The organism is Sphingomonas sp. CFBP8993 (genome assembly GCF_034044895.1).
Taxonomy (GTDB): Bacteria; Pseudomonadota; Alphaproteobacteria; order Sphingomonadales; family Sphingomonadaceae; genus Sphingomonas.
In genome coordinates, this window is record NZ_JAXCWU010000006.1 from 57672 (window position 1) to 173014 (window position 115343).

General features: G+C 67.5%; 100 protein-coding genes (2 of these 100 cut by a window edge). 39 read left to right on the forward strand and 61 right to left on the reverse strand.

What is annotated here, in order from left to right; translation table 11 throughout:
- Positions 1-694, forward strand: partial view of a TonB-dependent receptor gene (locus tag SOM26_RS13395; protein ID WP_320453230.1) — the final stretch only. 1694 nt of this gene lie to the left of the window's left edge; 694 of the gene's 2388 nt are visible here — the last part of the coding sequence; its start codon lies beyond the left edge, outside the window; its stop codon occupies positions 692-694.
- Between the two features lie 125 nt (positions 695-819).
- On the opposite strand, the gene SOM26_RS13400 is transcribed toward SOM26_RS13395, so the two are convergent.
- From SOM26_RS13400 to SOM26_RS13415, 4 genes are all read right to left on the reverse strand, one after another.
- Complete coding sequence (locus tag SOM26_RS13400; RefSeq protein ID WP_320453231.1) at positions 820-2103, reverse strand: Hsp70 family protein; 1284 nt, start codon at positions 2101-2103, stop codon at positions 820-822.
- Positions 2104-2209: 106 nt separating this feature from the next.
- Entirely contained in the window at positions 2210-3775 is a 1566-nt protein-coding gene (gene treF, locus SOM26_RS13405; protein ID WP_320453232.1) for an alpha,alpha-trehalase TreF, read from the reverse strand.
- A 39-nt stretch (positions 3776-3814) separates the two neighbouring features.
- Positions 3815-5167, reverse strand: a complete 1353-nt coding sequence (locus SOM26_RS13410; protein ID WP_320453233.1) for a sensor histidine kinase — start codon at positions 5165-5167, stop codon at positions 3815-3817.
- Positions 5168-5190: 23 nt separating this feature from the next.
- On the reverse strand, positions 5191-5859 hold the full coding sequence (locus tag SOM26_RS13415) for a response regulator (RefSeq protein WP_320453234.1): 669 nt from the start codon (positions 5857-5859) through the stop codon (positions 5191-5193).
- A gap of 134 nt (positions 5860-5993) precedes the next feature.
- Between SOM26_RS13415 and SOM26_RS13420 the strand changes: the two genes are divergently transcribed.
- Entirely contained in the window at positions 5994-6698 is a 705-nt protein-coding gene (locus SOM26_RS13420) for a hypothetical protein (RefSeq protein WP_320453235.1), read from the forward strand.
- Positions 6699-6909: 211 nt separating this feature from the next.
- The gene (locus tag SOM26_RS13425; protein ID WP_320453236.1) at positions 6910-8031 is read left to right on the forward strand and encodes a mechanosensitive ion channel family protein; all 1122 of its coding nucleotides are present in this window, start codon (positions 6910-6912) and stop codon (positions 8029-8031) included.
- 66 nt (positions 8032-8097) lie between these two features.
- Here SOM26_RS13425 and SOM26_RS13430 read toward each other — a convergent pair whose 3' ends face one another.
- From SOM26_RS13430 to sdhC, 6 genes are all read right to left on the reverse strand, one after another.
- On the reverse strand, positions 8098-9513 hold the full coding sequence (locus SOM26_RS13430) for an alpha,alpha-trehalose-phosphate synthase (UDP-forming) (protein WP_320453237.1): 1416 nt from the start codon (positions 9511-9513) through the stop codon (positions 8098-8100).
- Positions 9510-11276 (reverse strand): glycoside hydrolase family 15 protein, encoded by a 1767-nt coding sequence (locus SOM26_RS13435; protein ID WP_414712063.1) that lies wholly within the window; start codon positions 11274-11276, stop codon positions 9510-9512. The genes SOM26_RS13430 and SOM26_RS13435 overlap by 4 nt, the downstream gene beginning before the upstream one ends.
- Positions 11277-11287: 11 nt before the next feature.
- Entirely contained in the window at positions 11288-12034 is a 747-nt protein-coding gene (otsB, locus tag SOM26_RS13440; protein ID WP_320453239.1) for a trehalose-phosphatase, read from the reverse strand.
- 616 nt (positions 12035-12650) lie between these two features.
- Positions 12651-14459 carry a succinate dehydrogenase flavoprotein subunit gene (sdhA, locus tag SOM26_RS13445; protein ID WP_320453240.1) on the reverse strand — a complete coding sequence of 603 codons (1809 nt, stop codon included), beginning with the start codon at positions 14457-14459 and terminating at the stop codon, positions 12651-12653.
- Entirely contained in the window at positions 14459-14842 is a 384-nt protein-coding gene (gene sdhD, locus SOM26_RS13450; RefSeq protein ID WP_320453502.1) for a succinate dehydrogenase, hydrophobic membrane anchor protein, read from the reverse strand. The genes sdhA and sdhD overlap by 1 nt, the downstream gene beginning before the upstream one ends.
- Positions 14842-15297, reverse strand: coding sequence for a succinate dehydrogenase, cytochrome b556 subunit (gene sdhC / locus SOM26_RS13455; RefSeq protein ID WP_320453241.1), 456 nt, complete (start codon positions 15295-15297; stop codon positions 14842-14844). The genes sdhD and sdhC overlap by 1 nt, the downstream gene beginning before the upstream one ends.
- Before the next feature lie 175 nt (positions 15298-15472).
- Here sdhC and SOM26_RS13460 point away from each other — a divergent pair, with 175 nt between their 5' ends.
- The 9 genes from SOM26_RS13460 to SOM26_RS13500 all read left to right on the forward strand — a co-directional run bounded on the left by SOM26_RS13460 (position 15473) and on the right by SOM26_RS13500 (position 27436).
- Positions 15473-16846, forward strand: coding sequence for a methyl-accepting chemotaxis protein (locus tag SOM26_RS13460; RefSeq protein ID WP_320453242.1), 1374 nt, complete (start codon positions 15473-15475; stop codon positions 16844-16846).
- Positions 16847-17030: 184 nt separating this feature from the next.
- A complete protein-coding gene (locus tag SOM26_RS13465) occupies positions 17031-17726 on the forward strand; it encodes an SDR family NAD(P)-dependent oxidoreductase (RefSeq protein ID WP_320453243.1) in 696 nt (231 codons plus the stop codon).
- Positions 17716-18648 (forward strand): 50S ribosomal protein L11 methyltransferase, encoded by a 933-nt coding sequence (locus SOM26_RS13470; protein WP_320453244.1) that lies wholly within the window; start codon positions 17716-17718, stop codon positions 18646-18648. Before SOM26_RS13465 ends, SOM26_RS13470 begins: the two co-directional genes overlap by 11 nt.
- A gap of 278 nt (positions 18649-18926) precedes the next feature.
- Positions 18927-20453: an acyl-CoA carboxylase subunit beta gene (locus SOM26_RS13475; protein ID WP_320453245.1), complete on the forward strand. Its 1527-nt coding sequence runs from the start codon at positions 18927-18929 to the stop codon at positions 20451-20453.
- Positions 20454-20669: 216 nt separating this feature from the next.
- A complete protein-coding gene (gene mce / locus SOM26_RS13480) occupies positions 20670-21089 on the forward strand; it encodes a methylmalonyl-CoA epimerase (protein ID WP_320453246.1) in 420 nt (139 codons plus the stop codon).
- A gap of 8 nt (positions 21090-21097) precedes the next feature.
- Positions 21098-21856, forward strand: a complete 759-nt coding sequence (locus SOM26_RS13485; protein WP_320453503.1) for an enoyl-CoA hydratase-related protein — start codon at positions 21098-21100, stop codon at positions 21854-21856.
- 86 nt (positions 21857-21942) lie between these two features.
- Positions 21943-24198, forward strand: coding sequence for a methylmalonyl-CoA mutase (gene scpA, locus SOM26_RS13490; RefSeq protein ID WP_320453247.1), 2256 nt, complete (start codon positions 21943-21945; stop codon positions 24196-24198).
- A gap of 14 nt (positions 24199-24212) precedes the next feature.
- Positions 24213-25238: a biotin synthase BioB gene (gene bioB, locus SOM26_RS13495; protein ID WP_320453248.1), complete on the forward strand. Its 1026-nt coding sequence runs from the start codon at positions 24213-24215 to the stop codon at positions 25236-25238.
- 200 nt (positions 25239-25438) lie between these two features.
- Positions 25439-27436 carry an acetyl-CoA carboxylase biotin carboxylase subunit gene (locus SOM26_RS13500; RefSeq protein WP_320453249.1) on the forward strand — a complete coding sequence of 666 codons (1998 nt, stop codon included), beginning with the start codon at positions 25439-25441 and terminating at the stop codon, positions 27434-27436.
- A 53-nt stretch (positions 27437-27489) separates the two neighbouring features.
- Here SOM26_RS13500 and SOM26_RS13505 read toward each other — a convergent pair whose 3' ends face one another.
- Positions 27490-28314 carry an HpcH/HpaI aldolase/citrate lyase family protein gene (locus tag SOM26_RS13505; RefSeq protein ID WP_320453250.1) on the reverse strand — a complete coding sequence of 275 codons (825 nt, stop codon included), beginning with the start codon at positions 28312-28314 and terminating at the stop codon, positions 27490-27492.
- Positions 28315-28404: 90 nt separating this feature from the next.
- On the opposite strand from SOM26_RS13505, the gene SOM26_RS13510 reads away from it, so the two are divergent.
- The 5 genes from SOM26_RS13510 to cyoD are packed head-to-tail and all read left to right on the forward strand — an operon-like array spanning position 28405 to position 32808.
- Positions 28405-28851, forward strand: a complete 447-nt coding sequence (locus SOM26_RS13510; protein WP_320453251.1) for a hypothetical protein — start codon at positions 28405-28407, stop codon at positions 28849-28851.
- Between the two features lie 48 nt (positions 28852-28899).
- Entirely contained in the window at positions 28900-29787 is an 888-nt protein-coding gene (gene cyoA, locus SOM26_RS13515; protein ID WP_320453252.1) for a ubiquinol oxidase subunit II, read from the forward strand.
- Complete coding sequence (gene cyoB / locus SOM26_RS13520; protein ID WP_320453253.1) at positions 29784-31796, forward strand: cytochrome o ubiquinol oxidase subunit I; 2013 nt, start codon at positions 29784-29786, stop codon at positions 31794-31796. Before cyoA ends, cyoB begins: the two co-directional genes overlap by 4 nt.
- Positions 31793-32428, forward strand: coding sequence for a cytochrome c oxidase subunit 3 (locus SOM26_RS13525; RefSeq protein ID WP_320453254.1), 636 nt, complete (start codon positions 31793-31795; stop codon positions 32426-32428). Before cyoB ends, SOM26_RS13525 begins: the two co-directional genes overlap by 4 nt.
- Positions 32425-32808 carry a cytochrome o ubiquinol oxidase subunit IV gene (gene cyoD, locus SOM26_RS13530; protein ID WP_320453255.1) on the forward strand — a complete coding sequence of 128 codons (384 nt, stop codon included), beginning with the start codon at positions 32425-32427 and terminating at the stop codon, positions 32806-32808. Before SOM26_RS13525 ends, cyoD begins: the two co-directional genes overlap by 4 nt.
- Here cyoD and glgX read toward each other — a convergent pair.
- From glgX to ubiA, 8 genes are all read right to left on the reverse strand, one after another.
- Positions 32805-34598: a glycogen debranching protein GlgX gene (gene glgX, locus SOM26_RS13535; protein ID WP_320453256.1), complete on the reverse strand. Its 1794-nt coding sequence runs from the start codon at positions 34596-34598 to the stop codon at positions 32805-32807. The genes cyoD and glgX overlap by 4 nt on opposite strands.
- Before the next feature lie 155 nt (positions 34599-34753).
- Entirely contained in the window at positions 34754-36379 is a 1626-nt protein-coding gene (locus SOM26_RS13540; RefSeq protein WP_320453257.1) for an alpha-D-glucose phosphate-specific phosphoglucomutase, read from the reverse strand.
- On the reverse strand, positions 36376-37830 hold the full coding sequence (glgA, locus tag SOM26_RS13545; RefSeq protein WP_320453258.1) for a glycogen synthase GlgA: 1455 nt from the start codon (positions 37828-37830) through the stop codon (positions 36376-36378). Before glgA ends, SOM26_RS13540 begins: the two co-directional genes overlap by 4 nt.
- A gap of 8 nt (positions 37831-37838) precedes the next feature.
- Positions 37839-39101 (reverse strand): glucose-1-phosphate adenylyltransferase, encoded by a 1263-nt coding sequence (gene glgC / locus SOM26_RS13550; RefSeq protein WP_320453259.1) that lies wholly within the window; start codon positions 39099-39101, stop codon positions 37839-37841.
- A 78-nt stretch (positions 39102-39179) separates the two neighbouring features.
- Positions 39180-41333, reverse strand: coding sequence for a 1,4-alpha-glucan branching protein GlgB (gene glgB / locus SOM26_RS13555; RefSeq protein ID WP_320453260.1), 2154 nt, complete (start codon positions 41331-41333; stop codon positions 39180-39182).
- Positions 41330-43762, reverse strand: a complete 2433-nt coding sequence (locus SOM26_RS13560; protein WP_320453261.1) for a glycogen/starch/alpha-glucan phosphorylase — start codon at positions 43760-43762, stop codon at positions 41330-41332. Before SOM26_RS13560 ends, glgB begins: the two co-directional genes overlap by 4 nt.
- Before the next feature lie 92 nt (positions 43763-43854).
- Positions 43855-45165, reverse strand: coding sequence for an Nramp family divalent metal transporter (locus SOM26_RS13565; RefSeq protein WP_320453262.1), 1311 nt, complete (start codon positions 45163-45165; stop codon positions 43855-43857).
- Between the two features lie 88 nt (positions 45166-45253).
- Positions 45254-46177, reverse strand: coding sequence for a 4-hydroxybenzoate octaprenyltransferase (gene ubiA, locus SOM26_RS13570; RefSeq protein WP_320453263.1), 924 nt, complete (start codon positions 46175-46177; stop codon positions 45254-45256).
- 25 nt (positions 46178-46202) lie between these two features.
- Between ubiA and SOM26_RS13575 the strand changes: the two genes are divergently transcribed.
- Positions 46203-46412 (forward strand): hypothetical protein, encoded by a 210-nt coding sequence (locus SOM26_RS13575; RefSeq protein WP_320453264.1) that lies wholly within the window; start codon positions 46203-46205, stop codon positions 46410-46412.
- A 60-nt stretch (positions 46413-46472) separates the two neighbouring features.
- Here the strand turns inward: SOM26_RS13575 and SOM26_RS13580 are convergent, their stop codons facing one another.
- Together SOM26_RS13580 and ppk2 are read right to left on the reverse strand one after the other, a co-directional pair.
- Positions 46473-47483 (reverse strand): glycosyltransferase, encoded by a 1011-nt coding sequence (locus SOM26_RS13580; RefSeq protein ID WP_320453265.1) that lies wholly within the window; start codon positions 47481-47483, stop codon positions 46473-46475.
- A 92-nt stretch (positions 47484-47575) separates the two neighbouring features.
- Positions 47576-48331, reverse strand: a complete 756-nt coding sequence (gene ppk2, locus SOM26_RS13585) for a polyphosphate kinase 2 (RefSeq protein WP_320453266.1) — start codon at positions 48329-48331, stop codon at positions 47576-47578.
- Between the two features lie 77 nt (positions 48332-48408).
- Here ppk2 and SOM26_RS13590 point away from each other — a divergent pair, with 77 nt between their 5' ends.
- Positions 48409-49152 (forward strand): 16S rRNA (uracil(1498)-N(3))-methyltransferase, encoded by a 744-nt coding sequence (locus SOM26_RS13590; protein WP_320453267.1) that lies wholly within the window; start codon positions 48409-48411, stop codon positions 49150-49152.
- A gap of 45 nt (positions 49153-49197) precedes the next feature.
- Positions 49198-50571 carry a glutamate--cysteine ligase gene (locus SOM26_RS13595; RefSeq protein ID WP_320453268.1) on the forward strand — a complete coding sequence of 458 codons (1374 nt, stop codon included), beginning with the start codon at positions 49198-49200 and terminating at the stop codon, positions 50569-50571.
- Positions 50572-50627: 56 nt separating this feature from the next.
- Here the strand turns inward: SOM26_RS13595 and SOM26_RS13600 are convergent, their stop codons facing one another.
- Together SOM26_RS13600 and SOM26_RS13605 are read right to left on the reverse strand one after the other, a co-directional pair.
- Positions 50628-51899 (reverse strand): methyltransferase family protein, encoded by a 1272-nt coding sequence (locus tag SOM26_RS13600; RefSeq protein ID WP_320453269.1) that lies wholly within the window; start codon positions 51897-51899, stop codon positions 50628-50630.
- A 173-nt stretch (positions 51900-52072) separates the two neighbouring features.
- Positions 52073-52525, reverse strand: coding sequence for a hypothetical protein (locus tag SOM26_RS13605; RefSeq protein WP_320453270.1), 453 nt, complete (start codon positions 52523-52525; stop codon positions 52073-52075).
- Between the two features lie 165 nt (positions 52526-52690).
- On the opposite strand from SOM26_RS13605, the gene SOM26_RS13610 reads away from it, so the two are divergent.
- Positions 52691-52897, forward strand: coding sequence for a hypothetical protein (locus SOM26_RS13610; RefSeq protein ID WP_320453271.1), 207 nt, complete (start codon positions 52691-52693; stop codon positions 52895-52897).
- Between the two features lie 17 nt (positions 52898-52914).
- Here the strand turns inward: SOM26_RS13610 and trmB are convergent, their stop codons facing one another.
- A complete protein-coding gene (trmB, locus tag SOM26_RS13615) occupies positions 52915-53595 on the reverse strand; it encodes a tRNA (guanine(46)-N(7))-methyltransferase TrmB (protein ID WP_320453272.1) in 681 nt (226 codons plus the stop codon).
- 65 nt (positions 53596-53660) lie between these two features.
- On the opposite strand from trmB, the gene SOM26_RS13620 reads away from it, so the two are divergent.
- Entirely contained in the window at positions 53661-54464 is an 804-nt protein-coding gene (locus SOM26_RS13620; RefSeq protein ID WP_320453273.1) for a formate/nitrite transporter family protein, read from the forward strand.
- Between the two features lie 4 nt (positions 54465-54468).
- On the opposite strand, the gene SOM26_RS13625 is transcribed toward SOM26_RS13620, so the two are convergent.
- From SOM26_RS13625 to lnt, 3 genes are all read right to left on the reverse strand, one after another.
- Positions 54469-55269: a hypothetical protein gene (locus SOM26_RS13625; RefSeq protein ID WP_320453274.1), complete on the reverse strand. Its 801-nt coding sequence runs from the start codon at positions 55267-55269 to the stop codon at positions 54469-54471.
- Positions 55270-55401: 132 nt separating this feature from the next.
- Positions 55402-56601, reverse strand: a complete 1200-nt coding sequence (gene metK / locus SOM26_RS13630) for a methionine adenosyltransferase (protein ID WP_320453275.1) — start codon at positions 56599-56601, stop codon at positions 55402-55404.
- A gap of 41 nt (positions 56602-56642) precedes the next feature.
- Positions 56643-58181, reverse strand: coding sequence for an apolipoprotein N-acyltransferase (gene lnt, locus SOM26_RS13635; protein ID WP_320453276.1), 1539 nt, complete (start codon positions 58179-58181; stop codon positions 56643-56645).
- A 195-nt stretch (positions 58182-58376) separates the two neighbouring features.
- Here lnt and SOM26_RS13640 point away from each other — a divergent pair, with 195 nt between their 5' ends.
- Genes SOM26_RS13640 through SOM26_RS13650 form a run of 3 tightly spaced genes read left to right on the forward strand, consistent with a single transcriptional unit; the run spans position 58377 to position 59772 of the window.
- Complete coding sequence (locus tag SOM26_RS13640) at positions 58377-58808, forward strand: VOC family protein (RefSeq protein ID WP_320453277.1); 432 nt, start codon at positions 58377-58379, stop codon at positions 58806-58808.
- Complete coding sequence (locus tag SOM26_RS13645; protein ID WP_042489584.1) at positions 58805-59107, forward strand: polyhydroxyalkanoic acid system family protein; 303 nt, start codon at positions 58805-58807, stop codon at positions 59105-59107. The genes SOM26_RS13640 and SOM26_RS13645 overlap by 4 nt, the downstream gene beginning before the upstream one ends.
- Positions 59108-59142: 35 nt before the next feature.
- The gene (locus SOM26_RS13650) at positions 59143-59772 is read left to right on the forward strand and encodes a LysE family translocator (RefSeq protein WP_320453278.1); all 630 of its coding nucleotides are present in this window, start codon (positions 59143-59145) and stop codon (positions 59770-59772) included.
- A gap of 18 nt (positions 59773-59790) precedes the next feature.
- Here SOM26_RS13650 and SOM26_RS13655 read toward each other — a convergent pair whose 3' ends face one another.
- Positions 59791-61116: a PQQ-dependent sugar dehydrogenase gene (locus tag SOM26_RS13655; RefSeq protein ID WP_320453279.1), complete on the reverse strand. Its 1326-nt coding sequence runs from the start codon at positions 61114-61116 to the stop codon at positions 59791-59793.
- Positions 61117-61353: 237 nt separating this feature from the next.
- Between SOM26_RS13655 and SOM26_RS13660 the strand changes: the two genes are divergently transcribed.
- Positions 61354-61578: a hypothetical protein gene (locus SOM26_RS13660; RefSeq protein WP_320453280.1), complete on the forward strand. Its 225-nt coding sequence runs from the start codon at positions 61354-61356 to the stop codon at positions 61576-61578.
- Between the two features lie 232 nt (positions 61579-61810).
- On the opposite strand, the gene SOM26_RS13665 is transcribed toward SOM26_RS13660, so the two are convergent.
- The 13 genes from SOM26_RS13665 to SOM26_RS13725 form a co-directional block, all read right to left on the reverse strand.
- Positions 61811-62713, reverse strand: a complete 903-nt coding sequence (locus tag SOM26_RS13665; RefSeq protein ID WP_320453281.1) for a hemolysin family protein — start codon at positions 62711-62713, stop codon at positions 61811-61813.
- Positions 62714-62722: 9 nt separating this feature from the next.
- Positions 62723-63238, reverse strand: a complete 516-nt coding sequence (gene ybeY, locus SOM26_RS13670; RefSeq protein WP_320453282.1) for an rRNA maturation RNase YbeY — start codon at positions 63236-63238, stop codon at positions 62723-62725.
- 87 nt (positions 63239-63325) lie between these two features.
- Positions 63326-64324 (reverse strand): PhoH family protein, encoded by a 999-nt coding sequence (locus tag SOM26_RS13675; protein WP_320453283.1) that lies wholly within the window; start codon positions 64322-64324, stop codon positions 63326-63328.
- A 428-nt stretch (positions 64325-64752) separates the two neighbouring features.
- Positions 64753-66075 carry a tRNA (N6-isopentenyl adenosine(37)-C2)-methylthiotransferase MiaB gene (miaB, locus tag SOM26_RS13680; RefSeq protein ID WP_320453284.1) on the reverse strand — a complete coding sequence of 441 codons (1323 nt, stop codon included), beginning with the start codon at positions 66073-66075 and terminating at the stop codon, positions 64753-64755.
- 44 nt (positions 66076-66119) lie between these two features.
- Positions 66120-66515: a hypothetical protein gene (locus SOM26_RS13685; protein ID WP_320453285.1), complete on the reverse strand. Its 396-nt coding sequence runs from the start codon at positions 66513-66515 to the stop codon at positions 66120-66122.
- Positions 66516-66576: 61 nt separating this feature from the next.
- Positions 66577-67323, reverse strand: coding sequence for a lysophospholipid acyltransferase family protein (locus SOM26_RS13690; RefSeq protein WP_320453286.1), 747 nt, complete (start codon positions 67321-67323; stop codon positions 66577-66579).
- Positions 67323-67745 (reverse strand): Fur family transcriptional regulator, encoded by a 423-nt coding sequence (locus SOM26_RS13695; RefSeq protein ID WP_042489602.1) that lies wholly within the window; start codon positions 67743-67745, stop codon positions 67323-67325. Before SOM26_RS13695 ends, SOM26_RS13690 begins: the two co-directional genes overlap by 1 nt.
- 98 nt (positions 67746-67843) lie before the next feature.
- A complete protein-coding gene (locus SOM26_RS13700; protein ID WP_320453287.1) occupies positions 67844-68329 on the reverse strand; it encodes a GNAT family N-acetyltransferase in 486 nt (161 codons plus the stop codon).
- Positions 68329-68967, reverse strand: coding sequence for a tRNA (adenosine(37)-N6)-threonylcarbamoyltransferase complex dimerization subunit type 1 TsaB (gene tsaB / locus SOM26_RS13705; protein WP_320453288.1), 639 nt, complete (start codon positions 68965-68967; stop codon positions 68329-68331). Before tsaB ends, SOM26_RS13700 begins: the two co-directional genes overlap by 1 nt.
- 9 nt (positions 68968-68976) lie before the next feature.
- Positions 68977-69567: a malonic semialdehyde reductase gene (locus tag SOM26_RS13710; protein ID WP_320453289.1), complete on the reverse strand. Its 591-nt coding sequence runs from the start codon at positions 69565-69567 to the stop codon at positions 68977-68979.
- Complete coding sequence (locus SOM26_RS13715) at positions 69567-70139, reverse strand: NifU family protein (protein ID WP_320453290.1); 573 nt, start codon at positions 70137-70139, stop codon at positions 69567-69569. The genes SOM26_RS13710 and SOM26_RS13715 overlap by 1 nt, the downstream gene beginning before the upstream one ends.
- A 105-nt stretch (positions 70140-70244) precedes the next feature.
- Entirely contained in the window at positions 70245-72041 is a 1797-nt protein-coding gene (locus tag SOM26_RS13720; RefSeq protein ID WP_320453291.1) for a methyl-accepting chemotaxis protein, read from the reverse strand.
- An 85-nt stretch (positions 72042-72126) separates the two neighbouring features.
- Entirely contained in the window at positions 72127-72876 is a 750-nt protein-coding gene (locus tag SOM26_RS13725; protein WP_320453292.1) for an aspartyl/asparaginyl beta-hydroxylase domain-containing protein, read from the reverse strand.
- Positions 72877-73085: 209 nt separating this feature from the next.
- Between SOM26_RS13725 and SOM26_RS13730 the strand changes: the two genes are divergently transcribed.
- Together SOM26_RS13730 and typA are read left to right on the forward strand one after the other, a co-directional pair.
- On the forward strand, positions 73086-76064 hold the full coding sequence (locus SOM26_RS13730) for a M16 family metallopeptidase (protein WP_320453293.1): 2979 nt from the start codon (positions 73086-73088) through the stop codon (positions 76062-76064).
- Between the two features lie 259 nt (positions 76065-76323).
- Positions 76324-78165, forward strand: a complete 1842-nt coding sequence (gene typA, locus SOM26_RS13735) for a translational GTPase TypA (protein WP_320453294.1) — start codon at positions 76324-76326, stop codon at positions 78163-78165.
- Positions 78166-78472: 307 nt separating this feature from the next.
- On the opposite strand, the gene SOM26_RS13740 is transcribed toward typA, so the two are convergent.
- From SOM26_RS13740 to SOM26_RS13760, 5 genes are all read right to left on the reverse strand, one after another.
- Positions 78473-80212, reverse strand: coding sequence for a chloride channel protein (locus SOM26_RS13740; RefSeq protein WP_320453295.1), 1740 nt, complete (start codon positions 80210-80212; stop codon positions 78473-78475).
- Between the two features lie 114 nt (positions 80213-80326).
- Positions 80327-81214: an LOG family protein gene (locus tag SOM26_RS13745; RefSeq protein WP_320453296.1), complete on the reverse strand. Its 888-nt coding sequence runs from the start codon at positions 81212-81214 to the stop codon at positions 80327-80329.
- A 33-nt stretch (positions 81215-81247) separates the two neighbouring features.
- Positions 81248-81919 (reverse strand): extensin-like domain-containing protein, encoded by a 672-nt coding sequence (locus SOM26_RS13750; RefSeq protein WP_320453297.1) that lies wholly within the window; start codon positions 81917-81919, stop codon positions 81248-81250.
- A gap of 42 nt (positions 81920-81961) precedes the next feature.
- Positions 81962-82183, reverse strand: a complete 222-nt coding sequence (locus SOM26_RS13755; protein ID WP_320453298.1) for a helix-turn-helix domain-containing protein — start codon at positions 82181-82183, stop codon at positions 81962-81964.
- Positions 82183-82689 (reverse strand): DUF2975 domain-containing protein, encoded by a 507-nt coding sequence (locus SOM26_RS13760; RefSeq protein WP_320453299.1) that lies wholly within the window; start codon positions 82687-82689, stop codon positions 82183-82185. Before SOM26_RS13760 ends, SOM26_RS13755 begins: the two co-directional genes overlap by 1 nt.
- Positions 82690-82994: 305 nt before the next feature.
- Between SOM26_RS13760 and SOM26_RS13765 the strand changes: the two genes are divergently transcribed.
- The 3 genes from SOM26_RS13765 (at position 82995) to SOM26_RS13775 (ending at position 86340) form a co-directional block, all read left to right on the forward strand.
- A complete protein-coding gene (locus tag SOM26_RS13765) occupies positions 82995-84152 on the forward strand; it encodes a phosphoserine transaminase (protein WP_320453300.1) in 1158 nt (385 codons plus the stop codon).
- 83 nt (positions 84153-84235) lie between these two features.
- The gene (gene serA / locus SOM26_RS13770) at positions 84236-85813 is read left to right on the forward strand and encodes a phosphoglycerate dehydrogenase (RefSeq protein WP_320453301.1); all 1578 of its coding nucleotides are present in this window, start codon (positions 84236-84238) and stop codon (positions 85811-85813) included.
- Between the two features lie 74 nt (positions 85814-85887).
- Positions 85888-86340 (forward strand): hypothetical protein, encoded by a 453-nt coding sequence (locus tag SOM26_RS13775; RefSeq protein ID WP_320453302.1) that lies wholly within the window; start codon positions 85888-85890, stop codon positions 86338-86340.
- Here the strand turns inward: SOM26_RS13775 and SOM26_RS13780 are convergent.
- Positions 86315-86800 carry a DUF421 domain-containing protein gene (locus SOM26_RS13780; RefSeq protein WP_320453303.1) on the reverse strand — a complete coding sequence of 162 codons (486 nt, stop codon included), beginning with the start codon at positions 86798-86800 and terminating at the stop codon, positions 86315-86317. The genes SOM26_RS13775 and SOM26_RS13780 overlap by 26 nt on opposite strands.
- A gap of 203 nt (positions 86801-87003) precedes the next feature.
- Between SOM26_RS13780 and SOM26_RS13785 the strand changes: the two genes are divergently transcribed.
- Together SOM26_RS13785 and SOM26_RS13790 are read left to right on the forward strand one after the other, a co-directional pair.
- A complete protein-coding gene (locus SOM26_RS13785; protein ID WP_320453304.1) occupies positions 87004-88110 on the forward strand; it encodes an ATP phosphoribosyltransferase regulatory subunit in 1107 nt (368 codons plus the stop codon).
- Positions 88111-88222: 112 nt separating this feature from the next.
- The gene (locus SOM26_RS13790; RefSeq protein WP_320453305.1) at positions 88223-89512 is read left to right on the forward strand and encodes an adenylosuccinate synthase; all 1290 of its coding nucleotides are present in this window, start codon (positions 88223-88225) and stop codon (positions 89510-89512) included.
- 261 nt (positions 89513-89773) lie between these two features.
- On the opposite strand, the gene SOM26_RS13795 is transcribed toward SOM26_RS13790, so the two are convergent.
- From SOM26_RS13795 to SOM26_RS13820, 6 genes are all read right to left on the reverse strand, one after another.
- Positions 89774-90184 carry a hypothetical protein gene (locus SOM26_RS13795; protein WP_320453306.1) on the reverse strand — a complete coding sequence of 137 codons (411 nt, stop codon included), beginning with the start codon at positions 90182-90184 and terminating at the stop codon, positions 89774-89776.
- 62 nt (positions 90185-90246) lie between these two features.
- A complete protein-coding gene (gene aroC, locus SOM26_RS13800) occupies positions 90247-91314 on the reverse strand; it encodes a chorismate synthase (protein ID WP_320453307.1) in 1068 nt (355 codons plus the stop codon).
- Positions 91311-91856 (reverse strand): GNAT family N-acetyltransferase, encoded by a 546-nt coding sequence (locus SOM26_RS13805; protein WP_320453308.1) that lies wholly within the window; start codon positions 91854-91856, stop codon positions 91311-91313. Before SOM26_RS13805 ends, aroC begins: the two co-directional genes overlap by 4 nt.
- A 201-nt stretch (positions 91857-92057) precedes the next feature.
- Positions 92058-92849 carry an enoyl-ACP reductase FabI gene (gene fabI, locus SOM26_RS13810; protein WP_320453504.1) on the reverse strand — a complete coding sequence of 264 codons (792 nt, stop codon included), beginning with the start codon at positions 92847-92849 and terminating at the stop codon, positions 92058-92060.
- A gap of 8 nt (positions 92850-92857) precedes the next feature.
- Positions 92858-93829 carry a YihY/virulence factor BrkB family protein gene (locus tag SOM26_RS13815; protein WP_320453309.1) on the reverse strand — a complete coding sequence of 324 codons (972 nt, stop codon included), beginning with the start codon at positions 93827-93829 and terminating at the stop codon, positions 92858-92860.
- 7 nt (positions 93830-93836) lie between these two features.
- On the reverse strand, positions 93837-94787 hold the full coding sequence (locus SOM26_RS13820) for a DnaJ C-terminal domain-containing protein (protein ID WP_320453310.1): 951 nt from the start codon (positions 94785-94787) through the stop codon (positions 93837-93839).
- A 99-nt stretch (positions 94788-94886) separates the two neighbouring features.
- Between SOM26_RS13820 and SOM26_RS13825 the strand changes: the two genes are divergently transcribed.
- Positions 94887-95129, forward strand: coding sequence for a hypothetical protein (locus SOM26_RS13825; protein ID WP_320453311.1), 243 nt, complete (start codon positions 94887-94889; stop codon positions 95127-95129).
- 41 nt (positions 95130-95170) lie between these two features.
- Here SOM26_RS13825 and SOM26_RS13830 read toward each other — a convergent pair whose 3' ends face one another.
- The 3 genes from SOM26_RS13830 to SOM26_RS13840 all read right to left on the reverse strand — a co-directional run bounded on the left by SOM26_RS13830 (position 95171) and on the right by SOM26_RS13840 (position 98904).
- Entirely contained in the window at positions 95171-95422 is a 252-nt protein-coding gene (locus SOM26_RS13830; RefSeq protein WP_320453312.1) for a hypothetical protein, read from the reverse strand.
- 90 nt (positions 95423-95512) lie between these two features.
- Entirely contained in the window at positions 95513-96436 is a 924-nt protein-coding gene (locus SOM26_RS13835) for a transglutaminase family protein (RefSeq protein ID WP_320453505.1), read from the reverse strand.
- An 11-nt stretch (positions 96437-96447) separates the two neighbouring features.
- Entirely contained in the window at positions 96448-98904 is a 2457-nt protein-coding gene (locus SOM26_RS13840; RefSeq protein ID WP_320453506.1) for a circularly permuted type 2 ATP-grasp protein, read from the reverse strand.
- A gap of 164 nt (positions 98905-99068) precedes the next feature.
- On the opposite strand from SOM26_RS13840, the gene pdxH reads away from it, so the two are divergent.
- From pdxH to SOM26_RS13855, 3 genes are read left to right on the forward strand one after another with little or no spacing between them, the layout of a single operon-like run.
- The gene (pdxH, locus tag SOM26_RS13845; protein ID WP_320453313.1) at positions 99069-99650 is read left to right on the forward strand and encodes a pyridoxamine 5'-phosphate oxidase; all 582 of its coding nucleotides are present in this window, start codon (positions 99069-99071) and stop codon (positions 99648-99650) included.
- Complete coding sequence (locus tag SOM26_RS13850; protein WP_320453314.1) at positions 99647-100597, forward strand: cation diffusion facilitator family transporter; 951 nt, start codon at positions 99647-99649, stop codon at positions 100595-100597. The genes pdxH and SOM26_RS13850 overlap by 4 nt, the downstream gene beginning before the upstream one ends.
- Positions 100597-101400: a PhzF family protein gene (locus SOM26_RS13855; RefSeq protein ID WP_320453315.1), complete on the forward strand. Its 804-nt coding sequence runs from the start codon at positions 100597-100599 to the stop codon at positions 101398-101400. The genes SOM26_RS13850 and SOM26_RS13855 overlap by 1 nt, the downstream gene beginning before the upstream one ends.
- A 219-nt stretch (positions 101401-101619) precedes the next feature.
- Here the strand turns inward: SOM26_RS13855 and SOM26_RS13860 are convergent, their stop codons facing one another.
- Complete coding sequence (locus SOM26_RS13860; RefSeq protein WP_320453316.1) at positions 101620-105006, reverse strand: chromosome segregation SMC family protein; 3387 nt, start codon at positions 105004-105006, stop codon at positions 101620-101622.
- Positions 105007-105876: 870 nt separating this feature from the next.
- The gene (locus SOM26_RS13870) at positions 105877-107142 is read right to left on the reverse strand and encodes an NAD(P)/FAD-dependent oxidoreductase (protein ID WP_320453317.1); all 1266 of its coding nucleotides are present in this window, start codon (positions 107140-107142) and stop codon (positions 105877-105879) included.
- Between the two features lie 45 nt (positions 107143-107187).
- Between SOM26_RS13870 and SOM26_RS13875 the strand changes: the two genes are divergently transcribed.
- Entirely contained in the window at positions 107188-108201 is a 1014-nt protein-coding gene (locus tag SOM26_RS13875) for a 4-hydroxyproline epimerase (protein ID WP_320453318.1), read from the forward strand.
- Between the two features lie 246 nt (positions 108202-108447).
- Here SOM26_RS13875 and SOM26_RS13880 read toward each other — a convergent pair whose 3' ends face one another.
- From SOM26_RS13880 to SOM26_RS13890, 3 genes are all read right to left on the reverse strand, one after another.
- On the reverse strand, positions 108448-109644 hold the full coding sequence (locus tag SOM26_RS13880; RefSeq protein WP_320453319.1) for a M24 family metallopeptidase: 1197 nt from the start codon (positions 109642-109644) through the stop codon (positions 108448-108450).
- 52 nt (positions 109645-109696) lie between these two features.
- A complete protein-coding gene (locus SOM26_RS13885; RefSeq protein ID WP_320453320.1) occupies positions 109697-113032 on the reverse strand; it encodes a class I SAM-dependent DNA methyltransferase in 3336 nt (1111 codons plus the stop codon).
- Positions 113033-113166: 134 nt separating this feature from the next.
- Positions 113167-114675: a S10 family peptidase gene (locus tag SOM26_RS13890; RefSeq protein WP_320453321.1), complete on the reverse strand. Its 1509-nt coding sequence runs from the start codon at positions 114673-114675 to the stop codon at positions 113167-113169.
- A 149-nt stretch (positions 114676-114824) separates the two neighbouring features.
- Between SOM26_RS13890 and uvrA the strand changes: the two genes are divergently transcribed.
- On the forward strand, positions 114825-115343 hold the start of the coding sequence (gene uvrA, locus SOM26_RS13895) for an excinuclease ABC subunit UvrA (protein ID WP_320453322.1). 2382 nt of this gene lie beyond the right edge of the window; 519 of the gene's 2901 nt are visible here — the first part of the coding sequence; the start codon lies at positions 114825-114827; the stop codon falls past the right edge of the window.

Here is a 115343-nt window from a genome sequence, read left to right on the forward strand (position 1 = left end):
CTTCTCGATCAGCCAGGCCGCGTTCAACGCCGTCGCGGGCACCGTGCGGCCCGAAAAGTCGAAGACGGCCGAGGGCGGCGTCCGCGTCCGCACCGGCGGGCTGCAGCTGTCGGCGGTTGGTTACTATATCGACTTCTCGGACCGCCTGCTGACCTATTCGGTCGGCACCGCGATCCAGGGCATTCCGCCGACGCTGAACAATGTCGGCGGCGTGGAAAGCTATGGCGCGGAGCTATCCGCCTTCTATCGCCTGACCTCCGCCTTCTCGGCGCTGGCCAGCTATTCCTACAACCATGCCACCTATCAGCAGACGGTGCGCGACGGTTCGGGCAACCTGCTGGCCGAGAAGGGGCGGTACGTGGTCGACACGCCGCAGAACATGGTCAAGGGCGAGCTGGTCTATGACGACAGCCGGTTCTTCGGTCGGGTCGGCGCGGACTATATGTCGAAGCGCTACTTCACCTATCTGAACGACCAGTCGGTCGACGGGCGCGTGCTGGTCGATGCCAGCATCGGCTATCGCTTCCCGGCGGAATGGGGCGGTTTCACGATCGAGGGCAGCGTGACCAACCTGACCGACAAGCGCTATATCTCGACCATCGGCACCAACGGCTTCACCGCCAGCGGCGACAACCAGACGCTGCTGGCGGGCGCCCCGCGCCAGTGGTTCGTGACGCTGAAGAAGGGATTCTAAGCTTCAACCTGTCCGTATGACGCTCCCCTCCCGCAGGCGGGGGGATGGGGGAGGGTGGGTCTCACAGAGCCTGTCGCTCGCGGCCTTGCCCTCCCCAAACCCCTCCCATTTACGGGAGGGGTTTTTTAGACAGCCCAGGCTCCGATATCCGCCTGCTCGCCGATCAGCGCCAGGCCGTGCGCGATCGAGGTGAGTTCGCCCCCCGTCGCGATCTTTTCACCGCCGAACCGCACCTCGAACATCCGCCGGATCGCGGGCATCAGCGAGGTGCCGCCGGTCAGGAACACCCGGTCGATCGCCCCCGCCTGTGTCGCGGCCGCCGCCAGCGCCCGGTCCACCGCCTGCTCGATGCGCGCGAGATCGGGGGCGATCCACGCCTCGAAATCCCGGCGCGCGACATCCGCCTCGATTCGCAACCCGCCGCCCTCGAACCGGAACTGCGCATGCTCGGCCGCGGACAGGTCGCGCTTCACCTGGCCGACCGCGTCGTAGAGGCGATATCCCTGCTCCTCCTCGATGATCGCGATCATCCGCCCGATGGCTTGCGGGTCGAGCGCGGCGCGACGCAGCTTTTCCAGCTCGGCCAGCGTCTTGCGGTTGCGCATCAGGGCCAGGCGCGACCAGTCGCCGAAATCGGCGAAATATCCGCGCGGAATCTCCAGCACCTTGTCGAACGAGCGATAGCTGCCGCCCGCGCCGAGCAGTGGCAGGACGAGATGGTCGATCAGCTTCTGGTCGAACCGGTCGCCTGCAATACCGACGCCGGCATGGCCCAGCGGCTCGCAGCGCCGCTCGGCACCCGGCGCGGCGATGCGGACGATGGAAAAGTCGCTGGTGCCGCCGCCGAAGTCGGCGACCAGCACGGTCGTCGGCTCGGTGATTCGCGAGGCATAGCTGAACGCGGCCCCCAGCGGTTCGTAGACATAATGGATTTCGGCCCCCAGCCGCGCGAACATCGCGTCGTACCGCTCGCGGGCCAGCGCTTCGTCGGGGCGGTGCCCGGCATATTCGACCGGCCGCCCGACGACGATTCGCGTCGCCCGGCCGTTCAGCACGCCGCCGCTGCGCGCCGCCATCCGGTCGAGGAACGCGCGGCCGAGTTCCTCGAAACGATAGCGTTTGTCGAACACGGTGGCATGTTCGAACACGGGTGAGGCGGCGACCGACTTGAATGACTGGATGAAGCGGCTGCCGCCCGGAAAGTCGAGATATTCGGCGATCGCCCAGGGGCCCGCCTCGACCTCGATACCGTCATCCTCCCAGAAGCACAGGGCGGAGCGGAAGACCGGATCTTCACCCTTCGGGCCATGGAGTGCGACCAGATGCGACTCCCCCGTATCGGCACGCGCGATGACCGAGTTGGTGGTGCCGAAGTCGATGCCGAGGACGGTGTGCGGGGTGTCGGTCATGCGGGGTCCGCTACACGATATGGCGTGACGGGGGAGGGGGGATTTTGACCTTCTTGCTCCCTTCCCCCAGCCCCCCCCTCCCGCCTGCGGGAGGGGGAGCAGAAGGTCATTGGTCGTTGAAGCCCAAGTCCGGCCAGCGCTCCAGCATCGCCGCCGTCACGCCATTGGTCCAGCCAAAGCCGTCCTGCGTCGGATATTCTCCACCGCCACCGGGCCGCCGCTCCTCGACATCGTATTTCTCCAGCAGCTTGCCTGTCTCGGCATAGGTGCGTGCGACCGTCGCGACCCAGCGGCGGGCAATGTCCCTGGCCAACGCCTGCTCGCCATACCGCCCCAGCCCCTCGACCGCGATCCATTGCAACGGGGCCCAGCCATTGGGCGCATCCCATTGCTGGCCCGAGCGGATGGCGGTGGTGCGCAGGCCCCCTTCGCCGACCAGCGTGGCGCGGGTCGTCGCGGCGACCGCACGCGCCTGGTCCGCGCTGGCAAGCCCGGCGAACAGGGGGAAGAGCGACGCGGCGGTGCGGCTGTTCGTGGCGCGCCGTGCGGCCCGGTCCCAATCGGCGTAGCGCTTCTCGCCCGCGACCCACAGATAGCGGTCGATCGCCGCCTTGCGCCGCGCGGCCAGTTCGGTGAAGCGCTGCGCCATCGCCGTGTCACCCGCCGCCTTCGCCCGCGCGGCGATCCGGGTTTCGCTGATCCACAACAGGCTGTTGAGGTCGACCGGTACGATGTCGGTGGTGCGGATCGTCTCCAGCCGCATCGGATCGGCCAGCCAGCGCGAGCTGAAGTCCCAGCCCGATTCCGCCGCCGCGCGCAGGTCGCGCTGGACCACCCCGGCGGCACGCGGCGCGGCCTTGGCGGCGGTCTCGCGATCCTCGCGCCAGCTTTCGTCGCGGGGCGTGTCGCGCGCGTCCCAGTAGCGGTTGAGCAGGCTGCCGTCGGGCATCCGCACGACATGCTGGCAGGCACCGCTGGCGTCGAGGCACGCCGCCCCCGCCATCCAGTAATCATGTTCGCGGACCAGCGCCCCCAGCCGCCGCTTCGCCAGCGCCGGATCGCGATTGTCGGACAGGTCCATCATCAGCGCCAGGAAGGGCGGTTGCGACCGGCTGAGATAATAGGTCCGGGTGCCGTTGGGGATATGGCCATAGCGTTCGACCAGATCGACGAAATCGGCGAGCATCGCCTCGATCAGCGGGGCTTGCCCATCGGCCTTCAGCCCCAGCATCGTGAAATAGCTGTCCCAGTAATAAATCTCTTGGAAGCGGTCGCCCGGCACGACATAGCCATGGTCGAGCCCCAGCGCCGACGATCCCGCGACGGGCGCGAACGGTGCGCGGCCCAGGATCGGCCAGAGTTCGCGGATACGCTCGCGCAAGGGGGGCTTCGTCTGTGTTTCGCCGCGCACCGTGAAATGGCGGCGGACGAATGCGGTCAGCGCCGCCTTGCCCATCGGCTTTTCGCGGGCATAGGCGGCCATGATCGCTGGCGGCGCTGCACGCGGGACGGCATCGGCGAAGGTCTTGCCGTCGGCAAACACCTGCGCCTCCTGCACCGCGCCGAACAGCGGGCCGTAAATATCGGCGGGGGAGGGCGGCATGGCCTGTCCCTGGAGCAGCAGCGCCAGCGCGGGCAGCAGGACCAGCGGGCGGAACCGGGTGGCGATCATGATCCTCTCCTGATTATTCGGCCTGATTATTCGGCCTGATTACTCGGGGCGCGCGGCGCGGGGCAGCAGGACGGTGGCGGACAGGCCGCCACCCCCGGCCTGATCGAGGATCAGGCGACCGCCATGCAATTCGGCCAGTTCGCGTGCGATGCCCAGGCCAAAGCCATGTCCATCACCACGTTCGTCCAGCCGCGTGCCGGGCTGGGTCGCGCGGATCCGATCCGCCTCGGCGATGCCGGGGCCGTCGTCCACGACGCTCAGGCGGATCTGGCGATCCTCGGCCTGGGCGTGGATGCGCACGGTGGCGCGGGCATGGCGGGCGGCGTTGTCGATCAGGTTGCCCGCAACCTCGTCCAGATCCTGCGCATCCATCGCGACGGCCAGATTATCGGGTATTGCACTCGACAGGGTGACGCCGCGATCGGCGTGCAGCCGCCGGATCGCGGTCGCCAGATCGGCGATGGCGGGGGCCAGGGCGGTCGCGGCGCGTACCGCCCCCGCCTGGACTCGGGCGCGGGCGAGGTGGTGGCGGATCGTGTCGCTGATCCGCGCGACCTGCGCCGCGCGCGGCGGGTCCCCGGCCAGATCGAGCGCCAGCGTGGCGACCGGCGTCTTCAGCGCATGGGCGAGGTTCGCGGCGGATGCGCGCGCGGTGGCTAGGGCCCGCTCGCTGTCGGCGGCCAGGGCGTTCAACTCATGCGCCAGCGGTCGAAGCTCGGCGGGCTGGTCCTCGTCGACCCGCGCGCGCTCGCCCGCCCGGATCGCCGCCACCTCGTCGCGCAGGCGGCGCAGCGGACGCAGGCCCAGGCGCAACTGCAGCAGGCTCGCCGCCGCCAGCAACACGCCGAGCCCGGCCAGCATGGCGAGCAGCGGCACGAGCGCGGCGCGGATCGGCTGGGCGACGACCGCGCGCGGTGCGGCGGCGCTGATCGTCACGCGGCCGCGTGCACTGGGGATCGTCACCTGCCGGGCATGGACGCGCACACCCTGTTCGGTGCGCCCCTCGGCGGGTTGCGGCGGCGCGATCGGGGCGGCGGCGGGGCCGGGTGAGGGGCTGGGCGGCGGTGGTGCCGGCGGGCGATGGTCGCCGGGCGCGCCGGGGAAGGGCGGATGCGGTTCGGCCAGCGGAGGGAAGTCGCCGGAGCCCAGCACGCCGTCCGGCCCCGAGATCCGCCAGCGCCAACCGGGTTTGGGTTCGAGCAGGCCACGCCGGTTCGCGATCCGGTCCCGGTCGATGCGCCCCTGCGAATCCACTGCCGAGGCGAGGATCGCCATTTCCGAGTCGAGCCGCCGGTCGAGCCCCTGCGTGACGATCCGCTCCAACGCGCCCGCCAGCCCCCATCCCGCGAGCAGCAGCGCACCCAGGATCGCGATGCCGGACATCAGGATCATCCGGCCATGGATCGACCCTGGCCTCATGCCGCCGCACCGGCGGTCAGGCGATAGCCCATGCCGCGCACCGTCTCGATCAGGTCGGCACCGATCTTCTTGCGCAGGCGGCCGACGATCACCTCCAGGCTGTTGGAGTCGACATCGGCATCCCCCTCATAGACGCGCTCGAGCAGTTCCAGCCGGGGGATCACCGCCTCCTTGCGCAACATCAGCGCCGACAGCACCCGCCATTCGAACGCGGTCAGCTTCAGCGGCAGGCCGTCCAGCTCGAACTGTCCGGTCTGGCTGTCGAAGGAGAGGGGGCCGCAGGTCAGGCGCGGCTGGGCATGGCCCGCCGCACGGCGGACCAGCGCGCGCAGGCGCATGACGAGTTCCTCGACCCGGAACGGCTTGGTCAGATAATCGTCCGCGCCCGCCTTGAACCCGGCGACCTTGTCCGACCAGCCGTCGCGCGCGGTCAGGATCAGGACGGGCAGGGCGCGCCCCGCCTCTCGCCACTGGCGCAGCAGGGTCATGCCGTCACCGTCGGGCAGGCCCAGGTCGAGCACGGCGGCGTCGTAGATTTCGGTGTCGCCCGCATGGCCCGCGTCTACCCCGCTGGCGAACAGGTCGACCGCGCATTGTTCGGCACGCAGCGCGCGCGCGATGGCGGGGCCCAGCGCGGGATCATCCTCGACCAGCAGAATCCGCATGACGTGTCGTCTTCCCCTTATGGCCCCGCGCATGCCGCTATCGCCGTACTGGGTAAACCCAATCTGAACCGGCTGGTTCAGCGGGCATCGGGTCGAATCACCTAAAAGCGGTGCATCAACCAAGGAGATCACACATGTCTCGTTTCAAAATTCCGGCCCCGCGGCTGCAGGGCAAGGCCCCGCTGGCTGCCGCCGCCGCCGTCCTGATCGCGCTGGGCGCGGGCGGGGGTGCCGCCGCCGTCTCGATGACCCGGCCGACCGTCACCTTGGCACCGTCGACTCCGACGCCGATCGCCAAGCTCGCCTCGACCGGCGGCGTGGTCACCGCCAAGGGGCGGGTGGCCGAAGTGTTCGGTGACCGCTTCGTGGTCCAGGACGCGACCGGCCGCGCGATGGTCGCCAGCAATCGCGACGCCATGCCCTCGGTTGGCAGCAACGTCATGGTGCAGGGCCGCTTCGACGACGGGGTGATGCACGCCCAGTATCTGGTCAATCCGCAAGGGTCGGTGATCCCCGTCGGCCCGCCGCCGCCCCCGCCGGGCGGCCCGCGTGGCCCCGGTGGTCCGGGTGGTCCGCGCGGTGACGGTCCGCCGCCGCCTCCGCCCCCCGGTGGTCCGGGCGGACCCGGTGCCCCGGGTGGTCCGGGCGCGCCCCCGCCGCCGCCTCCAGGTGGCTGTGCGCCGGGTGGTCCCGGTGGTCCCGGTGCACCGGGCATGATGCCGCCGCCCCCGCCGCCTGTGGACGGCGCCGCCCCCCAGGGTGCGCCGCTGCCGCCGCCTCCGCCGCCCGCTGGGGCTCCGGCCCCGGCCCCGACCGGCGCGGCTCGCCCGGCACGGTGATCGGGTTGTGATGAAGACGCCCTCCGGCTTCGGTCGGGGGGCGTATTCGTGTTTGCCGAGGGTGGGGGCGTGGCCTTCGACTTCGCTCAGGCTGAACGGGGTTTGAGTGGGATCGACCTCATACCGTCCTCCGTCCTGCCTGAGCGAAGGTGAAGGCGAAGGGAATCCCCAGCCTATGGGAACATTCCCCATCGCCACCCTTTAGCAACCCATGCGCTGGCTCCGATCACTCGACATTCCGGCCGAATGGCTGTGGCTGCAACATGTCCTCGTCATTGCGGCGGCGATCCTGATCGCGGTCCTGGTACACAGTGTCGCGATGCGTATCGCGGGCCATGCCGCCAGACGGACCGCCAGCCAGAGCGACGACCTGGTCCTCGAACATATCCGCCAGCCGCTGCGCTGGGTGGCGATCGCCATCGCGGTCAGTTTCGCGATGCGGCTGGTGCCGATGTCGAGCGATGGGCGGGAAATCTGGCGGCAGGTGCTGGGGTTCGTCGTACCGGCCCTGCTCGGCTGGCTGGCGGTGTCGGCGCTGCGGGCGTTGCAGGGCGTGGTGTATCTGCGCGCCGATATCAGCGTCGAGGACAACCTGCGCGCCCGGCGCAAGCGGACGCGTGCGCAGATACTCGGGCGGATCGGCATTTTCCTGATCGTGTTCCTGACCGTCTGCCTGATGCTGCTGAGCGTGCCTGGCATCCGCACCATCGGCGTCACGCTGATGGCCTCGGCGGGTATCGCGGGCCTGGTCGTCGGTGCCGCCGCGCAGCCCGCGCTCAAGAACCTGATCGCGGGCGTGCAAATGGCGTTTACCGAGCCGATCCGCCTCGACGACGTGGTCATCATCGACAATGAATGGGGGCGGATCGAACAGATCCACCTGACCTTCGTCGTGGTGCGCATCTGGGACGAGCGGCGTCTCGTCGTGCCGGTCGCCAAGTTTCTGGAAAACAGTTTCCAGAACTGGACGCGCGAGACGAGCCAGTTGCTGGGGTCCGTCTTCTGGTATCTCGATCCGGCCGCCGACATTCCCCGCCTGCGCGAGAAGATGGGTCAGCTGGTCGAGGCGAGCCCGCGCTGGGACCGGCGCTTCTTCAACATGCAGGTAACGGACGTGAAGCCGGATTCGATCGAGGTGCGCGGGTTGATGACCGCGCGCGATGCGGCGATCGCCTTCGACCTGCGCTGCGAGATTCGCGAGGGGCTGCTGGAATATATCCGGCGGGAGATGCCCGAAGCCCTGCCCCGGCGGCGGTTGGAACATTCCATTCCTCCCTGGCACGGGGAGGGGGACCAGCCGCAGGCTGGTGGAGGGGGCGTGCCGCTGGGCTAGTCCTGTGTGGCAAGCCCCCCCCTCCGTCAGGGCTGACGCCCTGCCACCTCCCCGTGCCGGGGAGGATCAGTGCGCCGCCGCCTCGATCGCTTTGGCCTCTGCTTCAACCCCATCCCCGCGCAGCGCGGACAGATACTGCTCGCACCACCAGAACACATCCTCGCGCCGGACATTGTCGATCAGGCTTTCCCAGCGCCGGATACGCTCGGCGCGCGGCATGGTCAGGGCCTGGACGATCGCGTCGGACATTTCCTCGGCGCTATACGGGTTGATCAGGACCGCGTCCTTCAACTGCTCGGCGGCGCCCGCGAAGCGCGACAGGATCAGCACGCCGGGGTCTTCGGGGTCCTGTGCCGCGACATATTCCTTTGCCACCAGGTTCATGCCGTCGCGAAGCGGCGTGACCAGCCCGATCCGCGCCGCGCGGTAGATGCCCGCCAGCACCGGGCGCGGAAACCCCTTGTTGACGTAGCGGATCGGAACCCAGTCGATATCGGCATATTCGCCGTTGATCCGCCCCGACAGCGAGTCGAGATTGGCGCGGATCTCCTGGTAGGTGTTCACCTTCTCACGGCTGGGCGGCGCGATCTGGAGCATGTAGACGAGCCCGCGCCGCTCCGGATGCTGCGCCAGGAAGCGTTCATATCCCAGGAAGCGCTCGGTGAGCCCCTTGGAATAATCCAGCCGGTCGACGCCGACGATCAGGCTGCGGCCGGTCGCCGACATGTACATGCGTTCGCGCGCAAAACGTGCGTCATGGCCGTTCGCCGCTTCCTCGAACTCCTTGGTTTCGATGCCGATCGGCGCGCGGATCGCCTGGATGGTCTTGCCGTTCCACGTCACCTCGCCATTCTCGCCGAGCGTACCGCCCAGCTCCTTGGTGACGTAGTCGCGGAAACTGTCCAGCCAGTCCTCGGTGTGGAAACCGACCACGTCATAGGCGAAGAGCGACTCCACCAGCTTGCGATGGCTGGGCAGCGACATCAGCAGCCGCACCGGCGGCCATGGGATGTGGAGGAAGAAGCCGATCCGATTCTTGAACCCGCGCTGGCGCAAATAGCGGCCCAGCGGGATCAGGTGATAGTCATGCACCCAGACCAGATCGTCCGGCTCGATCAGCGGCTGCACCGTCTCGGCAAAGCGTTCGTTGACGCGGGCGTAACCCGAATCGAAGTCGCGCTCGAACTCGGTCAGGTCGATGCGATAGTGGAAGAGCGGCCACAACGTCCGGTTGGCATAGCCGTTATAATATTCGTCGATATCCTGCTCTTCCAGGTCGATGGTCGCGGTGGTGACGCCGCCGCCCTGCTGGAAGTTGATATGGCCGCTGAACTCGTCCGTGGTCTCCCCCGACCAGCCGAACCAGATGCCGCCCTGTTCGCGCAGCGCGGCCAGGAGTGCGACCGCCAGCCCGCCCTGATTGCCGCCCGGCCCGGTGGTGGGCGGCTGGACCCGGTTCGAGATGACGATCAGGCGACTCATCGCACGGCACTCCATGGTTTACTCAGCAGGACGGCGCAGTTGATCAGGCCGACCAGCGAATAGGTTTGCGGATAATTGCCCCACAGCTCGCCCGTGTTCGGGTCGATATCCTCGGACAGAAGCCCGGCGGGGGTGCAGCGCGCCACCATCTCCTCGAACAGCGCGCGGGCATCCTCATGACGCCCGGTGACATACAACGCCTCGATCAGCCAGAAGGTGCAAACGTTGAAAGCGGTATGCGGCAGGCCGAAGTCATCCTCGGTCGCATAGCGCAGCATGTGGCTGCCCCGGCGCAGGCCCTTTTCCACCGCCTCCAGCGTCGAGCGGAAGCGGGGATCGTCGGGCGACAGGAAACGCAGGTCGAGCAACTGGATGATGCTGGCGTCCAGATCGTCGCCGCCGAAGGTCGCCGACATGCGCTGCGTCTCGGGGCGCCAGGCTGCCTGCTCGATCGTCTCGCGCATCAGGTCGGCGCGCTCCTGCCAGAAGCTGCGCCGGTCCTCCAGTCCCAGGGCCTGTGCGGCATTGGCCAGCCGGTCGCACGCTGCCCAGCACATGGCGGCGGAATAGGTGTGGACATGGCTCTTGGTGCGCAGTTCCCACAGACCCGCGTCCGGCTGGTCGTACTTGGCCCAGGCACGTTCGCCGACTCGTTCGAGCGAATGGAAGTCTTCCACCCCCGACATGCGGAACAGGCGGGTGTCGAAGAAGGCCTGCACGTCGGACAGGATGATCTGGCCGTAAGCGTCATGCTGGATCTGCTCATAGGCCTGGTTGCCGACGCGGACCGGGCCCATGGCGCGGTAGCCGGGCAGCTTTTCCTCGATCCGCTCGACCAGGGTCGCCTCGCCGCCGACGCCGTAGAGCGGCTGGATATGCCCGCCCTTGGCCGCGTCGACGATGTTGCGCAGATATTCGAGATACCCCTCCAGCACGTCGAGCGCGCCCAGCCGGTTGAGCGCCTGCACCGTGTAATAGGCGTCTCTGATCCAGCAGTAGCGATAGTCCCAGTTGCGCCCCGAATCGGCATGTTCGGGTAGCGAAGTCGTCAGCGCGGCGACGATCGCGCCGGTTTCCTCATGCTGGCACAGCTTCAGCGTGATCGCGGCGCGGATGACGACCGCCTGCCACTCGACCGGCGTGGCCAGGCCGCGCACCCAGTGATGCCATTCGTTAGTAGTCCGCTCCAGCATGGCGCGGCACGCCTCGCTCAGCACGCCCGCGAAGCTTTCGTCCGGGCCCAGGAACATGTGGACCGGACGTTCGAGGCGGAACCACTGCTCGGCGGTGATGTGGCCGACCGGCGCATCGGTCGACAGGCGCAGCGTCTGTTGCGTCATCAGGTAGCGGACATGGTTCGACCCCTGGGTCCGCTCGGTCGGATGGCCCCAGTCGGTCGCGACGCGCAGGGCGATGCGGATGCGGGGGGAACCGATCGGGCGCACGATCCGCACATAGCTAGTCGGACGATAGACCCGGCCCTCGCGCGAGAAACGCGGGCAGAAATCGGTGATCTCGATACCGTTGCCACGGTCGTCCATATGGGTGGTGACCAGGATCGGCGTGTTGCGCAGATAGCCCTGGGTGGTCGAGACCCGGTCTTCCAGGTCGATCGACCAATATCCCGTCTCCGGCTCGCCATCGCCCAGCAGCGCGCAAAAGGCCGGGTCGCCATCGACGCGCGGCACACAGCCCCAGACGAACCGACCGTGCGAGTCGACCAGCGCGGAAACCTGGCAGTTGCCGATCGGCCAGAGGTTCATGTCCTGTTGCATCAGTTTGCATTCTCCAGCGCTTGGGCAAGCCATTCATGGACGGCGGCGACATCGGGCAGGCGGTAACGGGCGGCGGTTTCGCGCATCGGACCGACCAGTACACCCGCACCGCCCAGTTCGGCGGCGGCGACAAAGCCGTCCTCGTCGGTCACGTCGTCCCCAAAAAAGATCGGCACGGTGCCGTGCATGGCGGGGGCCTGCATCAGCGTCTCGATCGCCTGGCCCTTGTCACCGGGCAGGCGAACCTCGACCATCATCTTGCCGGGTTGCAGGGTCAGGCCGTGCCGTTCGGCGATCGCGGTGGCTTCGCGCAGGGCCAGGGGTTCGGCGTCCGGGTTGCGGCGGTAATGCAGGCCCGCGCCGAAGCTCTTGGTTTCGAAATACAGGTCGTTGGCCTCGGCCACATGGCGCATCTCCTCGGTCGCGGTGGCGAGATGCGCGGGCTTTTCGGGCTGGCTGTGGCCGTCCTCCGGGCTGCGGCGCTCGGCACCGTGACTGCCCGCCAGCGTGAAATGCTCCGCCTGGGGACCAAACAGCGCATCCAGCTGCGCGATCGATCGGCCGCTGACGATGGCGAGGCGACCAGGCATGTGCGCGGCGAGCGCATCCAGCCGATCGGCGAGCGCGGCACTGACATGCACGCCCTCCGGATTGTCGGCAAGGTCGACCAGCGTGCCGTCGAAATCCAGGAACAGGCTGTCCGTGGCGGACAGGCGGGGCGGCGGCGGAGCGAGATCGGAGAGCATGGGCGAAAGCATAGCGGAGGCAGGCATGCCGAGTGAACCCATCCCCGCCGCTGGCGTTCCGCTGCGCTGCCGAAATGATTACAGTTGGAGGTGCGTAGGCGAATAGCGTGAGGCTTTGGCGCACCCCCTCCCGCCTGCGGGAGAGGGATGGGGGGAGGGTTCTTTCCCGGGCGAAGTCGCTTTTGGCTTTCCCTCCCCCGGCCCCTCCCGCTTGCGGGAGGGGAGAAGAAGGGGCTGGCGGGGGCGACGGATCGTGGGGGCTTGCCGCTTGGCGCACCCCCTCCCGCAGGCGGGAGGGGGATGGGGGGAGGGCCCTTGTCCCGGGCGATGTCGCTTGTGGTTTTCCCTCCCCCGACCCCTCCCGCCTGCGGGAGGGGAGAAGAAGGGGCTGGCGGGGGCGACGGATCGTGAATGCTCGCCGCTTGGCGCACCCCCTCCCGCAGGCGGGAGGGGGATGGGGGGAGGGTTCTTTCCCCGGGCGATGTCGCTTGTAGCTTTCCCTCCCCCGGCCCCTCCCGCCTGCGGGAGGGGAGAAGGACGGGACAGCCCGCTCGAACGAAAAAAGGGCCGGCGATCGCTCGCCAGCCCCTTCGTTCCGAACCGTCGACGCGGACCTTTAGTAGACCCGCTTCTTCGGCTTGATATACTCGATATCGTCGGTCAGCGTGTAGTCGTGGACCGGGCGATAGTCGATCGCGACACCGCCGCCCTGGCCGCCCCAGCCGTCGAACGTCGCGACGGTGTGCTTCATCCAGTTGGCGTCGTCGCGATCGGGGAAGTCCTCGTTCACGTGCGCGCCGCGGCTTTCCTTGCGGTTTAGCGCCGATTCCATCGTCACGACCGCCTGGCTGATGAGGTTGTCCAGCTCCAGCGTCTCGACCAGATCGGTGTTCCAGATCAGCGAGCGATCCTTGATGCCGATGTCCTTCATCCGGTCATAGGTGGCGCGGATCATCTGGCGACCTTCGGTCAGCAGCTCGTCGGTGCGGAACACGGCACAGTGGCGCTGCATCGTCTTCTGCATCTCGCTGCGCACCGACGCGGTGGTCGAGCCACCGGCGGCGTTGCGGAAGTGGTCCAGGCGGCCCAGCGCCAGCTCCTCCGAACCGGCGGGCAGCGGGGCGTGCGGCGTGCCGGGCTTCAGCGTGTCCTTGATGCGCAGGCCGGTCGCGCGGCCGAACACGACCAGGTCGATCAGCGAGTTGGAGCCCAGGCGGTTCGCGCCGTGGACCGACACGCAGGCCGCTTCGCCAACCGCGAACAGGCCGGGGACGACCGAGTCCGGGTTGCCGTCCTTCAATCGCACGACTTCGCCGTGATAGTTGGTCGGGATGCCGCCCATATTATAGTGGACGGTGGGCGTCACCGGCAGCGGCTGGCGAGTCAGGTCGACGCCGGCGAAGATCTTGCCGGTTTCGGTGATGCCGGGCAGGCGCTCGGCCAGGACCTTCGGGTCGATATGGTCGAGATGGAGGTAGATATGATCCCCCTCCTTGCCGACGCCGCGCCCTTCGCGGATTTCCATCGCCATCGAACGCGACACGACGTCGCGGCTGGCGAGGTCCTTGGCCGACGGTGCGTAACGCTCCATGAAGCGCTCGCCCTCGGAGTTGGTCAGGTAGCCGCCTTCACCGCGCGCACCCTCGGTGATGAGGACGCCCGCACCATAGATGCCGGTCGGGTGGAACTGCACGAACTCCATGTCCTGGAGCGGCAGGCCCGCACGCAGCACCATGCCGCCGCCGTCACCCGTGCAGGTGTGCGCGGAAGTGGCCGAGAAATAGCAGCGGCCATAGCCGCCGGTCGCCAGCACGACGTTGTGCGCGCGGAAACGGTGGATCGAGCCGTCTTCCATGCACAAAGCGATCACGCCGCGGCAATTCCCCTGCTCGTCCATGATCAGGTCGAGCGCGAAATATTCGATGAAGAAGTCCGCGTCATACTTCAGCGACTGCTGGTACAGCGCGTGCAGCATGGCGTGGCCGGTACGGTCGGCGGCGGCACAGGTGCGCTGCGCGGGCGGGCCCTCGCCCATATTCTGCATCATGCCGCCGAAGGGGCGCTGATAGATCTTGCCCTCTTCGGTGCGGCTGAACGGCACGCCTGCGTGCTCCAGCTCGTACACGGCGGCGGGCGCCTCGCGGCACAGATATTCGATCGCGTCCTGGTCGCCCAGCCAGTCCGACCCCTTGACGGTGTCGTACATGTGCCAGGTCCAGTGGTCGGGACCCATATTGCCCAGCGACGCGGCGATGCCGCCCTGCGCGGCGACGGTGTGGCTGCGCGTCGGGAACACCTTGGTGATGCAGGCGGTCTTCAGACCCGCCTCGGCGATGCCCATGGTGGCGCGCAGGCCCGAACCGCCCGCACCCACGACGACGGCGTCATAGGTATGGTCGATGATCTTGTAGGCGGCAGCGGACATTATGCAGCGGCTCCGAAGGCGATCTTGAGGATCGAGAAGATGGCGACGGCGGCGGTCGTGAAGACGAACAGGTTCATGACGACGAGGAGCGCGACCCGGTTCTGGTCCTGCTCGTAATCCTCGATCACGACCTGCAGGCCGAGCTTCATGTGATAGAAGACCGAGGCGATCAGCATCGCCATCGGGATCGCCGCCCAGGGGCTGGACAGCCACAGCCGCATCGCGGCGTAGTCGAACGAGGGCTGGCGCAGGATCGAGATCAGCAGCCAGGCGACCAGCAGGAAGTTCGACCCGGCGGTCAGCCGCTGGTTGAGCCAGTGGTGGGTGCCCGACTTGGCCGAGCCCAGGCCGCGCACGCGGCCGATTGCGGTTCCCGAACGCATCACTTGATCCCCAGATAGAGCCAGAAGGCCACCGTCATCACGACGGCGAAGACCATGGTGGCCTGTGCCTGACGCTTGTTTGCCTTCAGCTCGAAACCCGCGCCCACGTCCATGAACAGGTGGCGGATGCCGTTCGCGATATGCTGGAACAGGCAGGCGGTCAGGCCGATGCCGACGACATAGCCGATGATGTTGAGATGACCCGATTGGACCGTGAAGACGTCGCGGAAGGTCGCATAGCTCTCCGGCCCGGACGCCACGGCGGCCAGGAACCAGACGAGGAGCAGGGTGCCCACGGTCGCCATGCCCGTGCCGGTGGCGCGGTGCAGGATCGAAACCAGCATGTTGGGACCCCATTTCCAGATCTGGAGATGCGGCGAGAGCGGGCGTGCGGTGTTGCGGGCGGCCAAGGGCAGATCCTCGAACAGTCTAAAGTCAGGCTGGTTTGCGAACATGCCTATGGTGAAGACGCCGACAGGATGCAAGTCGCGAGCGTATCTGCGTGTGGTTCGCAAAGACTTCGTGGACGCCGCCGCGGGGCATTCGTGGAACGCCCGGATCGGTGCAGGGATAACCCGCCCTTAACCCTTCGGGCGTCAGAAGGGGCGCGAAAAATTTGACCATCGTCAAATGGGGGACCACTTCTTGCGCTCCGATCTGCCGCCGCCCACGGCCATTACCGCCGGGATCGACATCGATACCCTGATCCGCACTTTCGACGGGGGCGACGGCTCGCTGGTCCGGTTGGCCGCCGACGTCTGGACGGTGATCGATCCGCGCGCTGACGAGGTGGTCGTGGCCTATTGGGAGCATTGGCGCCGCAAGAATCCGGGTCAGGCCGAATGGGCGCAGATGGATCGCGAACGCCAGCTGACCGCTGGGCGCACCTATCTGCGCAATCGCTTCTGCCATCTTTCCGGTCGCGACTGGGTCGAGTCGCTGGGCCGGGCGGTCGCCTCGGCCTATGCCGCCGATATTCCGCCGATGGAGGTGCTGGCCATGTCCTGCGCCAGCGACCGGATCGCGCTGAAAATCATCCTGGAGGAAATGTCGGCGGACGATCCACGTCGGTCGGTGGCGGTCGACACGCTGTTGCGCATGTACGGCATGGAGACCGAGCTGACCGTCGAGCTGTTTGCCGGTTACCGCAACTGGACCGCCGAGCGTGAACGCGAGCGGCTGGCCGGGGATTTCCGCAACGGCATCGCCTCGGTGGTCGAGAACGCCTCGGTCGAGGGGCAGGACCTGCGGCGCCAGGCGCAGGAGGCGTCGATGTCGACGCGCGGCATGCTGGGCAAGTCGAGCGAGGTCGCCGCCGCCGCCGAACAATCCGCCGTCGCGATGCGCGAGGCCGCGCAGACCGCCGCCGGGCTGATCCGCGCGATCGAGGACGCCCGGACCGAGGTCGACCAGGCCGCCGACGTCGCCAACCGCGCCGCCGACCAGGCGGGCCAGGCGGTGGGCATGTCGGAGATGCTGTCCGACCATGCCAAGTCGATCGAATCGATCCTGGGGCTGATTCGCGACATCGCCGGGCAGACCAACCTGCTTGCGCTCAACGCCACTATCGAGGCGGCGCGCGCGGGTGATGCGGGCCGCGGCTTCGCGGTCGTCGCGCAGGAGGTGAAGAGCCTCGCCAGCCAGACGGCGCGCGCGACCGACGACATCGCCACCAAGATCGCCGCGATCCAGGCCGCGACCCGCTCGACCGTAGAGACCAACGCCTCGATCAAGGCGACCGTGCACGAGGTCCAGGTCTCGGCCGAGCGAATCCGCCACGCCATGGAGGCACAGGCGCAGACGGTGACCGCGATCACGGCGGCGGTCGACGAGACCGCACTGGCCGCCGACTCGATGTCGCACACCATCGCCGCGATCCGTCTGGATACCGAGCATGTCGCGCAGGAGATCGACCGCGTCGGCCGGGGCTTTGACCATCTCGACACGCGGCTGGGCGACCTGAAGGCCAGCGCCACCCAGTTCGTCGCGCGGGTGGCGGCCTGACACCGAATCCTCCCCGGTACGGGGAGATGGCAGGGCGCAGCCCTGACGGAGGGGGGCTTCCTCAAGGGACATCCCTGTCGGCAGGCCCCCTCCACCACCGCTTCGCGGCGGTCCCCCTCCCCGTGCCGGGGAGGATCGATCCAGCCGGTTGACGCATCGGTCCTTGCCCGGCACGGGCTGAGGCATGACGACGATATTGGTAACGGGCAGCAGTCGAGGCATCGGCGCGGCCATCGCATCGAGCCTGGGCGACCTGCCGGGCATGAAGGTCCTGGGCCATGGCACCCGCAGCGGTATCGCCGCCGACCTGGCGCAGGCCGACGCCCCCGCGCGCCTCTGGGGCGAGGCGCTCGAGGCGGCGGGCGGGGCGATCGACATCCTGGTCAACAATGCCGGGATCTTCGAGGCAAGCCCGCTCGACGCGGACGACTGGTCGGCGAACTGGGCGCGCACGATGCAGGTCAACCTGACCGCCTCGGCCGAACTGTGCCGTCTGGCCGTGCTGCACTGGCAGGAACGCGGCGTCGGTGGACGGATCGTCAACGTCGCCAGCCGCGCCGCCTATCGCGGCGACTCGCCCGCCCATTGGCATTATGCCGCGTCGAAGGGCGGCATGGTCGCGATGACCAAGACCATCGCACGCGGTTATGCGGCGCAAGGAATTCTGGCCTTCGCGGTCTGTCCCGGTTTCACCATGACCGGCATGGCGGACGATTATCTGGCCAGCCGGGGCGGCGACAAGCTGCTCGCCGACATTCCGCTCGGCCGGGTCGCGTCACCCGAGGAAGTCGCCGCGACCGTCCGTTTCCTGTGCACCGACGCGCCCCCCTCGATGACCGGCGCGGTCCTCGACGTGAATGGAGCCAGCTATGTCCGCTGACAGCTGGAAGCTGACCCTGCCGTGCACGCGCGACGAGGCGGAGGCGATCGACGCCGCCGACGACCTGGCGATCGAGGCGGTCATCATGACCACCGAGGAGATAGAGGACGATCGCGAGCATTGGCGGCTCGACGCCTATTTCGAGGCGGAGCCCGATGCGGCCACGATCGCCGCGATCCGCGCGCTTGTGCCGAGCGCGGGCGATCACCCCGCCACGGTCGAGCATGTGCCCGCACAGGACTGGGTGACGATGAGCCAGGCCGGGCTGGCGCCGTTGTCGGTCGGGCGCTTCTTTGTCCATACCGGTGACGAGTCGGTGCCGGAGGGCTTGCGCGGTTTCCACATCCCGGCGGGCCGCGCCTTCGGCACCGGGCATCATGAGACGACCAGCGGCTGCCTCGCCATGCTCGACGGGATGGCGGGCGAAGTGGTGACGAATGCGATCGATGTCGGCACCGGCACCGGGCTGCTCGCTTTCGCCGCGCGGCATCTCTGGCCGGACTCCAAGGTGGTGGCGACCGATATCGATCCGATCGCCATCGACGTGACCGCGGAGAATGCCGCGATCAACGGCGTTGACGGGGTCGAACTGATCGTCGCCGACGGCGCGCTGGCCGAACCGATCATGGCCGCGTCGCCCTATGACCTGGTCATCGCGAATATCCTGGCGGGACCGCTGATCTCGATGGCGCCCGAACTGGCGGCCATTGCCGGGCCGGAGGCGACCTTGGTGCTGGCAGGCCTGCTGGAGACGCAGCGCGCCGATGTGGTCGCGGCTTACGAGGCTTGTGGATGTATGCTGGAGACGGTCGACCGGCGGGGCGACTGGAGCGTTTTGCGGCTGCGGGCGGGGCGCGAGCGGTTCGTGCCGAATGGTCCGTTCGACCCCAAGGGGCGCGACGGCTGGGCGCTGGATATCTGATCGTCTGAACTCCCCTCCCGCAGGCGAGTTTCAGGTCGGTCATGCCCCGGCATGACCTAAAACGATGCGGGGCATCGTTTACCTGAAACCGGGTTGGGGGAGGGCACGCCACGGGCGACAGTCTCGGTGAGACTCCTTACCCTCCCCCCGACCCCCTCCCGCCTGCGGGAGGGGGAGCGCGCTTGGCACCTTACCCTTACGACAACGTAAGCCTCCCCGATTGCCATCCCCCCGGCCTCTCGGGCATAGACCCCTGAAAGACATAAGAGGATGAGGTCATGGCATCGACGATGGTCGAACTGGAACGCCGCCGCGCCGCCGCCCGCGCCGGTGGTGGCGAGAAGCGGGTCGCCGCGCAGCACGCCAAGGGCAAGCTGACCGCGCGCGAACGGCTTGATGTGCTGCTCGACGAGGGCAGTTTCGAAGAACTCGACATGTTCGTCGAGCATAATTGCACCGACTTCGGCATGACCGAACAGATTATTCCCGGCGACGGCGTGGTGACGGGTTCGGGCACGATCAACGGCCGGCTGGTCTTCGTCTTCAGCCAGGACTTCACCGTCTTCGGCGGCTCGCTGTCCGAGCGGCACGCGCAGAAGATCTGCAAGATCATGGACATGGCAATGAAGGTCGGCGCGCCCGTCATCGGCCTGAACGATTCGGGCGGCGCGCGCATCCAGGAGGGCGTGGCCTCGCTCGGCGGCTATGCCGAGGTGTTCCAGCGCAATGTGCTGGCAAGCGGCGTGGTGCCGCAGCTTTCGCTCATCATGGGCCCCTGCGCGGGCGGCGCGGTCTATTCGCCCGCCATGACTGACTTCATCTTCATGGTGAAGGATTCCAGCTACATGTTCGTCACCGGCCCCGATGTGGTCAAGACGGTGACCAACGAGGTCGTGACGCAGGAAGCGCTGGGCGGCGCGGTGACCCACACCACCAAGACCGGCGTGGCCGACGTGGCGTTCGAGGATGATATCGAGGCGCTGCTGGCGGCGCGCGACTTCATCGACTTCCTGCCCGCCAACAATCGCGAGGGTGTGCCCGAGCGGCCGACCGCCGATGCCTGGGACCGGATCGAGGAAAGCCTCGACACGCTGATCCCGGCCAGCGCCAACCAGCCGTACGACATGCATGAACTGATTTCGAAGGTCGTCGACGAGGGCGACTTCTTCGAGGTGCAGCCCGCCCATGGCGGCAACATCATCACCGGCTTCGGCCGGATCGAGGGGCGCACGGTCGGCTTCGTCGCGAACCAGCCGACGGTGCTGGCGGGGGTGCTCGACATCAATGCCAGCCGCAAGGCGGCGCGGTTCGTGCGCTTCTGCGACGCGTTCGAGATCCCGATCGTGACGTTCGTGGACGTGCCCGGCTTCCTGCCCGGCACCGCGCAAGAGCATAATGGTATCATCAAGCACGGTGCCAAGCTGCTCTTCGCCTATGCCGAGGCGACGGTCCCGAAGATCACGGTCATCACGCGCAAGGCCTATGGCGGCGCGTATGACGTGATGGCGTCGAAGCATTTGCGCGGCGACCTCAACTATGCCTGGCCGACCGCCGAGATCGCGGTGATGGGTGCCAAGGGCGCGGTGGAGATCATCTTCCGCGGCAAGACTCCGCAAGAGATCGCCGAGCGTACCGCGGAATATGAGGCCCGCTTCGCCAACCCGTTCGTGGCGGCGAGCAAGGGTTTCGTCGACGAGGTGATCCAGCCGCACTCGACCCGCCGTCGCATCGCGCTGGGCCTGCGCAAGCTGCGGAACAAGGACCTTACCAATCCTTGGAAGAAGCATGACAATCTGCCGCTCTGAGATGGTCGCGAGCGGGGTTTCCCTCCCCCATCCCCTCCCGCCTGCGGGAGGGGCGTGCTTGCGGATGCCGTCCGCCCGGAAATCCTCCCCTCCCGCAGGCGAGTTCCAGGTTGGTCATGCCCCCGGCATGACCGAAACGATGCGGGGCATCGTTTACCTGAAACTGGGCCGGGGGAGGGCTGTCGCTTTCGTCACACATATCGATCGGAAGCGCGCATGACGCTCGGCCGCCTCAACCATATCGGCATCGCCACGCCGTCGATCGAGCAGACGGTCGAAACCTATCGTCACCTCCTTGGTGCCGAAGCGATCGGCGAGCCCTTCGACCTGCCGCCACAGGGCGTGCGGGTGTGCTTCATCGACGCGCCCAACACCCAGATCGAGCTGATCCAGCCGCTTGATGAAAGCTCTCCCATCGCCAACTTTCTGAAGAAGAACCCGGCGGGCGGGCAGCATCATCTCTGTTTCGAAGTCGCCGACATGGCCGCCGCCGTCGCCGAGTTACAGGGCAAGGGCGCGACGCTGTTGGGCCAGCCGCGTATCGGCGCGCATGGCACGCCGGTCGTCTTCCTCCACCCGCGCGACATGGGCGGGGTGCTGGTCGAGCTGATGGAAGCACCGGGGGAGGGGCATTGAGCGAGGCCATGCTGCGCGTCGAACGTCGGGGCGATGTCCTGATCCTCACGCTCGACCGCCCGGAGCGGCTGAACGCCGCGCCGCCAGCGCTGTTCGATGCGATCCGCGACGCGCTGGAGGCGCGCGCCGACGCCCGCGCGGTGCTGATCGCGGGCGAAGGGCGGGCCTTTTGTTCGGGGGCCGACATATCGGGCGGGGATGTCGGGCCCGACACCGTCCACCGCGCGCTGGTCGGGCATTACAATCCGGCGATGCTGGCGCTGGCCGACCTGCCCATTCCGGTGGTCAGCGCGGTACGCGGGGCGGCGGCGGGGATCGGGTGCAGCCTGGCGCTGGCCGCCGATTTCTGCGTCGCGAGCGAGAATGCCTATTTCCTCCACGCCTTCGTCAATATCGGGCTGGTCCCCGATGGCGGGGCGAGCTGGATGCTGCCCCGGCTGATCGGCCGGGCGCGCGCGGCCGAGATGATGATGCTGGGCGAGCGGGTTCCGGCCGCCAAGGCGCTCGACTGGGGCATGATCCACAAGGTCGTCGCGGATGACGTACTGGACGCCGAAGCGCTGGCGCTGGCCGCGCGGCTGGCGGCGGGGCCCAGCATTGCGCTGGGGCGGATGCGCCGCGCGCTCCAGGCCGGGTTCGAGGGCGACTATGCCACCGCGCTGGCCCGCGAGGCGGACGACCAGCGCGCCGCCCGCGCGACTCATGACGGCGAGGAGGGCGGCCGGGCCTTTTTCGAAAAGCGTCCGCCGCGTTTCCTGGGTCGCTAAGGCGCGGGCCCTTGCGCGCGTATGATGATTTCGCTCTAGTGAAAGAAAATAAGCCGCGCGCGTAACGAATGGATGAGGAGTGGCCGATGGCCGAACGCCCTGACCTGTCTGACTGGGAAGCCCTTGCCGCCAGGGAGGTGAAGGGGCGCGACCTCGACTGGAGGACGCCGGAGGGGATCACGGTCAAGCCGCTCTATACGGCGGCGGACGTGCGGACGGACCCGGGGCTGCCGGGGTTCGCGCCGTTCACGCGGGGCGTGCGGGCGAGCATGTATGCGGGCCGACCCTGGACCGTCCGGCAATATGCGGGCTTCTCCACCGCCGAGGAATCGAACGCCTTCTACCGGCGCAATCTGGCGGCGGGGCAGAAGGGGCTGTCCGTGGCCTTCGACCTCGCCACCCACCGGGGTTACGACAGCGATCATGCCCGCGTGACGGGGGACGTGGGCAAGGCCGGGGTCGCGATCGACACGGTCGAGGATATGAAGATCCTGTTCGACGGCATCCCGCTGGATGCCATGTCGGTCAGCATGACGATGAACGGCGCGGTGATCCCGGTGCTGGCCTTCTTCATCGTCGCGGCCGAGGAGCAGGGCGTTCACCGGTCGAAACTGGAAGGGACCATCCAGAACGACATCCTCAAGGAGTTCATGGTCCGCAACACCTATATCTATCCGCCCGAGCCGAGCATGCGGATCATCTCGGACATTTTCGCCTATACGAGCCGAGAGATGCCCAAGTTCAACAGCATCTCGATCAGCGGCTATCACATGCAGGAGGCCGGGGCGACGCAGCTCCAGGAGCTGGCCTTCACCATCGCCGACGGCATGGAATATGTGAAATACGGGGTCGCGAGCGGGCTCGACATCGACAAGTTCGCGGGCCGCCTGTCCTTCTTCTTCGCGATCGGCATGAACTTCTTCATGGAGGTCGCCAAGCTTCGCGCCGCGCGCGTGCTGTGGCACCGGGCGATGACCCAACTGGGCGCACAGGACGAGCGCTCGAAGATGCTGCGCACCCATTGCCAGACCAGCGGCGTGTCGCTGACCGAGCAGGACCCGTACAACAACGTCATCCGCACCACGATCGAGGCGATGGCGGCGATGCTGGGCGGCACCCAGTCGCTGCACACCAATGCGCTGGACGAGGCGATCGCGCTGCCCACCGACTTCTCCGCCCGGATCGCGCGCAACACGCAGATCGTGCTGCAGGAGGAAACGGGGATGACCAAGGTCGTCGATCCGCTGGGCGGCAGTTACTATGTCGAGAGCCTGACGCAATCGCTGGTCGACGGTGCCTGGGAGTTGATCGAGCGGATCGAGGCCGAGGGCGGCATGGCCAAGGCGGTCGCGGCGGGCTGGCCCAAGGCGATGATCGAAGAGGCGAGCGCGGCGCGCGCGGCCAAGGTCGACCGGGGCGAGGATGTGATCGTCGGGGTCAACAAATACCGGCTGGCCGACGAAGCGCCGGTGGAAATCCTCGACATCGACAATCACGCGGTGCGCGCGGGCCAGGTGGCGCGGATCGCGGCGGTGAAGGCCGCGCGCGACGAAGCGAAATGCCGGGCCGCGCTCGATGCGCTGCGTAACGCGGCCCAAAATCCTCCCCTGCAAGTGGAGGTGGCAGCGGCGTCAGCCGCTGACGGAGGGGTGTCCCCCCTCTCGAGCGTGGACACCCCTCCGTCATCGCTGCGCGATGCCACCTCCCCCGCCGGGGGAGGAATGGGGGTGAACCTCCTCGCGCTGGCCGTCGAGGCCGCGCGGGCGCGCGCGACGCTGGGCGAGATTTCCGCCGCGTTGGAGGATGTGTTCGGGCGCTACGGGACGCAGCCGACCCCGGTATCCGGGATCTATGGCGGTGCTTACGGCGAGGATGAACGCTGGGCCCGCCTGATCCGCGGCGTCGAGGCGGTCGAGCGGCGTCTCGGCCGCAAGCCCCGGCTGTTCGTCGCCAAGATGGGCCAGGACGGGCATGACCGGGGCGCGAACCTCGTCTCCTCGATGTTCGGCGACCTGGGGTTCGAGGTGGTGGCGGGCGCGCTGTTCCAGACACCCGAGGAAGCCGCCCGGATCGCGCTGACCCGCGACGTCGATGTCGTTGGCGCGTCCAGCCTGGCCGCCGGGCACAAGACTTTGATCCCCGAACTGATCGGCCATCTTCGCGAGGCGGGCCGCGCCGATATCAAGGTCATCGCGGGTGGCGTTATTCCGGCGCAGGACTATCAGGCGCTGTACGATGCCGGGGTGCAGGCGATTTTCGGCCCCGGGACCAATCTTGTAAAAGCGGCCGAGGATGTGCTGAGGCTGCTGGGACATAACATGCCGCCCGAGACGGGCGAATGACAGGACAAGACGTGATGACGACGACCACCGCGCTGCGCCCCGAGACGGCCCCCCTGCGCACCGACTGGACCCGCGGCGAGATCAGCGCGCTGTTCGACCTGCCCTTCACCGAGCTGCTGTTCCGCGCGGCCGAGGTGCACCGCGCGCACCATGCGGCGGACGAGGTGCAGCTTTGCACGCTCTGCTCGATCAAGACCGGCGGCTGCCCCGAGGATTGCGGCTATTGCTCGCAAAGTGCGTCGGCCGAGAGCGACGTGAAGGCCGAGAAGCTGATGGACGTGGCAACCGTGCTGGCGGCGGCGGCGGAGGCCAAGGCGGCGGGCTCGCAGCGTTTCTGCATGGGCGCGGCGTGGCGCTCGCCCAAGGAGCGCGACATGGACAAGGTCGTCGCTATGGTCGAGGGCGTGAAAGCGATGGGGCTGGAAACCTGCATGACGCTGGGTATGCTCGACGCCCCCCAGGCCCAGCGACTGGCCGAGGCGGGCCTCGACTATTACAACCACAATATCGACACCTCGCCCGAAAACTACGCCAACGTCATCACCACGCGCTGCTTCGAGGACCGTCTGGAGACGCTGTCGAACGTGCGCGAGGCGGGCATTTCGGTGTGCTGCGGCGGGATCGTCGGCATGGGTGAGACGCGGGGCGACCGGGTTGGCTTCGTCCATGCGCTGGCCACCCTGCCGCGCCATCCCGAAAGCGTGCCGGTCAACGCGCTGGTCCCGGTCAAGGGCACGGTGCTGGGCGACATGCTGGCCGACACGCCGCTGGCGCGGATCGACGATATCGAGTTCATCCGCACGGTCGCGGTTGCGCGCATCACCATGCCGATGAGCATGGTCCGCCTGTCGGCCGGGCGCGAGAGCATGTCGGCGGCGACGCAGGCCTTGTGCTTCCTGGCGGGCGCGAACTCGATCTTCACCGGCGACAAGCTGTTGACCGCTGGCAATGCGGGTGACGATGCGGACGCCGCGCTGTTCGCCAAGCTGGGCCTGAAGCCGATGGAAGGCGCCGAGCCCATGCGGGTCGCGGCGGAGTGATCTGTCCTCACCGCCCCTGTTCCCCGGCGAAGGCCGGGGCCCAGTCGCGGTGAGCCCTCGATGGCGCGTGGCAGATGCCTCCCCCAAGGAGTCGCGGCGCGCCATCGGCCAAAAGGAAACTGGACCCCGGCCTTCGCCGGGGTGGAGCTTTCCCGATAATATTCGACACGGACCAACGACATAATAGGAGAGGTATCCCCGTGTTCCAGAAAATCCTGATCGCCAATCGCGGGGAAATCGCGTGCCGGGTGATCCGCACCGCGCGCGCCATGGGCATCGCCACGGTGGCGGTCTATTCCGACGCCGATGCCAGCGCGCCGCACGTCCGGCTGGCCGACGAATCGGTGCGCCTCGGGCCAGCGCCCGCCGCCGAGAGCTATCTCAAGGCCGAATTGATCCTCGCCGCCGCCAAGGCGACGGGGGCGGACGCTATCCATCCCGGCTACGGCTTCCTGTCCGAGCGCGAGAGCTTCGCGCGCGCCTGTGCCGAGGCGGGTGTCGCCTTTATCGGCCCGCCGCCCAACGCCATCGCCGCGATGGGCGACAAGATCGAATCGAAGAAGTTGGCCAAGGCGGCCGGGGTCAACGTCGTGCCCGGCTATCTGGGCGAGATCGCCGATACCGAGGAAGCGGTGCGCATCGCGACGGACATCGGCTTTCCCGTCATGATGAAGGCGTCGGCGGGCGGCGGCGGCAAGGGCATGCGGCTCGCATGGTCGGAAGCGGATGTGCGCGAAGGCTTCGAGGCGACCAAGCGCGAAGGCCTCGCCTCCTTCGGCGACGACCGCGTCTTCATCGAGAAGTTCATCGAGTCGCCCCGGCACATCGAGATCCAGGTGCTGGGCGACCAGCATGGCAATATCGTCTATCTGGGCGAGCGCGAATGTTCGGTGCAGCGCCGCCACCAGAAGGTGGTCGAGGAAGCACCGTCCCCCTTCGTCACGCCCGAGATGCGCCGCGCCATGGGCGAGCAGGCGGTGGCCCTCGCTCGCGCTGTCGGTTATTATTCGGCGGGCACCGTCGAGCTGATCGTGTCGGGCGCGGACACCACCGGCAAGAGCTTCTACTTCCTCGAAATGAACACCCGGCTTCAGGTCGAGCACCCCGTTACCGAGGAAATCACCGGCCTCGATCTGGTCGAGCAGATGATCCGCGTCGCCGCCGGTGAACCGCTTGCCTTCACCCAGGACGAGGTGACGCTGACCGGCTGGGCGATCGAGAACCGCGTCTATGCCGAGGACCCGTATCGCGGCTTCCTGCCCTCGACCGGGCGGCTGGTGCGCTACAACCCGCCCGCCGAGGAACGCGACGAGGATGTGCGCGTGCGCGTCGACGACGGCGTGGCCGAGGGCGGCGAGGTCAGCATGTTCTACGACCCGATGATCGCCAAGCTGGTCACCTGGGCTCCCACCCGCGAAGCCGCGATCGATGCGCAGATCGCCGCGCTCGACGCGTTCGAGATCGTCGGGCCGGGGACGAACATCGATTTCGTCTCGGCGCTGATGCAGCATCCCCGCTTCCGTTCGGGTGCCCTGTCGACCGGCTTCATCGCCGAGGAATATCCCGAGGGCTTCCAAGGCGCCCCCGCTGGCGAGGAACTGACCCGGACGCTGGCCGCCGTCGCCGCCTTCGCCGCCACCGCCGAGGCCGATCGCGCGCGGCGGATCGACGGCCAGCTCGGCCACCGGCTGCAGCCGCCCGCCGACTGGATGGTGCGGATCGGCGGCGTCGATCACGCGGTGAACGTCTCGACCGACGGGATCAGCGTCGATGGGGCCGAACTAGACCTCGCCATCGCGTATACGCCGGGCGACCGGATGATCGCGGTCGAGGACGAGGATGGCGAAACCCTCCATGTCCGTATCGCGCGGACCCGCACCGGCTTCCGCCTGACGACGCGCGGGGCCAGTCATCCGGTCCGCGTCCTGCCCGCCCGTGCGGCGGCCTATGCGCGGCACCTGATCGAAAAGGTCCCGCCCGACCTGTCCAAATTCCTGATCGCGCCGATGCCGGGCCTGCTCGTCCGCCTCGACGTGGCCGAGGGGGATCAGGTCGAGGCGGGCCAGCCGCTGGCGGTCGTCGAGGCGATGAAGATGGAAAACATCCTGCGCGCGGCCAAGACCGGCACGGTCAAGACCATCTCCGCCAAGACCGGCGACAGCCTGGCGGTCGATGCGGTGATTTTGGAGTTGGAGTAACCCGTGCAAGCCCGACCTATTCCTCCCCTATAAGGGGAGGAATGAGTGGGGGCTCATGATTGCCCAAGCGCCAATATCCGCTCCGCCTCGGCCAGGTGCAGCCGTTCCACCATCTGCCCGTCGAGCCGGATCGCTCCCAGCGTGGCCGCGTCCGGTTCGGCAAAGGCCGCCACCACCCGCTGCGCCCAGGCGATCTCCGCCTCGTCGGGCCCGAATCCGGCATTGGCGGCGGCGATCTGGTTGGGGTGGATCAGTGTCTTGCCGTCGAAGCCCAGCCGCCGCCCCTCGGCACATTCCGCCGCCAGCCGATCAGACGCGTCGAGCGAGTTGCACACGCCGTCCAGCGCGATCAGCCCGGCACTGCGCGCGGCGACGACGATCTGCACCCGCAGCGGCAACAGCGCCTCCGGCGCGGGCAGGCGCATCTCCTTGGCCAGGTCGTTGCTCCCCGCCACCAGGGCCGCCAGCCCGACGTCATGCGCTGCCGCCGCGATGGCGGGCAATGACAGGATGCCGCGACACGTCTCGATCATCGCCCAGAGCGGCACGTCCGGTCCCAGCGTCGCGCGCGCGGCGGCCAGCGTGGCGACGCCATCGACCTTGGGGATCAGCACCGCGCTCGGCCTCGCGGTAGCCAGCGCGGCGAGGTCGTCCATGGCGTGCGGCGTATCCAGCCCGTTCGTCCGCACGGCCAGCACCCGTTCGCCAAAGCCCCCCTCGCGCACCGCCGCCACCGCCGCCTCGCGCGCCAGTGCCTTGGCATCGGGGGCGACCGCATCCTCTAGGTCCAGGATGACCGCATCGCTCGGCAGGGTTCGCGCCTTGGCAAGGGCGCGGGGGTTGGAGGCGGGGAGGAACAGGGCGCTGCGCAGGGTCATAGGTGGATCATAGACGCGGGGGCCGCCTGCCGTCACGCCTCTGGTAAATCGCCGCTGCCGCCCCATAATCCGAAATCAAAGGGGGATGGCATGATGACCGTGACGCTGTTGCTGCTGGGGTTGACGATGTTGCTCTATGTCTGGCCGGATATACCGGTCAGCCGCTGGCTGGCGCGGATGCTGGTCGAGGCTCCGGCCAAGCGGCTCAATCGAGTCAGGCCGGGGCACTGGGCGATGATGGTAGTCGGGGTGGCGCTGATCGGGCTCGCCATCTGGTTCGAGATCGACGAAATCCGGATGCTCGCCATGGCGGGTGGGTCGATGGGCGACCTGATGATGCTCGCCTCGGCGATCGAATGGGGCAGCATGGCCGAGTTGGGGATGGCGGCGATGCTGTCGTCCTCGTACCTGACGCGCTGGCCCGTCTTCCAGCGAATGGCCGCGCGCCTCACCGCAAGCCGGGCGGCCCGTCCGCGCCGTGCGGAGCGACCCGCCAACGACACCGACGACAGCGAAGGGCGAAGACTCGCCGCGTGAAACCGGGCGGGGCGGAACGAAAGCGCAAGGCCGCCGTTCACGGGATGAATGCTCCGCGATCCGCGCCTCGCCCGATGTTCCGCGCGTTTTGCGTCGCTGGGCCTGTGCGTCGTCCTGACGGCCTGTGAGCCCGGCATCCTGGACCCGGCCGGGCCGATCGCGGCGGGCGAGCGTAGCATCTTCTTCAATTCGCTGGCGGTGATGCTGGCCATCGTCGTGCCGGTGATCGTGCTCGCCTTCGCCTTTGGCTGGTGGTTCCGCGCTGGCAACAGCCGCGCCAGACATCTGCCCGAGTGGGCCTATTCGGGGCGGCTGGAACTGCTGGTCTGGTCGATCCCCGCACTGGCCATCATGTTCCTGGGCGACATCGCCTGGATCGGCAGCCATGATCTCGATCCGCCCAAACCCATCGCGTCCAGAGCCAGGACGATGACCGTTCAGGTCGTCGCGACCGACTGGAAATGGCTGTTCGTCTATCCTGAACAGGGGATCGCGACGATCAACCGGCTGGTCGTGCCGGTAGGCACGCCGGTCAAGTTCCGCATCACCTCGGCGGGCGTCATGAACAGCTTCTTCGTGCCGCAGCTGGGCAGCCAGATCTACGCCATGTCGGGCATGGACTCGACGCTCCACCTGCGCGCCGACAAGGCCGGGCGCTATCGCGGGCTGTCGGCGCATTACAGCGGGGAAGGCTTTGCCGATATGAACTTCTTCGTCGACGCGGTCCCGCAGGCCAGTTTCGACCGCTTCGTGGCGACCGCCAAAGCGGGGCAGGGCAAGACGCTCGACTGGGCCCAGTTCGTCGCCATGGCGCATCCCAGCCGCAATGTCCGCCCCGCCAGCTATCCCCGGATCCAGCCCGGCCTCTACGACCAGATCGTCATGCGGAACGGCGCGCCCGAGGGCGAACAGGCCAAGGACGGGCGCGAGCAATGAGTTTCACCGGCAAGCTCGGCTGGGACTCGATCCCGTTCCACGACCCGTTGCCGCTGGTGTCGGCGGGCGTCGTGGGCCTGGCGCTGCTGGGCATCTTCCTCTGGGCCTGGCGACGGGGGCACCTGCCCTATGTCTGGAGCGAGTGGATCACCAGCGTCGATCACAAGCGGATTGGTGTGATGTACTGCCTGCTGGCGGGCGTCATGCTGCTGCGCGGATTTTCCGACGCGCTGCTGATGCGGTCGCAACAGGCGATCGCGTATGGCAATGAAGGCTATCTGCCGCCCGATCACTATGACCAGATCTTCTCGGCGCACGGCACGATCATGATCTTCTTCGTGGCGATGCCGTTCATGATCGGCCTCATGAACTTCGTCGTGCCGCTGCAACTTGGCGTGCGTGATGTGGCGTTCCCGACGCTCAATTCGGTCAGCTTCTGGCTGACCGCCAGCGGCGCGCTGCTGATCAACATGAGCCTGGTCATCGGCGAATTCGCCAAGACCGGCTGGCTGGTCTATCCACCGCTGTCGGAACTGCGCTTTTCGCCCGGTGTCGGCGTCGATTATTATCTGTGGGCACTGCAGATATCGGGGATGGGGACGCTGCTGTCGGGCGTGAACCTCGTCACCACCATCCTGAAGATGCGAGCGCCCGGCATGGGTTACAGCCGGATGCCGATGTTCACCTGGACCTCGCTGGCGTCCAACCTGCTGATCGTCGCGGCGTTTCCGGTGCTGACCGCGTGCCTGGGGATGCTGATCCTCGATCGTTATCTCGGCTTCCATTTCTTCACCCCGGAAGCGGGCGGCAACCAGATGATGTTCGTGAACCTCATCTGGGCCTGGGGCCACCCGGAAGTCTATATCCTGATCCTTCCCGCCTTCGGCGTGTTTTCCGAGATCATCTCGACCTTCTCGTCCAAGCCGCTCTTTGGCTATCGCTCGATGGTCATCGCGACCATGGTGATCTGCGTCCTGTCCTTCATGGTGTGGCTGCACCATTTCTTCACCATGGGTGCCGGGGCCGATGTGAACGGCTTTTTCGGCATCACGACGATGATCATCGCGGTGCCGACGGGGGTGAAGGTCTTCAACTGGCTGTTCACCATGTATGGCGGGCGCATCCGCTATTCGTCGATGATGCTGTGGTCGATCGGGTTTATCGTGACCTTCGTGATCGGTGGCATGACCGGCGTGATGCTGGCGGTGCCGCCGGCCGACTTCGTGCTGCACAACTCGTTGTTCCTGGTCGCGCATTTCCACAACGTCATCATCGGCGGGGTGCTGTTCGGGGCCTTTGCGGGCTTCACCTACTGGTTTCCCAAGATGTTCGGCTTCACCCTGGACGAAACCTGGGGCAAGCGCGCCTTCTGGTTGTGGATCAGCGGCTTCTACGTCGCCTTCATGCCGCTCTATGTGCTCGGCCTGATGGGCATGACGCGGCGGATGCAGCATTATGACGTGCCCGGCTGGCATCCGTGGCTGCTGGTCGCGGCCTTCGGCGCGGTGCTGATCGCGGGCGGCATCGCATGCCAGGTCATGATGCTCTACGTCTCGATCCGCACGCGCAAGGACCGGGTGGACGAGAGCGGGGATCCCTGGGACGGCCGCACGCTGGAGTGGGTCACCACCTCGCCGCCGCCCGCCTTCAACTTCGCGGTGCTGCCGGATGTGAAGGGCGAGGAGGCCTATTGGGGCATCAAGGCGCGCGCGCGCGAAAAGCGGGCCCTGTCCGACCTGCCCGACTACGAACCGATCGAGATGCCGCGCAACTCGCCGACCGGGATCGTCAGCGCCTTCTTCTCGACCGCGATGGGCTTTGCGTTGATCTGGCACATCTGGTGGCTGGTGATCCTGGGCTTTCTGGGTGCCTGGGCGACGTTCGTGGTCTTCGCGTGGCGCGACGAGGCGGAGTATGAGATTCCGGCCGACGAGGTGAAGCGGCTCGACCAGGAACGCCGTCGCAGCAAGGCGACGCTGCTCGATCTGCCGCAGGAAGCGCTGTCATGAGCCAGACCGCGCAGACCCATGATCCGAACAAGCTGGGCCGCGCCGCCGAGCCGAACCCGGACGGCCCCGCGCCCAAGCGGGTCATCGTGTCCTACGGCTTCTGGATATTCCTGCTGTCGGACTTCATCCTGTTCGCCTGTTTCTTCGCCGGTTACGCGGTGCTGGTGAATGCGACGGCGGGTGGCCCTTCGGGCAAGGACCTGTTCGAGCTGGAACTGGTCGAGGCGGAGACGGTGCTGTTGCTGCTGTCCAGCTTTGCCTGCGGCCTGGCGGGGATCGGCACGCTGGCGCGCAACATGCGCTGGTTCCAGATCGCGATGGCGGGGACCGGGCTGCTGGGTGCGGGATTCCTCGCGCTGGAGGCATATGAGTTTCTCCACCTGATCGGCGAAGGGGCGGGGCCGGGGCGCAGTGCGTTCCTGTCGGCCTTCTTCGCATTGGTCGGGTGCCATGGCCTGCATGTTCTGCTCGGCCTGCTCTGGCTGACGACGATGATGGCGCAGGCCTGGGCCAAGGGATTTCGCGAGGATATCCTGCGCCGCATCCTGTGCTTCAGCCTGTTCTGGCATGCGCTCGACATCATCTGGGTAGCGCTGTTCACCATGGTCTATCTGATGGGAGTGCGCGGATGAGCGAGCGGCCCGACGAGGAAATGTCGCGCGACGAAACCGCACCGGGCGAGGAGAGCGAACACGACTCGATCGTCGGCGGCATTCGCAGCTATGCGATCGGGCTGGTCGCCGCCGCGATCCTGACGGCGGCGTCCTTTGCGCTGGTGCAGTTCGATATCGTCTGGGGCCCGGCCGTGCCCGCCGCCCTTGTCGCGCTGGCGATCGGGCAGATGGGCGTGCACCTGGTGTTCTTCCTGCACATCACGACGGGGCCGGACAACAGCAACAACGTGCTGGCGCTGTTGTTCGGTATATTGATCGTCGCGCTGGTGCTGCTGGGGTCCATCTGGATCATGGGGCATCTGAACCACAATCTGATGGGACCTATGGCCGCGCCCTAGCTGCGGATCGCGGAGCCTCGGACAGCAGCGACGCCGCGGGCGCGGTCGAAGCGGAGGATCAGGCTGTCGTCACCGAGCGGCAGGTGCAATGCGAAGCCTTCGCCGTTCCAGTCATCGGGCCCCATCGGATCGCCCGGCAAGGTGCGCCATTCCGCCCCGCCCAGCCAGTCGGTCCAGTCGAGCGGCGTTTCGCAGCGAAACGCACTCAACTGCGCGACGAAATTCTCCAGCGCCGCGTCACGGTTTTCCCAGTCGAGCCATGTCGTGTCATTGTCCTGGGCATAGCCGTTGTTGTTGCCCTTCTGGCTGCGGCCGAACTCGTCACCGGCGGTCAGCATCGGGGTGCCGCGCGACAGGAACAGCGTGGCGAGCATGGCCCGGACGGAAGCCTCGCGGGCGTTGCGGATGGCGGGATCGTCGGTGGGGCCTTCGATGCCGTGGTTCCAAGACACCTCGTCGCCATGCCCATCGCGATTGTCTTCGCCATTGGCGTGGTTGTGGCGCGTGGCATAGGCGGCCAGGTCGGCCAGGGTGAAGCCGTCATGCGCCGCGACGAAATTGACCGAGCGGCTGGAGGGCCCCACGAACACATCCGCCGATCCCGCGATCCGCGTTGCCAGATCGCCGCTGCGCCCGTCGCCGCGCCAGAAGCGGCGAACCTGGTCGCGATACTTGTCGTTCCACTCCAGCCAGTGTTCGGGGAACGCCCCAAGCTGATAGCCGCCGGGCCCGATGTCCCAGGGTTCGGCGATCATGATACGGGTCGACAGGATTGGATCGGAGGCGATCTCGGCGAAGATCGGGGCTTGGGCGTCGAACCCCGGCCCGCGCGCCAGAACCGGGGCAAGGTCGAAGCGGAAGCCGTCCACCCCCGCCCGCGCAAAGTGCCGCAGGCTGTCGAGGATCATGGCGCGAACGCTCGGACGGCTGGCGTCGAGCGTGTTGCCGGTGCCCGCATCGTTGATCAGCGTGCCGTCATCCGTCCGGGCATAGACATCCGGTTCTAGCCCTCGAAAGGACAGCGTGCCGCCCTGCACGTCGCTTTCGCCCATATGGTTGAAGACGAGGTCGAGGATGACCCCTATCCCCGCTTCCCGCAGCGCCGCGATGGTCGCGACGAGTTCCGCGACCCCGCCCGGCACCCGCTCCGGGCAGAGCGCCGTCGGCACCACCGGGTTGTAACCCCAGGCGTTGCGCAGGCCGAGCGGGGGCAGGTGGCGCTCGTCGATCGCGGCGGTGATCGGCATCAGCTCGACCGCCGCCACGCCCAGCTTGCGCAGGTGATCCAGCACCGCCGGATGCGCCAGCGCCGCGAGGGTGCCACGCTGTTCGGGCGGGATAGCGGGATGGCGCATGGTGAAGCCACGCACATTGAGTTCGTAGATCAACCCGCCCGGCCGGAACAGCGGCAGGGCAGGGGTGGTGGTCAGCGGCGCGACGACACGCGCGCGCGGAACGAGGTCGGCGGTGTCCTCGCCATATCGGGCGAGGCGCGGGGACTGGACGAAGGGTCGGTCGAGTTCGAGGGCGTAGGGATCGACCAGCAGCTTGGCGGGATCGAACCACAAATTGCGCGTGGGGTCGTATTCGCCGTAAGCGCGATAGCCGTAGAGATGGTCGGTGCCGGGAACTGTCGCGGTCCAGATATCGCCGTCGCGGCTCATGGCGATGCGGCGTTCGTCGGAGCCCTCGAACAGGCAAAGCTCCACTTGCTCGGCGGTGGAGCGTACGGCGAAGCGGGTGCCGCCGGGAACGGGTGTTGCGCCGAGGGGATAGGACTGATTCGTCATGGCGACCCGACCTTACCCATCATGACCACCTCGGCGAAGGCCGGGGTCCAGTTGGGTCGACCTGTCGGGAGTTTCACCAACTTGGCGGCAACTGGGCCCCGGCCTTCGCCGGGGCACGGAAAGGGGGGAGGGCGGTGGCCTCCCCCAAAGGACGATCAGGTCACCACGTCGGGTTCGGTGCGGCCGGTATGCCGGGTGATCCCGGCAATCTCGTCCGCCGCCTGAATGATGTCCGCGAGCATTTCCGGCGTCTCGCGGTCGAGCTGGTCGGCCGAATAACGCTCCAGATAGACGCGCAGCGTCGCCCCGCTAGTGCCGGTGCCCGACAGGCGGAACACCACGCGGCTGCCGCCCTGGAACAGGACACGGATGCCTTGGTTGCGGCTGACCGACTGGTCGGTGGGGTCGGTATAGGCGAAGTCGTCCGCCGTCTCGACCGTCAGGCCCGCGAAGCTCTCGCCCGGCAGGGTCGCCAGCCTGGCGCGCAGGTCCGCCATCAGCGCGTCGGCGCGTTCGCTCTCGACGCCCTCATAGTCGTGGCGCGCATAATAGTTGCGGCCATAGGTCGCCCAGTGATCCCGCGCGATCTGGTCCACTGACTTGCCCGAGGCGGCCAGGATGTTGAGCCAGAGCAGCACGGCCCACAGCCCGTCCTTCTCGCGCACATGGTCCGATCCGGTGCCCGCGCTCTCTTCGCCACAGATCGTCGCCATCCCGGCGTCGAGCAGATTGCCGAAGAATTTCCACCCCGTCGGAGTCTCATAGGCCGGGATGCCCAGCTTCTCGGCCACCCGGTCGGCGGCGGCGCTGGTCGGCATCGAGCGGGCGATGCCCTTCAGGCCACCGGCATAGGCGGGCGCGAGATGCGCATTGGCCGCCAGCATCGCCAAGCTGTCCGACGGCGTGATGAAGCGCCCGCGCCCGATGATCAGGTTGCGGTCGCCGTCCCCGTCCGAGGCCGCACCGAAATCGGGCGCGTCCGGGGCCATCATCCGGTCGTACAGCTCTTTTGCGTGGACCAGATTGGGGTCGGGGTGATGGCCGCCAAAATCGGGCAGCGGCGTGCCGTTCTTCACCGTGCCCGGCGCGAAGCCCAGCCGCTTTTCGAGGATTTCGGTCGCATAGGGCCCCGTCACCGCGCTCATCGCGTCGAACGACATGGTCAAGCCGCCCGCGACCGCAGCCCGGATCGCGGCGAAGTCGAACAGGCTTTCCATCAGCGCGGCATAGTCGGCGACCGAGTCGATCACCTCGACGGTCATGTCGGCCACCGTCACGTCGCCCAGCGTGTCGAGGTCGATATCATCCGCCTCGACGGTCAGCCAGCGGCTGATCGACTTGGTGTTGGCGTGGATGGCGTCCGTGACCTTCTCGGGCGCGGGGCCGCCATTCGCGATATTGTACTTGATGCCGAAGTCTTCATCCGGGCCGCCCGGATTGTGACTGGCCGACAGGACCAGGCCGCCCAGCGCCCCTCGCTGGCGGATCACGTTGCTGGCCGCCGGGGTCGACAATATGCCGCCCTGGCCGACCACGACGCGGGCAAAGCCGTTCGCCGCCGCCATGCGGATCGCGACCTGGATCACCTCTCGGTTCAGGAAGCGGCCGTCGCCGCCGATCACCAGCGTCTGGCCGGTCTTCTCGTCGCCCAGCGCGTCGAACACCGACTGGATGAAGTTCTCGGCATAATTGGGCTGCTGAAAGACGCGGACCTTCTTGCGCAGGCCCGAGGTGCCGGGCTTCTGGTCCAGATAGGGCTCGGTCGAGACGGTCTTGATCATGGGTTCCCCAGCACGGATCGATAGAGTTCGGCATAGTGGCGGCCGCTATGGTGCCAGCTATAATCGGCCTTCATGCCATTGACCTGAATGGTCCGCCATTGGTCTTGATCGGCATAGAGTCTCATAGTGCGACGCAGCACTGCGACGATATTGTCGGTGGTGACGTTGTCGAACTGAAGCCCGGTCGCCACGCCGGTCGCCAGGGCGGCCTCATTGGCGTCGATGATCGTATCGGCCAGCCCGCCAGTGCGCGCGACCACGGGCACGCAGCCATAGGCCAGGCCGTAAAGCTGGGTCAGCCCGCACGGCTCGAACCGCGAGGGGATGACGATCGCATCACAGCCAGCTTGAAGCAGATGCGAGACCGGCTCGTCATAGCCGATCCGCACCGCGACGCGGCCCGCATGACGAAGCGCTGCCGTGGCGAAGGCGATCTCCAGCGCCGGATCGCCGGTGCCCAGCACCACCAGCCGTCCGCCCATCGCGACGAGGTCGTCGATCACCTCGACCAGCACGTCCATGCCCTTTTGCCAGGTCAGGCGGCTGATGACGGTGAAGATCGGGCTGTCATCCTCGTCCAGTCCGAACGCCTGCTCGACCGCGCGCTTGTTGGCGATGCGGGCGTCCAGCGTGTCGACGGTGAAGGGGGCGGGCAGGGCGGCGTCGGCCTTCGGGCTCCAGATGGCGGGGTCGATGCCGTTGACGATGCCGCTGACGCATTCGGCGCGGGCGGCGATCAGGCCTTCCAGCCCCATGCCGTACTGAACCCGGTGGATCTCCTCGGCATAGGTCGGGCTGACCGTGGTGATCGCGTCGGCAGTGCGCAGGCCCGCCTTCAGATAGCCGATCTGGCCATAATATTCGACGCCCTCGACCGACCACGCCTCGGGCGGCAGGCCCAGATCGGGGAAGTGGTGCGCCGCGAACGATCCCTGGAAGGCGATATTGTGGATGGTGACGATGCTCTTGGCCACCTTGCCGGGGCCGGGCGCATAATGGAGGAAGGCGGGGGCGAGTGCGGCCTGCCAGTCATGCGCGTGGAGCAGGTCGAAATCATAGCCCGGCACCGCGCCCGAGGCGAGGTCCGCGCCCGCGCGGGCCAGCACCGCGAAACGCCGCCAGTTGTCGGGCCAGTCGTTTCCGGCGGTATCGACATAAGGCAGCCCCTCGCGCTCCCAGAGCTGCGGCGCTTCGATCACCAGCAGCCGGTGCGTGCCGATCATCGCCTCGCGCAAATATGCGTCGGTGCCGATGATGTGCGTCCAGTGATGGACGCGCGGCGCATCCTCGCCGATCGCGCGCATGACCTTGGGGAAACCGGGGATCAGCGTGGTCACGGCGATGTCGTGCGGCGCCAGCGCCTCGGGCAGCGCGCCGACTACGTCGGCCAGGCCGCCGGTCTTGATGAGCGGGAACGCCTCCGAGGCGACCGACAGGACGGAAAGGGTCATGGGGACTTTCAGTTGGCCAGACGGTCGATCATCGGCTGGGTGATCAGGCAGATGCCCTTGTCGGTACGGCGGAACCGATGGCCGTCGAGCACGGGGTCTTCGCCCACCACCAGCCCGTCGGGAATCCTGACGCCGCGATCGAGGATCACCCGCCGCAACTGCGCGCCGCGGCCGATATGGCAGAAGGGCAGGACGACCGCCTCGTGGAGCGACGCAAAGCTGTGCGTGCGCACGCCGGTCGACAGCAGCGAGCGGTTGATCGACGATCCCGACACGATGCAGTCGCCCGCGATCAGGCTGGCCACCGCCGACCCGCGCCGTCCCTCGACGTCATGGACGAACTTGGCGGGCGGCGTGATCTCGGCATAGGTCCATAGCGGCCAGCTACGGTCGTAGAGGTCGAGCTGCGGCACCACGTCGGTCAGGTCGAGGCTGGCCTCCCAATAGGCATCGACGGTGCCGACATCGCGCCAATAGGCACCCGGTTCGTCGTCCGAGCGGACGCAGGAGGCGGAGAAGCGATGCGCCTGCGCTTTGCCATGCTCGACCAGATAGGGGATGATGTCCTTGCCGAAGTCACGGGCGGAACCGGGCGTGGCGGCGTCGCGGCGCAGCTGTTCGAACAGGAAGGCGGTTCGGAAGACATAGATGCCCAGCGACGCGAGCGACACGCCCGGATTGCCGGGGATGGAGGGCGGATCGGCGGGTTTCTCGACAAAATCGACGATGCGGTCGGTCTCGTCGACATGCATGACGCCGAACGCGCTGGCTTCCTCGCGCGACACTTCCAGACAGGCGACGGTGACGTCGGCACCACTGTCGACATGCTGCTGGAGCATCAGTTCATAGTCCATCTTGTAGACGTGATCGCCTGCCAGGATGACCATGAATTCGGGCGCATAGCTTTCGATGATGTCGATATTCTGGAACACCGCGTCGGCGGTGCCCTCATACCATTGGAATTCGCTGATCCGCTGGCTGGCGGGCAGGATGTCGAAGCTCTCGTTGCGTTCGTCGCGCAGGAAGTTCCAGCCGCGCTGGAGGTGGCGGATCAGCGAGTGCGCCTTGTACTGGGTCGCCACGCCGATGCGGCGGATGCCCGAGTTGATCGCGTTGGACAGGGCGAAGTCGATGATCCGCGCCTTGCCGCCGAAATAGACGGCGGGCTTGGCGCGGGTATCGGTCAGTTCCATCAGGCGACTGCCACGGCCGCCCGCCAGCACATAGGCCATGGCATCGCGCGCCAGCGGTTGTCCGCGCCTCAGGTCCATCGTCCGTCTCCCATCCGTCTGTCAGTGTCGCAACGCGCAGGCAAGGCGTTGGTATTTTCGTAAAAGTGCGAAGTCGGGTCAGCCGTCGAAGCGCAGGATGACGGTGGCCAGCGGCGGCAGCGTCACCCAGGCCGCACCGTCGACCGCATCCACCCCGCCCATATTGCCCAGGCCCGATCCCCAATATTGGGCTGCGTCCGAGTTCAGCACCTCGGTCCAGCGGCCGTCCTGCGGCAGCGGCAGGCGATAGGGCGCGCGGGCGACCGGGGTCATGTTGACGATGACCGCCACCGGATTCTCGCCGGGTGCCTTGCGCAGCCAGGCGAAGACCGAATGCGCGCTGTCGTCGGCGACCAGCCATTCGAAGCCTTCACGCTCGCAATCGCGGGCATGGAGGGCGGGCGTGTCGCGGTAAAGGTGGTTCAGGTCGCGGACCAGCGAGCGGACGCCCTCATGCGCATGGCTGCACCGCAGATGCCAGTCGAGCGCGCGATCCTCCGACCATTCCTCGCGCTGGGCGAATTCCTGGCCCATGAACAGCAGCTTCTTGCCCGGATAGGCCCACATGAAGGCATAATAGGCGCGCAGATTGGCGAATTTCTGCCAGTCGTCGCCCGCCATCTTGGTCAGCAGGCTACCCTTGCCGTGCACCACCTCGTCATGGCTGAGCGGCAGGACGAAATTCTCGTCGAAGGCGTAATGCAGGCCGAACAGGATCTCGCCATGGTGGTGCCGCCGATGCACCGGCTCGCGCGCCATGTACTGGAGCGTGTCGTGCATGAAGCCCATGTTCCACTTGAACCCGAAGCCCAAGCCACCGTCATGCGCGGGGGCGGAGACGCCGGGCCAGGCGGTGGATTCCTCCGCCACGGTGAAGACGCCGGGATGCTGGCCATAAACCTGGCGGTTGACCTGGCGGAGGAACTCGACCGCTTCCCAATTCTCGCGCCCGCCCTGTTCGTTGGGCACCCACTCGCCGTCCTTGCGGCTGTAATCGCGGTAGAGCATCGAGGCGACGGCATCCACGCGCAGGCCGTCGATATGATAACGCTCGGGCCAGAACAGCGCGTTGTTGACCAGAAAGCTCGAAACCTCGCGCCGCCCGAAATTGTAGATGGCGGTGTTCCAGTCGGGGTGGAAACCCTGGCGCGGGTCCTCATGCTCGTAGAGCGCGGTGCCGTCGAAATGCGACAGGCCATGCGCGTCGGTGGGGAAGTGGGCAGGGACCCAGTCGAGGATCACGCCCACCCCGGCGCGGTGCGCCCCGTCGACGAAGCGCGAAAACCCCTCGACATCACCGAAGCGCGCGGACGGCGCATACAGGCCGGTCGTCTGATAGCCCCAGCTCGGGTCGTATGGATGTTCGGAGATGGGCAGGAATTCGATATGGGTAAAGCCCATCTCGACGACATAGGGGATCAGCCGGTCGGCCAGCGCATCCCAGCTGAGATACCAGCCATTCTCGTCGCGGTCCCACGACCCGGCATGAACCTCGTAGATGCTGATCGGCACGCGACGGGGATCGATCTTCGCCCAATGCTCGCGGTGCGACGCGTCCTTCCAGACATGGGCGGGCGGCGCGGTGGTGATCGAGGCGGTCTTGGGGCGCAGCTCGGCGGCGAAGGCGAAGGGGTCGGCCTTCATCGGCTGTTCGGACCCGTGCGGGCCGGTGATCGCGAACTTGTATGCGCGCCCCTCACCGATATCGGGGATGAAGATTTCCCACACCCCGACATCCAGGCGGCAGCGCATGACGTGGCGGCCGGGATTCCAGTCGTTGAAGTCGCCGACCACGGCCACCCGCTCGGCATTGGGGGCCCAGACGGCGAAGTGCACGCCCGCCACGCCCTGATGCTCGATCAGGTGCGCACCCATCTTGTCATAGAGGCGGAAGTGATTGCCTTCGCCCATCAGGAAATCGTCGAGGGGCCCGAGCACGGGGCCGAAGCTGTAGGGATCGGTGATCCACCATTCCGCCCCCGACCCGCGCGCATGATATTTGACCGGCTGGACCGGACCGTCGACCGCCCCCTCGAACAGGCCGCGTGCGTCGACACTCTCCAGGTCGCCCAGCGACTTGCCGGACAGGTCGAAGACGGTGACCGTCTCCGCCCCCGGCACCAGCGCCCGCAGGAACGTGCCGCCCGGCCCCTCATGAGGTCCCAGCAACGCGAAGGGATCGGCGTTGCGGCCCTCGACCAGGGCGTCCAGAGCGGCACGGGGTGGCTTCACATCACGTTCCAGATTTCCTCGGCATATTGCCGAATGGTGCGATCGGAGGAGAACCATCCGACTTTCGCGACATTGTGGATGGCCGAGGTCGCCCAGCCCGCCTGGTCCTGCCAGCGGGTGTCGACCTGGCGCTGCGCGGCGGCATAGGCATCGAAATCGGCCGCGACCATGAACCAGTCGCCGTCATACAGCCCGCCCATGAGGGCCGCATAACGACCGGGATCGTCGGGCGAGAACACGCCCGAGGCGATGGCGGACACGGCCTGGCGCAGTTCCGGGCTGCCCTCGATCACGTCGCGCGGGTTGTAGCCGTCGCGGCGCTTGGCGGCGACCTCGTCTGCGGTCAGGCCGAAGATGACGATATGATCGTCGCCGACATGCTCCTTGATCTCGACATTGGCGCCGTCGAGCGTACCGATGGTCAGTGCGCCGTTCAGCGCGAACTTCATGTTGCCGGTGCCCGACGCCTCCATGCCCGCGGTCGAGATCTGTTCGGACAGATCGGCGGCGGGGATGATCTTCTCGGCCAGGCTGACATTATAGTTCGGAATGAACCCGACCTTCAGCAGATGGCCGACACTGGGGTCGGAGTTGACGCGGCGGGCGACATCATTGGCCAGTTTGATGACCAGCTTGGCGTTATGATAGCTTGATGCGGCCTTGCCGGCGAACAGCTTGACGCGCGGCGTCCAGTCGCGTTCGGGATGGCTGCGGATCTGATCGTAAAGCGCCACGGTCTCGATGATGTTGAGCAGCTGGCGCTTATATTCGTGGATACGCTTGATCTGGACGTCGAACAACGCATCGGGGTCTACCCGAAGTCCCGTCGATTCCCGAAGGTAATTTGCCAGCCCCACCTTGTTGGAACGTTTGATGCTGAGAAAGCGTTCCCGGAAATTCGCGTCCTGCGCAAAATCCGTGAGCGCTATCAGCTTTTCCGCGTCATCCTCGAAACCTGGCCCGATCGTCTCGCGGATCAGCGCGGTCAGCTGTGGATTGCATTGCTGCAACCAGCGGCGCGGCGTAATGCCGTTGGTCTTGTTGTTGATCCGCGTGGGATAGAGGCGGTGAAGGTCGGCAAACACCGTCTTCTTCATCAATTCGGTATGCAGCGCGGCCACGCCGTTGACGCTGTGGCTGCCCGCAAAGGCCAGGTTCGCCATGCGCACCCGCCGCTCGCCGCTCTCGTCGATCAGGCTGATCGCGGCGATGGCGCGGTCGTCCATCCCCTCGACGGCGCGCGCCTCGCGCAGCAGCTTGGCGTTGATCGCATAGATCAGCTGCATGTGACGCGGCAGCAACCGTTCGAACAGGTGGAGCGGCCAGCTTTCCAGCGCCTCGGGCAGCAGCGTGTGATTGGTATAGCCGAAGGTCCGGCGGGTGATGTCCCACGCCTGGTCGAAACCGAGATCGTGGTGATCGACCAGCAGACGCATCAGCTCGGCGACCGAGACGGCGGGGTGGGTGTCGTTCAGCTGGATCGCCGCCTTGTCGGCCAGCGTCCGGATATCGTGGAAATACTGGATATGCCGCCGGACGATGTCCTGGAGCGAGGCGGAGGAGAAGAAATATTCCTGACGCAGCCGCAATTCCTGGCCCGCGGGCGAACTGTCGGAGGGGTAGAGGACGCGGACCAGCGTCTCGGCCGCCATCTGTCCGGCCAGTGCGCCGGTATAGTCGCCCGCGTTGAACCGATCGAGCTGGATGGGGTCGATCGCCTGCGCGGTCCACAGGCGCAGCGTGTTGACCCGCTTGCCACGCCAGCCGACGACGGGGGTATCGACCGCCACCGCCTCGACCGCCTCGGCGGGTTTCCAGTGGACCGCGCCCGTCTCCGTCCCGATCACCTCGCCGCCGAAGCCGACGAAATAGGCGCTCTCACGACGCTCGAACTCCCAGGGATTGCCGTGGCTGAGCCAGGTTTCGGGCAGTTCGACCTGCCAGCCATCGTCGATCCGCTGGCGGAACATGCCGTTCACATAACGAATGCCATAGCCATAGGCGGGCAGGTCGAGGCTGGCGAGGCTCTCCATGAAACACGCCGCCAGTCGCCCGAGGCCACCATTGCCCAGCGCGGCATCGGGTTCGATCTCCTCCAGTTCGGCAAGATCGACGCCCAGGCTCTGGAGCGCGCCCGCCACCTGCGCCATCACGCCCATGTTGGACAGCGCGTCGCGCAGCAGGCGGCCGATCAGGAACTCCAGGCTGAGATAGTAAACTCGCTTGGCCCCCGCCGCATGGGCTTCGCGGGTGGAGGCCATCCACCGCTCGATAATGTCGTTGCGGACGGTCAGGATGGTGGCGGCCAGCCAGTCGTGGCGACGGGCATTGGCGGCATCCTTGCCGATCCGGTGCACCAGCGTATCGACAATGGCATCGGCCAGCGGCCCGGTGTCGTCGACGTGCAAAGTGGTGATGGTGGTCGTCATTGATTCGGGCGTCCCTGTCGGTCCAGTCCCGCCCAGCTTAGCCGCGCGAAGGATGAAGTCACGCGGCATTCCTTCGCATATGCGAGAAAGGATCAGCCCGTCGCCAGACCCCATAACAGGGTCAGGTTCAGCCCGATAATCACGGCCGCGATGATCCAGGCCAGGACCCGCAGCCAAGCCGGACTGGCAAAGGGGCCCATGATCGTCTTGCTGGCGGTGAAGCGGACCAGCGGCACCACCGCGAAGGGCAGTTGCAGACTGAGGATCACCTGGCTGAGCACCAGAAGCTTCGTCGCGCCCGCCTGACCGCTGGCGCCGACGACCAGCACGGCGGGAACGATCGCCAGCCCGCGCGTGATCAGCCGCCGCAGCCAGGGGGCGAGGCGCAGGTCGAGGAAGCCCTCCATCACGATCTGACCGGCCAGCGTCCCCGTCACGGTCGAATTCTGGCCCGAGGCGAGCAGCGCCACGCCGAACACCACGCTGGCCGCGCCCGCGCCCAGCATCGGGGCGAGCAGCCGGTATGCCTGGTCGATCTCGGCCACGTCGGTACGCCCGGCGACGTGGAAGGTGGCGGCGGCGACGATCAGGATCGCGGCGTTGATGAAGAAGGCGAAGAACAGCGCCACCGTGCTGTCGATCGTCGCCATCTTGATCGCGTCGCGCTTGCCCTCGGTGGTCAGGCCGAAGGCGCGGGTCTGCACCACCGAGGAATGGAGATAGAGATTGTGCGGCATCACCGTCGCGCCGAGGATGCCGATCGCGATGTAGAGCATCGCCGGGTCGGTCACGATCCGCGTCGTGGGGATGAAGCCCGCCATGACCGCCCCGGCATCGGGGCGCGAGGCGATCAGTTCATAGAGGAAACAGCCGCCGATGATCAGCAGGAGGGCGATGATGAACGCTTCGATCTTGCGGAACCCGTAACGCTGGAGCGCAAGGATCAGGAAGACGTCGAACCCGGTGATCAGCACGCCCCAGACCAGCGGCAGGTCGAACAGCAGTTGCAACGCGATGGCGGTGCCCAGCACCTCGGCCAGGTCGCAGGCGATGATCGCGATCTCGCAGAGCAGCCACAGGATGCGCGAAACCGGCTTGGAATAGGCGGCGCGACACGCCTGCGCCAGGTCCAGCCCGGCGGCGATGCCCAGCCGCGCCGACAGCGCCTGCAGGATCATCGCCATGATGTTGGACAGCAGGATGACCGACAGCAGCGCATAGCCATAGGCGGAGCCGCCCGCGATGTCGGTCGCCCAGTTGCCGGGGTCCATATAGCCGACCGCGACCAGATAGCCGGGTCCGGCAAAGGCGAACAATCGCCGCAGGAAGGACGCACCCTCCGGAATGGCGATCGAACGATGGCTTTCGGCAAGCGAGCGGGTGGCGGGCGTGGCTACGGTCATCGGCCTTTGATGTGACGGAGTTTGCGAAACGCGACAACCCGGCAAAGCGTTGCGGCGTGCCCCAATTCCTCCCCTTGCAGGAAAGGATTTACAGGGACGACCCTACCACCGCGCACGCCAGCGCCATCAGCAGCCCGGCAAACCGGTTCGACCGGAACCGGTGCAGCGCGCCCGCACCGTCATCCGGCTGCAACGTCACCACCTGCCAGCCCAGATGCAGCGCCACTGGCAGCAGCGCCGCGACCGCCAACGGATCGGGTCGCACCAGCCAGATCGCCCCCGCCCAGCACAGCAGCGCCACCGCATAGAATGCGCCGACGCCCGGCTTCACATGGGTCCCCATGCGCAGCGCCGAGGATCGCACGCCGATCATCGCATCGTCCTCGCGGTCCTGCAGCGCATAGATGGTGTCGTATCCGATCACCCAGGCGATCGACCCGGCATAGAGCAGCCACAGCGGCGTCGAGAGTTCCCCCGCCACCTCGGCCCAGCCGACCAAGGCAGCCCAGCTGAACACCATGCCCAGCCAGGCCTGTGGCCACCAGGTGATCCGCTTCATGAAGGGATAGGCGGCAACCGGCGCCAGGCTGGCGAGCGCCACGATCGCCGCCAGCGTATGCAACTGGACCAGCACGACCAGCCCGATCAGGCAGAGGGCGACCAGCCAGATCGCCGCCAGCTTGACCGAGACCAGTCCCGACGGGATCGGCCGCGCCCGTGTCCGTGCGACGCGCGCGTCCAGGTCGCGGTCGATGATGTCGTTGAATACGCACCCCGCGCCCCGCATCGCGATCGAGCCGAGCAGGAACCACAGCACCAGTGGCCAGCGATCGGGCAGCCCGCCCGCCAGCGCGATCGCCCAGACGCCGGGCCAGAACAGCAGCCACCAGCCGATCGGCCGGTCGAGCCGTGCCAGCAGGGCCAGACCGCGCAAACGGGGCGGCAGCCGCCCGACCAGCCCCTTATGCTCGCTATCGGGTACGATCTCGACGGGAATGGGCTCGCTGGTCATGGCTTCCGGCCTATGGGGACGCCCCGTGGCGCGCAAGTACGTTCGCGGCTATCGTCGCGCCCGTGTCCTCGCGCCCCAGCCTCGTCCCATGATCGGCCTGTCGGTTGCGGTCGGCCGTTTCGTCGAGGCGCTGTTCTGGGCGATCCTGCGCGTCGCCGGGATGATCGGCGGGGCGGTGCTGGTCGCCATGCTGGCGCTGGCGTTCGCCTGGTGGCTGATCCGGCGGCGGCGCTAGGCCGGGTCGGCGTTCATTGCTCCCCTGCAAGGGAAGGATTTTGGGGCTCGACGATCGCTCCTATGCCGCCAGTGTCGCCAGCTGCGACCGGAGAACTTCCAGGTTATGCCGTGCCAGATGGCTGCCGCGACCCGGGACGCTGCCCTCCAGGTCGGGGCGCTCGCCGATGACGAGGCAGCGCTCCCAGGCGCCCTCGGCCAGCGGCAGCCAATGGTCGAGTGCGCGTTGCGGCTCGGCCGTGGCGGCTTTCAGGAACAGGTCACCCATCGCGAAATAGAAATCGGGCGATTTCTGCCAATGCGGCATTTCGCTTTCCGCAACCGTCAGCGCCGTCTGCAGATGCCCGGCATGGGCGAACATATGCAGCGCGTTGATGACCAGGTCGTGCCGCCAGTTCGCGTCCAGCGGGCTCGCGTCCAGCGCCTGCGCATAATAGTCGCAGGCGGACGGATGATCGCCCCGCATCTGCGCGTCCTTGCCGACCTGATAGAGCAGATACGCGTCGTCCGGCCGGTCGGCAAGATCGGCGAGCAGGAGCGGGTGGTAACGATCCTTCTTGCGCGCCAGCTGGGGGGCAAGATCGCCGTCATGCCCGATATCGAGCGCGATTCGCTGGCGGGGCAGGGGGGATATGAATTGTTCGCGCACGCGCCCTTCGTAATGGACGCCGCGCGGCACCAGCCGGGTGATCCAGCTACGCTGGACGGCCCCGGTCTCCGTTTCGTTATGGATGCAGGGACATCCCAGCAGGTCGGTCGCCGATTCGCACCAGGCGCGCAAGGATTCGCCGCCGGCGATGATCCACTCGTCGGCGTCGATCACCAGGTTCCAATCGGCATCGGCCAGTTGCAGCGCCTGGTTGCGCGCCTCGGCAAAGCTGTCGGGCCAGGGCAGATGATGCACCTCGGCCCCCAGTTCCCGCGCGATTCCGACCGTATCGTCGGTCGACCCGGTATCGAGCACGACCATCCGGTCGACCCACGGCGCGACGCTGTTCAGGCAGCGCGCGATGCAGCGCTCTTCGTTACGGACGATCAGCACGGCGGCGATCTCGATGGCATTGCGTGTCACGCGCGCGACTTTCACCTGTGAGGGGCCAGCGCTGGATACGATGGCCCCTCGCGTTAGAGCGCATGATGGTTATGAAAGTCTGAACGCGCGCACTATTTTGCCAGTCGTCCATCCTCCAGCGCCGCCATTTCGAACGGAAAGAGGATGTCCGGGTCGGGCGCCTTCACGTCGTCGGCGATGTCGGACGGGGCGATGCGGTGCAGGACATGGCGCATGATCGCGATGCGGGCATCCTTCTTGTCGTCGGCGCGCACGACATGCCACGGCGCGAAGGGGGTGTGGGTGCGGGTCAGCATCGTGTCGCGCGCCGCCGAATAATCGGCCCATTTCGCCTGCGCGACCTTGTCCATGTCGGACACCTTCAGCGCCTTCAACGGATCGGTCCGCCTGGCCTCCAGCCGCTCGCCCTGTTCCTTTTTCGAGATGTCTAGCCACAGCTTGACCAGCCGAATGCCGCTTTCGACCAGCATCCGCTCGAAATCTGGGGCGTCGCGCAGGAAGGCTTCCTGCTCGGCCCCGGTCGAGAAGCCCATGACCACCTCGACGCCCGCGCGGTTGTACCAGCTGCGGTTGAAGATCACGATCTCGCCCGCGGCGGGCAGATGGGTTGCGTAACGCTGGAAATACCATTGCGTGCGTTCGCGGTCGGACGGCTTGGGAAGCGCGACGACGCGAGTCGCGCGGACCGACAGATGCTCGGTGATCCGCTTGATCGTGCCGTCCTTGCCCGCCCCGTCGCGGCCCTCGAGCACGATGACGACGCGCTCTTCGGAACCTGCCATCGCCATCTGTGTGCGGACCAGCGCCAGTTGCAGCGCCTCCAACTCCTCGTGATAATGTTTCGCCATCGTTACCTCCTTGGCCGGAGGAACGCCCGAAATCGCAAAAGTGGCAAGCGGCGCGCGACCCGTGTAAGCGAAGGCCCATGCCCGCTACCCCCGCCTGGCCGCCGCAATCCACGCCCCGCCTGTTCGTCGACCAGCCGCTGGCCGAAGGGCCGATCCGCATCGATGGAGCGGCTGCGCACTATCTCGTCTCGGTGATGCGCACCAAGGTCGGCGATCCGGTCAAGCTGTTCGACGATCGCACCGGCGAATGGCTGGGCGTCGCGGCATCGGTCGACAAGCGGGACCTGACGCTCGACGTGACCGAGCTGTTGCGCGCGCGCGAAGCGGTGCCCGATCTGTGGCTGTGCGCCGCACCCCTCAAGAAGGGCCGGGTCGACTGGCTGGCGGAAAAGGCGTGCGAGCTGGGTGTCGCGCGCCTGGTGCCGGTCGTCACCCGCCGCACCGTGGTCGACAAACCCAACACCGAACGCCTCCGCGCGCACATGATCGAGGCGGCCGAACAATGCGGCCGTACCGCGCTGCCGGAGGTGGCCGAGCCGGTGAAGCTGGCGGCGGCCTTGCGCGACTGGCCGACGGAGCGCGCGCTGTTCTTCGCCGACGAAACCGGCGGCGCGCCCGCGCTTGAGGCGATGCGTGCCCACAAGGGCCCGGCGGCGATCCTGATCGGCCCCGAGGGCGGCTTCGATACCGAGGAGCGCGAGGCGATCCGCGCGCACCCGTCCGCCATCGGCATCGGCCTGGGCCCGCGCATCCTGCGCGCCGACACGGCGGCGGCGGCGGCGGTGTCGCTGTGGATGGCGGCGGCGGGCGATTGGCATTGATTCACCCTATGGCGCGAGCGCCCGCGCCCGCGTAAGGCGCGGTTCATGAGCACCAAGACCGCGAACACTGCCAAGGGCGCCATCATCGAATCACGCGACCAGTTGGTCGCCAGCTTTGCGCGCGGCGAAAAACCCAGCGATCGCTGGCGGATAGGCACCGAGCACGAGAAGTTCGTCTATGCGCTGGGCGACCATCACGCGCCGTCCTACGACGAAGCCTCTGGCATCCGTGCATTGTTGGGCGAGTTGGAGCCCTATGGCTGGGAGCCGGTGATCGAGGGCGGCAACGTCATCGCGCTGACCGGTGCCGACGGTTCGGTCAGCCTGGAGCCCGCGGGCCAGTTCGAACTGTCGGGCGCGCCGCTCGACAATCTGCACCAGACCTGTGCCGAGACGGGGCGTCACCTGACCCAGGTAAAGGCCGCGGGCGACACGCTGGGCCTGGGCTTCCTGGGCCTGGGCATGTGGCCGGACAAGACCCGCGCCGAGCTGCCGATCATGCCCAAGGGCCGCTATGCGATCATGCTGCGCCATATGCCGCGCGTCGGCTCGCTGGGCCTCGACATGATGCTGCGGACCTCGACCATCCAGGTGAACCTGGATTACGCGTCCGAGGCGGACATGGTGAAGAAGTTCCGCGTCGGCCTGGCGCTCCAGCCGCTGGCGACCGCGCTGTTCGCCAACTCGCCCTTTACCGAGGGCAAGCCCAACGGGATGCTGTCCTTCCGCAGCCATATCTGGTCGGATACCGACCCCGCGCGCACCGGCATGTTGCCCTTCGTGTTCGAGGACGGCTTCGGCTATGAGCGGTACGCCGACTATGCGCTCGATGTGCCGATGTACTTCGTCTATCGCGACGGCAAGTATATCGACGCGGCGGGCCTGTCGTTCCGCGACTTCCTGAAGGGCGAACTGTCGGTCCTGCCGGGCGAACTGCCGACGATCGACGACTGGAACGACCATCTGTCGACCGCCTTCCCCGAGGTGCGGCTCAAGACCTTCCTGGAGATGCGCGGCGCCGATGGCGGCCCGTGGAACCGCATCTGTGCGCTGCCCGCGCTCTGGGTCGGGCTGCTGTATGAGAATGGCGCGCTGGATGCGGCGTGGGACCTGGTCAAGAACTGGTCGCTGGCCGATCGGCAGGCGTTGCGCGACGCGGTGCCCGAACTGGCGCTGGATGCGCCGTTGCCGGGCGGCGGGCGGCTTCACGACATTGCCGGCGAAGTGCTGGACATCGCCCATGCGGGGCTCGCGGCGCGGGCGCGGGTGAACGGGGCTGGGGATAACGAGACCGGCTTCCTCGATCCGCTGCGCGAGATCGTCCGCTCGGGCAAGGTGCCCGCGCAGGTGCTGCTCGACCGCTATCATGGCGAGTGGGGCGGCGATATCTCGCGGGTTTACGGCGAGGCAAGCTTCTGAAGTCTTCGCGTGGCCTTCGACTCCGCTCAGCCTGAGCGACGTCGAAGGCCAAGGGATTATCCCCGCCCAAGAACCCACCGGACGAATCGCGGCACCAGTCCGTATCGCGCCATCCAGTCGTAATATTCTCGGTATCCCGGATCGGCCGAGAGGTGCCGCTCCTCCGTCCGCGCCCGCCAGTAATAAATCCCGCTGACCACCCCCAGCAGCAGCGTGCTGCGCGCGGCATCCACCCAGGTCCCCGTCGACAGGATCGGGATGGTCGCGATCCACCAGAACAGGTTCTTCGACAGATAGGCGGGATGCCGCGACACCGCATAGGGCCCGTGGGTCAGGATACCCCGGTGGGTCAGGTTGGAAAAGCGGATGCCGAACGCCACCGTCGACCAGGCATAGATGGCGGTGAGCAGCACCAGCACCGCCCCGATCGCGGCCAGGATGATCGGATGCCCCGCGAACCAGTAACTCCACTCGGCTGTCCCCGGCCGGTAGTTGAGCGGGCCGTTGTCACCCATCAGGATCGTCGGCGGATAGCAGATCAGCGCCGCCGCCCAGCCCGCCGCATAGGGGTTGGCCGACCGGATATGCGCATCGAGCGGCCGCATCGTCAGCATGTATCCGATCGTCGCAAAGGCCACGTCGATCAGGAACATCAGCGTGATCAGCCAGTTGGCCAGCGCCACCGGATCGCGCAGCACGACGGACAGGTCGCCACGCACGAACATCGCGAACCCGCCCGGCACCACACCCAGCATGAAGGGCAGGAAGAACGCCTTGACGGCCCAGGACCGCAGATGCGCAAAGATCGCTTGCCGATCGACGCCGGGCTGCCCGGTCAGCCACGCGCCCAGCATCCACGCGCCGTCCTTCGGCTCGACCAGCCGCCGGTCGAGCCAGATCACATAGGGGATCGACAGCAGGAACAGCACCGGGGCGATCCAGCCCAGGCACCACATTGCAAAGGCGAAGATGCCCTGCCAATAGAAACGCCCGGTCGCGAAGATCAGCGCGATCCCGGCAAAGGTCGCCCAATATCCGGCCAGCTTCGTCAGGCTGATGTCCAGCGTCTCGCGCAAGGGGCGGGGATGGGCCCAATCGATCCCGGTCGAATCATGGCGGTGAACCCGGTCGACAAGGATCGACCACAGCAGCATCGGCACGCCCGCGCACAACAGATGGACGAGCGAAGCATAGGGGCCGTCGAGATGCCGCCACCGCGCAAAGGCGATCCAGCCCAATGATCCGATGATCCCGACCAGCCCGACGCCGTGGCTCACGGCGGAGGCGGGGCGCGGCGGGCGAACGGGCGGGGAGAGAGGAACGGCCATGGAATAGGGGGCCTTAGCGTATTTCGGTAAGCAAGGCGTTAGGCGGCCTCACAATCCTCCCCGGCACGGGGAGGGGGACCAGCGAAGCTGGTGGAGGGGGCGTGCTGTGTAGAAGCCCCCCCTCCGTCAGGGCTCGTGCCCTGCCACCTCCCCGTACCGGGAAGGATCGAGGTTCACTCCGTCTCCGCAGCCAGCACCTGCGCGATTTCCTCGACGGTGATCCCGAATGCCGCGGCGAGGCCGCCGAGCGACGCGCCGCGCTTGGCCAGTTCGCGGATCCGCTCCTCGTCGACCAGCGTCGCATAGCCGCGCGTGTCCCGCTGTTCGCGCACCACGTCCTTGCGGCCCGAGGTCCGGTGGCGCTTGGCGGCGGCGGCATGGGGGTCTTTCGCGGCGGCGGCGGTTTCGGCCTCGCGCCGGGCAGTGCGCTCGGCCTCGCGTGCCGCGATGTCACGCTCGCGATTGGCCGCGCGCGCCTCCAGCCGGTTGGCCATCAGCGCCTCGCGTTCGCCGGCCCGCGCCTCGCGCGCCCGTGCGCGGGCGGCGGCGCGTTCCTCCAGCGTGTCGTTCGTGCGGACCCGCAAACCACCCCTGGCGGGCGTCACGCCCCAACTGTCATCGACCATGTTCGCCTTCCCCGCCAATGCAAAGGCGGCTGTCTATAGCGGCGATGCCGGGCACGGCCAGTGCGATTGCCATGGAGATCGACGGGAAAATTGATCGCGCCGGTCAGGCAACCTGCGGACATTCTGCTGGTTATCAACCCGGATGATAGAAGACGCGAGGACAGGATGAACCCGATGCTAGACCCCGACCTGATCGAGTATATGGACGATCAGACCTTGTTGGCGGCCTATGCCATGGCGACCGGCGCGGTCGATCGCGACGATATCGCCGCGATCAGCGGCGAACTGGCCCGCCGCAACCTGATGCCGCCGCCGCCCATGTCGGGCCTGGCCGGACGGTTCGACATGCGTCCCGCCAGCCTGGGGGCCTGACCTGCGCCGCCACGGGCCTATTGGCGGATATACCGGAAATACCACACTTCATGCCCCTGACGCCGGGCCTTGCGTTCGTAGCGCGTCTCGGGCCAGTCGGCCGGGCGGGTCAGGAAATCCTGTGGGGTGCGCGCCTGCCAGGTGAAATCCTCTCGCCCGTTCATGATCATCATCGACCAATGGCAATAGGTCGGGTCGTCGGTGCCCAGCCGGAATTCGCCGCCGCTCTTCAGCTTGCGCGCGATCGTGTCGAGCGGGCCGTGGTTCATCATCCGCCGCTTGGCGTGGCGGGCCTTGGGCCAGGGATCGGGATGGAGCAGATAGACGCGGGTCAGGCTGGCATCGGGCAGCCGTTCGATCACCTCCAGCGCGTCGCCCATGTGCAGGCGGACATTGGTCAGCTCGCGGTCACGGATATGGCCTAGCGCACCGACCACGCCGTTCAGGAACGGCTCGCACCCGATAAAGCCGGTGCCCGGCGCGGCTTCGGCCTGCCCGGCCAGATGTTCGCCCGCGCCGAAGCCGATCTCGACCTGAAGCGGGCGATCGTCGCCGAACAGGCGCATGGCGTCGAGCGGACCGTCCTCCGGCACGCTGAGGCCCGGCAGCATGTCCTCGACCAAGGCGGCCTGGCCCTGGCGCAGCTTGTGGCCCTGTCGCCGACCATAGAGGCGGCGGATCGTCGTCGGATCGTTCATCGCCGGGCCCTTAGCGCGGGTCGTGGAGGGAGCCAAGGGTGAGGCCGCTCGTTGCCCCGGACAGTATGGACAACGAAACTCCCCCCACGGCCGGCAAGGCGCAAAAGGCGCCCGATGCCAAGGATCTCCACCGCGCAGTTCGCGAGGCGGGGGAAAGCGAGCTCGACCGGCCCGCAGGCGCGCTGTTCTGGTCGGGCCTGGCGGCGGGGCTTGCCATCCATGGCTCGCTGATCGCCGAGGGGGCCCTGCATGCGCGACTGCCCGAGGCGCCGTGGCGCGAGCTGGTGGCCGCGCTCGGCTATCCGATCGGCTTTCTGGTCGTGATCCTGGGGCGGATGCAGTTGTTCACCGAAAGCACCATCACCGCGATGCTGCCGCTGGTGACCCGGCCGTCGACCTGGGCGCTCGGGCGGACATTGCGACTCTGGGGCATCGTGCTGCTCGCCAACCTGATCGGCACCGCCCTGGCGGCGGGCATGGTCGCCGCCGGTGTGCTGGGCAACGCCGAGATTCGCGAGGCGATGGTCGCGGTGTCGGCGGGTATCCTGGAACTGGACGGGTGGGGCACCTTCATCAACGCGATCCCGGCCGGGTTCCTGATCGCGGTGGTCGCCTGGATCCTGCCCAACGGCCGCAACCAGGCCTTCTGGATCATCCTGGCGATCACCTATGTCATCGCGATTGCCGGGTTCAGCCATTCGGTGGTCGGCGCGGACGAGGCGTTCCTGCTGCTGTTCACCGGCCAGGTTTCGGTCATGCGCGCAGTGTTCGGGCTGATGGTCCCGGCGATCCTGGGCAATCTGGTCGGCGGCGCGGGGCTGTTCACGCTCCTCGCCCATGGCCAGGTGCAGGGCGAGGCGGGGGAATAGAGGCTCAAGGCTGCTTGAACAAGGTGATGTCTCGGCCGCGCACCTGCCAGACCCGCTTGTCGGGCGTCAGGACGAAGATGGGTGCCAAGACGCTGTAGGACGCAAAGACGTGAATTTCCGTCGGCACCGGATCGAGCAGATGGTTCACGACGAGTCCTGTAACCCGCTCGTTCTTCGACCGGTCGGGCAGCGCGAGGTTCATGCAACTGGTGTTGAACGTCCGCGTGTTCACGATGCGGCCGCTGGGCGCGATCGCGATGCGGTAGTTGCCACCGATCATATAATGGGTGTTCGCCACCTGTGCTGACAGCAAATAGACGGTGACCGGTCCGTTATCGACCGAAGGCAGGACGACCGTGTTGAACGGCGCGGCGGTGCAGGGACGATAACCTTTCGCCGCAGCCTCATCCCTGGCGATGTCGCGGGCGCGGGCCAGGATCATCTGGGTCGGCGTCAGCGGCACCGGCTGAGGCAGGATTTCGTGGCGGACCACCTTCCCGCCGCGCACATCGGCGACGAAAAAGGCCTGCGCGCTCGCGGCATTGCCCCTGTAATAGGTCGCACGTAGCGTTTCGCGGTCGATCGGTTCGATGACATAGCCGCCAAGACCGCCCAACTGGTCCCTCGGCATAACCTCCAACAGCGAGTCGGTGCTGACCCAGGCGGCCTTGTCGAAGGCGTAGATCATCACGCCATAAAGGGCGGCGTCGGACAGGCGCTTCTGTTCGGACCGCTGGTCCTGCGGTGCGGTGGCCACCTGGCCGGTCATCGTCAACAGCGCGGCGGCACCGATCGCCCACATCATCCGTCTCCCCCCTTCGAGGTGACGGAAGGCTGACGGGCGGCGTCCGATAGGGCAACCCCCGGGACCAAAGAAAAACGCCCGCGCGGGGGATATCCCCGCACGGGCGTCTCATACCTTACCGAAGGGGCAGGATCAGGCGACGGCGGCCTTGATCTGCTCGACCAGGTCGGTCTTTTCCCAGGTGAACAGCGCGCCTTCGGCTTCGCGGCCGAAGTGACCATAAGCGGCGGTCTTCGAATAGATCGGCGCGTTCAACTTCAGATGTTCGCGAATGCCCTTGGGCGTCAGGCGAACGAGCTTGGGAAGTGCCGCTTCCAGCTTGGCTTCCTCGACGGTGCCGGTGCCGTGCAGGTCGACATAGACCGACAGCGGCTCGGCGACGCCGATCGCGTAGGACAGCTGGATGGTGCAGCGCTTGGCCAGGCCCGCCGCGACGACGTTCTTGGCGAGGTAGCGCGCGACATAGGCGGCCGAACGATCGACCTTGGTCGGGTCCTTGCCGCTGAACGCGCCGCCGCCATGCGGGGCCGCGCCGCCATAGGTGTCGACGATGATCTTGCGGCCGGTGAGCCCCGCGTCACCGTCCGGACCGCCGATTTCGAACAGGCCGGTCGGGTTGACATAGACGTGCTTGTCGTCGGGCAGCCAGCCCTCCGGCAGGATCTCGGTCAGCACCGACTTTACATAGTCGCGAAGCTTGGCCTGGCCCGCCTCGTTCGACAGCTCGGCGGAATGCTGGGTCGACACGACGATCGCGGTCGCGCGGACCGGCACGCCGTTCTCGTACTGCAGCGTGACCTGGCTCTTCGCGTCGGGCTCCAGGAAGGGGGCCGCGCCGGAGTGGCGGTCGGCCGCCATCTTTTCCAGGATCTTGTGGCTGTAGTAGAGGGTCGCGGGCATCAGGCCGGGCGTCTCGTCGGTCGCGTAACCGAACATGATGCCCTGGTCGCCGGCGCCTTCGTCCTTGTTGCCGCTCTCGTCCACGCCCATCGCGATGTGCGCCGACTGGGCATGCAGGTTGTTCGAGAAGTCGAAGGTCTGCCAGTGGAAGCCCGACTGCTCATAGCCGATCCGCTTGACGGTATCGCGCACGGTCTGCTCGATTTCCTCCAGCGCGCCTTCGGCCCACTGGTCGTTCTCGAACACGCCCTTGCAACGGATTTCACCCGCCAGCACGACCTTGTTGGTGGTGGTCAGGGTTTCGCACGCGATGCGCGCTTCCGAATCCTTGGACAGGAACAGGTCGACGATCGCGTCGCTGATCTGGTCTGCGACCTTGTCGGGGTGACCTTCGGAAACCGATTCCGAGGTAAAGATGTACGAGTTCCGCATTCCCGTCCTCATAAGGATATAAAGATAGCTTTATATCGGTCCTAGCGACCACGGCGGCGGAAGGCAACGCCGATCGCGGCCAGCGCGGCGGCGACGGCCAGCGCCATCATGTTGCCCAGGCGCGAAAAGACCGTGGGCGGCAGCGCAGCGGGCAGGGGGGCTTGCGCCGCGCCCGCCGTCTCGTGAGGCACGGTCGCGATCAGGCGCCCGTCGGCGGCGATGATCGCCGAGATGCCGGTGGGTGTGGCGCGGATGATTGGCAACCCCTCCTCGATCGCGCGCATCCTGGCCTGGGCCAGATGCTGCGGCGGGCCCCAGCGGCCGAACCACGCGTCGTTGGACGGATTGAAGATCAGGCGCGGGCGATGCGCCTCGTCCACCACCTGGCCGGAGAAGATGATCTCGTAGCAGAGCTGGACGCCGACCGGACCGAAGCCGGGGATGCGCAGCGAACGCGGGCCGGGACCGGGGGTGAAGTCCATGTCGCCGGGCACGAGGCGCGCCAGGCCCAGCGGCTTGAGCAGCCACGGCATGGGCAGATACTCGCCATAGGGCACCAGATGCGCCTTGTCGTAGCGGCCGCTGATCCGCCCATCGGCGGCGATCGCGAAGACGCTGTTGGTCGCGCTCGCCACCCGGTTGCGGTCGGGTGAAAAGATCAGCGCGGTGCCGCCGACCATCGCGGAATCGCGCGGGCCCAGCACATTCGCGATCTGGCGGCGGGTCCAGAAGGGCGGTGCATAGTTGAATCCCTGATACGCCCAGTCGGGATAGCCGTCCTCGATCATGTCGCGGACCACCCCTTCGGGCCAGACGACCAGCCGGGGACGGGGGCCGGGGCGTCCCGACAATTCGACCAGCCGCCGCAGCATCAGCGGACCATCGCTCTCGCCGCGCTGGTCCTGGCTGACATTGGGCTGGACCACGCGGACGAGCGGCGCGTCGGCGGCGGGCTCGGCCGCGCGCGTCAGAGGGGCGGACAGCGCGGCGAGGGCGGTTGCGGGGACCATGACCGCCGCCAGCTGCCAGTGTCGCCGCAGCGCCAGCCAGATCGCGCCCGCCAGCACGACGGTCAGACCCGACAGCGCATAGGTGCCGACGAACGCGCTTATCCGCGCCACGCCGATGACGGGCAGCCATGCGACCGACAGCGGGTCCCAGGCATAGCCGGTGAACAACCGCGCGCGTAGATATTCGGTCGCGATCCAGGCTGCGCCGAAGATCAGGACATAGGCCGAATCGGGCCGCTTTCCGCGCAACCGCCAGGCGACACCGGCCGCCGCCATCGGAAAGACGGCGAGGTACAAAGCCAGCCCCACTGCCGCGAAATAGCCCAGCACCGGCGGCATCTTGTCCTGGAAGTCGAAGGCGTGCTGGAACCAGTTGTTGTTGACGGTGAAATGCCCGACCCCGAACACCCAGCCGCGCCACATCGCACCCCGGATGGTGGTGGCATCCTGCACCAGCGCGAGAAGGACGATCAGCCCGAGCAGCAACAGCGGCCAGAGGTCGAGCGGGGCAAAGCCACAGGCGGCGACGGCACCGGCAAGCAGCGCGATCAGGGCAGGATAGCGGGTCACGCGCACGGCTATGGCGCGGGCCTGTGACAGGAGCAATGCGGGATGTGGGGTCGTGCCCCTCCACCACCCGGCTTTGTCGGGTGGTCCCCCTCCCCAAGCAGAGCTTGGGGAGGGGGACCATGCGCAGCATGGTGGAAGGGCTTTTCCCATCGGTAAGAGGTGGAAAAACCCGCCTCGCTACCCTAGCTTCCTCTCATGACCCTACGCCCCTTCCATCTCGCCTTCCCGGTCCATGACCTGGGTGCCGCCCGCCAATTCTATGGCGAGGTCCTGGGCTGCCCCGAGGGGCGGTCGAGCGACCACTGGATCGATTTCGACCTGTTCGGGCATCAGATCGTCGCCCATCTCGATCCCGCCGCCAAACCCGTCGCGGTCGAGAATGCGGTCGATGGCCATCAGGTGCCGGTGCCGCATTTCGGCGTCGTGCTGACCATGCCCGATTGGGAGGCGCTGGCCGCGCGGGTGGAGGCGGCGGGCGTGCCCTTCGGCATCGCGCCCTATGTCCGCTTCAAGGGGTTGCCCGGCGAGCAGGCGACGATGTTCTTCCGCGATCCCAGCGGCAACGCGCTGGAGTTCAAGGCCTTTGCCGACGACGCGATGCTTTTCGCCACGGAGACGACCGCATGAGCGCGCCCATTTCGCTCGATATCCCGCACCAGCTCGGCAAGGAGGGCGTGCGCCAGCGGCTGGACGGCGGCATCGGCAAGATCGGCCGGATGATCCCCGGCGGTGCCACGGTTGAGCATCGCTGGGACGGTGATACGATGCACTTCACCGTCGGTGCCATGGGCCAGTCGATCGGTGCGGAGGCGACCGTCTATGAGGACAAGGTGCACGCGGTGGTGAACCTGCCCGCCTTCCTGTCGCTCTTTTCCAGCCAGTTGGAAGCGGTGATCCGTTCGGAGGCACCAAAGCTGTTGAAATAGGCGCGCGTCGCGTGCCGGTGGGGGGAATCGAAGATATGGCGCTTCATACCTGGTGGCTGTTCGTCGGGGCCGTGTTCCTGCTCTCGGGTACACCCGGTCCGAACATGCTGCACATCATGACCCGCTCGGTCGATATGGGATTTCGCCGCAGCGTCGTTGCCATGGCCGGGTGCCTCAGCGCGGTCGTGATCGTCCTTGCCGCCTCGGCCGCGGGGCTTACGACGCTGCTGCTGGCGTTGCCCGGCGCGTTCGAGGTGATCCGCTATGCGGGCGTCGCCTATCTGCTGTTCCTGGGCATCAAGGCCTGGCGTTCAGACGTCGCCCCGGTCGATGTGGGGGACGGGGCGATCCCGGCCAGCCTGTCGCGCCGCGCCATCTTTCGCGGCGGCTTCCTGATCGGGATCAGCAATCCCAAATTGATCCTGTTCGCCGTCGCCTTCCTGCCGCAGTTCATCAATCCGGCGCATTCCCAGTCGCTGCAATTCGCGATCCTGGTCGGCACTTTCGCGGTGATCGAGGCATTCTGGTACGCCGTCTACGCACTGGGCGGCCGGTCGCTGTCTCGCTACCTAGGTAGGCCAAGCGTGAAGCGCGCGTTCAACCGGGTGACGGGCGCGATCTTCATGGGGTTCGGCTTGATGCTTTTGAAGGTGAAGCCCGCCTGATCGCGGCGGGCTCCCGTCCTACTTCGCCGCGCTGACCTTCCACACCATATTGCCCACGTCATCCGCGACGAGCAGCCCGCCGTTCTTGTCGACGATGACGCCGACGGGGCGGCCCTGCGCCTGGCCCTTGGCGTTCAGGAAGCCGCCGACTACTTCGACCGGCTTGGCATTGGGTGCCGGGAAGGCACCCGCGAAGGGCACGAAGACGACCTTGTAGCCCGAGGGCGGCTTGCGGTTCCACGAGCCATGCTCGCCGATGAAAGCGCCCTGCGCGAAACGGTCGCCCAGCTTCGCCCCGGTAGCGAAGGTCAGGCCGAGGGCGGCGACGTGCGGCCCCAGCGCATAGTCGGGGCGCTTTACATATTGCTGAAGCGGCGGATTGGTCGGCTGGACCCGGTCGTCGGGATAGCCGCCCCAATAATACCAGGGCCAGCCGAAGTGATCGCCGAACTCCACCTGGGTCAGGTAATCGGGCGCCAGGTCGGAGCCGAGCATGTCGCGCTCGTTGACCACGGTCCACAGCTGCCCGTTGACCGGGTTCAGGGCCATGCCGGTCGGGTTGCGCAGGCCCGCCGCATAGATGCGCCAGTTCTTGTCCTTCGGCCAGACCTGCAGGATCGCGGCGCGGTTCTTCTCGGCATCCAGGCCGTTCTCCGCGATATTGCTGGCCGAGCCGACCGAGACGTAGAGCGTCTGCCCGTCCCCCGAGGCGATGACGTTGCGCGCCCAGTGATTGCCCGCGGGCCGGAGCGGCACGACCTTTTCGGGCGTGGCGGTAATCTTCGTCTCGCCATCGCGATACGGCACGCGGACCAGCGCGTCGGTATCGGCGATATAGAGCTGTCCCTGGAACAGCACCATGCCGAAGGGCGAGTTCAGCCCGGTCAGGAACGGCGTCTTCAGATCCGTCTTGCCGTCGCCATTGGTGTCGCGCAGCAGCGTGATCCGGTTGGCCGACGGAACGCCTGCGCCCGCCCGGCCCAGGAAGAAGTTCATCACCCGCTGCACGATCCCGGCGCTGGGGCGCGGCGGCGAGTTCGTCTCGGCCACCAGCACATCGCCATTGGGCAGTTCATACAACCAGCGCGGATGGTCCAGCCCGGTCGCGAAGGGCTGGATCGCCAGCCCCTGGGCCACGGTCGGCTTTGCGCCATTGGTCCAGCCCACCGGCTTGGCGATGGCGACGGTCGGGATGACCTGCTCGCGCGGGGCCTCGATCAGAGGCTTCTTGCCCGCGACCTGATCGACGCTCAGTCGTGCCGTGTCGGGCCAGGCCAGCCAGGCGAAGACGGCGATGCCGATCAGGATGATGATGCCGATGACGATCAGGACGTGTTTGCGCATGGCATTGGGATAAGCCGTGGGCGGTGTGGGGGGAAGCGGGAAGGTGAGTATCGGCGGATTTTTCAGGACAGGCCCGCCGGGTCGCCTCCACGCCGGATTCGCAAGACGCTATTCATGTGGTAAATGCAACGCTTCGGTAAAAGCCAAGTGTTACCGCAACTTCTGGAAAATGCTCGCCAAGGGTGGATTGTGAAGTCATAGAAGCCAGACCGTTTCCTTTTCCAGGTCGGCATCTGTATGACCCGACTGCAACCCGAACTGGCGACCCGGATCGTCGAGGCGCACGGCGACGACGCGTTGCAGAACGCGCTGACCATGAAAGTGCTGGACGGGGCGCGACCCTGTATCGGGGGTGCCAAGAAGGTGAAGATGGAGCCGACCCAGCTGCGTTATTATCTGATCGACGCCTTTTACCGCTGGGTCGTGGCGGCGCGAGACGTGGGAACGCTGCTCCAGTCGTGATCGGATATGCTGGCCGCCGATGCCTTAGGGGAGCGCATCGGCGGCCGTCGAAAGCACGGCCGTCAGGGAGATTATGCCGCGCCTTCGATTTGGGAAGTTCGGGGCCAGATCGCCTTCGCTGACCTTGGCTTGCGAGCTTCCTTAGCGTCTTTACGACCGTTGGACTAACGCATTGCGCCGCCCAGTGTGATCGATTGCGTAATCGGCTGTCGGCGCGTTGGCCAACCCATGCCTATTCGGCGTCCGCCACCGCAGGATGCAGTCTCAGGCGGTGGATGCGGCGTTCGTCGGCCTGGGTGACTTCGATCCGCCAACCGCTGGGATGGTCGATACAGGTGCCGACCTCGGGCACCTGCCCCGCCAGCACGGCGGTCAGGCCGCCCAGCGTGTCGACATCGTCCTGTGCTTCCTCCAGCGCAGGGTCGACCGCGCGGCCGACCTCCTCCAGGCTGACGCGCGCATCGGCATCCCATGCCCCACCGTCGAGCGGAACCAGCAGCGCCTGGGGCGCCTCGTCATGTTCGTCCTCGATCTCGCCGACGATTTCCTCGATCAGGTCCTCGATCGTGACGAGGCCCTCGGTACCCGAATATTCGTCGAGCACCACCGCCAGGTGCACCCGCTTCTGGCGCATGTCGGCCAGCAGATCGAGCGCGCCGCGCGACATCGGCACATAGAGCGGATCGCGGATCAACCCTGCGATGGTCGCGGGATGCTCCGCCCCGGTCGCCAGGATGTTGAACACGTCCTTGATATGGACCATGCCGATGATCTGATCGAGCGTCTCGCGATAGACGGGCAGGCGGCTATGGCCTGCCTCAGCGAAGATCTGGACCATATGGTCGAAGGTCGTTCGCTCTTCGATCGCGATGATGTCGGCGCGCGGAACGCCCACGTCCCCGGCATCGCGCTCGCCGAAATGGAGCAGGTTGCGGACCATCTGCCGCTCCAGCGGGGTCAGGTCGCCCTTGGCATCGGGGCCGGGATCGCCCTCATGCCGGTCGATCGCCTCTTCCAGCTGGTCGCGTAGCGACTCTTCCTGCTCACCGCCGAAGATCAGGGATTTGAGCCCCTGCCAGATGCTGTTCTCATTGGAGTCACCGTTGCCGGTGACGCTACTGGGGCCGTCGGCCATCGGGGGGTGTCAGTCCTCGCGTATCAGATAGGGGTCGGCGATGCCCAGGCTGGCCAGCGCGTCGCGTTCGATCGCTTCCATCGCCTCGGCCTCGTCATCGTTCATGTGGTCATAGCCTAGCAGATGCAGAACGCCATGCACCAGAAGATGAGTCGCGTGCGTTTCGGTCGCAATGCCACGCTCGGCAGCCTCCGCGACGCAGACGCCTTGGGCCAGCACGATGTCGCCGAGCAGCACTTCGCCATCATCCGAATTCTGCGTCACCGTATCGATCAGGTCGGGCTGGACCATCGGAAAGGACAGGACGTTGGTCGGCTTGTCCTTCTGTCGATACTGGCGGTTGAGCGCATGCACCTCGTCATCGCTGGTCAACCGCACCGAAATCTCGATCAGCGCGGGTGTGGTCAGCAACGGGCCATGCGGCGTCCGCTCGATCGCGGCGCGCGCGGCGCGGGTGGCCAGCGCCTCCCAGCTTTCCTCGTCGCCCGACCAGGGATATTCATGGATCAGCGCAATCTCGATCATCAGGGCCTTTCCAAGAATAGGGAGCGGACGAGGTGGAAATCGCCGCCCCCTAACAACAGTTCCATCGTTACGCCATCGAAAGCAGGGTCAGGCGTTCGGCCCTTCATAGGCATCGACGATCCGCCCGACGATCGGGTGGCGAACGACGTCCGCAGCGGTGAAGCGGCTCATCGCGATGCCCTCCACACCCTCCAGGCGACGCACCGCATCGGCCAGCCCCGACGCGGCGACACCGCCGGGCAGGTCGACCTGATTGGGATCGCCGCAGATGACCATGCGGCTGTTCTGACCGAAGCGGGTCAGGAACATCTTCATCTGCGCAGGGGTGGTGTTCTGCGCCTCGTCGAGGATGACGAAAGCCTCGGCCAGCGTCCGGCCGCGCATGAAGGCGATGGGCGCGATCTCGATCTCGCCGCTGGCGATCCGCCGTTCCACCTGCTCGGCGGGCAGGCAGTCGTGGAGGGCGTCGTAGAGCGGGCGGAGATAGGGATCGACCTTCTCCTTCATGTCGCCGGGCAGGAAGCCCAGCTTCTCGCCCGCCTCGACCGCCGGGCGCGACAGGATCAGGCGCTGGACCGATCCGCTGATCAACTGCGCCACCGCCTGCGCCACCGCGACATAGGTCTTGCCGGTGCCGGCCGGGCCGAGCGCGAAGATCATGTCGTTGGACACGAGCTCCTTCATATAATGCGCCTGGGCGGGGGTGCGCGGCACGATCGTCTTCTTGCGCGTGCGGATCATGATCGGCGGGGTCGAGCTGCGTTCGGCGCTGAGAATGCCGTCGAGCGTCGGTTCGGACGCCATCGCGATGGAAGCGTCGACCAGGCCGGTGTCGATATCCTCGCCACGCTGGATGCGGGCATAGAGGTCGTTCAGCACGTCGCGCGCCAGCGCCACCTGCTCGGCCGAACCCTCCAGTCCGACCCGATTGCCCCGTGCGGTGATGTACACGCCGAGGCGATTTTCCAACGCGACCAGATTGCGGTCATACTGGCCGAACAGCTGCGCCAGCACTTGCGGCTTGTCGAAGCTGATTTCCGCCCGGCTGCGTTCACCGGCCTGGGCGGGGAGGGGCTTGCGGCTCATGCGGTCCTTTCACCGTCAGTGGGTTTCCCCAAGATGGGGTGGCCCAAGTCGGAACGCCAGCGAAATTGCGTGACACGGGTGTGACGACAGAAAGGTTTTTGGGCGCGCAGAGGCGCAGAGGGCGCGGAGAAGAAGAGCACGGCAGGCGGACGGGAGACTTCCTTCTGTCTCTGCGTCCTCTGCGCCTCTGCGCGAACAAGAAATTGTGTTCACGCGAAGACGCGGAGGCGCGGAGAGGGTGAATCCAGCCGCGACCTCGCTTTGTCGGCCTCAAGCGTATCAAACGAGGTCTTCCGGTCGCGAGGGCCGGACGCAGGATCAACGGATTGGACATCTCCGCGCCTCCGCGTCTCCGCGCGAACAAAATCGTGGTGGCGCGACCGTGGGCGTGGGCTTCGACTTCGCTCAGCCTGAACGGAGGTTGGACGTTACGCCGCCGCCTTCACCTTCGCCTGTCCGGTCAGCGAGTTCGGGCCCGCCGCGACCAGTTCGACCTCGACCAGGTCGCCGATCTGGTGGTCGCCGATCAGATGGACCGATTGCAGCCAGGGCGATTTGCCCAGCATCTGGCCGGGCAGCTTGCCGCGCCGTTCGAGCAGGATGGTGCAGGTCCGACCGACGCTCGCCAGGTTGAAGGCATGCTGGTCGCGGTTGAGCGCGGCCTGCAGGCGCTGGAGCCGCTCGTCCATGACCTCAGGCGGAACCTGATCGCCCATCGTGGCGGCGGGGGTGCCGGGGCGGGGGGAATATTTGAAGCTGAACGCCTGGGCATAGCCCATCGCATCGACCAGGCGCAGCGTGTCGGCGAAGTCTTCCTCTGTCTCGCCGGGGAAGCCGACGATGAAGTCGCCCGACAGCGCGATGTCGGGACGGACCGCCCGCACTCGCTCCATCACCCGCATATAGCCGTCGCGCGTATGCTGGCGGTTCATCGCCTTCAGGATGCGGTCGCTGCCCGACTGGACCGGCAGATGCAGGAACGGCATCAGGCTTTCGACATCGCCATGCGCGTCGATCAGTCCTTGCGTCATGTCGTTGGGATGGCTGGTCGTGTAGCGGATACGGTGGAGGCCCGGAATCCGGTCCATCGCGCGGATCAGACCGTGCAGGCCCCGGTCGTCGGCGTCGTTCCACGCATTGACGTTCTGGCCCAGCAGCGTGATCTCGCGCGCGCCCGCATCGACCAAAGCGCGCGCCTCGTCCATGATCGCCGAGTAGGACCGGCTGACCTCCGCACCGCGCGTATAGGGCACGACGCAATAGGTGCAGAATTTGTCGCAGCCTTCCTGCACGGTCAGGAAGGCCGAGGGGTTCACCTTTCGGCGGCTGGGCAAATGGGCGAACTTGGATTCGACCGGCATGTCGGTGTCGAGCGCGGTTTCACCCGCCGCCGCCTTCGCCACCAGCTCGGGCAGGTTGTGATAGGCCTGCGGGCCGACCACGACGTCCACCTTGGCGCGGCGCACGATCTCCGCGCCTTCGGCCTGGGCGACGCAGCCCGCGACCGCGATCATCGGTTTGCGGCCCTCTTCGCCGGCATCCTTGCGCAGGCGGCCGATCTCCGAATAGACCCGCTCTGTCGCGCGTTCGCGGATGTGGCAGGTGTTGAGCACGATCAGATCCGCCGCCGCGGCGTCGTCGGTCGAGGACAGGCCTTGCGCGGCCATCAACTCGGCCATGCGCTCGCCGTCATAGACGTTCATCTGACAGCCGAAGGACTTGACGTGAAAGGTCTTGGGAGATGCGGGCATGACGCGGCCCTTATCGCAAATCCTCTCGGCTCGCCAGTATGGGGTCAGCCGCCCGTGGGCAGGCAGACCCGCGTTTCGTCGGCCATCTCGCTGCTCTGGCGATAAAGGTCGGTGAAGGCGGAATAGGCGGTGTCGCGAGTGGCCTGGGGCTTGGTCGCGCCGTAGCGGGTGATCGTCACCGCCTCGGCATCGCTGACCACCGGGCCGGAGCCGCCGCGCGTCAGGACGCGGATCAGGGTGGTGCGGGTCGGGTCGCCATGGCTGACATACCAGGCGTTGTGCGCCGCCACCGCCTTGGCAAAGGTCGCCCAGCCGCCCGGCTTGACCTTGCTGTGGCGGATCGTCGCGGGGTTCGTGCCGTCCGGACAAGGGTTCGCCATCTGGGCGGTCGCGGCGGTCTTGGTCAGCAGGCTGGCGGCAACGAGAATCGTCCTGAGCATGGCATCCCCCCGGAAATCACGCCGATCCTATCGCGGCCTTTCGCGGCTGGCGAGGCAGATTTCAGGCGCTGGCGATCCTGTGGCGTGCCTCTGCGGCGATGGCCTTGCGGTCGGGAAAGGCGGTCGGGTCGAAGGGGGGCAGATAGTGGAGCGTCACCGTGAACCGGCCCCGCCGCCGCAATACCCGCCTGGCATGGGCATCGCCCGCCTCGGTGCCGAGCCAGGCGAGGTCGGCCGCCGCCGCGCCATAGTCGATCCGCACCGGCTGGACCCGGATGCCGGGCAGGGGCGGGACGAGCGCGGCGAACAGCGCGGGCTTGAAGGGCAGGATCGACAGGTCGTCGCCCGTCGTTCCCTCGGGAAATACCGCCAGCGGCCGTCCGTCCGACAGCGCCGCGCGGATCGTCGCGATCTGGTCGCCGACGCCCAGCCGGTCGCCGCGCTCGACGAACAGCGTGTGGTTGAGGCTGGCCAGCCAGCCGACCAGCGGCAGGTCCGCCACCTCGGCCTTGGCGACGAAGCGCGTGCCGGACGTTCCGGCCAGCAGCAATATGTCCATCCAGCTCAGGTGATTGGCCGCGATCATCACGTCGCGGCGCGCGGGCTGGCCGACCACCCGGATATCCGCGCCCAGGATCACGGCGACCCGGCGCAGGAAACGGCGCGGCCAGGGCGAGCCGCGCCCCAGCATCCGCCACGCCCCGTGCAGCGCCAGCGCCCCCAGCAGCGTGCCCACGATACACAAAAGGCGACCCGCTGCACGCAGGCCGCCCTTGCTGTCGGCGTCGATGGCGACGGCCAGCGCCATCAGCTCTTGCGGTCGAGGCTGACGCCGTACAATTCCATGCGGTGATCGACCAGGCGGAAGCCCAGCTTCTCGGCGATCGCCTTTTGCAGCTGTTCCAGCTCGGGGTCGACGAACTCGATCACGCGGCCGGTCTCGACGTCGATCAGATGGTCGTGATGCGCCTCGGGCGAGGGCTCGTAACGGGCGCGGCCGTCGCCGAAATCGTGACGGTCCAGGATACCCGCTTCCTCGAACAGGCGGACGGTGCGGTACACGGTCGCGATCGAGATGCCGGGATCGATCTTGGCGGCGCGTTCATAGACTTTTTCGACGTCGGGATGGTCCTCCGCCTCCGACAGGACGCGGGCGATCACGCGGCGCTGTTCGGTGATGCGCAGTCCCTTTTGCGCACACAGCGCTTCGAGATCGATTTTGCGGGCCATGGTAACGTGTAACTCCTCGGACAAACCCCTCTCTACTCCCAAAGCCTAATTGCGAAAAGGGGATAGCGACTCGCAATAACCCGGAAACAGTGATCGGGTCAGGCGATGGTCCCGGCAGCGATCGACCGCGTATAGGTATGCGCGTCGTAATGCTGCCCGTCCGCACCCTTATAGTAATTGCGTCGCTCGCCGCATTTGGCAAAGCCGTGGGTCACATAGAATTGGATGGCGGGGTTGTTGGACCGCACTTCCAGATGCAGGGTCTCGACGCCGTGCGCGGCGCAGTCGGCGACGACCGCCTCGACCAGCACGCTGCCGATGCCATGACGGCGATGGTCGGGCGCGACGCCCAGCAGCAGCAATTCGGCCTCGTCCAGCACCGATCGGGTCAGCGCGAAGCCCGCCGGGTCGTCGCCCGCCTCGGCGATCAGCAGCTTGATGCCGGGCAGCGCCATCACGCCGAGCAACTGAGCGCGGGTCCATGCCTCGCCCCATTGGGGGGCGAAGGCGGCGGCCATGAGCTGTTCGACCACACCGGCGTCGCGCGCATCACCGGGGCGAAGCGAGATGCCGATGCTGGCCATCAGGCGGCCAGCTCCGGTGGCGTGATCCCGCCGGGCAGCTTGGCATCGGGCGCGCGGCCATAGACCGGGCGTGGAGGCAGGGCGGTCAGTGCGGGGGCGAGCCGCCAGGCCTCGGCAGCATCGGGCAATGTCTCGATGACGGGCAGGTCGGCCGACAAGGCGGTCAGCCAGCGTACGCCGTTGCCGATCGCTCTCCGCCCGTCCAGCGCGGCGAGCGCGGCGTCGGGTTTCATCGACGCGAAGGGGGCGAGCGGGGTCATGTCGCGGGCGAAGGGCTGGACGAAGACCTCGCCATGCCCGCCCTCCAGCACGACCGACAGCGCGTCGTCGTCACACGCGCCAAACCCCGCAGCGGCGACCAGCGCCAGCGAGTTGTAGCCCGAGGCGGCGATGCCCCAGCCCAGCGCCAGTCCGCGCGCAGCAGCGAGGCCGACCCGGATGCCGGTAAAGCTGCCCGGCCCGCAATCGACCAGGATATGGTCCGCCCGCCCGCCACCCGGCAGCGCGGCGATCATCGGCACCAGCTTTTCGGCATGGCCGCGCCCGACCACGTCATGGGCGCGTGCGACGATCCGGTCGCCGTCGAGAAGGGCGACCGAGCAGGCGGCGGTGGCGGTGTCGATGACCAGCGTGCGCAAGGGTGGGGCTCAGACGATCCGGTTGGCTTGCTCGAACGCCAGCCGGGGATTGCGAGGGTGCAGCCGGGACGTGTCGCCATAACCGATGGTTGCGATGAAGTTCGACCGCACACCCGGCTGGTCAGCGAAGAACGCCTTGTCCACAGCACCCTGGTCGAAGCCCGACATCGCACCCGTATCCAGCCCCAGCGCGCGCGCGGCGAGAATCAGATAGGCACCCTGAAGCGAGCTGTTGCGGAAGGCCGAGGCCTCGCGCAATTCGGTATTGCCATCGAACCAGCTCTTGGCGTCGACATGCGGGAACAGCTGCGGCAGGGTTTCGTGGAAGTTCACGTCCATGCCGATGATCACCGCGGCGGGCGCCTGGCGGATCTTGTCGGCATTGCTGTCCGAAGCACAGGCCGCGAGCTTTTCCTTCGCTTCCGCGCTCAGGCACCAGACCATGCGCGCCGGGCTCTGGTTGGTCGAGGTCGGCGGCATCTTCATCAGATCCCACAGCGCGCGGATCTCGTCCTCGCCGATGGGGGTGTCGAGATAATGGTTGAATGTGCGGCCTTCGCGGAACAGCCGGTCCAGGCTGGCATCGTCGATCGGGTTCATCAGACGGCCCTCACTTCGGTAACTTCCGGGACATAGTGGCGCAGCAACTGCTCGATGCCGTTCTTCAGCGTCGCGCTGGACGAAGGGCAACCAGCGCAGGCGCCCTGCATCTTGAGGTAGACCTTGCCCTTGTCAAAGCCGCGATAGACGATATCGCCGCCGTCATTGGCCACCGCCGGGCGGACGCGCGTGTCGATCAGTTCGCGAATCTGTGCGACGATGTCGGCATCCTCGGGATCGTCGGTGAACGTCTCTTCGTCGCCGGGCACCGCGAAATCGGCCGCGCCCTGGCGGAACAGCGGCATCTGCGCGGAGAAATGGTCGAGCAGGATGCCCAGCACATCGGGCTTCACGTCGGACCAGTCGGTGCCGGGCGCGACCGTGACCGAGACGAAGTCGCGGCCGAAGAACACGCCGGTCACGTCGCCCAGGTTGAAGATCGCCTCGGCCAGCGGGCTGGCGGCGGCTTCCTCTGGCGAGGCGAAGTCGCGGGTGCCGCTGTCCATTACCTTGCGGCCGGGCAGGAATTTCAGCGTCGACGGGTTGGGCGTCGGTTCGGTCTCGATCAGCATGACCCCCATGTGGCGCGGGTCGCGGCGGGGATCAAGCTGGACGCGGGAAAGGATGCGTTTCCGCGCAGGCAATCCCGCTTCGCCAGGGCGTGCTCCCGCCGTTCGTCAGAAGGAGGACCAGTCCTCGTTCGCCGCGCGGCGGACGGGCAGCGGCACGACCTGCGCGCGTGCCGATTCAACCGCGCGCCGCGGCACGGGTCGCTGGTCGAGGACGAAGCGGCCGACCGCCCGCGACAGCTGCTCGGCTTCGTCGGCCAGGCTGCGGGCGGCGGCGGTCGCCTGTTCGACCATCGCGGCGTTCTGCTGCGTCACCGCGTCCATCTGGGTCAGGCTGGTATTCACCTCGCCCAGCCCCTTGGCCTGGCGATTCGCGTCATCAGCGATACCGGTCATCAGCGTGCCCAGCCTGCCCATGCCGTCATTGATCCGCTCCAGTGCCGCACCGGTTTCGCCGACCAGCGCGACGCCGGCCTGAACCCCGTTGGCGCTGGCCAGCACGCGCTGCTTCACGTCGCGCGCGGCATCGGCCGAGCGCAGCGCCAGCGCACGCACTTCGGAGGCGACGACGGCGAAGCCGCGTCCGGCCTCGCCCGCGCGGGCCGCCTCGACCCCGGCGTTGAGCGCGAGCAGATTGGTCTGGAAGGCGATGCCGTCGATCACCCCGATGATGGCTTCGATCTCGGACGAGGCACTCTGGATGTCGCCCATCGCGGTGCGGGCGCGGACGACCACCGCGCCACCGTCGCGGGCATCGGCGCAGGTCTGGTCGAGCGCGCGGGCCGCCTCGGTCGCACAGGATGCGGCCATCCGCACGGTGGCGGTGATCTCGCTCATCGCGGCGGCGGTTTCCTCCAGGCTGGCGGCCTGCTGCTCGGTCCGCTGCGACAGGTCGTCGGACGCCTGGCGGATATCCATCGCGCCCGCCTGCACGCCGCCGGTCGCCGCGACGACGCTGGTCATGGTGTCGTGAAGCGCACCCATCGCGGCGTTGAAATCGCTTTTCAGCCGGGCGAAGGGCTCGTCCAGATCGGCATCGATCCGTGCGGTCAGGTCGCCGCGCGCCAGCGCCGACAGGCCTTGGCCGACACTGGCGACGATCAGCTTCGTCTGGGCCGCCTTGTCCGCTTCGGCGCGGACGAGCTGATCGCGAAAGGCCGCCATCGACCGCGCCATCTCGCCCACCTCGTCCGGCCGCCCGGCATGGGGAATGGCGCGATCGGTATGGCCCTGCGCCAGCCCGGCCATCGCCTGGCGCAGGTCATGCAGCGGCCGAACGACGGTACGCAGCGCCATATAAAGGCCGGTCGCCAGCCCGGCGACGGCAAGCAGCACGGTCGCGCCGATCAGGATCCAGCGCCCCTGTTCGGCGACGGCGTCGGCGCGGGCGTGCAGCGCCTCGACCTCGTCGCCCAGCGAATCGATCCTGGTGTCGGCGATCTTGGAGGCGAGGCGCTCGGCGGGGCGCACTTGTTGGCGGAAATGGGAAAGGCCCGTGGCCCGGTCGCCGCCGTCCGCGAAACGGCCGACCTGGGCGAGTTCGCGGCGGACCCGCGCCTGCGAGGTGAAATAGGCGGGCGTGATCGCGAAACGTGCCGCGTCGCCGCGCAGCGTGGCCAGCTGGTCGCCGAACTTGTCCAGGCGGGTGTCGAACTTGCGCTGTATGACCTGGCGTTCGGCGGGATCGCTTTCGATGACCAGGTTGAGCGCATCGCGCTGGAGCGACCGGCTGAGCGACCGCAGCTCGGCCAGGCGCAGCATCACCGCCTCGGCCCGTGCGGCATCGTCATTGGCGCTGGCGACGCGCGCGCCGATTTGGAGGGTGACGGCCGACAGGCTGGCCAGCAACAGCATCGACACCAGCACGGGGGCGATGAGACGGGCCGTGACACTCTTCAAAAGCATGACAATTCCGTGACATAGGCAGGGCGGATCGTGATCCGGCTTGTCATTCGCCAACGGTTAGCAAAAGGTTAAAAAAGGGGAGCGATCAGCCGCGCGTGGCGAGTAGCCGGAGGATGGTGTCGGCGATCATGCGACCGGGCTGGCGCAACGGTCGGGCGAACCGCAGGTGCAGGATGACCCGTGCGGCCTGGGCATCGTTCCACGCCTCATGGCTATAGGTGTCGTCGAAGACCAACGTCTCACCCTCGGCCCAGCGGACGATCCGGTCGCGCACCCGCATCCGGGCGCCGCCGTCGCGCGGCACGACCAGCCCCAGATGACAGGTGACGAGCGCCTTCGTCGTACCGCGACGCGACAGGACATGCGCGCCCGGCGAGAGCCGTGCAAAGGCGGCGTCGTGCAGGCCGGGTATCGCGGCAAGCGCCGCCAGCGTGCGCGGGCAGTCATCGCCGACCGCTCGCCCGTCGCGCCACAGGGTGATGGTGCCGCAGGCGGTGGGCAGTGGGCCGTCCTCGCCGGTCTGGGCCAGCGCCTCGTCCCGGATCGTACGCCAGTCGCGGCGCAGCGTCGCGGTCCAGGCAAAGTCCCGCACGTCGAGCACCGGCTCGTTCGAGGACAGCGAGGACGCCGCGATCATCCCGTCGAACAGGCGGCCGACATGATCGCGCAGCCGCATCGGGGGCGGGGGAAGCGTCGCGCCGGGCGGCTGGGTGACGGGCCCGGCACCGCGAACGGCCGTCAGAGGAGCGGGAACCGGCGGGGCGGGGCAGCGATCGGGTTCGCCCGAATTGTGCCATATTGTGCCCGGCTCGTGACGCTGGGCGCGTGCGTTCATCGACTTGGTCATCACGTTCCGTATGTCCCCGGCCCGGCTCCGTGCCCGGGCATCGGTGGCCCTTGTGACGCGGGTTCGGCCCGAATGGGACTAAAGGGGCAGTGGGTCGAAATGATGGCGTAGCCGACGTCGGTGCGGCCCAATCGCGGCGCTTTGGGGCGATTTAGGGGCGGCTGGCGATCCGCTGTCCGGCAGGGTAAGAGGGGGCCATGGCGTTTCCGTCCCGCGCATTGCGCTGTCTTGCCCTGCCGGTCCTTCTCGGACTGGCGCTTCCTGTCATCGGCCAGTCGGCGCCCGTTCCGCAACCGGCCCCGACTCCCCAGCCCAATCCTGCTCCCGCGACCGACCGCGCGGTGCCGCAGGGCATGCCCGTGCCCGCCAGCGTGGCGCCTGCGGCCACCGACCCGCTCGCCCCGCTGCCCCCGATTCCGGGTGTCGACCAGTCCGCCTGGCTCTACAAGGGGTCGGACCTGCCGCAGGACAAGATGTGGAAGTTCGGGCGGCTGGCCAACGGCTTGCGCTTCGCGGTCCGCCGCAACGGCGTGCCGCCGGGGCAGGTGGCGGTGCGGGTGCGGATCGATGCGGGGTCGCTGAACGAACAGGCGTCCGAGCGCGGCTTTGCCCATCTGATCGAGCATCTGTCCTTCCGTGGATCGCAGCATGTCCCCGATGGCGAGGCCAAGCGTATCTGGCAGCGTCTGGGCGCGACCTTTGGTTCGGACTCCAACGCCTCGACCACGCCGACCCAGACCGTCTACCAGCTCGACCTGCCCGGCGCGACCGAGGCGGGGCTGGACGAGAGCCTGAAAATCCTGAGCGGCATGATGGCCGCGCCGTCGCTGACCGCCCAGTCGCTGAACGCCGAGCGCCCGGTCGTTCTGGCCGAGCGGCGCGAACAGCCGGGGCCGCAGGTCCGCTATGCCGACAAGCTGCGCCAAACGCTCTTCGCCGGACAGCCGCTGGCCGAGCGGTCGCCGATCGGCCAGCTCGCCACGCTGGAGGCCGCGACGCCCGAGACGGTGCGCGCCTTCCACGACCGCTGGTATCGCCCCGAACGCGCGGTCGTCATCATCTCGGGCGACATGGACCCGCTGTTGCTGGCCAAGCTGGTCACCAAGAATTTCGGCGGCTGGCAGGGCGTCGGCGCCAATCCGGCCGACCCCGATTTCGGCAAGCCCAAGGCCGATGCGCCGGTCGCGGGCGCGCTGGTCGAGCCGTCGATGCCGCCGGTCGTCGCCATGGCGGTGCTGCGCCCGTGGCAGTATCAGGACGATACCGCGATCTTCAACCAGAAGCGGATGGTCGACATGGTCGCCGCCCGCCTGATCAGCCGCCGCCTGGAGAACCGCGCGCGGGCCGGGGGCAGCTTCCTCCAGGCCAGTGTCGCGCTGGACGACGTGTCCCGCTCGGCCAATCTGACGACCGTCAATGTCGTGCCGCTCGGGGATAACTGGGAAGTCGCGCTCAAGGACGTGCGCGCGGTCATCGCCGACGCGATGGCGACCCCGCCGACGCAAGGCGAGATCGACCGCGAACTGGCCGATTACGACGCGATCCTGCGCAACCAGGTCGAGACCGCACGGGTCGAGGCGGGGTCGAAACAGGCCGACGACATGGTCGGTGCGCTCGACATCCGCGAGACCGTGACCGCGCCCGAGACGAGCTATCAGATCCTGCGCCAGGCGATCGACAAGAAGATGTTCACGCCCGCCACGGTGCTGGCCTCGACCCGCAAGATCTTCCAGGGCACCGCGACCCGCGCGCTGGTCAACACCCGCACCGCCCAGCCGGATGCGGTCGCCAAACTGACCGCCGCGCTGAAGGCCGATGTCCGTCCACTGGCCGAAAGTCGTCGCCGCCGGGGTGCCATCACCTTCGCGCAGCTGCCGAAACTAGGGAAGCCCGGCACGGTCGTGTCCCGCGAAAAGGTCGACGAGCTGGGGCTGGAGAAGGTGACCTTCGCCAATGGCGTTCGCCTGCTCCTGCTCGCCAATGACGGCGAGACGGGGCGCGTCTATATCCGTGTCCGGTTCGGGCGTGGCTATGACGCGTTGCCCGCGACCCGCGAAAGCCCGGCCTGGGCCGCCGATCTCGCGCTGGTCGCGGGCGGTATCGGCAAGTTCGACCAGGGCGATCTCGACCGGCTGACCGCCGGGCGGACCATGGGCATGGATTTCGACATCGACGACGATGCCTTCGCCTTCAACGCGCTGTCCTCGCCCGGCGACTATGCCGACAATCTGAAGCTGATCGCGGCCAAGCTTATCGCCCCGCGCTGGGACGCGGCACCGGTCAACCGGGCCAAGGCCGCGATGCTGGCGGGGTATGACGGGTTCGACTCCTCGCCCGACGGCGTGCTGGGCCATGATCTGGAACGGCTGCTGCGTGGCGGCGATCCGCGCTGGGGCACGCCCCCGCGCGAGGCGGTCATGGCGACCACGCCGGAATCGTTCAAGGCGCTCTGGGCACCGCTCCTTGCTTCGGGCCCGATCGAGGTGTCGGTGTTCGGCGACGTGAAGGCCGATGACGCGATCAAGGCGGTGGCGGAAAGCCTGGGCGCGATCCCGGCGCGGCCGCCGGTCGTCGGCCCCGTGCCGCCGATCCGCTTCCCCGCGCATGTCGATACGCCTGTCGTTCGCACCCATACCGGCCCGGCCGATCAGGCGGCGGCGGTCATCGCCTGGCCGACCGGCGGCGGGTCGGCGGGCGACCAGGTCCGCAACCGGCTGGACGTGCTGGCGCAGGTCTTTGCCGACCGGCTGTTCGACCGGCTGCGCTCGCAGGCGGGGGCCAGCTACAGCCCGCAGGTCGCCAGCCAGTGGCCGATCGGCCTGCCCGGTGGCGGCCGGATGATCGCGATCGGCATGGTCGCGCCCGACAAGGTCGACTTCTTCCTGGCGACCGCCCGCTCGATCGCCGCCGACCTGGCCTCCAAGCCGATCGACGCCGACGAGTTGCAACGGATCAAGCGGCCGATGGCGCAGCGGCTGGCGCGCATGGCGTCGGGCAACATGTTCTGGATGCAGCGGCTGGGCGGCGCGGCCTATGATCCCCAGCGGATCGAGGCGACGCGGCGGCTGGCCAAGGACTTCGTCTCGATCGGCCCGGCCGACCTTCAGGCGGTCGCGGCGAAATATCTGCGGCCGGATACCGACTGGACGCTGAAGGTCGTGCCGCGCGCCAAGTAAATTCCTCCCCTGCAAGGGGAGGGGGACCATGCGCAGCATGGTGGAGGGGGCGCGCCGCGAAGGGCGTCCTTTGGGGAAGTCCCCCTCCGTCAGGCCTTCGGCCTGCCACCTCCCCGTGCCGCGGAGGAACCAGTCGCTTCCCGGCACGTTTCAACCACCGACGACCTTTGTGCGGCGCAATATCCGCGCTGCCCTTTCGCTTTGCGCAGCTTTCGGCTATGGCGCGCGGCGACATACCCTCCGAACAAGAGAAATTTGCATGAGCCTCCGCAACGTGGCGATCATCGCGCACGTCGACCATGGCAAAACGACCCTGGTTGATCAGCTGTTCCGCCAGTCGGGCACCTTCCGCGACAACCAGCGCGTCGAAGAGCGCGCGATGGATTCCAACGACCTGGAAAAGGAGCGCGGGATCACCATTCTCGCCAAGCCGACCTCGGTCGACTGGACTCCCCCGGGCACCGACGAGTCGATCCGCATCAACATCGTCGACACCCCCGGCCACGCCGACTTCGGTGGCGAAGTCGAGCGCATCCTGTCGATGGTCGACGGCGTCGTCCTGCTGGTCGATTCGTCGGAAGGCGCGATGCCGCAGACGAAGTTCGTGACGGGCAAGGCGCTGGCGCTCGGCCTGAAGCCGATCGTCGTCGTCAACAAGGTCGACCGCGCCGATGCGCGTATCCAGGAAGTGCTGGACGAAGTGTTCGACCTGTTCGTCTCGCTCGATGCGAATGACGAGCAGCTGGACTTCCCGGTCCTCTACGCTTCGGGCCGCAACGGCTATGCCTCGACCGACATGGACGCGCGCGAAGGCACGCTGATCCCGATGTTCGAGACCATCGTCCGCCACGTGCCCGCGCCGAAGGTGGAAGTCGAGGACGTGCCCTTCACCTTCCTGGTGACGCTGCTCGACCGCGACAACTTCCTGGGTCGCATCCTGACCGGCCGCGTCAACTCGGGCACGGTCAAGCTGAACCAGGCGATCCACGCTCTCGACAACGACGGCAACATCGTCGAGACGGGCCGCGCGTCGAAGATCATGTCCTTCCGTGGCCTGGACCGCGTGCCGGTCGACGAAGCCAAGGCGGGCGACATCATCTCGCTGGCGGGCCTCGCCGTCGCCACCGTGGCGAACACCATCGCCGACACCAGCGTGACCGAGCCGCTGCACGCGCAGCCGATCGATCCCCCCACGCTGTCGATGCGCTTCGCGGTCAACGATTCGCCGATGGCGGGCCGTGAGGGTTCGAAGGTCACCAGCCGCATGATCCGCGACCGCCTGATGCGCGAAGCGGAATCGAACGTCGCGGTGAAGGTCACCGAGAGCGACGATCGCGACAGCTTCGAGGTCGCCGGTCGTGGCGAACTCCAGCTGGGCGTCCTGATCGAGACGATGCGCCGCGAAGGCTTCGAGCTGGGCATCAGCCGCCCGCGCGTGCTGTTCGGCGAGGACGAGGACGGCAAGAAGACCGAGCCGTACGAAACCGTCATCATCGACGTGGACGAGGAATATTCGGGCACGGTCGTCGAGAAGATGAACCTGCGCAAGGCCGAGATGACCGACATGCGTCCCTCGGGCGGCGGCAAGACCCGCATCACCTTCTCCGCGCCGTCGCGCGGCATGATCGGTTACCACGGCGAGTTCCTGTCGGACACGCGCGGCACCGGCATCATGAACCGCCTGTTCGAGAAGTACGGCCCCCACAAGGGCAAGATCGAGGGCCGCAAGAACGGCGTCCTCATCTCGAACGGCGCCGGCGAAGCACAGGGCTATGCGCTGGGTCCGCTCGAAGAGCGCGGCATCCTGTTCGTCGGCCACGGCGAGGCGCTCTACGAGGGCATGATCATCGGCGAGAACGCCAAGACGGATGACCTCGAGGTCAACCCGATGAAGGCGAAGCAGCTGACCAACTTCCGCGCGTCGGGCGGCAAGGATGACGCCATCCGCCTGACCCCGCCGAAGAAGATGACGCTGGAACAGGCGATCGCGTATATCGACGACGACGAAATGGTCGAAGTGACCCCGAAGTCGATCCGTCTGCGCAAGCGCTACCTCGACCCGAACGAGCGCAAGCGCGCAGCTCGCTCGAAGGCGGCGTAAACAGGACAAGGGGCCGGGCGGAAACGTCCGGCCCTTTTTCTTTGGGGGCTTCAGCAGTCCGCTTCCCTCCCTTGCCCATTGCCCAAGCCGAGCTTGAGTTCGATCCAGCCAGGCCGAAGCACCACCCCGGCCTCTGCCGGGGCGGCAGGGCGATAGTTCAGGTCAGGTGGATCAAACCCTAGCCGGCGGGGCTGGCAAGCTCCGCTACCGTTCTCCCCTATCCAGGGGAGAGGGGAGGCGGATTTGGGTAACGATCCCCGCCCCTGAGGGGATGTCGGGTGCTTGATCGTCAAGCTGGGCAAGCCCCTTAATGCTCCCCGAACAGCTCCCGCTGTGCCTTGTCCAACTCCTCGGCATAGCGCCGTCGGACATAGGGTTCGGACAACAGCCCCAGCACCGCATGATCGGGGCCGATCACCGCCAGCTCGTCGGCATTCGCGGCATCCAGCGCGCCCATCACCGCCTTGATATCGGCATCGGGCAGCAGCGTGTGCTCGCGGTGGATGGCCAGCGTATCGATCAGCGCCGCTGGGTCGAGGCCATCGGCATAGGCGCGCGCGGTCTGTGCGATCCCGGCATAACGCCCCTGATCGTCGACCAGCACGACCCGGCTGGTCGAGCCGAGCGGAAAGGCGCGGCGGAACTCGGCAATGGTCAGCGCGGCGGGGGTGGCGCGCTCGACCCGGCGCATCATGCGCCCCGCGGTCAGCGTGCGCATCCAGCCGACATCGCGTGCGCTCTTGATCGTTTCGCCACGCAGGTGAAGCCGCCAGGTCGAGAAGGAATAGCCGAACGTCTCGCGCACGATCGTCGTGGTGACCAGCGAGGCGGCGATCGCCGCACCCGCCAGCGAGAAGTCGTGTGTCGCCTCCAGCACCAGCATCGCCATCGTCATCGGCCCGCCGACGATCGCCACGGCAAAGGCGGCCATGCCGACCAGCGCGGCATTTTGCGGATCGATGATCGCCGACCCCGCGCCCCAGGCGATGACATCGGCATAGATGTGCCCCAACAGGCTGCCGAGAAACAGCGAGGCAAAGAACAGCCCGCCGCGAAAACCGAAGCCCAGCGACACCACCGACGCCGCGCTTTTCATGATGAAGATCGCCGCCAGGAAACTGAGCGGCAGGCCATGTTCCAGGTCGAGATGCAGCGCGCCGTGCCCCGCCGACAGCACCTGCGGCGTCAGCAGTGCGAGCGGGATCAGCAGGACGCCGCCCAGCATCGGTCGCCACGACGCCTGCACCGGCAGGCGACGGGTCAGCGCCTCCATCTCGGCGACCGCGCGCATCAGGACGATGCCCAGCACCGCCGCGATCGCGCCGAGTCCGGCATAGATCAGATAATGGTGGCTCAGCACCGGCTCGCCCGCGACCGCGTTGACGATATAGGGCTGCGCGCCCAGCATCTGCGCGACCAGTACCCCGGTCAGCGCCGCCGCCGCGACGGGTGCGATGGCGGCGGGCGTATAGGCGCCGATCACGATCTCGAAGGCGTAGAAGGCACCTGCCAGCGGCGCCCCGAACGCACCGGCGATCGCCGCCCCGGTGCCCGCCCCCACCAGCACGCGCAGGTCGCCGCGCCGCAACCGAAGCCAGCCCCCCGCGATCGATGCAAGCCCCGCGCCGAGCTGAGCATAGGCGGCCTCCAGCCCGACCGACGCGCCGAAGCCGTTGGAGATGATCGTCTGCCCCGAAATCACCAAGCTGTCGGACCAGGACAGGCGGCCGCCATGCAACGCATTGGCCTCGACCGCGTCGACCAGCCGCCGTTGCCGCGCGCGGGTGGCCTTGGAGAACAGGGCCAGCACCAATCCGCCGAAGGGCAGGGCAAGCAGCGAGATCGGCGCGACGGCGGCGGTCGCGCTCAACCGCTGGTCCAGTTCCAGCGCGAACAGCCAATGCTGCAGCGTGCGGGCGACCGCGCCTTGCAGGACGCTGAGCAGTCCGGCCCCCGCACCGATGGCGATGGCCAGCAGGACAAGACTGGCTTCGCTGGCGCGAACCTTGCGCCGCACCCAGGACGGGGCGAGTCGGACGACGGACATGGTGAGCGGCTATGTCGGGATTCGGCGCGTGCGGCCAGTGCTGTAGCACCCCGAAACGACAACGCCCGCCTTCTCGCGAAGACGGGCGTTGCAGATCACGGTGTCGGGACGGGATCAGCCCTGTTCGGCTTCCTTGCGCGCACGCTCTTCGTAGAAGTTGCGCACCACGTCCCAGGCTTCCTCGGCGGTTTCGACATAGGTGAAGATGCCGAGATCACGCTCGGACACCACGCCTTCCTCGACCAGCGCCTCGAAATTGACGACTCGCTCCCAGAAGGCGCGGCCGAAGAGCAGCACGGGGATGGGCTGAATCTTGCCCGTCTGGATCAGGGTCAGCAGCTCGAACAGCTCGTCGAACGTGCCGAAACCGCCCGGGAACGCTGCCAGCGCGCGTGCGTGAAGCAGGAAGTGCATCTTGCGCAGCGCGAAATAGTGGAACTGGAGGCTCAGCGAGGGCGTGACATAGGGGTTCGGCGCCTGCTCGTGCGGCAGGACGATGTTCAGACCCACCGACTCGGCGCCGACATCGGCCGCGCCGCGATTGGCAGCCTCCATGATCGAAGGGCCGCCGCCCGAGCACACCACGAACTGCCGCATCCCGCGATCGTCGCGGGGCAGGCGGCTGGTGATCTGGGCCAGCTCGCGCGCGATGTCGTAATATTTGCTCTTGGCGACCAGGTTCTCGGCGATCTTGCGCGACTTGTCGTCATGCGCCAGCGCCAGCAGCGCCTCGGCCTTGGCGGGCTCCGGAATACGCGCCGAGCCATAGAAGACGAAGGTCGAGGCGATCTTGGCCTCTTCCAGCAGCAGCTGCGCCTTCAGCAGTTCCAGCTGGAAACGGACGGGGCGAAGGTCTTCGCGCAGCAGGAAGTCCATGTCCTGAAAGGCCAGCGTATAGGCGGGGCTTTCGGTCTGCGGCGTCGAGACGATCGTCTTGGCGCTCTCGGCGTCCTGGCTGGCATTGGGGAAGACGCGGTTCGGTACTTGGGTCTTATCGGTCATTTCGGATGATGTAGGGGATCGGTGCCTCTCGCGCTACCGGCAAAAATGCGCGGCATCATCCTCCAGATGCAGGTGGTTGCGGTGCGCGGCGTTGTAATCGGGGCTTAAAACCGTACCGAACCGGCGACAGGCGGAGGCGCGGATGGTCGTCCAGAACTGCCGGACCTGCGGGTCGGTCGAATACCAGTCGTTCAGCAGGGTGATCCGCCGCCCGTCCTTCAGGACGAAGCCGCCCACATCGACCGCATTGGCCAGCGCATGGCCCGACCGCCGGTCGCCGATCCGCTTGCTGCCGACGATGTTGCGACAGGCATAGGTGCCCATGCCCTCTACCCTGGCCAGCGGTGATCCGAGGATCTGCCACGCGGCGGGCGCCACGGCGTTGCGCACCCAACCGGCAAAAGCCCGCGCATTGCCGCATCGCATCGCGGTGACGCCGGTGACGGGCACGCCGATATCGGTCAGCTGCACCGCGCCGTACAGGCCGCAGCCGGGGCCCAGTTCCTTGTCGGGCAGGCGGCGATAGTCCACGCCCTCGCGCCGCAGGTCGGCCTCGCACTGCGCGGTTTCGCGGATCGGCGGGCGATACGGTTCGGCGCGCGCGGCCTGCTGCACCGGGCGTTCGGGACGGTCGGCGCGCCCGCAGGCGGAAAGGAAGACCGCGCCCAGAATGGGAAGGAGGACGAAAAAGGGGGCGCGGGTCATGCGCCCCCTTGGCCATGGTGCCGACAATTTGGCCAGCCCCGATCAGTCGTGCGGAGGCGTGTCTGCGACATGTTCCAATATGTCGCCCGGCTGGCACGCCAGCGCGGAGCAGATCGCGTCCAGCGTGGTGAAGCGGATCGCGCGGGCCTTGCCGGTCTTCAGGATCGACAGGTTGGCGAGCGTCAGGTCGACCCGCTCGGCCAGTTCGGTCAGCGACATGCGCCGGTCGAGCAGCAGCCGGTCGAGATTGATGCGGATCGCCATCAGATCGTGCCCTCCGCATCCTCGCGCAGGCGCACGCCCTCACGGAAGATTTGCGCCAGCACCAGCGTCAGCAGGATCGCGAACACACCGTCCACGCCCATCGGCTTGACCATGTCCTGTGCGTCGAAGGGCAGGATCGGGGGCAGCGCGAATTGCAGTAGATAGGCGACCGCGATGGTGCCCGCGATCCAGTTCAGCCGCTTGACGTTGGCGGGGGTGAAGGGCTCGCCCGCCGCCGTGCTGCGCAACATCTGGATCAGCGGAAGCAGCGCGGACCAGGCGAGGCCCAGAACCATCAGCATGACGGCCAGCGCCGCGGCGACCACGCGGGGTGTCTTCACGTCCAGCGCCTGTGCGTTGACATGCACCGTCCCCAGCGCCCCCGGCGAGATCGCATCGACGATCAGCGTGCCTACTGCCGCCAGAAGGACCGCCGTGACGAACGCGAGAAGGGCGAGCAAGACCGCATAAAGCAGTGTGCTGATGTGACTGGCGAAACGTGTCATGGCCGTCTGTCCTACGTCCCTTGTGAATATTGGTATTCGATAAATCCATATTGAATATCGCGCAATAGAATTATTGAAAAACGATATGTGGAGTGGTTTGAGCCATCATCCGGGGCGGAAAGCGCGGCTATGGGCGGCGCAGCGCAGAGGGGCTGGACGTTGCGAAACCGCCGCCGCAAGCCAGGCGGCGTATGCAAAATTGCGCCGTCGCGATTGTGGTTGTCATCTTCGTTCGACATCGCTAGGGCCGTCGACGGGCCACGCGGTCCCAACGCCGCGCGTGCTCTCTGTGAGGAGAGTCTTAAATGACTGAATTGAATGCCGCCGACGCCACTCTTGCGCCCGCGAAGCCCGCCACCAAACCGGCGCGCCCCTATTTTTCCAGCGGTCCCTGCGCCAAGCCTCCCGGTTGGGACGCGGCCAAGCTCGCGACGGACAGCCTCGGCCGTTCGCATCGCTCGAAGCTGGGCAAGCAGCGGCTGCAATATTGCATCGACCTGATGCGCGAGCTGCTCAAGCTCCCCGACACCCACCGCATCGGCATCGTGCCCGGCTCCGACACCGGCGCGTTCGAGATGGCGATGTGGACCATGCTGGGCGCCCGCCCCGTCACCACGCTCGCCTGGGAAAGCTTCGGCGAGGGCTGGGTGACGGATGCGGTCAAGCAGCTGAAGCTGGAACCCACCGTGCTGCGTGCGGATTACGGCCAGATCGCGGACCTGAACGCCGTCGACTGGTCGAACGACGTTCTCTTCACCTGGAACGGCACCACCTCGGGCGTGCGCGTCCCGAACGGCGACTGGATTGCCGACGACCGCGAGGGCCTGTCCTTCGCCGACGCGACCAGCGCGGTGTTCGCCTATGACCTGCCCTGGGACAAGATCGACGTCGCGACCTTCTCTTGGCAGAAGGTGCTGGGCGGCGAGGGCGCGCACGGCGTCCTGATCCTCGGCCCGCGCGCGGTCGAGCGCCTCGAAAGCTACACCCCCGCCTGGCCGCTGCCCAAGGTCTTCCGCCTGGTGTCGAAGGGCAAGCTGGCCGAGGGCGTGTTCAAGGGCGAAACGATCAACACGCCCTCGATGCTCGCCGTCGAGGACGCGATCTTCGCGCTGGAATGGGGCAAGTCGCTGGGCGGTGCGGATGCGCTGCTGGCGCGATCGGACGCCAATGCGGCGGCGCTGAACCGACTCGTCGAGGAGCGTGACTGGCTCGGCCATCTCGCCGCCGATCCGGCGATCCGCTCGACGACCAGTGTCTGCCTGACGGTCGAGGGTGCGGACGAGGCGCTGATCAAGAAGATGGCCTCGCTGCTCGAAGCCGAAGGTGCGGCCTTTGACGTGGCGGGTTACCGCGACGCGCCGGCCGGCCTGCGCATCTGGTGCGGCGCCACGGTCGAGACCGCCGATATCGAGGCGCTCGGCCCCTGGCTCGACTGGGCCTACGCCACCGCCAAGGCGGCCTGATCCTGATTCTTGCCCCGGCCACCCGTGCCGGGGACCTTCCCCCATTCCATAACCCCGGCCGTGCCGGGGTGACGAGGTGACCCATGCCCAAAGTTCTCATCAGCGACAAAATGGATCCCAAGGCCGCCCAGATCTTCCGCGAGCGCGGTGTCGAGGTGGACGAGATCACCGGCAAGACGCCCGACGAGCTGAAGGCGATCATCGGCCAGTATGACGGCCTGGCGATCCGCAGCTCGACCAAGGTGACCAAGGAAATCCTGGAGCACGCGACCAATTTGAAGGTCGTCGGCCGCGCCGGAATCGGCGTCGACAATGTCGACATCCCCGCCGCCAGCGCCAAGGGCGTGGTGGTGATGAACACCCCCTTCGGCAATTCGATCACCACCGCCGAACACGCCATCGCCCTGATGTTCGCGCTGGCCCGCCAGCTGCCCGAGGCCGATGCCTCGACGCAAGCGGGCAAGTGGGAGAAGAACCGCTTCATGGGCGTCGAGCTGACGTCCAAGACGCTCGGCCTGATCGGTGCGGGCAATATCGGCTCGATCGTCGCCGACCGCGCGCTGGGCCTGCGCATGAAGGTCGTCGCCTTCGATCCGTTCCTGACGCCCGAGCGCGCGCTGGAGATGGGCGTGGAGAAGGTGACGCTGGACGAACTGCTCGCCCGTGCCGACTTCATCACGCTGCACACGCCGCTGACCGACCAGACCCGCAACATCCTGTCGGCCGAGAATCTCGCCAAGACGAAGAAGGGCGTGCGCATCATCAACTGCGCGCGCGGCGGCCTGATCGACGAGGACGCGCTGAAGGCGGGGCTCGATTCGGGCCATATCGGTGGTGCCGCGCTCGACGTGTTCAAGAACGAACCGGCCAAGGAAAGCCCGCTGTTCGGCACGCCCAACTTCATCTCGACCCCGCACCTGGGCGCGTCGACCACCGAGGCGCAGGTTAACGTCGCGATCCAGGTCGCCGAGCAGCTGGCCGACTTCCTGGTCTCGGGCGGCGTCACCAACGCGCTGAACATGCCCAGCCTGACCGCCGAGGAAGCGCCCAAGCTGAAGCCGTACATGGCGCTGGCCGAAAAGCTCGGCTCGCTGGTCGGCCAGCTGTCGCACGGCGCGGTCACGGGCATCGCGATCGAGGCGGAGGGTGCCGCCGCCGCGCTGAACCTCAAGCCGATCACGGGTGCGGTGCTGGCGGGCTTCATGCGCGTCCATTCGGACACGGTGAACATGGTCAACGCGCCGTTCCTGGCCAAGGAACGCGGCCTCGACGTGCGCGAAGTGCGTCATGACCGCGAGGGCGACTATCACACCCTGGTCCGCGTGACGGTGACGACCGCGGACGGCGAGCGTTCGGTGGCGGGTACGCTGTTCGGCGATCAGGCCCCGCGCCTGGTCGAGCTGTTCGGCATCAAGGTCGAGGCCGATCTGGCCGGGCCGATGCTCTATGTCGTCAACGAGGACGCGCCGGGCTTCATCGGCCGCCTGGGCACCACGCTGGGCGAGGCGGGCGTCAACATCGGCACCTTCCACCTCGGCCGCCGCTCGGCGGGCGGCGAGGCGGTGCTGCTGCTCTCGGTCGACGAGGCGGTGGATGCGGACCTGCTGGCCAAGGTAAAGGCTCTGCCGGGCGTGAAGACCGCGATGGGGCTGGTGTTCTGATCGGTCGCCGGACAGAATGAAATGAAGACAGGCCGGGTGTCCCATGACATCCGGCCTTTTTCATGAGGGCGGGGATGGGCAAGTTCCTGGTGTTCGTGAAGTCCGTCCTGATCGGTAGCGTCGTGGGAGGGGGGCCTTTTATGCCGCTCACCCTCTTTCTGGCGTCCTATCCGACAGCAGCCGCGAATGGGCGGAGCCCGACGGACGACGTGATGCACGCACTCCAGCTTGCCGTGCTGCCGCTGGTCATCGCCTTCGTCATCGTTCTTTCGGCGAGCGTGCTGATCGGGTTGCCTTTGACCTATCTGTTTCGGCGCAAGGGATTGACTGGCCCTGGCCCCTATCTGGTCAGTGGAATCCTGGTCGGTGTGGCGATTCCGATCATCATGCCATGGGCGATGGGGTGGTCGGGCATGGCGTGGATGGCGATACCGGGCGCGCTGAGCGGGGCGGCTACCGCGCGGGTCTGGTGGGGCGCGACGCGCGTGCGGGCAGGGGGTGTCACTCCTTCCTGCGAACCACGCTGATCCGTCCGTCCCCCTCCATCATCGCGTGGCGGACCAGCGCCAAATCCTCGACACCCTCTTCGCGCAGTTGCTGCATCAGTTCGTCGCGGGTCATCAGCGCCCTGCGCATATTGGCGCGGCACAGGCGACCGTCCTCGACCAGCATCAGCGGCGGCGACATGGTGAGGAAGCGTAGCGGGCGGAAGCGATAGCTCACCCAGTTGAGCATCCACGCCCAGAAGATGATGGTCAGCACGAAGATCATGCTCTCGGTGATCGACTGGGCATCGCCGCTGAAGGCGGGCTGTGCGCCGTCGACCACGGCGACCACCACGACCAGATCGGCGATGTTGATGTCGCCGCCTTCCCGTTTCAGCAGGAAGCGCATGACGAGGACCAGGAAGAGATACATGATGGTGCCACGCAGGACGACCTCGGCCACCTGCAACTCGGGCACGAACATCGCGGACCAGTCGGGCATGGATAATCTCCCGCGCCGATTGGGCGCTTGCCGGATCAACGCGGTGCCGCCCGAAACGCCCCCATGCGATGTCGCCGGTTGACGTGGTTTCCCCGAACGATCAACACGCCCCCCTGTAACGTCGCGCGGCGATCCAACGGCAGGCTCCGTCGGACGTGCGCCTTGTCGACCGCCTGTCTGTGTTCCCGAAGGACCATGCCCCGATGACCGCGCTTCTGCCCGAAGGCTATCATGACCGTCTTCCCCCCTATGCCGATGCCGCCGCGTCGGTGGAGGCGCGGGTGCTGGAGGCGGCGCGGCTGCACGGCTATGAGCGCGCCGATCCGCCGTCGATCGAATTTGCCGAGGCGCTGGGATCACGGCTGAAGGCGGGGGGGTTGCACGACGCGGTGCGCTTCGTCGATCCGGTGTCGCAGCGCACGCTCGCGATCCGCCCCGACCTGACCGCGCAGGTGGCGCGGATCGCGGCGACCCGCATGGGCCATCACCCGCGCCCTGTCCGGCTGTCCTATGCGGGAACCGTGGTCCGCCTGCGCGGCTCCGAACTGGCGCCCGCGCGCGAGTGGCGGCAGATCGGGGCGGAGCTGATCGGGCTCGACTCGACGGCGGCGGCCACCGAAGTAGTGCGTGTCGCGGTCGAGGCGCTGGTCGCGGCGGGGACGACCGGGATTTCGATCGACTTCACGCTGCCCGATCTGGTCGACCTGCTCGCCGCCGGGCCGCTGCCGGTCGCGGCCGATCAGGTGGCGGCGCTTCGCGACCGGCTGGATGCCAAGGATGCGGGCGGTGTCGCGGCGATCGCGCCGGATTACCTGCCGCTGGTCGAGGCCGCCGGGCCGTTCGCGACCGCAATGGAGCGGCTGCGCGCCTTCGATACCCAAGGGATCCTCGCCAACCGTCTCGACGCGCTGGAGGCGATTGCCGCCGCGTTGGGCGAGGGGGTGTCGATGACGCTCGACCCGACCGAGCGGCATGGTTTCGAGTTTCAGAGCTGGTTGGGCTTTTCCCTGTTCGTGGCAGGCCCTCCGCGCGAAGTGGGGCGCGGCGGCACCTATACGATCTTCCACGAGGACGGCGCCGAGGAGAAGGCGACCGGCTTCTCGCTCTATGCCGACGCCATCGTCGCCACCGCCCCGCCGACCGAGCGGCGGCGGCTCTTCCTGCCCTATGGGACCGAGCCCGCGACCGGCGCGGCGCTTCGTGCGCAAGGCTGGGTGACGGTGCAGGCGCTGGAGGCGGGGGACAGCCCCGAGGCACAGCTTTGCACCCATATCCTGAAGGACGGTCAGCCGATGGTTATCGCCGGTTGACAGCGGGGTGCGCGGCCCGCTAGGCGCGCCCCGCACATTATTGGAAACCCCCATCCGCCGAGTCCTGTCGAAGGGCGCATGGGGTCCGTCCGGCAGGCGGAGCATAGCATCCATGGCAAATGTAGCAGTCATCGGCGCGCAATGGGGCGACGAAGGCAAGGGCAAGATCGTCGACTGGCTGGCCGAGCGCGCCGACATGGTCGTCCGCTTCCAGGGCGGCCATAATGCGGGCCATACGCTGGTCGTCGGCGAGAATGTCTACAAGCTGTCGCTGCTCCCCTCGGGCATCGTGCGCGGCACCCCCAGCGTGATCGGCAACGGCGTCGTCCTTGACCCCTGGGCGCTGAAGGCCGAGATCGAGCGACTGGGCGAGCAGGGCGTGCACGCCTCGCCCGAGACGCTGCGCATCGCCGACAACTGCCCGCTGATCCTTCCCATCCACCGCGACCTGGACGGTCTGCGCGAGGATGCGAGCGGGGCGGGCAAGATCGGCACGACGCGGCGCGGCATCGGCCCGGCCTATGAGGACAAGGTCGGCCGCCGCGCGATCCGCGTGTGCGACCTGGCGCATCTGGACGATCTGGGCCCGCAGCTCGACCGCCTCTGCGCGCATCATGACGCGCTGCGCGCCGGGTTCGGCGAGCCGCCGGTCGATCGCGAGCGGCTGCTGGCCGACCTGCGCGAGATCGCGGGCTTCGTCCTGCCCTTCGCCAAGCCGGTGTGGCGTGATCTCAACGAAGCGCGCGCGGGCGGCAAGCGTATCCTGTTCGAGGGCGCGCAGGGCGTGCTGCTCGACATCGACCATGGCACCTATCCCTTCGTCACCTCGTCCAACACCATCGCGGGTGCGGCGGCGGGCGGATCGGGCCTGGGGCCGTCGGGCGTCGGCTTCGTGCTGGGTATCGCCAAGGCCTATACCACCCGCGTCGGCTCGGGCCCGTTCCCGACCGAGCTGGAGGACGAGACCGGCCAGCGTCTGGGCGAGCGCGGCCACGAGTTCGGCACCGTCACGGGGCGCAAGCGCCGTTGCGGCTGGTTCGACTCGGTGCTGGTGCGCCAGTCGGCGGCGGTCGGCGGCATCACCGGCATCGCGCTGACCAAGATCGACGTGCTCGACGGGTTCAGCGAAGTGAAGATCTGCGTCGGTTACAAGCTGGGCGACGAGACGCTGGATTATTACCCGACCCATGCGGCGGACCAGGCCAAGGTCGTGCCCGTCTATGAGACGATGGAAGGCTGGCAGGAATCGACCGCGGGCGCGCGCAGCTGGGCCGACCTGCCCGCGCAGGCGATCAAGTACATCCGGCGGATCGAGGAGCTGATCCGCTGTCCCGTGGCGCTGGTGTCGACCAGTCCGGAGCGGGAAGACACGATCCTGGTGCGCGATCCCTTCGCGGATTGATTGAAAAGGCCCCGGCGACACGTCGGGGCCTTTTTTGTTGAGATGGGTTTCCCTCGGCCTTCGACCTCGGCGCTATCCGCCGAAGTTTGCCCTGTGCGGCTGGCTTGCCGGCCAGCTGAAGGGCTCAGGCGGAACGGAGCCTGGTACTGAACCCCGTTCCGCCTGAGCGGAATCGAAGGCCACGCACCTACCTCATGCCAAACAAAAGGCCCGGCCGCTTGCGCGACCGGGCCTTTCCCGTAGTGACGAACCCGAAAGGGCTTACATGCCGCCGCTGCTGCCCGGCGGGGTGGTGGTGCCGCCGGTCGTGCCGCTGCCCACTTGGCCGCTGGTCGTGGTGTCGCTACCCATCGTGCCGCTGCCGCTCATCGAACCGGGCATGGTCGAGGGGGTGTTGACCGTGCTGCCGGGCGTGGTGGTGCGCGAACGGCTCTTCGAGCGGGTGGTCGAGCGCGTGGTGGTGCTCGGCGCCGTGCTCATGGTGTCGCCGGGCTGACCCATGGTCGACTGACCTGGCATGGTGGTGGTCTGGCCCGGCATCTGCCCCGGCATCGTCTGGCCCGGGGTCATGGTCTGTCCGGACATTCCGCCCGTCGTGCCGCCCGATACCTGCGCCATGGCGGCGGTCGGAAGGATCAGGGCACTCGCCGCGATGATATGCATGTAACGCATTGTTTCTCTCCTGCTTTTTTTCTCGAGTGGTTAACGAGGCAGGAGGGCGTACGTTCCTCTATTCAACCACATTGGCCGCGATGAAGCAACGCCTGATCGGCCAGAACCAGCGCGACCATCGCCTCGACCACCGGTACGCCGCGGATGCCGACACAGGGGTCGTGACGGCCCTTGGTGGCGATCTGGGTCTCTTCGCCGGTGCGGGTGATGGTGTCGACGGGGGTGAGGATCGAGCTGGTCGGCTTGAACGCGACGCGCATCGTGACGGGCTGGCCGGTGGCGATGCCGCCCGCGATTCCGCCCGCGTGATTCGCCAGGAAGCGCGGGCCGCCATTACCGGCGCGCATCGGATCGGCATTCTGCTCGCCGGTCAGCGCGGCGGCGGCAAAGCCATCGCCGATCTCGAACCCCTTGACCGCGTTGATGCTCATGCAGGCCGAGGCGAGTTCGCTGTCCAGCTTGGCATAGAGCGGTGCGCCCCAACCGGCGGGCACGCCGGTCGCTTCGCAGGCGACCACCGCGCCCACCGACGAGCCCGACTTGCGCGCGCCATCGACAATCGCTTCCCAGCGTTCGGCGGCGGCGGCATCGGGGCAGAAGAACGGGTTGGCGTCGATCTGCGCATCGTCGAACGCTTCGTAATCGATCCGGTCGCCGCCGATCGACTCGACCCAGGCCCGGATTTTCACCTGCGGGATGACGGCGCGCGCCACCGCACCCGCCGCGACCCGCGCCGCCGTCTCACGTGCCGAGGAGCGCCCGCCGCCGCGATAGTCGCGAAAGCCGTATTTCGCGTCATAGGCATAGTCGGCATGGCCGGGGCGATAGGCCAGCGCGACGTTGCCATAGTCCTTGGACCGCTGGTCGACATTCTCGATCATCAGGCTGATCGGCGTGCCGGTGGTCTTTCCTTCGAACACGCCGGACAGGATGCGGACCTGATCGGGCTCGCGCCGCTGGGTCGTGAAGCGGCTGGTGCCGGGACGGCGCTTGTCGAGCCAGGGCTGGATGTCCTCTTCCGACAGGGTGATGCCGGGCGGGCACCCGTCGACCACCGCGCCCAGCGCGGGCCCGTGGCTCTCGCCCCAGGTGGTGAAGCGGAACAGGCGGCCGAAACTGTTGAAGCTCACGCAGCGTCTCCCAGCCGGGCAAAAGCCGGCGCATGGGTGGCGGCCCCGCGCACGCCGCAGGGGATCAGGCCACCCTGCAACGGCGCCGCCAGGAAATAGTCGCCCGCATAGGGGCTGTCGAAACCGCTCGCGACATCGGCGGCGAAGCCGAACCGGCCGTAAAAGGCGGGATCGCCCAGCGCGAAGCACAGGACGACGGCTTCCTTTTCCAGCCGTTCGAGCCCGGCGGCGACCAGCGCCTCGCCGACCCCCTGCTGGCGCCAATCGCGGGCGACGGCGACGGGAGCGAGGGCGACGGCGTTGATCGGCTTGCCGCCAATCTCCACGGCCATCCGGCTGAACGCGATCGCGCCGATCAGGGTGTCGGTGTCTTCGTCGATCGCGACGAGCATCAGCACCATGTCGCCCTCCACGCAGAGGTCGCGGACCAACGCGGCTTCGGCGGGGGCGGGGAAGCTGGCGACGAGCAGCGCGTCGAGCGCGGCGACGTCCTGCCCCTGCGCGGGGCGGATGGTGATGGCGGCGGTAGGCTGGTCGGACATGGGTTCGTCTTTAGCGTCGCCGTGGCGCAAGGCGCGATAGATAATGTTGCCCGTCCATTCCTCCCCTGGAAGGGGAGGTGGCAGGCCGCAGGCCTGACGGAGGGGTGTCACCGTCTGAGAGGAGGGGCTTCACTCACAGGCCGTGACACCCCTCCACCAGCTTCGCTGGTCCCCCTCCCCTTACAGGGGAGGAAGAGTTTCTTACGCCAGCGCGATATCCGGGGCGTCTTCGGCCTTCATGCCGATGACGTTGTAGCCCGCGTCGACATGGTGGATCTCACCCGTCACGCCCGACGACAGGTCGGACAGCATGTACAGGCCCGCGCCGCCGACATCCTCGATCGTCACGGTGCGGCGCAGCGGCGAGTTCAGCTCGTTCCACTTGAGGATATAGTTGAAGTCGCCGATGCCGCGCGCCGCCAGCGTCTGGATCGGGCCCGCCGAGATGGCGTTGATGCGGATATTCTCCGGCCCCAGATCGACCGCGAGATACTTCACGCTCGTCTCCAGCGCCGCCTTGGCCACGCCCATGACGTTGTAATGCGGGATGACCTTTTCCGCGCCATAATAGGTCAGCGTCAGGATCGAGCCGCCCTCCGGCATCATCGTCCGCGCCCGCTGGGCGACGGCGACCAGCGAATAGGCCGAGATGTTCATGGTCATCAGGAAATTGTCGAGCGTGGTGTCGTAATAACGCCCGCGCAGCTGCGACTTGTCGGAAAAGCCGATGGCGTGGACGACGAAGTCGATCGTCGGCCATTCGGTCTTCAGACCCTCGAACAGGGCATCGAGGGACGCCATGTCGCCCACGTCGCAATCGAACAGGCGCGCCACGCCCAGTTGTTCGGCCAGCGGGCGGACCCGCTTTTCCATCGCCGCGCCCTGATACGAAAAGGCGAGCTCCGCGCCCGCCTCCGAAAGCTGCTTCGCGATGCCCCAGGCTAGCGATTTGTCGTTGGCCAGGCCCATGATGAGCCCCCGCTTGCCTGCCATCAATCCGTTCACGCCGTTACCGCTCCTGCCGGTTCGCTTCCATCAATCGCCCTCTCTAGCCCCGTTTCCGGGGGTTCCGCCAGTGCCGCGTTCAAATGCGCCCCGAAAACCAGGCCCAGGCCGATCAGATAGAAGAACAACAGCATCACGACGACACCCGCCAGGCTGCCATAGGTCAGGTCATATCCGCCGAGTTTGGACAGGACCCAGGGCAGGAGCGCGGTCATGCTGACCCACCAGGCGGCCGTGAACAGGGCGCCCGGCCATTTGGGGCAGTCGCTCTCGCGATATTTGGACGGCGTGACCGACAGGAACAGCATGTAGAGCGCGCCGAACATGACGATGCCCGGGATCAGCCGCGACAGCCCGACCCAGCCCGCGACATCCTGCGCAAAGGGGACGAGGCGGTAGATGAACTGCTCGGCCGCGGTCAGGATACCGGCGGCCAGGAACGACAGCAGCGCGACCACGACCGAGGCGATCATGACCAAGGTGGAGGACAGGCGCGATTTCCAGAACGCCGCCGTCGCCTTCACGCCATAAGCGCGGTGGAAGATGTCGCGGATCGTCTCGATAAAACCACCCACCGTCCACAGGCCGACCAGCCCGCCCAGCCACAACAGCGAACCGGTCCGTGCCGCCAGCACGTCGGCGATCGGCTTGCGCAGCAATTCGCTGACATCGCCGGGCAGGACGTGAAGGAAACTCTCGACCGCGTGCTGCGTCTCGTTGCTCTGTCCGAACAGCGACAATAGCGCAGCGGTGGTGATGAAGAACGGGAACAGCGTCATCAACGCCAGATAGGCGAGGTTCCCGGCATGGATGAATCCGTCATTGAAGACGCCGATCGAGGCGCGCTTCAGGATTTCGAAGGCATAGGAACCCGGCCGGACCTTGGCGATCTGCCGGTCCAGCCGAGTGCGGGCCTTTCCATGTTGGTGTGCACGTTCTTCCGGGGTCAGGCCATTCACATCGCTCATGGAACGATCAGACGCCCATGGCGGCCCTAGGGTTCCTGCCGTCGGTCCATTCGCCGACAAAGCGTTGCAAGGCTGCATCATCGGCGGGAATGTCGATGACCAGGGTGATCAACTGATCGCCGCGCCCGCCGTCCTTCTTGTGAAAGCCCTTGCCCTTCAGGCGCAGCGTCTTGCCCGACGTGGTGCCCTTGGGGATGGTCAGCATCACCGGACGCTCGACGGTCGGTGCCTTGACCTGGCCGCCCAGCACCGCCTCGTGAAGGCTGATCGGCAGGTCGATGCGGACATCGTCGCCGTCGCGCGTGAAGAAAGCATGGGGGACGACCTCGATCGTGATGATCGCATCGCCGGCACCGCCGGGGCCCAGCTCGCCCTTGCCGCCCAGCCGCATCTGGGTGCCGGTCTCGACGCCTGCGGGCAGTTTCAGGTCGATGGTCTTGCCGTCGGCCAGCGTGATCCGCTGCGGGCTGAGCGCCGCGGCATCGACGAACGGCACGCGCAGCGCATAGGCCGAGTTGGCACCCTTCGGCGCGGCACGGCCACGCCCGCCGAACCCGCCAAAGCCCCCCGAGAATCCGCCGCGCTGGCCGCCGCTGAACATCCCCTCGAAGATGTCCGACATGTCGGCGCCCTCGCCTCCAAAATCGAACTGCTGGCGAAAACCGCCTGCGCCGCCGGGGCGAGGGCCCGCGCCACCGCCATAACCGCCGCCGCCATAGCCAAAGGGCGAGGCGGGGTTGCCGTCGCCGTCGATTTCACCCCGGTCGAACCGGGCGCGCTTATCCTTGTCGTTCAGCAGGTCATAGGCGTTGGTGACCTGGCTGAACTTCTCCGCCGCTTTCGGATTGTCCTTGTTGCGATCGGGATGCAGTTCCTTCGCCAGCTTGCGATAGGCTTTCTTGATATCGGCTTCGCTGGCCGTGCGGCCCACGCCCAGCGTCTGATATGGATCGGCCACTCTGTTCCCCGTTGACAGTGTATTACCGATCTATGTGGGGAAGTCCGCGCCGGAGCGCAATCCGTTGCCGATGCGTTGAGAACGCGAAGGAGACGGATCATGACCGAGCCGATGCAGGCGATGCCCAAGGATGGGCCGAAGGACATCAACAAGGGCGCGCCCGACGGCGTGTCGGATACGCCGGGCAAACATGGTGGCGAAAGCCAGGGCGGCGGTTACGAAGGCGTGCCCGAGGCAAAGGGCGACTTCCATGGCGGCCAGAGCGGCATGGCCTATCACGGCACGGGCGGCGAGTCTGACCCGGACAAGGACAATCCCAATGCGGTGACGAAGGAGGGATAGGCCAACGACGAAGGGGCACGGGCGGGTCGGCGCGAACCGGATTATCGCCCGGCCGCGCCACGCCCCCTTATCGATGTAACGACACCCACGATCAGCATCAGCGCGGGCAAGGCCCACAGGGCGGCGAAGAGCGCGATGTCATAGCTTCCACCGCGTCTCAGCAGGCTTGGACTATGATAGAGTTCCTTGATCATGCAGTTGCGGCCATGGCAGCGGAAACCAAATGCGTCCGGCCACCCCGTCTTCGCCGACAGCCAGATTTCCAAGCCCCCAAGAGTGGCGATCAGTGTCACCACCGTGATGGCGGCAATCCAGAAAAGGCGCGGTCCAGCGGTCGTGTGATGTCGTTTAAGATCGGAATAGCGTCCCGTTAACACTGCCTGCTATGGCGCGGTCGTGGCAATCGGCGTGCCCGTGATGGGTGCAAGCTCCTCGACCGGCGCGACGTCGACGCTAACCTCCATCTTCTGCGCGCCCGAGCCCAGGACGACGCCGTCGACCGGCGCGATCTCGGCATAATCGCGGCCGACCGCGACGATGATATGGTCGCCCGCCATCCAGATGCCGTTGGTGGGATCGACCCCGACCCAGCCATGGTCCGGCCCGCACCAGATCAGCACCCAGGCATGGGTCGCATCTGCGCCGACCAGCCGCGCCTGGCCCGGCGGCGGCAGGGTGCGGATATAGCCCGAGGCATAGGCCGCCGGGATGCCCGCCGCGCGCAGGCCGGTGATCATGATCTGCGCAAAGTCCTGACAGACGCCGCGCCGCTGGCGAAAGGCCTCGGCCGGGGGCGTGTCGACCAGGGTGGCGGTGGGATCGAAGGCGAATTCGCGCTGGATCCGGCCCGCAAGCGCGAACCCGGCCTCCAGCGCGCCGCGCTCCGGCGACAGGTCGGCGGCGCACCACTGCGCGATGGCGGGGTCGAGCGGGATCAGGGGCGAGGGGAAGATATAGTTGGCGGGCCCCGCCGCCGACAGGTCGCGGCTGGTGCGGGCGAGCGCCGACACCTCGGCCAGCGTCGGGTCACTGGGGGAGGGCATCGGCACCGGCCGGTCGACGACCATGCGCGCGCGGCTCTCGATCGTCAGGCTGCGCACCGGGCGGTCGACCACCAGCCTCGTGACATGCGCCAGCCCCGCCTCGGCATGGGCAGCGCGGGTGCGGCCGACCGGCTCGACGATCAGGTCGTAGGTTTCCAGCGTCTGGCCGGGCCAGTCGATCGGTTTCAACCGCAGGTTGCAGCGCGCATATTTGACCTGCGCACCGTAATCGAAACGGGTGATGTGGCGGATGTCGTAGATCATGCGTCCGCCGATCATGCCAGCGTCAGCCCGCCGGCGCGCAGGGGCTCGGCCCCTTGCAGGAAATATCGCCGTGCAATGGCTTCGGACAACAGGCCCAGCCGCCGTTCGACATCGCCCAGCGTGTCGACGTCGAGCGTACGGGCATCCTGCGTCTCGACCGCGGCGCGGATCGCGATGGCCAGCGCCTGTTGCGGCTCGGCCATGTCGTCATCGGACAGGACGGGCAGGCGCGACAGGCAATCGGCGATGCGCGCGGTCTGATAGGCCAGTGCGCGCGGATTGTTCGAATCGAGCGCGACCAGGTCGACCACGGCGACGCGCGCCAGGCCGGTGGGATAGCGCTGGCGATAGCTGATCTGGCTGTTGGCGAGGTCGAGCAGGGTGGACAAATCGTCCGCCGATGCCCCGGCCATGCCGAACAGCCGCGTTGCGCGCGCCACCGCCATCGCCCGTTCGACCCGGCGACCCAGGTCGTGGAAGCGCCAGGCGGTGGTCCGGACCATATGCTCGGCCGACAATCCGGCGATGGCGGCATAGCGGCGCTGGAGCGACCCCGCCCGGTCGAGCATCCCGACATGGCTGGGGAAGGGCGCCTCGAGCAATCGCACCATGTCGGCGGACAGGCGGTCGCGTGAGCCTTCGCTGATCCCGCGCGCCAGCCGATTGATCCGCGCGACCGAGTGCCAGCGCTCATCCTCCATCGCGGTGCGCGCGAACTGGGTGAGGGCGGCGCGGTGCAGGCTGTCGGGATGCGGCGCGGCGCCGCCGCCGGTGATCAGGCCGACAAGCCGCCCGACGGTACGCGGGTCCAGCGCCGCGCCGCCATCCACGTCGATCGAATTGCCCAGCATCACCCGGATCGCGGCAAGCAACGCCTCGCCCCGCTCCATATAGCGGCCCAGCCAGAAGAAATTGTCCGCGACCCGGCTGGGCAGCGTCCCCGGATTGCGCCGGACGTGCAGCGAGTCGGGCGCGGCTAGCAGCGACATCGGCGCCACCGGCTCGGCCCCATGGATACACACATCGGCGGACCACAGGCCCTCGCCGATCATCGCGGCGGTCGCCTCCGGATGGTCGCCGATCCGGCCGAAGCCGCCGGGCATGACCGTCCAGCGCCCCTCGCCGTCGCGCGCCGCGAAGACGCGCAGGGTAAAGGGGCGCGGCGCCAGCTGGTCGCCGATGACCACCGGCATGGTCGACAGGCGCACCATCTCCTGCCCGACATAGTCCTGCGGGCGCTTGGCCATGTCATCGAGCAGGGCGGCGCGCTCGCCGGGCGACAGGCTCGCCCCCGGACGTGCGCCATCGGGCAAGCCCAGTGGCCTGGGGCCGAAGGCCGGGGCGATCAGCAGCGAGTCGAGATGCTCGGTCACATGCGTCGCCTGGTGTGCGCCGCCGCACCACCAGGTCGCGATATTGGGCAGCTTCAACGGTTCTCCCGCCAGGGCCTGCGCGAGCGCGGGCAGGAAGGCGGAGAAGGCGGCGCTTTCCAGCACGCCCGCGCCGGGTGCGTTGGCGATCACCACCTGCCCCTCGACATAAGCGTCGATCAGGCCGGGCACGCCGATCTGCGAATGGCTGTCGAATGCCAGCGGGTCGAGCATCCGGGGATCGACCCGCCGCCACAGCGCATCAATCCGCTTCAGGCCTGCGACGGTGCGGACATAGACCTGCCCCTCGATTGCGGCGAGGTCGGCGCCCTCGACCAGCAACAGGCCCAGATAGCGGGCGAGATGCGCCTGTTCGGGATAGCTGGGGTTGAACCGCCCCGGCGTCAGCAGGCCGATGCGCGGATCGGCGCGGCGGCACTGGGCCGCCAGCCCGGCGCGGAAGGCGGCGAAGAAGGGGGCGTGCCGCTGCACGTTCAGCCGGTTCTGCAGGCCGCCCAGGGTGCGGCTGACCGCAAGGCGGTTCTCCAACGCATAGCCCGCCCCCGCCGGGGTGCGCAGATGATCGGCCAGCACCCGCCACTCGCCATCGGGACCTCGCGCCAGGTCGAAGGCGACGAAGCTCAGGTGATGGCCGCCCGGCGGCCGCACCCCGACCATCGGCCGCAGGAAATAGGGGCTGCCGGTCGCGAGCGCGGCGGGGATCAGCCCGTCGGCCACCAGCCGTCCGGGGCCGTAGAGATCGGCGAGGATCGTCTCCAGCAGGGCGGCACGCTGGATCACCCCGGCCTCGATCCCCGCCCATTCGCTGGTGTCGATCAGCAACGGGACCGGGGAGACGGGCCAGGGCCGCTCGTCGGTTTCGCCGATGATGCGAAAGCCGGTGCCGATATCGGCGGCATGACGCTGCACCCGTTCGCGCGCATGGGCTAGGTTGCTGGCGACCGCCGCCAGTTCCTCCAGCATGGCGGTCCAGGCGGGGTCGTTCGATCCCGCCAGCACGTCCGCCCCGGCAGCGGCAGCGCGATAGGCGTCGATCCAGGCGGCGGCCTGCGCGGGGCTGTCCTCGGAGGGGTCCATCACGTGCGAAAATCGCCGCATCGGCGCAAGGTTGCAACAGGCGATTGGTGATAGGGCCGATAGGCGACGGAAAAAGCGTCGGTTGCCAACCGCGAGTGACAGACGAGTCAGCGTTTCCATCCCCGACATTGGTTTTCGCCAGGCACAGGCGTATGGGCGGGCGCATGGCTGACGATCCCTTTGCCCTGTTCGATGCGTGGCTTTCCGAGGCGCGCAAAAGTGAAGTCAATGATTTCAACGCGATGGCGCTGGCGACGGTGGGTGCCGGGGGCCAACCCTCGGTGCGTATGGTCCTGCTGAAGGGCCATGATCCGCGCGGCTTCGTATTCTACACCAATCGCGAGAGTCGCAAGGCGCAGGAACTGGGCACGGACAGCAAGGCCGCGCTGCTGTTCCATTGGAAATCGCTGCGCCGCCAGGTCCGTATCGAAGGCCCGGTCAGCCGCGTCGATGACGCCGAGTCGGACGCCTATTTCGCCAGCCGCGGCCGCGACTCCCAACTCGGTGCCTGGGCCTCGGACCAGTCGCGCCCGCTCGCCGACCGTGAGACGTTCGAGACGCGGTTCGAGGAGATGCGCGCCCGCTTCGAAGGCGGCGACGTGCCGCGCCCGCCGCATTGGGGCGGATATCGCGTGACGCCGCAGGCCATCGAGTTCTGGCTCGACCGCGAACACCGGCTGCACGAACGCCGCGTCTTCACCCGCACCAGCGAAGGCGGCTGGAACGAAGGATTGCTGTTCCCGTGACCCAGGACGAACGCAAGAAGGTCATTCCGCTGGCCACCAAGGCGGCGCTGGCCAGCGTCGCGATGGCGCTGTTCCTGCTGGCGCTGAAGGGTTTTGCCGCGTGGCGGACGGGCTCGGTCGCGATGCTGGGGTCGCTGGCCGACACCGCGCTCGACCTGCTCGCCAGCCTTGTGACGCTGTACGGCGTCCGGCTGGCCGCGACTCCGGCGGACCATGACCATCGCTTCGGCCATGGCAAGGCGGAGGCGCTGGCGGCGCTGTTCCAAGTCGCGCTGATCACCGCATCGGCGGCGGGCATCGCCTGGCGCGCGGTGATGGCGCTGGGCGCGGACAACCCGACCAGCGATGCCGAGTTCGGCATCGGCGTATCGGTGATCGCGATTGCCGCGACGATGGTCCTGCTCGCCTATCAGCGCAGCGTCATCCGGCAGACGGGATCGGTCGCGATCCTGGCGGACAATGTCCATTACCAGTCGGACGTGCTGCTCAACGGGTCGGTGATCATCGCGATGGTGTTGGACCAGTATTTCGGCTGGCATGGCGCGGACCCGATCTTCGGCATCGCTATCGCGCTGTGGCTGGCCTGGGGCGCGTTCCAGGCGTCCTCGACCGCGATCGACCAGCTGATGGACAAGGAGTGGTCCGACGATCAGCGCGCCGCGTTCCTGGACGTCGCCGCGCGCCAGCCGGGGCTGATGGGCATCCACGACTTCCGCACACGCCGTTCGGGCAGCCAAGACTTCGCGCAGTTCCATATGGAGGTCGACCGCAACATGACGGTCGCCGCCGCGCATGACGTGGTCGAGGGGGTCGAGCGCGCGTTGCGCCGTGCCTTCCCCAAGGTCGAGGTGCTGATCCATCTCGATCCCGAAGGTCATGTCGACACCGACAATCCGCTGGTCGAGGCGGACGTGACCCCGCACTGGTTCGGCAAGCGGGTCTATTGATGCGTATCCCCTTCACCCAGGTCGACGCCTTTGCCGATACCGCATTCGGCGGCAATCCGGCGGCGGTGATGATGCTGTCGTCATGGCCGGATGATGCGACGCTGCTGGCCATCGCGCAGGAGAACAACCTGTCGGAAACCGCCTTTCTGGTGGCGTCGGACGGCGGTGAAGCGGATTTCGAACTGCGCTGGTTCACACCGGGCGACGAGGTCGAGATGTGCGGCCACGCCACGCTGGCCAGCGGGCATGTCGTGCTGTCGTCGGATATGGTGCGTCAGCGGGTACGGTTCGCGACGCGCCATGCCGGGGTGCTGGAGGTCGCGCGCGACGGGCTGGGCTACAGCCTGACGCTGCCGGAACGCACGCCGTCGATCGAGCCCCTGCCGGGGGTGGCAGAGGCGCTGGGCGTGGACGGCGTGGTCGAGACGCTGCGCCACCCGGCGGGCTATGCCTTGGTCGTCGTGGATGCCGCCAATACGGTGCGGGGCTGCACGCCCGACTTCGCGGCTCTGGCGAGAGCGGGGCGCTATGTCGTGATCCTGACCGCGCGCGGCGGGGCGGGTGAGGTGGATGTGGTCAGCCGCGTCTTCGTGCCCGCCTTCGCGATCGACGAGGACCCGGTGACTGGCGCGGCGCATGCGGTGCTGACGCCGTACTGGACGAAGGAGCTGGGCCGCGAGACCTTCGTGGCGGAGCAGGCGAGCGCTCGGGGCGGGCGGTTGACCTGTCGGCTGGACGGTGACCGGGTTGTGCTTGGTGGCGGCTGCGTGACGGTGATCGAGGGGACGTTTCTGCTGCCGTAAGGGCGGCGTGGGTTTTGACGTCGATCAGCCTAAACGCAGGTTTTGAGAATACCGCCGTTCCCCGGCGGAGGCCGGGGCCCAGGCTCCACCAAGTCCGCGGCGCGCCAGCCGATGCGGGGGAGGCCAAAGGCGCAGCACTTTCGATAGCGCATGGCAACTGGACCCCGGCCTTCGCCGGGGACCGGCTATGAGTTCGCCAGGTGGGCGTTAACGACCATCTCACTCCGCCGCGAGCAGCGTCTCCGCCGCCTGCAGGTCCACCGACACCAGGCGGCTGACCCCGCGTTCGATCATCGTCACGCCGAACAGCCGGTGCATCCGGCTCATCGTCACCGCATTGTGCGTCACGATCAGATAGCGGGTATCCGTCTCGCGCGTCATGCGGTCGAGCAGCCCGCAGAACCGGTCGATATTGGCATCGTCCAGCGGCGCATCGACCTCGTCCAGTACGCAGATCGGCGCCGGGTTGGTCAGGAACAGCCCGAAGATCAGCGCCACCGCGGTCAGCGCCTGTTCGCCCCCCGACAACAGGGTCAGCGACTGGAGTCGCTTGCCCGGCGGCTGTGCCATGATCTCCAGCCCCGCCTCCAGCGGATCGTCCGAATCGATCAGCGCCAGATGCGCCGAGCCGCCATCGAACAATGTCGCGAACAAAGTCTGGAAATGCCCGTTCACCGCCTCGAACGCCGCGAGCAGCCGCTGCCGCCCCTCGCGGTTGAGCAGCCCGATCGACCCACGCAGCCGCGCCACCGCCTGGACCAGGTCCTCGCGCTCGGCGGCGCTGGCCGCGCCGCTGGCCTCCAGCTCGGCCAGTTCCTGTTCGGCGACGAGGTTGACCGGGCCGATCCGTTCGCGATCGGCGGACAGCTTGTCATGCGCCGCCGCCTCGGCCTGCGGCGTTCCGACGCCCGCGCTTTCGAAGCCCAGCTTTTCGGGCAGCACCGGCGCGGGGCAGGCAAAGCGCTCGCCCGAGACGCGGCCCAGCTCGACACGGCGCAGTTCGTGATTTTCCACCCGCGCCAAGGCCCCCGCCCGCGTCTCGCGCGCTGCCGACAGCAGCGCATTGGCCCCGGCATGCGCGGCCTCCGCCGCGCGCAGGGCGCGTTCGGCCTCGGCCTCCTCGCCTTGCGTCCGCTCCGCCTCCGTCTTGGCGGTGTCGTGCGCGGCGGCGAGCGTGGCGATCTCCTCGGCCAGTTGCGCGGGTCGGTCGGCCAGCGTGGCGGCGTCGTCGTCCAGCGTCGCGGCACGGGCGTCCATCTCGGCGATGCGCCCCGCCGCCTGGCCCGCCCGCTGGTTCCAGCTTTCCGCCTCGGCCATTGCAGCGGACAGGCGGTCGCGGGTCTGCGTCAGGCTGCGCTCCAGCGTCGTCCGTTCCGAACGCGCCAATGCCACGGCCGAGCGTGCAAGCTGCGTCTCGGTCTGCAACCGGGCAGTCTCGGCCGCGCTTTCGCGTCCATCGGGCAGCGCCGCCAGCGCCTCGGCCGCGCGGGCGCATTCGGCCTGCGCCTCGTCCATCTCGGCGGCGATCCGCTCGGCGCGGGTGGCGAGGTCGGCGCGCTGGCCCGACAAGCGCTCGATCACCGCCTGCGCGCGGTCCTCGGCGCGCTGGGCATCGCGTAAGGCCGCGTCGGCAGTGGCATGCAGCGTGCGTGCGCTGGCGGCGGCGGCGCGGGCGCGGGCGATGCGATCCTCGATCACCGCGCGCGCTTCGGTCGCCGTCTGGACCGCCGCCTCCGCGCCCGCGCGCTCCGCCTCCAGCGCGGCCAGCCGGTTGCGCCGCTCCATCCGCTCGGCCGCCGCCGCGCCGCCGCCCTCGCCGATATAACCGTCCCAGCGCCGCAGCCGTCCCTCGCGCGTCACCAGACGCTGGCCGACGCTGAGATGCTGGCCCGAATCAGCCTCGACCAGGAAGATTTGCGACAGGCGGCGGGCGAGGACCGGCGGCGCCTTGATCCGCTCGCCCAGCCGCAGCGTGCCGACCGGCGGGGCGGGATCATCGGGGGCCACGTCCGATCCGTGCCAGTCGGCCAGCGGCGTATCCAGCTCGTCACCCAGCGCCGCCGCCAGCGCGCGTTCGAACCCCGGTTCGGCCTGCACCTCGTCCAGCAAGCGGTCGCCGCCCTTGCGTGCCGTCGCGCGGGTCAGCGTCGCCGCCTCCGCCTCCAACGCGGCCAGCGCGGCGATGGCGCGGGCGCGCGCTCCCTCTGCGGCGTCGCGCTCGGCGGTGGCGGTCAGCTCGCTTTCCTCGGCCCAGCCGAGCGCGGCGTGGGCCTTGTCCGCATCGATGCGTGCGGCGGCCTGAACCGCGACGGCGGCTTCGCGGGCGGCCTCCTGCTCGGCCATGTCGGGCAGCGCCTCGATCGCGGCGGCGACCACGCGGGCATCGCGTTCGGCGCGCGCATGGCGGCCCTGCGCGGCGGCCAGCCCGGCCTCGGCGATGCGGCGCTCGGCGGCTTCGGCGGCTTGGGCCGACAGGGCGCGGGCGAGGGCGACCTCGGCATCGCGGTTCTTGCTCTCCGCCTCGGCCAGCAGCGCGTCGAGCCGGGGCATGGCCTGGGTCGCATGGGCGATGCGCGCGTCCAGGTCCTCGCATTCCTCGCCCAGGCGACGGATCGCGGCGGCGGCGTCGTGCGCCAGCGAATCCTCGCGTGCCCGGTCCTCGGCCAGCCGGGTGCGGGTGGTTTCCAGCTCCTCGATCCGGCGTTGCAGGCCGTGGCGGCGGTCGCGCGCGCGGGACAGGGCGTGGCCCGCCTCGCTGAGCGCATCGCGTGCGGCCAGCGCGGCGGTGCGGGTGCGGGTGGCGAGCAGCGCCGCTTCCTCCTGGCCCTGCGCGGCGATGCGTTCGGCGGCGGTGGTGTGGACGACCTGCGCCTCGGCCGCTTCCGCTTCCGCCTTGGCGGTGGCGGCGGCCCCGGCGGCGTCGCGCCAGCGGGCGAAGATCATCCGCGCCTCGGCTAGGCGGATCTGTTCGGAGATCAGGCGGTAGCGCTCCGCCGCCCGCGCCTGTCGCCGCAGTGTCGCGATACGCGCGTCCTGGTCGGCGATCGCCTCGTCCAGCCGGGTCAGGTTGGTCTCGGTCGCGCGCAGCTTGGCTTCGGCGTCGCGGCGGCGGACGTGCAACCCGGCGATCCCGGCCGCCTCCTCCAGCATCGCGCGACGCTCGGCAGGCTTGGCGGCGATGACCGCGCCGATCCGGTTCTGGCTGACGAGCGCGGGCGAATGCGCGCCGGTCGCGGCATCGGCGAACAGCAGGGCCACGTCCTTCGCCCGCACGTCGCGCCCGTCGATCCGGTACGCGGAGCCCGCGCCGCGTTCGATCCGGCGGACGATCTCGGTCTCCTCGCCCTCGCGCTCGGCCAGGATCGTGACCTCGGCGAAGTCGCGCGGCGGGCGGCTGGCGGTGCCCGCGAAGATGACGTCTTCCATCCCCGCACCGCGCATCGACCGCGCGCTATTCTCGCCCATCGTCCAGCGCAGCGCCTCGAGCAGGTTCGACTTGCCGCAGCCATTGGGCCCGACAACGCCGGTCAGCCCCGGTTCGATGACCAGATCGGCCGGATCGACGAAGCTCTTGAAACCCGAAATGCGAAGCCGCTTGATCTGCACGGACCCGGTCGCCGCTCCCCCCGATGCGCTGTGGTTAACCGATAGCGGATGGGGGCGGGATGTCGAGGGGGGAGGCGTGGTCGGGACGATCGCGGCGTGGTTCGGGTTTGCTGGCCAGAAATGGGGGATGCCGCCCGATTGCGGGCGTGTCATGTGACCGATACAAGCACGTTCATGGCCGACTACGATCCCGACGACAAATGGCAGGACGAGTGGATGGCGCCTGTTCATCACGTCGGAAAGACTCTCCGCGAAAAGCACCTAAGCAATCCCTGGCCCCACATCCCGGCTCTCCCAGAGGCCATGAAATATTTGGCTACAGAGCTTTGGGATTGTGGATTCAGCCAAACTGAAATTTGCGAGGCTTTCGAGGCAGCGATCCGAGAGCTGCCACCCTACGCGGCTGGTTATGAGAGGCGGACTTAGGTCCGCTTGCGCCCAATAGTGGACATTCCCAACTATGGCCGAGGCGGCGGCTCCGAGACAAAGCCAACATTTTTAGAACCGGCTCTTTGCAGAGTGTAGATCGCGCCGCCAAGGCATCGATAAGGTGTCTGCGCCATATCCGAGTCGATGTGCGCGCGCCGTCCTGACTTCGCTTCGGATCGTGCGATCTCCAGCAGTTCATCCGTCGTTACTTTACGCCCCTCAACCTCGATGCTGCGCGATGTCGCGGGGCCACGTACGACGACGTTGAAAGGCGCGAGGGGCGCTGGAGAAGCGCAACCAATCGCTACATTTGAAAGCAGCGCCGCTGTGAGTGAGCTTCGAAGCCGTCCCATTTTGCGATGGTGCAACATGGCCGCCGAAACGGCAACGTCCGCTACCCACCAATTTCCGTTACTCGCGCAGGTGCATGCCGTTTTCGGATCACCCGAACCGCGCCAATCCGAACGGTTCCAGAGGCACGGGTGACGTCTTTCCATCCAGCATCGCCGCCACCAACTCCCCCGTGATCGGCGCGAGGGTCAGCCCCAGATGGTTGTGCCCGAAGGCATAGGACACGCCCGTCGTCCCCGGCACCTGCCCGATCGCGGGCAAGTAATCCGGTAACGTCGGTCGCGCGCCCATCCAGGGCTTCGCATCCTCGCCGATCGGCAGGCCCAGCGCGGCGATGTGGTGGCGCAGGCGGTTCCACTTGGCGGGGGCGGGCCTTGCTTCCGCGCGGGCGAACTCGACGATGCTGGCGGCGCGCAGGCCGCCTGCGAAGCGGGTGACGATCATCGAGCGGTCCTCGAACACCACCGGGGGCAGGTCGGCGGGCCAGTCGACCTCGGGCCCGGTCTGGAGGTGATAGCCGCGTTCGGCGATGATCGGGGCCTTCAGGCCGAAGGGGCGGAGCAGCGCAGCGCTCGCCACGCCTGCCGTCACGACGATCTGGGCGGCGGACAGGCGGCGGTCGTCGGTCAGGCGGACTTCGCCGTCGCCGACCGCTGCGACCCGCGCGACGAGGCGGGTGCCGCCATCGGCCAGGAAACGCGCCGTTGCGGTTTCGGCGAGGCGGGTCGGGTCGGCGATCTGGCCGCTGCCCTCGAAGCGGATGCCGCCTGCGATGGGGGCGCGGACGCGGGTGCGCCAGTTTTGCAGTTCCGCCTCGGTCAGCGGGCGGAAGCGCGCGGTGCCGGTGTCTGCCGCCTGCCAGTTGGCGAGACCGCGCGCGGCGCTCTCGGGCGTTTCCCACAGGACGACATGGCCATGCGGGCGCAACAGCTCGGGCGCGCCAAGTGCGGCGACGTGGCGCTCCCACGCTGGCATGGCCTGGGCGAGCAGCCCGGCCAGCGCCCGATGCGCGTGCTCATACCGGGCGGGGCGGGCGGCCTTCAGCAGCCGTAGGGAAAAGGGCAGCCAGGTCGCGATCTCACGCGGCGGCAGGGCCAGCGCCCCGCCGCGCCAGAACAGCCGCTTGGCGAACCCGCGCACCATCGCGGGCGAGGCGATCGGTTCGGCCTGTTCGGTCGCGATATGGCCCGCATTGCCCCAAGATGCAGCGCGGGGGCTGTCCTCCGCCTCGACCAGCGTGACCGTCCAGCCTTTGCGCTGGAGTGCCAGCGCGGTGGTCGTTCCCACCACGCCGCCACCGACGACGATGGCGCTGCGATGATCCGAGGCTGAGGCGTGATTTTCCGTCTTGGGCATGAGCCCGGTCATATCGTATACGGATTTTACAGCAAGGGAATCCCGATGACGTCACCCACGATCCGCCATACCTTTTTCTGCATTGACGGCCATACTGCGGGCAATCCCGTCCGGCTGGTGGCGGGCGGCGCGCCGCTGCTGCGCGGGGCCAGCATGGCCGAGCGGCGGCTGGACTTTCTGGAACGGTTCGACTGGATCCGCACCGGCCTGTGCTTCGAGCCGCGCGGGCATGACATGATGTCGGGCGGCTTTCTCTATCCGCCCTGCGAGCCCGACAGCGACGCCGCGATCCTGTTCATCGAAACCAGTGGCTGCCTGCCCATGTGCGGGCATGGCACGATCGGCATGATCACCTTCGGCCTGGAAAACGGCCTGATCACCCCGCGCGAGCCCGGCAAGCTGAAGGTCGAGGTGCCCGCCGGCACCATCCATATCGAATATGAGAAGGAAGGGGCGAAGGTCACCGCCGTCCGCATCCGCAACGTCCCCGCCTATCTGGCGGCCGAGGGCATCCGGATCGACGTGCCGGGCTTCGGTCCGCTGACCCTGGATGTCGCCTATGGCGGCAACTATTACGCGATCGTCGAGCCGCAGGGGGCTTATACCGGGCTGGACGATCTGGGCGCGTCGAAGCTGGTCGAGCTGAGCCGCACGATCCGCGAACTGGTGCGCGAACAGTTCGAGCCGGTCCATCCGCTCGAACCCTCGATCCGGGGGGTCAGCCATGTGCTGTGGGCGGACCAGCCTTCGGCCGAGGATGCCGATGGCCGCAACGCGGTTTTCTATGGCGAGCGGGCGATCGATCGTTCCCCATGCGGCACGGGCACCTCGGCGCGGCTGGCGCATCTGGCGGCCAAGGGGCGGCTCAAGGTCGGCGACCGCTTCGTCCACGAAAGCTATATCCGCAGCCGCTTCATCGGCCGGGTCGAGGCGGAAACCGAGCTGGGCGGGCAGGCGGCGATCGTGCCGTCGATCCAGGGCTCAGCGGTGTCGACCGGCTACAACACGATCTGGATCGACCGCGAGGACCCGTTCTGGGCCGGGTTTACTGTAGTTTGAAGTGATCGTTCACGCGAAAGACGCTAAGCCGCGAAGAGGAATAGGGTTCGCGCAGAGCACGCAGAGGACGCAGAGTGGTCGTGCTTGCCGCGTCAGCGGCCCTTCTATCCTGCCGGGTCGAAAATGCCGTTCGCTGGCACAGGTCATACCCCTCCGCGCCCTCTGCGCCTCTGCGCGAACAAATCATCTTGGCGTCATCGCGGCTTCGCGTGAATCCGTTGCCCCGGCGTCAGCCGGGGCGATCCTTCAGCCCAGATCGTCGATCGCGGGCTGGGGCTGGGTGAACCAGGCCGCCCCGCTCTCGGTCACGTGGAAGTGATCCTCCAGCCGGATGCCGAAACGGTCTGGCACGACGATCATCGGCTCGTTGGAAAAGCACATGCCGGGCGTGAGCGCGGTCTTGTCGCCGCGCACCAGATAGGCGGGTTCGTGGATCGACAGGCCGATGCCGTGTCCGGTGCGATGCGGCAGGCCGGGCAGGCGATAATCGGGGCCGAGACCTGAGCGCTCCAGGACCGCGCGCGCGGCATAATCCACCGTTTCGCACGGCTCTCCGGGCCGCACGGCGGCGAAGGCGGCTGCTTGCGCCTCCTTCTCGATATCCCAGATGCGGCGCACCTCGTCACCGACCTCGCCAAACGCATAGGTGCGGGTGATGTCGCTGTGATAGCCATCGACCAGCGTGCCGGTATCGACCAGCACCACGTCGCCGTCGCGCAGCACGTCGTCCTGTGGCAGGCCATGCGGGAAGGCGGTCGAGCGGCCGAACTGCACCGCGCAGAAGGTATTGCCGGTCGACGCCCCCAGCGCACGGTGCGCCTGGTCGATGAAGCGGATGACGTCGGAAGCGCGGATGCCCTCGCGCAGGATACGCGCGGCGCGGCGGTGGACCTCCAGCGTCATGTCCATCGCCTGTTGCATCAGCGCGATCTCGGCGGGCGACTTGATCGCGCGGCAGCCATCGACGACGGGCGCGCCGCTGACCAGCGTCACCCCCGGTGCCGCTTCACGGATACGGTCGACGAATAGGAAGGCCAGCGCCGGGTCGATCGCCAGCGTCTTCGCAGCCCCCAGCGCATCCGCGACCAGCGCGGAAGGACTTTCATCCTCTTCCCACAGGCGGATATCGGTGGCGGGGATGCTCAGGCTCGCCTCGAACGAGCCCAGTTCGAAGGCCGGGCAGATGAAGATCGGGTCGCCGCTTACCGGCAGCAGCATCGCGACCAGCCGCTCGGTCGCGCCCCAGGCGACGCCGGTGAAGTAACGGAGGCTTGCGCCTGCACCGATCAGGATCGCGTCTGCGCCCGCCTGCGCCATCAGTTCGCGGGCGCGGTCCATGCGGCGGGCGCGCTCTTGCGGGGTGATGACGGGGGCGGGGTTCGCCCAGGGCGACAGGCTCGCCAGTTCGCGCTCCGCCGTCGATCCGCCGATCATCCCTGCCATGTCACTCGCTCCATTTCGTATACGTTTGGAGCGTCTAGCGCGGTTATCGCCCTCACGCCACCCGGCGCAGGCGATAGCCCTCGGGCCCCTGCGCGACATAGCCCAGCCGCACCGCGCCCGCCAACGCGGCGGCGACCGCGCGTTCGACCTGGCGGCCTTGCGCAAAATGCTGGGCGATGGCGGTGGCGGACAGGCTGTGGTCGGTGCCGAGCAGGGCAAAGATGCTCGCGATCCGCCCGCCCAGATCGCGCGGGAAGGCGGGCTTGGCCAAGGCGGGCTCGGCCAGCGGCAGGGCGCGTTCGGCGGGGGTGAGCGGGGTCGCGCCCGCGCGGCGGCTCTGGAAGCCGGGGCGGAGCCATTGGACCCGGCCGCCGCGTTCCTCGGCCCGGCGCGCGCCGTTGAGCGCGACCAGCCGCTCGACCATCTCGGGCGCGGTGACGGTCGCGGGCCAGCCATAGGCGGCGATGACGGCGGTGTCGATCTGGTCGTGCAGCCGTGCGATCAGGTCGACCGATGCGGCGCGGCGCAGGTCCTCGTCCTCATGGGACAGAGACGCGCCCGCGATCAGCTTGGCGCGCAGATTGTAAAGCCCGGTCAGGGTGAGGTCCGGCACCGCCGCAAGGATGCGCTTGCGGGTGGCGTCGAGTTCCTCCGCCAAGTCGGCGATGATGCGCGCGGAGTCGTCGCTTGCATCGGGAAAGGGGAAGGGATCGAAGACTTGAGTTTTGGTATAGCGGTGCCCCTGTTCGAATTTCGCGACACCCATCAGCCCGCAATTGGCATAGGTCCAGGCAAGGCTGGTCGAGGACGACAGCACGCCGAGGTGGAGCGCTGCTTCGGATGCGACGCACACGAGCATATTGTCGGGCAGTGTATCAGCGCTGAGGAACTGAAACAGGCGGTGCTTGGCCGTCTCCACCGTCGCAATGTAGCGGGACAGTCCTTCGAGCGCGGGGCGGAGTTCCGTTCGGGGTTTTCCCAAGATCCACCACCTGTCCAGATAAGCCGCAGCATCGGCAGTGGGGGATTTTGCAAATTGTGCTTGTCGGCTGACACGGACAGTGCGCAGCAGATGGCCGTACACTTCGGGGAAGCGTTGCCGGACCTCGGCTTCGGACAGGTCGAGCAGGTCGATGACCATCGCCCCGCGGGTCCGGGCGGTCAGGTCGCGGCCATGGCAATAGGGGCGGATATGCTTTTCCAGTCCTTCGCGGCTTCCCAGACCGAGCAGCGTCGCTTCCGCCGGTGACACGATGAAGCCGGCACCGTGTAGTTTGACGCCCGGCGAACACAGCCATTGGTTGGCGAGCAGCGGCTGGGCCCGAGTCACGTCCGTCCCCACCGACAAATCCGCATTGATCCGCCCGATCGCCTCGACGAAGCGGATCGCGGGCGTGTCGCTGTCCAGCCCGCTTTCGCCCGCGATGCGCAACCGCCGCCCCTCGGCCTTGCCGCGCGCGACCACCGTCATCGCGATCCGCACCATCGCCGCATCGGGCGTCGCCTTGGTCCAGGGATGATCGGGAATCGCCCGCAGGATCGACAGCGGCACCGGCCCCTCGATCGCGCGCGCGATGACGCGGCGACCGAAGGTCTGGGTGATCGAGTTGGTGGTGACGAAGCCGAAGCGGATCAGCGGAGATCCCTTCGCCGCCAGCGCCTGCGCCGCCCGGTCCCACCAATAAAGGACATAATCGGCGGCGCGCGGCATCTTCGGATAGGCGCGCCACAGCATCTCGGCCATGCCCTCGGGCAGCCGTCCGCGCAGGTCCTTGCCGCCGATGAAGGGCGGATTGCCGACGATGAACTCCGCCTCGGGCCAGGCGGCCTTCGTGCCCGAAGCGGTAAGCAGCGCGTCCTGCGTGACGATCGACTGGACATCCTCTAGCACCGGGTCGGACACCTGCCCGCCATTGCGCAACTGCCAGCGGATATAGCCCAGCCACAGCACGAGCTGCGCGATGGCGGCGGCGCGGGCATTGACCTCGATCCCGTGGAAATTGCGCGGGTGCACCGTCTCGGTATCGAGGTGCAGGATCTCCTCGCCCGACAATTCGGCCAGCACCTCCAGCACCTCGCCCTCCAGTCGCTTCATCAGCTCCAGCGTGACGTAGAGGAAATTGCCGGTGCCGCAGGCCGGGTCGAGCACCCGCGTCGTCGCCAGCCGCCGGTGAAAGGCGCGTACCCGCTGCACGGCGGCGCGGGGATTGTCGCTACGCTCATTCTCCATCGCGCTCAGCACCTGTGCCCAGTCATCGCGCAGGGGCTCCATGACGGTCGCGGTCACCAGCCGCTCGACATAGGCGCGCGGGGTATAATGCGCGCCCAGTCGCCGCCGCTGGTCCGGGTCGAGCGCCTGTTCCAGCAGCGTGCCGAAGATGGCGGGCTCGACATCGCGCCAATCGCGCCGCGCGGCGGCAAGCAACTCGCCGATCTCCTCGCGGTTGAGGGGCAGCGCGTCGGCGGTGTGGAACAGGCCGCCATTGAACCGCCGGACGGCGCAGCGCAGCACATTGGCCTCGCCGCCTCGGTCCATCGAATGCCACAGATCCTCGATCCACGGCACGAAGGCATCGGGCCGCTCGCGCGCGTCGGACAGCAGGGTGACGAAGCCGCCCGCCGGGAGCAGCCCGCTATGTTCGGCGAACATGGTGAACAGGCAGCGCATCAGGAACAGCGCGACGCCCTCCGGGTCATGGCCGCGTTCTTCCAGCAGCTTGGAGATGCTGGCGAGGCGCGTCGCCACGTCGCGGGTGACGGCGGCGGCATGACGCGTGGGGTCGAGCGAGAGCGGCGCTTCCCAGATCGCCGCCAGCCTTTGCCGCACCGCTTCGTCCCGAAAATCGTCCAGCGTGATTCGAAAGCGGGCGCGGTCGGGGAACTGCTTGTAATGTTTGCCCTGGCCCGAAAAGTCGGCGAACAGCTCGATCACCCGGCCGACATCGACCACGATCAGGAAGGGCGGCCAGCCATGCTCGACCGGCAGGGCGCGGGCATATTGCTCGGCCTGTTCGCGGGCGCGGCGCATCAGCACGTCCCATTGCCGCGAACGGGGTGCCGGGCCCGGTTCGTCGGGCAACAGGCCGGGCAGGAAAGGCGGCAATTTGGCGCGGGGGCCTTCGCGGCTCTGCTTGGCCTCCAGCACGAAACAGCCGCGCTTGTAGAGGTCGATCCGCCCGCGCCGGTCCTCCTCCTCGCCGGGCAGGACGACGGCGCGCTCGAAGACATAGTCGTTGCGGGTGCTGGTGGCGTGGGCGGGATCGGGCGGGGCGACGCCGATGATCGCGCACAGCTCGGTGAGGAACAGCGCATAGTTGGCGCGCTCGGCCCCGCCTTCGCACGCCTGCCAGCGCCGGATAAACGCCTCGATCGCTGCCGCGGTCGCCATAAGTTGAAATCCTCCCGATGGCGATCATCGGGAGGATTTTGGCATTCGCGACGAGAGCTATCCCCGTAAGGGATTTAATGCCGTTTTGTTCAGAATGTGATCCTGATCCGTTCGGTCAAAGCCGCAAGAACGGATCAATTTGGCGAATACATCGCCATGGCATCCCGCCGGAATGCCGCACCACTATCGGTCCGGCTATAGAACATATGTCCGCCCGGATAGACGTTGAGATGCACTCGCTGCGCCACGCCGTAGCTCGGCATCTGGTCGACGATCAGTCGCGAGGCGAAATAGGGACAGGACAGGTCGTCCCAGCCATGCACGATCATCACCTTCATCTTGGGGTCGTTGGCGATCGCCTTGCGCAGGTCGGTGACAGGGGTGTCGTCGGGCTTGCCGCGATCCCAGGCGCTGTTCACGCTGTACGACAGCGCATGATAGCGCGCGTCGGTCTTCCAGCCGACCTCGCGCGTGACGAAGTCCACCATCGCGCTGGTCGTCGGCGCGATCAGCGAGTCGAGCAGCGGGTCGTTGGAGCGCTGCTGCGACGACCAGGGGAAGGGGTCGAAGGCGGTGACGTTGGAGTCGTAGATGCTGCCGATGGTCGAATCGTTGCGGTGAATCTCACGCAGATAGGTCCGCGTATCGACCCGCCCGCCCAGCTTCCGGACCAGCGCGGGGTCGAGCCCGGTCAGCTCGCTGACGCGCGTCACGATGCGGTCCACGGCCTGGGTGTCCGACCGACCGCGCATCAGGTCGCGCAGGTAATCGCCACGCGCATAGGCCTCGACCCCCGCCATCGCCTCGGGGGTCAGCTTGCCCTGCCGCTCCAGCTGCGCGGCGGCCATCGAGGGCAGGTCGATCATCCAGGGCAACGGCGACAGCGCGGTCGCGTCATCGCCCGAGGCGGGGTCGAGATAGGGGGACACCATCACGAGGCCGTTCACGCCCACGCCGATCTGGGACTGCAATTCATAGGCGATACGCGGCGCCCGGTAGCCGCCATAGCTTTCGCCCATGATGTATTTGGGCGAGCGCAACCGGCCTTCCTTGACCAGCCAGTCATAGACGACCTTGGACAGATATTTGATATCCGGGTCGTTGGCGTAGAAGGCCTTCTTCGTCTCGGCCTCGTCGACCAGGCTGCGGCTGAAGCCAGTGCCGACGGGGTCGATGAAGACCAGATCGGTAAAGTCCAGCCAGCTATTGGGATTGTCGGTCGCGATCGGCGCGTCGGAGGGGGCATCGCCCTGCGCGCCGAACGGCACCCGCTTCGGGCCGACCGCACCCATGTTCAGATAGACCGACGCCGCCCCCGGTCCGCCATTGAAGGCGAAGGTGACGGGCCGCCGGACATCGCCGCCAGGCACGGTATAGGCGGTATAGACGACCTGGCCGATCTCCTTGCCCTTGTCGTCGCGCACCGCGATCTTGCCCACCGTCGCCTTGTAGCTGACGACCCGGCCGCCGATCCGCGCGCTCTGCGTGATCGTCTTGTCCGCGGGCAGGGGCGGCAGCTTGGCGTCGTCGTCCTTTTTCTCGGTGGTGGTCGTGGTTTCGGTCTTTTCGGCCTTCTGGGCCAGCACGGGCGTGGCGGCGGCGGTCAGCAGCAACAGGGCGGTCAGGTGCAGGGTCTTGGGCACGTTCGGAATTTCCCCCTTCGGATAAGGCGTCGTGACGGATCATGATCCCATGTCCCGCGTTCCCGCAAGCCATCCCCCCTCGAAACACGCCGAACCGCTCCCTATCTCGCCTCTGGCCTTCCTCCCGGAACAGAAGTAGAACTAGCCCCATGCTGACCAAGATTTCCGTCCGCGGCGCGCGCGAGCACAATCTCAAGGATGTCGATATCGACATTCCCCGTGACACGCTGACGGTGATCACCGGCCTGTCGGGGTCGGGCAAGTCTTCGCTGGCGTTCGACACCATCTATGCCGAGGGGCAGCGGCGTTACGTCGAATCGCTGTCGGCCTATGCGCGCCAGTTCCTGGAGATGATGCAGAAGCCGGACGTCGACCATATCGAGGGGCTGTCGCCCGCCATCTCGATCGAGCAAAAGACGACCAGCCGCAATCCGCGCTCGACCGTGGCGACCGTCACGGAAATCTACGACTATATGCGCCTGCTCTGGGCGCGGGTGGGCATTCCCTACAGCCCGGCCACCGGAGAGCCGATCGCGGCGCAGACGGTCAGCCAGATGGTCGACCGGGTGATGACGCTGCCCGAGGGGACGCGCCTCTACCTGCTCGCCCCTGTGGTGCGCGGCCGCAAGGGCGAGTATCGCAAGGAAATGGCCGAGTGGCAGAAGGCG

Excerpts from the sequence above, each read along its gene's own strand:
- SOM26_RS13400 (WP_320453231.1), bottom strand. The coding sequence starts at position 2,103 with ATGACCGACACCCCGCACACCGTCCTCGGCATCGACTTCGGCACCACC.
- treF (WP_320453232.1), bottom strand. The coding sequence starts at position 3,775 with ATGATCGCCACCCGGTTCCGCCCGCTGGTCCTGCTGCCCGCGCTGGCG.
- SOM26_RS13410 (WP_320453233.1), bottom strand. The coding sequence starts at position 5,167 with ATGATCCTGATGTCCGGCATCGCGATCCTGGGTGCGCTGCTGCTCGCG.
- SOM26_RS13415 (WP_320453234.1), bottom strand. The coding sequence starts at position 5,859 with ATGCGGATTCTGCTGGTCGAGGATGATCCCGCGCTGGGCCCCGCCATC.
- SOM26_RS13420 (WP_320453235.1), top strand. The coding sequence starts at position 5,994 with ATGTCTCGTTTCAAAATTCCGGCCCCGCGGCTGCAGGGCAAGGCCCCG.
- SOM26_RS13425 (WP_320453236.1), top strand. The coding sequence starts at position 6,910 with ATGCGCTGGCTCCGATCACTCGACATTCCGGCCGAATGGCTGTGGCTG.
- SOM26_RS13430 (WP_320453237.1), bottom strand. The coding sequence starts at position 9,513 with ATGAGTCGCCTGATCGTCATCTCGAACCGGGTCCAGCCGCCCACCACC.
- SOM26_RS13435 (WP_414712063.1), bottom strand. The coding sequence starts at position 11,276 with ATGAACCTCTGGCCGATCGGCAACTGCCAGGTTTCCGCGCTGGTCGAC.
- otsB (WP_320453239.1), bottom strand. The coding sequence starts at position 12,034 with ATGCTCTCCGATCTCGCTCCGCCGCCGCCCCGCCTGTCCGCCACGGAC.
- sdhA (WP_320453240.1), bottom strand. The coding sequence starts at position 14,459 with ATGTCCGCTGCCGCCTACAAGATCATCGACCATACCTATGACGCCGTC.
- sdhD (WP_320453502.1), bottom strand. The coding sequence starts at position 14,842 with ATGCGTTCGGGAACCGCAATCGGCCGCGTGCGCGGCCTGGGCTCGGCC.
- sdhC (WP_320453241.1), bottom strand. The coding sequence starts at position 15,297 with ATGTTCGCAAACCAGCCTGACTTTAGACTGTTCGAGGATCTGCCCTTG.
- SOM26_RS13460 (WP_320453242.1), top strand. The coding sequence starts at position 15,473 with ATGGGGGACCACTTCTTGCGCTCCGATCTGCCGCCGCCCACGGCCATT.
- SOM26_RS13465 (WP_320453243.1), top strand. The coding sequence starts at position 17,031 with ATGACGACGATATTGGTAACGGGCAGCAGTCGAGGCATCGGCGCGGCC.
- SOM26_RS13470 (WP_320453244.1), top strand. The coding sequence starts at position 17,716 with ATGTCCGCTGACAGCTGGAAGCTGACCCTGCCGTGCACGCGCGACGAG.
- SOM26_RS13475 (WP_320453245.1), top strand. The coding sequence starts at position 18,927 with ATGGCATCGACGATGGTCGAACTGGAACGCCGCCGCGCCGCCGCCCGC.
- mce (WP_320453246.1), top strand. The coding sequence starts at position 20,670 with ATGACGCTCGGCCGCCTCAACCATATCGGCATCGCCACGCCGTCGATC.
- SOM26_RS13485 (WP_320453503.1), top strand. The coding sequence starts at position 21,098 with ATGCTGCGCGTCGAACGTCGGGGCGATGTCCTGATCCTCACGCTCGAC.
- scpA (WP_320453247.1), top strand. The coding sequence starts at position 21,943 with ATGGCCGAACGCCCTGACCTGTCTGACTGGGAAGCCCTTGCCGCCAGG.
- bioB (WP_320453248.1), top strand. The coding sequence starts at position 24,213 with ATGACGACGACCACCGCGCTGCGCCCCGAGACGGCCCCCCTGCGCACC.
- SOM26_RS13505 (WP_320453250.1), bottom strand. The coding sequence starts at position 28,314 with ATGACCCTGCGCAGCGCCCTGTTCCTCCCCGCCTCCAACCCCCGCGCC.
- SOM26_RS13510 (WP_320453251.1), top strand. The coding sequence starts at position 28,405 with ATGATGACCGTGACGCTGTTGCTGCTGGGGTTGACGATGTTGCTCTAT.
- cyoA (WP_320453252.1), top strand. The coding sequence starts at position 28,900 with ATGCTCCGCGATCCGCGCCTCGCCCGATGTTCCGCGCGTTTTGCGTCG.
- cyoB (WP_320453253.1), top strand. The coding sequence starts at position 29,784 with ATGAGTTTCACCGGCAAGCTCGGCTGGGACTCGATCCCGTTCCACGAC.
- SOM26_RS13525 (WP_320453254.1), top strand. The coding sequence starts at position 31,793 with ATGAGCCAGACCGCGCAGACCCATGATCCGAACAAGCTGGGCCGCGCC.
- cyoD (WP_320453255.1), top strand. The coding sequence starts at position 32,425 with ATGAGCGAGCGGCCCGACGAGGAAATGTCGCGCGACGAAACCGCACCG.
- glgX (WP_320453256.1), bottom strand. The coding sequence starts at position 34,598 with ATGACGAATCAGTCCTATCCCCTCGGCGCAACACCCGTTCCCGGCGGC.
- SOM26_RS13540 (WP_320453257.1), bottom strand. The coding sequence starts at position 36,379 with ATGATCAAGACCGTCTCGACCGAGCCCTATCTGGACCAGAAGCCCGGC.
- glgA (WP_320453258.1), bottom strand. The coding sequence starts at position 37,830 with ATGACCCTTTCCGTCCTGTCGGTCGCCTCGGAGGCGTTCCCGCTCATC.
- glgC (WP_320453259.1), bottom strand. The coding sequence starts at position 39,101 with ATGGACCTGAGGCGCGGACAACCGCTGGCGCGCGATGCCATGGCCTAT.
- SOM26_RS13560 (WP_320453261.1), bottom strand. The coding sequence starts at position 43,762 with ATGACGACCACCATCACCACTTTGCACGTCGACGACACCGGGCCGCTG.
- SOM26_RS13565 (WP_320453262.1), bottom strand. The coding sequence starts at position 45,165 with ATGACCGTAGCCACGCCCGCCACCCGCTCGCTTGCCGAAAGCCATCGT.
- ubiA (WP_320453263.1), bottom strand. The coding sequence starts at position 46,177 with ATGACCAGCGAGCCCATTCCCGTCGAGATCGTACCCGATAGCGAGCAT.
- ppk2 (WP_320453266.1), bottom strand. The coding sequence starts at position 48,331 with ATGGCGAAACATTATCACGAGGAGTTGGAGGCGCTGCAACTGGCGCTG.
- SOM26_RS13590 (WP_320453267.1), top strand. The coding sequence starts at position 48,409 with ATGCCCGCTACCCCCGCCTGGCCGCCGCAATCCACGCCCCGCCTGTTC.
- SOM26_RS13595 (WP_320453268.1), top strand. The coding sequence starts at position 49,198 with ATGAGCACCAAGACCGCGAACACTGCCAAGGGCGCCATCATCGAATCA.
- SOM26_RS13600 (WP_320453269.1), bottom strand. The coding sequence starts at position 51,899 with ATGGCCGTTCCTCTCTCCCCGCCCGTTCGCCCGCCGCGCCCCGCCTCC.
- SOM26_RS13605 (WP_320453270.1), bottom strand. The coding sequence starts at position 52,525 with ATGGTCGATGACAGTTGGGGCGTGACGCCCGCCAGGGGTGGTTTGCGG.
- SOM26_RS13610 (WP_320453271.1), top strand. The coding sequence starts at position 52,691 with ATGAACCCGATGCTAGACCCCGACCTGATCGAGTATATGGACGATCAG.
- trmB (WP_320453272.1), bottom strand. The coding sequence starts at position 53,595 with ATGAACGATCCGACGACGATCCGCCGCCTCTATGGTCGGCGACAGGGC.
- SOM26_RS13620 (WP_320453273.1), top strand. The coding sequence starts at position 53,661 with ATGGACAACGAAACTCCCCCCACGGCCGGCAAGGCGCAAAAGGCGCCC.
- SOM26_RS13625 (WP_320453274.1), bottom strand. The coding sequence starts at position 55,269 with ATGATGTGGGCGATCGGTGCCGCCGCGCTGTTGACGATGACCGGCCAG.
- metK (WP_320453275.1), bottom strand. The coding sequence starts at position 56,601 with ATGCGGAACTCGTACATCTTTACCTCGGAATCGGTTTCCGAAGGTCAC.
- SOM26_RS13640 (WP_320453277.1), top strand. The coding sequence starts at position 58,377 with ATGACCCTACGCCCCTTCCATCTCGCCTTCCCGGTCCATGACCTGGGT.
- SOM26_RS13645 (WP_042489584.1), top strand. The coding sequence starts at position 58,805 with ATGAGCGCGCCCATTTCGCTCGATATCCCGCACCAGCTCGGCAAGGAG.
- SOM26_RS13650 (WP_320453278.1), top strand. The coding sequence starts at position 59,143 with ATGGCGCTTCATACCTGGTGGCTGTTCGTCGGGGCCGTGTTCCTGCTC.
- SOM26_RS13655 (WP_320453279.1), bottom strand. The coding sequence starts at position 61,116 with ATGCGCAAACACGTCCTGATCGTCATCGGCATCATCATCCTGATCGGC.
- SOM26_RS13660 (WP_320453280.1), top strand. The coding sequence starts at position 61,354 with ATGACCCGACTGCAACCCGAACTGGCGACCCGGATCGTCGAGGCGCAC.
- SOM26_RS13665 (WP_320453281.1), bottom strand. The coding sequence starts at position 62,713 with ATGGCCGACGGCCCCAGTAGCGTCACCGGCAACGGTGACTCCAATGAG.
- ybeY (WP_320453282.1), bottom strand. The coding sequence starts at position 63,238 with ATGATCGAGATTGCGCTGATCCATGAATATCCCTGGTCGGGCGACGAG.
- SOM26_RS13675 (WP_320453283.1), bottom strand. The coding sequence starts at position 64,324 with ATGAGCCGCAAGCCCCTCCCCGCCCAGGCCGGTGAACGCAGCCGGGCG.
- miaB (WP_320453284.1), bottom strand. The coding sequence starts at position 66,075 with ATGCCCGCATCTCCCAAGACCTTTCACGTCAAGTCCTTCGGCTGTCAG.
- SOM26_RS13685 (WP_320453285.1), bottom strand. The coding sequence starts at position 66,515 with ATGCTCAGGACGATTCTCGTTGCCGCCAGCCTGCTGACCAAGACCGCC.
- SOM26_RS13690 (WP_320453286.1), bottom strand. The coding sequence starts at position 67,323 with ATGGCGCTGGCCGTCGCCATCGACGCCGACAGCAAGGGCGGCCTGCGT.
- SOM26_RS13695 (WP_042489602.1), bottom strand. The coding sequence starts at position 67,745 with ATGGCCCGCAAAATCGATCTCGAAGCGCTGTGTGCGCAAAAGGGACTG.
- SOM26_RS13700 (WP_320453287.1), bottom strand. The coding sequence starts at position 68,329 with ATGGCCAGCATCGGCATCTCGCTTCGCCCCGGTGATGCGCGCGACGCC.
- SOM26_RS13710 (WP_320453289.1), bottom strand. The coding sequence starts at position 69,567 with ATGAACCCGATCGACGATGCCAGCCTGGACCGGCTGTTCCGCGAAGGC.
- SOM26_RS13715 (WP_320453290.1), bottom strand. The coding sequence starts at position 70,139 with ATGCTGATCGAGACCGAACCGACGCCCAACCCGTCGACGCTGAAATTC.
- SOM26_RS13720 (WP_320453291.1), bottom strand. The coding sequence starts at position 72,041 with ATGCTTTTGAAGAGTGTCACGGCCCGTCTCATCGCCCCCGTGCTGGTG.
- SOM26_RS13725 (WP_320453292.1), bottom strand. The coding sequence starts at position 72,876 with ATGAACGCACGCGCCCAGCGTCACGAGCCGGGCACAATATGGCACAAT.
- SOM26_RS13730 (WP_320453293.1), top strand. The coding sequence starts at position 73,086 with ATGGCGTTTCCGTCCCGCGCATTGCGCTGTCTTGCCCTGCCGGTCCTT.
- typA (WP_320453294.1), top strand. The coding sequence starts at position 76,324 with ATGAGCCTCCGCAACGTGGCGATCATCGCGCACGTCGACCATGGCAAA.
- SOM26_RS13740 (WP_320453295.1), bottom strand. The coding sequence starts at position 80,212 with ATGTCCGTCGTCCGACTCGCCCCGTCCTGGGTGCGGCGCAAGGTTCGC.
- SOM26_RS13745 (WP_320453296.1), bottom strand. The coding sequence starts at position 81,214 with ATGACCGATAAGACCCAAGTACCGAACCGCGTCTTCCCCAATGCCAGC.
- SOM26_RS13750 (WP_320453297.1), bottom strand. The coding sequence starts at position 81,919 with ATGACCCGCGCCCCCTTTTTCGTCCTCCTTCCCATTCTGGGCGCGGTC.
- SOM26_RS13755 (WP_320453298.1), bottom strand. The coding sequence starts at position 82,183 with ATGGCGATCCGCATCAATCTCGACCGGCTGCTGCTCGACCGGCGCATG.
- SOM26_RS13760 (WP_320453299.1), bottom strand. The coding sequence starts at position 82,689 with ATGACACGTTTCGCCAGTCACATCAGCACACTGCTTTATGCGGTCTTG.
- SOM26_RS13765 (WP_320453300.1), top strand. The coding sequence starts at position 82,995 with ATGACTGAATTGAATGCCGCCGACGCCACTCTTGCGCCCGCGAAGCCC.
- serA (WP_320453301.1), top strand. The coding sequence starts at position 84,236 with ATGCCCAAAGTTCTCATCAGCGACAAAATGGATCCCAAGGCCGCCCAG.
- SOM26_RS13775 (WP_320453302.1), top strand. The coding sequence starts at position 85,888 with ATGGGCAAGTTCCTGGTGTTCGTGAAGTCCGTCCTGATCGGTAGCGTC.
- SOM26_RS13780 (WP_320453303.1), bottom strand. The coding sequence starts at position 86,800 with ATGCCCGACTGGTCCGCGATGTTCGTGCCCGAGTTGCAGGTGGCCGAG.
- SOM26_RS13785 (WP_320453304.1), top strand. The coding sequence starts at position 87,004 with ATGACCGCGCTTCTGCCCGAAGGCTATCATGACCGTCTTCCCCCCTAT.
- SOM26_RS13790 (WP_320453305.1), top strand. The coding sequence starts at position 88,223 with ATGGCAAATGTAGCAGTCATCGGCGCGCAATGGGGCGACGAAGGCAAG.
- SOM26_RS13795 (WP_320453306.1), bottom strand. The coding sequence starts at position 90,184 with ATGCGTTACATGCATATCATCGCGGCGAGTGCCCTGATCCTTCCGACC.
- SOM26_RS13805 (WP_320453308.1), bottom strand. The coding sequence starts at position 91,856 with ATGTCCGACCAGCCTACCGCCGCCATCACCATCCGCCCCGCGCAGGGG.
- fabI (WP_320453504.1), bottom strand. The coding sequence starts at position 92,849 with ATGGCAGGCAAGCGGGGGCTCATCATGGGCCTGGCCAACGACAAATCG.
- SOM26_RS13815 (WP_320453309.1), bottom strand. The coding sequence starts at position 93,829 with ATGAGCGATGTGAATGGCCTGACCCCGGAAGAACGTGCACACCAACAT.
- SOM26_RS13825 (WP_320453311.1), top strand. The coding sequence starts at position 94,887 with ATGACCGAGCCGATGCAGGCGATGCCCAAGGATGGGCCGAAGGACATC.
- SOM26_RS13835 (WP_320453505.1), bottom strand. The coding sequence starts at position 96,436 with ATGATCTACGACATCCGCCACATCACCCGTTTCGATTACGGTGCGCAG.
- SOM26_RS13840 (WP_320453506.1), bottom strand. The coding sequence starts at position 98,904 with ATGGACCCCTCCGAGGACAGCCCCGCGCAGGCCGCCGCCTGGATCGAC.
- pdxH (WP_320453313.1), top strand. The coding sequence starts at position 99,069 with ATGGCTGACGATCCCTTTGCCCTGTTCGATGCGTGGCTTTCCGAGGCG.
- SOM26_RS13855 (WP_320453315.1), top strand. The coding sequence starts at position 100,597 with ATGCGTATCCCCTTCACCCAGGTCGACGCCTTTGCCGATACCGCATTC.
- SOM26_RS13870 (WP_320453317.1), bottom strand. The coding sequence starts at position 107,142 with ATGCCCAAGACGGAAAATCACGCCTCAGCCTCGGATCATCGCAGCGCC.
- SOM26_RS13875 (WP_320453318.1), top strand. The coding sequence starts at position 107,188 with ATGACGTCACCCACGATCCGCCATACCTTTTTCTGCATTGACGGCCAT.
- SOM26_RS13880 (WP_320453319.1), bottom strand. The coding sequence starts at position 109,644 with ATGGCAGGGATGATCGGCGGATCGACGGCGGAGCGCGAACTGGCGAGC.
- SOM26_RS13885 (WP_320453320.1), bottom strand. The coding sequence starts at position 113,032 with ATGGCGACCGCGGCAGCGATCGAGGCGTTTATCCGGCGCTGGCAGGCG.